The organism is Nocardia sp. NPDC058114 (genome assembly GCF_042884695.1).
Taxonomy (GTDB): Bacteria; Actinomycetota; Actinomycetes; order Mycobacteriales; family Mycobacteriaceae; genus Nocardia.
Genome location: NZ_JBHVTK010000001.1, coordinates 631727 through 746620 on the forward strand (window position 1 = coordinate 631727; position 114894 = coordinate 746620).

Sequence of the window (114894 nt, forward strand, 5' to 3'; positions counted from 1 at the left end):
CCGTCGGCGCGCGCGCGGCTGTTTATCTTGCTCCCTTTATGGACGTGCCCGTTAAACTTGCGCCCCGGCGGGCGTCGCCTCCGCCCCCCCCGCCGAGGTGTTCTCGTGCATCAACTCAGCGCTGGACGAGCTCGGTGGTCAGGGTGTCGAGGCGGATCGCGTTGTCCGGGTCGAAGTCCTTGCGTGTGAGGGGGAGCCGGGTCCGGCGCCGGAAGGCGGTCACCTGATCGGCGGGTGGCTCGTCGAGGAGCTGGGCGATCGGCGGGACCGCTTGATCGACCGATCGGCCGACAACGAATCCGGCGGCTTTGGCCAGTATCCGGTGGGGTGCGGGCAACGGATCGGCCATCGCGGTCCGCACCATCATCGGGTTGTAGAGCACGTAGCGGGTGCGGGTGTTCGGGTGGCGGTGCGGGAAGGCGACGCCGAGCAGGTCATTGGCGCGTGAGGCCTGCATGGCGGCGCGCATGCCGGTGTAGCCCTCGCCCAAGGTCAGGTCGTCCCAGTGGATGCGGCCGGGAAAGCCGCCGGGGCCACAGATGTTCATGATGACCGGGGTATCCGCGCGTTCCAGCGCATCGACGAGACCGTGTCCGAGAACGAATCGGCTCAGGTAGTGCAGCGAGAAGGTGAACTCGGTGCCGTCCTCGGTGACCTCGCGCCGTGGCCGGAAGCGCTGGGCGCCTAAGACGAGGCCGTCGACGGTGCCGGCCAGCGCGGTGACCCGGGCAAGGGTGTCCCGCATTCCCGTCAGGGTGCTCAGATCGGCTCGCAGGAACACCGCGCGCTCGCCCGCGCCGATCGCGGCGGCCGCCCGGCCGAACGCCTCGCCTTTCGTCGCGCCGCTGGCGATCGCGATCACCCGGTCGCCGCGTCGCAGAAAATGTAGGCCGAGCCCTTTGCCCATGCCGTCGGTGCCGCCGGTGATGACATATGTGCGCATCGAATCCCGTTCTCCTCGAATCACTCTGGACTGTGTCATCGGCCGATATGTCGAGGCTAGAAACGAACGCGCCACCAAGTCAACATCTGATGACTTACCATGACTTCATGGAACCGAAAGCCGAACCCCGTCGCCGCGACCGTGCGGCCACCCGCGCCGCGCTGCTCGACGCCGCACGAATCCGCTTCGCGGCGCAGGGTTTCGACGGCACCGGACTGCGCGAGATCGCCGCCGAGGTCGGGGTCGATCCCGCCTTGGTGTCGCGCTACTTCGGTTCCAAGAAGGCGCTCTACGCCGAGGCGATGCACCTGGAGATCCCCACCGGAGTGGCCGCCGATCCGCACCGCCCGGTCGTCAGCATCGCCGACGCCCTGCTCCACGATGTCGTGTACCAGGACTGGTCGCGCTACGGCGGCGAACACCCACTCCTGGCCATGCTCCGATCGGCCGGTCACGACGACGTGCGCGATCAATTGCGCGCCCAACTCTGCGACGGCTACCTGCGTGAATTCGCCGACCGGCTCGACGGACCCGACGCGGAACTACGCGCGGAGCTGATCGGCGCCCTGCTGATCGGCCTCGGCGCGCTGCGCTCGGTGATCGGCGCGCCCGCCGTGAGCGCGGCGCCGTTCGACCGAACCCGGGTGCTCGCCGCGCGCATGGTGAACGCCCTGACCTGAACCCGGGCGCGGGCGTTTCAGAGGAGGCCCTGCTCGTGTGCGTAGATGGCGGCCTGGGTGCGGTCACGCACGCCGAGACGGTTCAGGATGCTCGAGATGTGGTTCTTGACGGTGCCCTCGCTGAGGTAGAGGGACCGGGCGATCTCGCGGTTGGCGGCGCCGGTGGCGAGCAGACGCAGGACCTCGGTTTCGCGACCGGTGAGCTCGACGGTGGGGCGTGGTGTGCGGGATCGGACCATGGCGGCCAGGCGCGCCGTGACGGCGGCGGAGTACTGGTCGACGCCGGCGTGCGCGAGGCGGATCGCCTGGGCGAGTTCGGCGGCGGGGAGGTCTTTGAGCAGGTATCCGGAGGCGCCCGCGCGCAGGGCCGCGACGATGTAGCCGTCGTCGTCGAAGGTGGTGAGCATCAGCACCGTCGCCCGGCCGCGCACGAGAGCGGCTGCCTCGACGCCGTCCATTCCGGGCATCCGCACGTCCATCAGGACCACATCAGGTGTCAGCGCGCCAGTCGATTCGACTGCCTCGGCGCCACTTTCGGCCGTGCCGACTACGTCGATACCGGACTGCAACGCGAGCAGCGCGGCGATCCCTTCGCGGACGAGACGCTCATCGTCGGCGATCAGCACGCGGACCTTCGGCGCAGGAATACCGGCATCGTGTCCGATCATCGCGCCACCACCGGGATCCTGACGACCAGACGAGTTCCTGTGGTGCTGGAGGTGATTCGCACCTCGCCGTCGACCAGATCGAGCCGTTCACGCATTCCGGTGAGCCCCTGCCCCTCGACCGTGCCCGGCGCGAAACCTGTTCCGTTGTCGGCGATGTCGAGGACGCCGGTGGCCGGTGTCAGGTCGACCCGGACCGCCACCGCGGTGGCGCCGGAATGGCGGCGCGCGTTGGTGAGTGCTTCCTGCGCGGCGAGATACAGGGCGAGGCGGACAGGTTCGCCGACGGTGTCCTCGGTGCCGGTGAGGTCGAGGGACACGGCGAAGCCGGTGTCGTCGAGCCGGATCGCGAGCGCTCGCAACGCGGTGGCGAGGGTGAACTGTGTGTCGTCGGCGCGCAGGGTGCCGACCGCGCGCCGTACCTCGTCGAGCGCCAGGCGCGTGGAATGACGCCCCTCGGCGAGCGCCCGGTCGGCGATATCGGCGTCCAACGACCGGTAGGCGGCCGATTTCTCCAGCTGGATCGCGGTAACCACGAGATGGTGGCCGACGCTGTCATGGATATCGCGGGCCACCCGGGTTCGTTCGGCGACGGTGGCGAGGGAGACTGCCTGGTCGGCGTATTCCCGGAGCCGGGCGTGCGCGTCGGACAGTTCGGTGAGCAGTGTTTCCGCGCGCCGCCGCCCGGTTTCCTCGCGTTCGGCGATCACCGCGATCGCGAGGGCGAAAACGACGCCGATCGTGAACATCAGCAGATCCGAGAGCGCTTCGGGATTCGTTCGCAGCGCCGGTCGCCCGAGGACGATGATCCCGGCGAGGAGTAGACCGCCACCGGCGAGTGCGTAGGCGACACGGTGTCCGACGGTGAAATAGGCAGTGAGCGGCAGCAAGACGAACAGGACCTTCGCATTGCCGCTGCTGTCGAGCACGGTGATCACCGTGTACAGGACGGCACGGACGACCAGCCCGGCGATCGCGAGGGTCCTGGACCCAGTGAACCTCCCTGCGGCGATCTCGAGCCCTCCCGCGAGCAGGAGGGCCCCGGCGAACGCGCTGGACCGGGCAGGGTCGACAGGCCCGGTCGAGGCGACGGCGAGCCCGGCGACCAGCACGGAGACATAGAGGAAGCACGCCACCCAGGTCAGTGCGCGCGGTCGATGCATTCGCTGAGCGTATGGCCGGATTCGTCGCACGGCCACGGTCGAGGGGCAATTTTGGCCGAAGGTCATGGGTCGCCCGGCACTTACCGCCGTGACCACCGGATTCCTACCGTCGAACTCGACATCGAGAAGGGATTTCGACATGGACACACGAGCACTACTGCGACTGGGCGGCATCTCCGGCTTCGTCTGCGGCGGCGCGATCGCGGCGGCGGGCGCGATCGAACTGATCGCCGTGGGCAAGATACCGCTCACCCAGGTTCTCAACGGGGCGGCCGTCCCCTTCGGGATCGGACTGCTGGTGGCGTTGTACGCGCTGCTGCACCAGCGTCTCGGCCGCTTCGGCGCACTCGCCTTCGTCGTGCAATTCCTCGGCTTCGGCTATTTCGCGGGTATCGCCTTCGCCATGAACTTCGTGCTGGTGTATCTGGACAAGCCGGTGGTCGACGAATTGCTCACCAGCCCGGCCGAATTCGCTTTCCTCGCCACCGCGGTCCTCGCGCTGAGTGGAACGTTGCTGTTCGGCACAGCGCTGCTGCGTAGCGCGGCGGTCCCGCGCGGCGCGGCCATCCTCTACACCGCGGGCCTGTCCATGCTCTGCCTCACCTTCCTGCTCCCGGCGACGCTGGTGCGCGTCGGACACATCGCGGCCGGATTCGGCATGGTGTGGCTGGCCTGGGCGGTGTGGTCGAGCGTGACGGTCGCCCCGGCGGCTACCGCTCGCGCGTGGCAGCCGTCGACACCCGATCCGGCGCGATAGCGCTACCAGGGGCCGCGGCCTACGGTTGGCCCGCCGCGCCTTCGGTATCGGCGGTGAGGGCGTCGGCGAAGTTCTCGGCGTAGCCGAGGATGAGCTGGCGCTGGGTGGGCAGCAGAACGGCCAGCTCGTGCCAGGCGATGGCGGTGGGGGAGCCGTAGAGGTGGGTCAGGTCGGTGACCAGGGCAGCGGCTTGCTCGGGGGTGGGGGCGGTGGGGCGGGCGAAGGCGAGCAGGGAAGCGCCGATGGCGATGTGGCGGTAGCCGTGGGTGGCCATGCGGCGGATGACGGTGTGGTTGTCGTAGGTGCTCCAGTCGTCGGCGAAGTACCCGTTGGGGATACCGGCGATGGCGAGGTCGTCACGGTCCACCGGGACCCGCTGGATCAGCACGACGTCGTCGACCACACGGTCGGGGGAACGGTTGGCGGCGACGAGCGCGGCGAGTTCGTCCTCGGACGCGTTGCGGGTGTCGCGCAGCGCGTCCCACGGAACGCGGGCGGACGGGTTGTCCAGCAGCGCGGCGATGCGCGAGACCGTGGCGTTCTCGGCGTGGTGGGTGGCGGCGGGGTCGTCCGGGTCGTCGTGGACGACCCCGCCCTCGCCTTCGACGAGTCCGAGCGTGGCGTGCATGCTCGTGTAGGCGCACTGGCCGAGATCGTCGAGCGTGCAGAGGATCCTGGCATCGGGATGATCCATGCGGACCAGCTCTAACGCGTCGAGCAGCTGGGCGAAGGTGGTGACGTCGTCGAGGCGGGCAACGGTGTTGGAGTCCAGCCGGTTACGTCGAACGGGTGGTTCGCCCGGCTCGAAAGTCGTCATCTGCACTCCGACATCCTGGCACGGCCTTCGGCGCGTCGGAGTGATCCCGGCGCAGGTGGGCGATGTGGGCTCGGTATCGGTTGGCCCAGGAATTGCTGCCAACTGGGCATACCGTACAGTCGGTCCGTGACCGCGCTCGACTTCTCCTTGCTGGTCGTCGCGGGATTCTTCACCGGCTTGATCGGTTTCGTCACCGGGATGGCCTCGATCGTCTCCTATCCGGCGCTGCTGGCCGCCGGTCTGCCGCCCGTCGCGGCCAATGTCACCAACACGGTCGCCATGGTCGCCGTCGGTGTCGGGGCGACCGCGAATTCCGGGCGCGAACTCGTCGGCCGAGGGCCCACGCTGGTGCGCTGGGCAGTGCTGGCGGCCGTGGGCGGGCTGCTCGGCGCGCTCGCGCTGCTGGTCGCTCCGGACGGCGCGTTCGAGGTGGTCGTGCCGTTCCTGGTGGCGATGGCGTCGATCGCGCTGTTGGTGCAACCACTGGTGCGCCACCATATCGGCGAGCTCAGCGCGCCCTGGATCGTGCCGGTCGGCATCCTGCTCACCTCCGTGTACGGCGGGTACTTCGGCGCGGGCGCGGGCGTGATCTACCTGTCGATGATGATGCTGTGCACCGCCGAATCCATCTGGAGCGCGTCGATTCTCAAGAGCTTCCTGCTCGGCATCGCGAACCTCGTCGCCGCGGTCGGCTTCGCGGCCTTCGGACCGGTGCACTGGGGCGCGGCGCTGGCCCTCGGCGCGGGTGCGCTGGCAGGTGGCTGGTGTGGTCCGCCGGTGGTGAAAGTGATTCCGCCGAGTGTGTTGCGGGTGACCGTCGGTATCGGCGGACTCGGGCTCGCCGTGTACCTGGCCCGATAGGCGTACCTCCGCGTTGGCTCGGGCCGTGCGCGCTGCGTGTCCGGGCCGATCAGACCGCTGTTCGCCTGCCGGGCGGCGACACGGTCCGTAGCCTGGAGACGGTGCACCACTCAGATAGTGAAATCGCAATCCACGCAACAGAAGTCGCTTCGGCGGTGATCCGGTCGGCCTTCCACGGCCCGCTCACTCGCTACGCCAAACAGGGCGACGATTTCGCCACGCAGGCCGATATCGCGGCCGAGAAAGCCATCCTCGACGTCCTCGCGACCGAATGTCCGGGCGACCGGTTCGTCGCCGAGGAATCGGGCGTCACCGGCTCTGCCCGCAGCGATCGGACGTGGTTTGTCGATCCACTCTGTGGCACCAGGAATTTCGCCGTCGACACCGCGTTCGTGGCGGTCAACGTCGCGCTGCGCGACGGCGACGCCGTGACAGTGGCGGCGACCGCCGACCCGTTCGCCGACGAAGTGTTCTGGACGGCGGGGCAGGGCGCGTTCCTGCGCACCGAGGGCCGCGACGAGCCGTTGCGCCCGCACTCGGGAAGCCATCTCGTCGATGTCGACCTCGACCACCCGTTCCCCTGGTCGACCCCGGCGCGGCTCTTCGACGCCGAAGGCTTTGCGGGAGAGTTCCATCCGCGGGTCCTATCGACCTCGTTAGCCCTTGTCTGGGTGGCGGCCGGGCGTCGCGCCGCCTACATCACCGGCGGCGATCTCCGCGACAGCGTGCATTTCAGCAGCGCGATCGCGGTGTGTCAGGCGGCGGGCTGCGTGGTTACCGGTCTCGCCGGGCAACCGCTGCACACCGCGCCACACGGGCTCATCGCGGCAGCGGACGCGCCGACCCATTCGCGGCTGGTCGAGGCGGTGGTGGGTCTGCGCGCCGGGTGACGCTGGGGTGCATCACAATCGGGCGCAGCTCACAGCCCCCGGTTGTCTGTGTCTCAGAGTTTCCTCAACATCACTGGGTAGCGTCCTCGCCGTGGCATCGAGGCCTGCGCTGTGTGGCGCCGGTCCTCCGCCGTCGCCCAGAGGGCGAGATTCCGACCCGACGTAAGGACGAGTGGATGAAGTTTCGTAGGACCGGACGAGTCGCGATCGCAGGATTGGCTGTGGTCGCCGCGCTCGGCCTGAGTGCGTGCAGTGACGACAAGGGCGACAAGCCCGCGCCCAAGACCACCACCAGTGCCAAGGCTCAGGGTTCGGCAACCGCGGACCTGCCGGCGGTGCCGACGGTCGAACAGCTCAACGCGCAGCTCACCACCGCACTGGATCCGGCGGTCCCCAACGACCAGAAGCTGGACTTCGTGCAGGGCATCGAGGCCGACCCCGAGCTGCCGAACCGCCTGGCACAGGCCGTCCAGGACAACAACGTCCAGGTCCAGGTCACCGAGGTGACCTCCTTCGGTGACAGCGTCAACGCCAAGGCCAACTTCACCGTCAACGGCCAGACCAATGTCGTCGACGTGCCGTTCGTGGCCGAAGCGGGCAAGTGGAAGGTCCAGAAGTCGTGGGCCTGCGGCATGCTGACCAACCTGGGTCAGACCTCGGTCGCCTGCGCCTGATCGTCGTCGCTCGAGCCCCGTTCGTCTGTCGGACGGGGCTTTCGCGTATCCGGGCTGTTTCGGCTCCCGTGCTGTCAGCGGCGAAGTGCCGCCCGATCGGGGTGATCCCAGCGAACGGTCCAGGTCGCTTCCTCGGGATTGTCGGCAGTGTGATCGCGCACAGCGGGCAGCGTCCATCGCTGCTCGGCGGGGGTGCGCCGCAGCGCCGCCTGCTCACTCAGTTCCAGGCGGATCGCGAGATCGAAATCCAGACCGCGACCGAGCAGCATCGGCCCCGCGAGTACCAGCACCAGATCGGCCTGCGCGGGCCGAATCGCCGCCCGCGCAGACCTGTCCCGCTCCTCGTCCCACAGCGCGGGCAACCAGCGCCCTTCGGTGCGGAGCACGTCGAGGATCTCGCGGCGCATGGCCTCGTAGTCGAACCATGCTGTGCGATAAGACCATTCGTCATCGCGCCCGTATTCCATGCGGAGCGACGCGGGTCGCACGAAGTCGTGCACCGACACCACCGCCGCCGATCGCCCCCGGTCGGTGAGCGTGTCCACGATCCGGCGGCCCAGTTCCACCGGGGCGGCCGCGTCGGCGCCGTCGACCGCGAGCACCCGTCGCCCCGGCAGCTCGACGAGCCGGTCGGCGACGAGCCGGGCGAGGGCGGCGGGAGAGGTGGGAGTGAACGTCGGCACCGGACCATCTCAGCAAATTCCGGGCCGCTGTGCAGAGCCGGACATACCGCCCGGTCGGCAAGGCGATAATCTCGAGCGCATGGCGACAATCGAAGAGGCGCTCGCGATCGAGCGACTGGAGCGCGACATCTTCCGCGGTGCTTCCACGGAGTCTCAGCTACCGCGCACCTTCGGCGGTCAGGTGGCCGGGCAGGCGCTGGTCTCGGCGGTCCGCACCGTCGATCGCAGCTTCCAGGTGCATTCCCTGCACGGCTACTTCCTGCGACCGGGCAATCCGGAGGAACCCACCGTCTACCTGGTGGAACGCATCCGCGACGGCCGGTCGTTCTGCACGCGGCGGGTCACCGGCGTGCAGGACGGACAGGCGATATTCACGATGTCGGCCTCGTTCCATCACGGTGACGAAGGGCCCGAACACCAGGACGTGATGCCCTCGGTCGACGGTCCCGACGACCTGCCCGATGCCAGCGTGACGATGACCCCCGAGCGGCTGTGGGCCATGCGTGAATGGGAGCACTGGGACATCCGCACGGTCCCACAGGATCAGGTCGTCGCGCGAGACGGCGCCGTCTCCCCCCAGCAGGTGTGGTTCCGGTACCGGCACCCGCTGCCCGACGACCCGATGTTCCACGTCTGCACGCTGGCCTACATGAGCGATATGACGCTGCTCGGCTCGTCGAAGGTGATCCACCCCGACGAACCGACCCAGAACGCGTCACTCGACCACGCCATGTGGTTCCTGCGCCCGTTCCGTGCCGACGAATGGCTGCTCTACGACCAGTCCTCACCCTCGGCCGGTTTCGGTCGTGCGTTGACCGGCGGCAAGATCTGGGACCGCGAGGGCAACCTGGTCGCCGCTGTCGTCCAGGAAGGTCTGATCCGCACGCCGCGCCAGAAGTGAGCGTGAGCGGGCCCACATCGGGTGCGCTCGTAAGCTCAACGGCTGTGAACGCAACCTCGACCCCCACCCGGCCGACCATCGGTGTCCTCGCGCTCCAGGGTGACGTGCGTGAACACGTTGCCGCGCTGGAGCACTGCGGGGCCGATCCGGTGCTGGTGCGGCGCGAGTCGGAGCTGGCCGCGGTCGACGGGCTCGTGCTGCCCGGCGGCGAGTCGACCGCGATCTCCAAGCTGTTGCAGGCGTTCGACCTGCTGGAACCGTTGCGGGCGCGGCTGCGCGACGGGCTGCCCGCGTTCGGGTCGTGCGCGGGCATGATCCTGCTCGCCTCGGAGGTCCTCGACACCAGGGCCGACGCCCAGCACCTGTCCGGCATCGATATGACGGTGCGGCGCAACGCGTTCGGCCGGCAGGTCGATTCCTTCGAGACCGACCTGGACTTCACCGGCCTCGACACGCCCGTGCGCGCGGTGTTCATTCGCGCGCCGTGGGTGGAGCGAGTGGGCGACGGCGTCGAGGTGCTGGCGCGGGTGCCGCACGGCCCCGCCGAGGGCCGCATCGTCGCTGCCAGGCAGGGCAACGTGGTGGCGACCTCCTTCCATCCCGAGGTGACCGGCGATCTGCGGGTGCACGAACTGTTCGTCGACCTGGTTCGGGCTGCGCGATAAAGCCCGCGTCGGCGGGCGTGGTGGACGGTGAGTAGGCTGGATCGAGCTTGTCCGCCCGGGCAGACGCGCAACCGACTTGAAGGAAGTAGGGCATGAGCGGCCACTCCAAATGGGCCACCACCAAGCACAAGAAGGCGGGAATCGACGCCAAGCGCGGCAAACTCTTCGCCAAGCTGATCAAGAACATCGAGGTGGCGGCCCGCACTGGTGGTAGTGACCCTGCGGGCAATCCGACGCTGTTCGACGCCATCCAGAAGGCGAAGAAGACATCGGTCCCCAACGACAACATCGAGCGCGCCCGCAAGCGCGGTGGTGGTGAAGAGGCCGGCGGCGCCGACTGGCAGACGATCATGTACGAGGGCTACGGGCCCAACGGTGTGGCCGTGCTGATCGAGTGCCTCACCGACAACCGCAACCGCGCCGCGGGCGAGGTCCGGCTGGCGATGACCCGCAACGGCGGCAACATGGCCGACCCGGGTTCGGTGTCGTACCTGTTCGCCCGCAAGGGCGTGGTGACGCTCGAGAAGAACGGCCTGTCCGAGGACGACGTCCTCGAGACGGTGCTCGACGCGGGCGCCGAAGACGTCAACGACCACGGCGACGTCTTCGAGATCATCTCCGAGCCCGGCGATCTGATCGCGGTGCGCTCGGCCCTGCAGGCCGCGAACATCGACTACGACTCCGCCGAGTCCGGTTTCCAGGCGTCGGTGTCGGTCGCGGTCGACGCCGACGGTGCACGCAAGGTGTTCAAGCTGGTCGACGCGCTCGAAGACAGCGACGATGTGCAGAACGTGTACACCAACGTCGACATCTCCGACGAGGTCGCCGCGGAACTCGACGACGAGTAGATCGTTTTCCGTCGAACCCGCCCCGGCCGTGAATTCGGCCGGGGCGGTTCACGTTTCGGCTAGGACGCCCGCTGCTGGTAGTAGCCCGACATCGACGGGTAGTAGTCGGCGAAATCCGGTCGTTCGGTGTGCGTGCAGGCCGCGACGAACATGTCCGCGTAGTACTCCCACCCCGGACCGATCTGCGGGATCTCCGCCAGCTGATATTCCGACGTCAGATGGTGGACCAGGCGCAGTTCGGTGGCCGCGCCGGTGTCGAGCAACGTCACCTCGAGCCGCCACAGGCCGATCTGGTCGGTCGAGGAGACGCCGAGGTGGATCGGTGGGGTGCAGTCGTCGATGCGCATCGCCGACCACGGTTCACCCTCCTCGAAGCGCATCTGCACCCGGATGGTGTTGCCGGTCCCCGACTCGCCCTCCCAGGTGCCGTACCACCCCGAGGTCAGATGCGGATCGGTCAACCGTGCCCACACCTCCTCGATCGGCAACCCCAGCGACCTGGTGATCACCAGGTCCCGCCCGTCGGGCGTCGCGACGATGTCACCGGTGGGTATGGCCATGCGTGGTTCTCCTCGCCTCGGACGGACCGACCATGCCTGCTCACTCGACCGTACCCGTGGACGAGGTCGACGCCCCGGCAGAATGAGGATCATGACGCGAATCGAGACGGTCCGGGGCGATATCACCGAGCAGCAGGTGGACGCGGTGGTCAACGCCGCGAATTCCTCGCTGCTCGGCGGCGGTGGCGTCGACGGGGCGATCCACCGCAAGGGCGGTCCGCAGATCCTGTCGGAATGTCGCGACCTGCGCGCCTCGCACTACGGCAAAGGCCTGCGTACCGGCCAGGCGGTGGCGACCACCGCGGGCCTGCTCCCCGCCCGCTGGGTGATCCACACGGTCGGCCCCGTGTGGTCGGCCACCGAGGACCGCTCCGAGCTGCTCGCCTCCTGCTATCGCGAATCCCTGCGCGTGGCAGACGAACTGGGAGCGGCAACCGTCGCGTTCCCGGCGATCTCCACCGGTATCTTCGGCTGGCCGATGGATGACGGCGCGCGGATCGCGGTCGAGACAGTACGCGCGGCCGAGACGCACGTGACGCAGGTGCGGTTCGTGCTGTTCGACGATCGTGCCCTGGAGGTCTTCACCACCGCTGTGGGGTAGGCGACGGCGTGGGAAGGTTCTGCTCCCCGGATCGTGTGGGTCGCTAGCGGGTGCTGATCTCGCGGACCTCGCGCAGGTGTTGTTCCATGGCGGCAGCGGCGGCGGGGCCGTCTCGGTGGTCCACGGCGCGCAGGATCTGGGTGTGACCGTGGACGGAGACGCGGCGGCCGAGCGGAGTGCGGTGGGAGAGGACTCGGGTGTGGCGGGTCCATTCCGTGGTCATCGTGCAGAGGGTGACCAGGAGCGGGTTCTGGGCCGAATGTGCCAGGAGCGTGTGGAATTCGATGTCGAGGGCCATCGATTCCGCCGGGCCGAGGGCTTCGTCGGAGCGGTCGATGATCTCGTGCAGCGACAGCAGATTCGATTCGACGGCGCGCAGGGCGGCGAGCTGGGCGATGCGGGGTTCGACCAGGTCGCGCAGTTCGGTCGCGTAGGCGAGTTCGGTGTCGAGGTCGGCGAGGCTGCCGTGCAGTTCGGCGGCGCCGCGGGGCAGATCGGTGACGGTGCTGCCACGGCCCTGCCTGCGGTCGACCAGCTTCTTGGATTCCAGCTCGAACATGGCTTCGCGAAGCGAGGACCGCGACACGTTCAGCTGCGCCGCGAGCTCGCGTTCGGGCGGCAGGCGATCGCCCGCGCGCAGCGCGCCGTCGATGATCAGCCGCTCCAGGTGAGCGGCGACTTCGGCGCTGACGCTGCCGGTGCGGCGGCGCAGCGGGGGGATCGGCGGGACGGCCATCGAACTCCTCTCGACACCTACTGATTGGTCCGGCCAATCATATAAGAATGGTGCCACATGGCCCGATATTGCCGGGGTGTAAAGCCTCGGTTACGCACGTTTCTCCCGGTAGCAGGGCTGTTGATAGTGGAATACCGTTATCGCATCAGATGGTCGGACCAATGTTCGACCGAGTGTCGCGGAGACCGGAGGACCCACTGTGACGTCGTTGGCCGGGGACCAGATCGCCGCCGCTTTTCCGGTGCTGCAGCAGGGCAGCGGCATCACACCGGAGACCACCTATATCCCCGCCGATCCGGATCGGGTGCTGTGGGGCAGGCTGCCGCGACGCGGCGATACGCCGGTCACCACCGTCGCGCCGGGGACGCGGGTGGTCATCGACACCATCAGTCATGAGGGCATCCTCGACGATCAGGGCTCGGACCCGGTCGCCTACTTCCGCGGGCACGGCGTGGCCCGCGATCAGATACTCGACGACACCGTCGAGGTGGTCTCCCGGCGCGTCCGCGAGGACGGAGCAGGCCCACATATCGTGACCGGTCCGATCGCCGTCGACGGCGCCGAGCCCGGCGATCTCCTCGCCGTGCGGATCGAGCACCTCGCCATGCGCGCGCCCTACGGCGTCATCTCGACCCGGCACGGCCGCGGCATGCTGGCCGGGACACCACACGACGGTTCGTACGGTCAGTTCTGTACGGTGACCGGGCGCGACGACGAGTGGTTCGGCACCATGCCGATCCGGCCGGGCAGCCCGCACCGGGCGCGCTTCCCGCTCGCCCCGTTCCTCGGCATCATGGGCGTGGCCACCGACACCGAGGACCGGGCGCACTCCGTGCCACCGGGCGCGCACGGCGGCAATATCGACGTCACACTGCTCACTCCGGGCGCTACCTTGTTCCTGCCGGTGCAGGTGCCCGACGCGCTGTTCTATGTCGGCGATCCGCATTTCGCGCAGGGCGACGGAGAGGTGGCGCTCACCGCCCTGGAGGCGCCGCTGCGGGCGACCGTGACCCTCGACGTCGTTGCGGCCGAACAGGTCACCGACATCGGGTCGGGTACAGGGCCGTTCGCCGCAGGCCACGGACTCGTCATCCCGACCGGGCTCGATCCCGATCTGGACACCGCGCTGTCGCTGTGTGTGGGCAACGCCGTCGACCTGCTCGGCGCGCTGTTCGACACCGATCCGCGCAGCGCCTACCTCTACCTCAGTGCCGCAGCCGACTTCACCATCTCGCAAGCCGTCGATCTGACCCGCGGGGTACACGGCAAGATCCGTGTCGCCGACTTCGCGCATACCACCGGTACCGATCTGGCCCGCTTCATCCTGGAGCGGGCGCGGTGACCGCGACGGCGTGGGGAACGGCGACTCGGTTCGGCGCGGGAGCGCGCTGCGGCGTGGACACCACGGTGTGGCGCGAGCTCGGTTCGCCCTTGGTGGTGGCGACCTCGACCGGCCCGCTCACCGGGCACACGGTGGCCGTGAAAGACCTGTTCGCTGTCGCCGGCCACCCGCTCGGCGCAGGTGTGGAGGACTTTCTCGCCGAGCGCACTCCCGAGTCCCGCCACGCCGCGGTCGTCGCCGACCTGCTCGCGGCGGGCGCCACCGTCACCGGCATCGCCAGGACCGACGAGTTCGCCTATAGCATCACCGGCGCCAACGGGCGCACCGGCATGCCGGTCAATCCGGTTGCACCACAGCGAGTTCCGGGTGGTTCATCGAGCGGACCCGCCGTCGCGGTCGCCCGCGGCGAGGTATCGATCGGCCTCGGCACCGACACCGCGGGCTCGATCCGGGTTCCCGGCTCGTACCAAGGACTCTGGGGCATCAGGACTACGCACGCCGGTCTCGACACCACCGGCCTCCTCCCGCTGGCCCCGTCGTTCGACACCATCGGATGGCTCACCCGCGACGCCGCGACCCTGCTCGCGGTGGCCGACAGCGTGTTCGCCCATCCTGCTGTACCCCGGCCATACGGGTCCGGGTTCTCGAACACGGACCTGGTCGTCGATCCCACGTTGTGTGCGGCGGCGGAGCCCGAGATCGCCGAGCAGTGTGCGCGGGCCTCCGAAGAACTCGGCGCTCGACGGATCACCCTGCGGGCCGACCTCGATCGCTGGTTCTCCGCGTTTCGCGCGGTGCAGGCGTTCGAAGCATGGGCAGGGCACGGCGACTGGCTGACCGCGCATCCCGACGCGCTCGAACCCGACGTGCGCGAGCGATTCGCCTGGGCCGCAACGGTGACCGCCGAGGAGGCCGCGGCCGCGCGGACAGTCGTCGCCGAGGCCGCTGCGCGGATCCGCGACATCCTCGGCGACCGGGCGCTGGTGCTGCCGACCACGGCGGGACCGCCGCCGCCGCGAGCGGCTGACCGGCGTACGCGCGACGCCGTCCGCCACGCGACTCTGCGGCTGACCTGCCTGGCGTCGATCGCCGGCCTGCCCGCCGTCACGCTGCCGCTGCCGAATCGCCGCAGCCTGCCCGCCGGGCTGTGCCTGATCGGCGCCGCGAACTCCGACCGCGCCCTCATCGTCCTCGCTGCCCAGTGCGCCGCCCGACTGGCGAACCTATGAGAAATGGACCCGCAATGCCTGCCTCCGACATGCCGTGGACCGCCACCGCTGCACCGATGAATCGCCCACTGCGCCGGGTTCTCTCGGCCGTGATCGCGGCCTTGCTCATCGTCACGGGCCTGACCGCCTGCGTATCGACACCGGGCGGCGGCAGCGACCCGGCATCGGTGCGAATCGGCACCCTGCGGGGGCAGCCGCATCTCTACGCGCCCTACTTCATGCAGCGTTTCGCCCCCGCGGGCACGACCTACGAGATCGTGCTGTTCGAGAATTCACCCGATATCAAGAACGCGATCGCCTCGGGTGCCATCGATTTCGGAGTGCTCGGCGCGCCGTCGATCCTGGCGGGCAGTGCCGCGGGTCAGGATGTGAAGATCGTCGCCTCGGCCGCTGACGGCGGGTCGGCGTTCGTCGGCAAGCCGGAGATCACCACGGTGAACGGGCTGCGCGGCAAGAAGATCGGATTCCCGCAGGGCTCGTCGCAGGAGATCCTGCTGCGGCTCACCTTGACCGCGCACGGCCTCGACCCGGCCACCGACGTGCAGTTGGTCAACCTTTCCTACTCGGACATGGCCAACGCCTACAAGTCCGGCCAGATCGACGCGTTCCTGAGCGCCGAGACCGCACCGTCGATCGTCATGGGGGTCGGCGCGCATCCGATCGTCTCGCCGTACGACACCGCGATCGGCGCGGTGAACATCGTCTTCGGTACCAGGGGCGCGCTGATCGACCAGGATCGCGACCGGGTGCAGCAGACCGTGCGCAGCTTCGTCCAGGCGATCGAGTACATGAAGGGCGATCACACCGCCTGGGTCGACGGGCTCGTCGACACCTTCGGCCTCGACCGCACCATCGTCGACACCGCGACGAAGAACGTCTGGTTGCGGTGGGAACTCGATGACGAGTATCGCGGCCGGGTGGTCGCCCTCGCCGAGCAGATGCGGGCCTTCGACCAGCTGTCCAAGGCACCCGATATGGCGAAGGTGTTCGACACCGGGTTCCTGACCCCCGCGGGTATCGGGCGATGACAGCGCTGGACGCACCACCGGTCGTCCGCACCACCGAGGCGCCGCCCGCGCGTCGACGGCGACTTCCCGACCGGGTGCTGACAGTGCTGTGGGCCCTGCCGGTCCCGCTGCTGCTCGGGCTGCTGTGGGATCGTGGTGTCGACGGCGCGTGGACGCTGCCGTTCGGTATCCAGATGCAATTCCTGCCGAAACCGTACGAGGTGGCGCGGCGCCTGGCCGACCTCGCGTTCGGCGGCGTCATCGGCGACACCTACAGCGGCACCCTGTGGTTGCACCTGTACGCGAGCACGCTGCGGGTGGTGCAGGGGTTCTTGTTCGCGGCCGCCGTCGCGATCCCGCTCGGCATCGTGATGGGTCGCTCCCGGCTGGTCTACCGGATGCTCGAACCGACCGTCAACCTGGTCCGCCCGATCCCGGTGACCGCGTGGGCGCCGCTGTCACTGCTGATCATCGGCTTCGGTGACCGCTCCACGATCTTCCTGGTGTTCCTCGCCGCGGTGTTCTCGATCCTGCTGAACACGATCGCCGGGGTGCGGGCGGTACCGGACCGGCTGCTCGAGGCCGCCGCGATGCTGGGCACCCGACCCGCGCACACGCTGTACAAGGTGGTGCTGCCCGCCGCCGTGCCGAGCATCGTCTCCGGTCTGCGGATCGCGCTCGGCCTGTCGTGGGTGATCCTCGTCGTCGGCGAGACGGTCGGTATCCGAATCGGCTTGGGGGCGTTGATCACCCAGGCCAGAGAACAGTCACGCACCGACCTGATCATCGCGGTGATGATCGTGATCGGATTGGCCGGATTCGTCGCCGACCGGTTGCTGATGCTGCTGGTGAGGCTGTTGGCGGGCCGTAGGCCGCTCCTACCGTGATCGAGCAGACAGGACCCTCATGAAGATCTACTCCACCCGCCGCCGCCCGCAGCGCCCCGCGCGCATCGTCGTCGACGGGCTCGGTAAGCGATATGCCGGTGCAGCCGGATTCGCCGTCGACGGCGTCGAACTCGACATCGCGGCAGGTGAATTCGTCTGCGTGGTCGGCGCCAGCGGCTGCGGAAAGTCCACGCTGCTGCGGATTCTCGCCGGTTTGGAGGCAGGCTCCAAGGGAACGGTCACCGTCGCCGACGAACCGGTGAGCGGGGCGGGTCCCGAGCGCGGTGTGGTGTTCCAGGACTACGGGCTGTTCCCCTGGCTCACGGTCGCCGAGAACATCGCCTACGGACCGAAACAGGCCAGAATGACCCGGCCCGACATCCGTGAGATCACCGACCGATGGCTCGATACCGTCGGCCTGTCCCGGGTGCGCGAGTCGTTCCCGCACCAGCTCTCCGGTGGCATGCAGCAGCGCGTGGCGATCGCCAGAGTGCTGGCGAACAGTCCCGCGGTGCTGCTGATGGACGAGCCGTTCGGCGCACTCGACGCCCTCACCCGCACGGACATGCAGGCCGAGCTGAAACGCATCCACCACGAGACCGCGGTGACCGTCGTGTTCGTCACCCACAGCATCGACGAGGCGGTCTACCTGGCCGACCGTGTCGTGGTGATGGCCGGTGGTGCGGCCCACGGCAACGCGGGCCATGTGCGCGAGATCGTCGAGATCGACCTGCCCGGCGAACGCGACTCCACCACACCGGAATTCAATGCCTTCAAACGGCGCATCGACGCCCTCGTCCACCGCGGCAACCACAGCGCGGCCTGAGCCGACGCAGCGGATGCCCCACGGGCGAAGTCGGTCCGTCGAGCGCCGGATCAGCGTGCGTGGACAGCGGGGGCGAGGATTTCGGTGACGCGTGTGGTGCGGGCGATGATTCGGCCTGCCTTGATGACGTAGCAGCGGTCGGGGCGATCGAGCAGGGCGTCGGCGAGGCGATGTGTGCCGAGGACGACCAGATCGGCTCGGGCGCCGACGCGCAGACCGTGGTGCTCGGCGATGCCGAGCACCCTGGCCGCGTCGGTGGTGGCCATGTCGAGGACGCGGCGCAGGTCGGTGTCGCCGGACAGATGCCCGGTCTGGGCGAGGAACAGGCCGATGTCGAGGAGATCGGCGTTGCCGTAGGGGGTGAACGCATTGCGAATGTTGTTGGAGGAGTATGCGGTTGTCACACCGGCGGCCCACAGTTCACGGACCGGTGCGACGCCACGGCGCACCGCGGCCTGATCGCCTCGCCCGCCGAGGTGCATGTCGGTGGCGGGCAGCGCAACCACGGCGACGCCTGCCTGGGCGAGGTGGGCCATGGTCGCCTGTCGTTCGCGCGGGGGACGGGCAGCCAAGGAGGTGACGTGGCCGAGGGCGACCCGGCCGCGCAGACCGGAGCGCTGGGTGGCCTCGGCGATGTAGTCGGCCATCGCGAAGCGGGGGTCGGTGGCGTCGTCGGCGAAGTCGGCGTGGATGTCGACGGAGACGCCGAATTCGGCGGCCAGTTCGAAGACCAGGTCCACGTGGCGGCGGCAGTCGGCGACGTCGGCTTCGTTGTAGGAGCATCCGCCGATGACATCGGCGCCCAGACGCAGCGCTGCGCGGAGCAGTTCCAGCGTGCCGGGTGCGCGCAGGATTCCCTCCTGTGGAAAGGCGACGATCTGGAGGTCGATCAGGTCGCGATACTCCTCGCGCAGCTCCAACAGCACCTCGACGCCGAGTAGCCCGACGATCGGATCGACATCCGGGTGTGCGCGAAGTGCGGTGGTGCCGTGGGTGATCGCCTGATCGAGAATCCGGCGCGCGCGGTCGCGAACCCCGTCGGCGGTGAACCCCCGTTTGAGTTCGCCGGTCACCTCGATCGCGCTCGCGAGGGTGCCGTCGGGCGCGCTGCGCCGGCGATCGAGCAGAGCCTTGTCCAGGTGCACATGGGATTCGACGAGCCCGGGAATGACGACCCTTGTCGCGCAATCGATCTCGGTCGCCGCGCTACCGGGCAAGGCGGGTCCGATCGCGGTGATCAAGCCTTCGGTGACGGCGATATCGACCGGGTCGGCGTCATCGGCGATACACGCGCGACGCAGCAGCAGATCGACCATGAAACCTCCAGTCGCAGAACGGGACAACGTTTGTATACGACGCTGAGGTTTCGGGTGGTGGCGGCGATTGCTGCGCCTGTGTTACGCCATCGGCGCGCAGGCGCGGTACTCAGGGCGTAGGTACCGGCGGCGGAACGGGCGCGGTCTCGGCGCCGGCACGTGGTCGCAGGCGATAAGCCGAGGTGGCGTGGGCAATGTGCTCGGCGACCACCGCGCTCGCCCGGTCGGGATCCTGTGCCTCCAGCGCCGCGCAGATCTCCTCGTGCTCGCGCCAGGAATCCTCGGCGCGCCGCGGGAGTTCGACCGCGTACACCCAGGCGATCTTCCAGCTCAGCTGGGTGATGAGCTGGCTGAGTAGCGCGCTGCCCGACGCCTCGGCGAGCACCTCGTGGAAGCGGCTGTTGAGCCGGGCGAGTTCGCCGAGTCTGCCGTCGCGCACCGCTTCCTGGCCGAGCGAGGTGAGTTCCTTGAGTCGTCCCAGCTGTTCGGGCGAACGGCGCACGGCGGCCCTACCGGCGCACATCGGTTCCAGCAGTGCCCTGATCTCGAGCAGATCGGCCGCCTCGGCCTCGGTGAGCTCGGCGACGAAGGTCCCCGCGTAGGGGCGCGACCAGGCGAATCCCTCGGCCTCGAGCGTCCGCAATGCTTCCCGGACCGGCACGCGGGAGACACCGTATCGCTCGGCCAGAGTGTCCTCGGTGAGGCGCTGCCCGGGGCGGAAATCGCCACGGATGATGTCGTCGCGGATCGCGCGGCACACCTGCTGCGGTGTCATGCGTCGGACGGTGCTGCTCACGTCGCCCCCAACGGTCGAATGGCGGAGCCGCGCGCCGGTCGGCTACGAACCGGCGCCCGGTCTTCGAAGGATTGCTCCGAATCTACGGCATTCGGGCGGGTGTTCTGCCGGTGACATCGCTCGGCGCGACCCCTCGTCCGCTGTCGTATACGATCGCACGACGCTCTGTCGGAAGGATTTCATGGACCCCGTGCATCTAGCGCTGCTGCTGGCCGCAGGACTCGGCGCAGGCTTCTGCAACGCCATCGCGGGCGGCGGCAGCCTGCTGTCGTTCCCCGCGCTACTCGCACTCGGCCTGCCCCCGGTGACCGCCACGGTCACCAACTCGGTCGCGGTCTGGCCGGGCTACCTGGGCGGCGCGGCGGCCCTGCGCAAGCGTGCCGAGGACTACCGCGCACTGCTGCCGCGGCTCGTCGTGATCAGCGTCGCCGGTGCCGGTCTCGGTGTGCTCGCACTGCTCGCCGCACCCCCCGAGGTGTTCGCCGCGCTGGTGCCGTTCCTGGTCCTCGGGGCGACCGCGGTGTTCGCCGCGCAACCCTGGCTCTCGCGCACTCTCGGTGCCCGCCGGCCCGATTCGCGCATCACCCTCTATCTCGGGGTCTTCGTCGGCAGCGTCTACGGCGCCTACTTCAACGGCGGCATGGGCATCGTGCTGCTGACCGCTCTCGCGCTCGGCCTCGATGCCTCCGCGCAACTGCTCAACGGCCTGAAAAGCGTCCTCACGCTGAGTGTTTCGACCACCGCGATGGTGGCGGTGGCGCTGTTCGGGCCGGTGGACTGGCTCGTCGTCGCGATCCTCGCGCCTGCCTGTCTGTTCGGCGGTGTCCTCGGCGCGAAGTTCGCCGATCGTCTGCGCCCGGCCGTGTTCCGGACCGTGGTGATCGTCTTCGGGGTCGGCGCCGGGTCCGCCATGTTGGTCACCGGCTGACAGTGCGCCGGGGCATACGCACGACTCCTACCCGCGACCGAAAGGACTTCTGATGACCGACCTGCTCCTGCGCGGTGGCCGACCGTGGACACCCGGTACCACACCGGAACTCGCTGACCTCCACCTCGCCGACGGCCGGATCGCCGCGATCGGCACCGGCCTCACCGCTCCCGGCGCCGAGATCATCGAGCTGAACGGCGCGCTGGTACTGCCCGGCCTCGTGGACACCCACTGTCATCTGGACAAAACCCTGTACAGCGCGCCATGGGTGGCCAACTCGGGAGGTCGGACGCTGGCCGGGCGCATCGCCAACGGGGAACGCCGCCGCGCCGAACTCGGCATTCCGAATGCCGAATACGCCGCGAATCTGTTGGGTGCCATGGTCGGATACGGCACCTCCTTCGTGCGCAGCCACGTCGACATCGATCCCGGCATCGGGTTGCGGGGCGTCGAGCAGGTGCGGGCCGCCGCCGAACGGCACGCGGGGCGGGTCGAGGTGGAACTGGTCGCCTTCCCGCAGGGCGGGCTGATCACCCGTCCCGGCACCGCCGCGTTGATGGCCGCGGCGCTGGCCGATGGTGTCGAAGTCGTCGGCGGCCTCGATCCGGCGGGCTACGACAACGACCCGGTCGGGCAACTCGATGTGATCTTCGATCTCGCCGACAAATTCGGCGCCAAGGTCGATATCCACCTGCACGACGGCGGTGCCATGGGTGTGTGGGAGTTCGACCTGATCATCGAACGCACCAGGGCGACCGGCCTTTCCGGCCGGGTCACCATCAGCCACGCCTACGCGATGGGCGGGCGATCCGACGACGAACAGCGCCGCATCGCCGACGCGCTCGCCGAGGCGGGTGTCGCCATGGTGACCTGCGCGGTCGGTGAGGCGGCGGTCGTTCCCGTCCGCGTGATGCACGAGGCGGGAGCCACTTTGGCTCTGGGCAACGACGGCATTCGCGACCTGTGGACGCCGTACGGCGACGGCGACATGCTGCGCCGCGTGAACACCGTCGCCTACCGTGACCGCCTTGTCGCCGATGCCGAGATCGAACTCGCGCTGGCCGCGGGAACCTATGGCGGCGCGAGGGTTCTCGGCCTCGACGACTACGGGCTCGCGGTCGGCGCACCCGCCGATCTGTTCGTGGTGGAGGCCGAAACGCCCGCCGCCGCGGTGGTCCAGCTGCCAACCCGGCAGCTGGTGGTGAAGCGCGGCCAGATCGTGTCCCGGGCGGATACCCGCACTGCGAATTGATCGTATACGAAACAGGGACGTAATCGCGCTGACCGCTGGTGGCAATGGTATGCCACTAGAAATAGTGCATGAGCGCCACGGTTTCCACCGCCCCCGCAGTATCGGGCCGGGACTCGTATACGACTGCTGAACGCGACGAGCCCGCCCCCGCCCTGTCCTTCGACAATGTGACGTTGACCTTCGACAACGGCACCACCGCCGTCGCCGACATCGACATCGCTGTTCGCAGTGGCGAATTCGTCTCGCTGGTCGGGCCCTCCGGCTGCGGCAAATCGACCCTGCTCCGCCTGGCCGCCGGATTCGAGAAGCCCACCACGGGCACGGTCGGTGTCGGCACCCGCCGCCTCGGCTACGTCTTCCAGGAATCCACCCTGCTGCCATGGCGATCGGTGCGGCAGAACGTGGAACTGCCCGGCGAGCTGGAAGGCGTCGACAAGACCACCCGCCGGGCCGCCGCCGCGGACGCCATCGAACGCGTCGGACTGGCCGGGTTCGAGAAGCACAAACCCGCCCAGCTGTCCGGCGGCATGCGGATGCGCGCCTCCATCGCGCGCGCCCTCACGTCGCAGCCGGAGCTGTTCCTGTTCGACGAGCCGTTCGGCGCGCTGGACGAGATCACCCGGCAGCGCCTGAACGAGGAAGTCGGCACCCTGTTCCGCCGCGACGGTTTCGCGGGAGTGTTCGTCACCCACTCGGTGGGAGAGGCGGTGTTCCTGTCCACTCGGGTCGTCGTGCTCACGGGCCGGCCGGGCCGGGTGACTGCCGACATCCCGGTCCCGTTCGACTTCCCGCGCACCCCGGAGCTGCGCTACACCCCCGAATTCGCCCACCTGTGCGCCGAGGTATCGGCCGCGCTGCGTGGACAGGAGGCCGCCGCATGACCACCGTCGCCCTCCCCGGGGGAGCCGTCGCGGAATCGGCGGCGAAACCGAAGTACCGCTGGCCTTTCCGGGTCGCCCCGGTGCGTGTCGTCGCGCCGATCCTGGTGTTCGTCGCAGTCCTCGGGCTCTGGTCGCTGGTCAGCCACCAACTGCTGGCCGAGGAGTCGCGGTTTCTGCTGCCCGCGCCGGAACAGGTGATCGGCAAGGGGCTCCTCGATCCGCTGGCGCGATCGACGATCCTGAGCGCGCTGTGGTCGACGGTGCAGGTCGCGCTCGTGGGACTGGTGATCGCGATCGCGCTCGGCGTCGGCTTCGCGGTGGTCATGAGCCAGGCGCGCTGGGCCGAATACTCGCTGTATCCGTACGCGGTGGTGCTGCAGACGATCCCGATCCTCGCGGTGGTGCCGCTGTTCGGGTTCTGGTTCGGCTACGAGTTCTCCAGCCGGGTGATCGTGTGCGTGATGGTGGCGCTGTTCCCGGTGATCACCAATACGCTGTTCGGGCTCAAATCGGTGGCTCCCGCCGAGCACGACCTGTTCACCCTGCACGGCGCCTCGCGGTGGCAGCGGTTGCTGAAACTACAACTGCCCACAGCGCTTCCGGCGATGATCTCCGGGTTCAAGATCTCCGGCGGCATGGCCATCATCGGCTCCATCGTGGCCGACTTCTTCTTCCGTCAGGGCGAGCCCGGCATCGGCCGGATGATCGATGTCTACCGTCAGCAACTCGCCACCGAGGAACTGCTCACCGCGCTGCTGATGTCCTCGCTGGTCGGCCTGATCCTGTTCTGGTTCTTCGACTTCCTGGCCGGGCGCGTCGACCGGGCGCACGGACTGCGTCGCGGCAAGTAGCCCACTTCTCCTGTCCCACCCTCACATTCGCTCGACCCCGAAGGATTCCCGGTGCGCAAACCTCTCCTCGCCACGGCCGTGCTGGCCGGCGCCACAGTGCTGACCGCCTGCAACAGTGCGACCTCGGTGCCCGGCCCCACCGGGCAGGGTGTCCTCGCCGGTGTCTGCCCGTCGACCGTGGTCGTTCAGACGGACTGGTTCGCCACGCCGGAGCGGGCGGCGGCGTATCAGCTGGTCGGGCCGAACGGCACGGTCGATGTGAAGAAGGGCGCGTACTCCGGTCCGCTCGGTGACACCGGGGTGAATGTCGAAGTGCGCCTCGGTGGTCCGTTCCTCGGTGGTCAGCCGGTGCCCGCGCAGATGTATCAGGACCAGAGCATCACCCTCGGTTTCGTCCCGACCGACGACGCGGTGCGGGCGCAGGCGAAATTCCCGGTGACCGGGGTGTTCGCCTCACTCGACGTCAATCCGCAGATCGTCCTGTTCGATCCGGCGACCTACCCGCAGATCACGTCGTGGAAGGACGTTCCCGCGTCAGGCGCACCCGTCGTCTACAGCGAGGGCAAGCTGTTCATGGACTACCTGATCGCCCACGGCGACGTGAAACCCGACCAGGCCGACGCCTCCTTCGACGGCACCCCGAGCCGCTTCGTCGCCGAACACGGCCGAGTGATGCAGCAGGGCTACGTCTCCAACGAGCCCTACCGCTGGGAACACGACGTGAAGGGGTGGCTCAAGCCGGTGAAGTCGTTGCTGGTCCACGAGTCCGGCTATGAGATCTATCCGCACGCCTGGTCGGTACGCGCCGGTGACAGGGAAAAACTCGGCCCCTGCCTGAGCAAGCTGGTGCCGATGCTGCAGCAGGCCCAGATCGACTACATCAGCGATTCGGAACCGGTCAACGCGGCGCTGCTGCGCATTGCCCAGACGATTCCCGACGGTCCGCCGATGACCGCGGGCGGTAACACCGACTCGGTGAAAGTCCAGCTCGCCCAGAAGATCGTCGGCAACGGCCCCGACGGCAGTCTCGGTGATTTCGACACCGCCCGCGTCGACCGGGTGATCAGCGCCGTCACCCCGATCCTGCGCAAGCGCGGAGTCGAGGTTCCCGACGGCCTCGCCGCCGACGCGATCGTCACCAACGAGTTCATCGACCCGTCGATCGGGCTGAAGAGCACGCCGTAGTCGCCGGTCCCTCGGCGACGGCCCGCGAAGGTGTCGGACCCCGGTGGCACACTCGCGGGCATGGCGGAAACCACTGTGCCGTTTCGGGTTCGGATCCCGATTCGGGTGTCCGATCTCGACCCGCAACTGCACGTCACCGGCTCGGCGTATCAGCAATTCGCCGATCACGCGCGGTTCGCGTGCGTGACCGAGGCGGGAGTCTCGGTGCCCGGCCTCCTCGCGGCGGGGATGGGGCCGGTCAATCTCGAGCTGAACGTTCGCTATCTGCGGGAGTTGCGCGCGAACGACACGGTCGAGGTCGACTGCCGGTGGGAGTGGGGGCAGGGCAAGACCTATCGGGTGGAGCACACCCTCACCAGGGCGGACGGTGAGATCGCCGCGACGGTGTCGTATGTGAGTGGACTGCTCGACCTGCGGGCGCGCAAGCTGGTCGCGGATCCGGCGGGGGTCTGGGCCGAGCACGCCCGCGATCCGGCGTTGCTGGGGCTGCCGCCGCGACCGGCGTGAGGATCGTGTCGTTGGTCGGCCCGAACGCGGGGATGCTCTAGACTTTCGAACAACTGTTCGTGTCTTCGAAGGGGTGGCCGGTGCGGGTGATGGGCGTCGATCCGGGGCTTACCCGGTGCGGGCTCAGCATGGTCGACAGCGGACCGGGCCGGAAGGTGGTCGCCCTCGATGTGGGGGTGGTGCGGACCCCGCCCGACGCCGAGCTGGCGTTGCGGTTGATGGCCGTCGCGGATGCCGCCGAAGAGTGGATGGATACGCATCGGCCCGAAGCTGTCGCGATCGAGCGGGTGTTCGCCCAGCACAATGTGCGGACCGCGATGGGCACAGCGCAGGCCGGTGGGGTGATCGCGCTGGCCGCGGCGCGGCGCGGGATCCGGGTGGCGTTCCATACGCCCAGCGAGGTGAAAGCGGCCGTCACCGGCAACGGTACGGCGGACAAAGCGCAGGTCACCGCGATGGTGACGCGGATTCTCGGTTTGCGGGTCGCGCCGAAACCGGCCGATGCCGCCGACGCGCTCGCACTGGCGATCTGTCATTGTTGGCGGGCGCCGCTGATGGACCGGATGGCGGCCGCGCAGGCACAGGCGGACGAGGTCCGCCGCCGCTACGAACAACGGCTCGCCGAACAACGGAAGGTGGTGCGCGGGTGATCGCGTCGGTACGCGGGGAGGTGCTCGAGATCGCGCTCGATCACGTGGTGATCGAAGCAGCGGGCGTCGGGTACCGCCTCAACGCCACCCCGGCCACACTCGCCGGGCTGACCCGCGGCGAGCAGACCCGCCTGTACACGGCGATGATCGTGCGCGAGGACTCGATGACCCTGTTCGGGTTCGCCGACACCGAAGCGCGCGAACTGTTCGCGTTGTTGCAGACCGTCTCCGGCGTCGGCCCCCGCCTGGCGATGGCGGTGCTCGCCGTGCTCGAACCCGAAGCGCTGCGAAAGGCGTTGGCCGAGAGCAACGTCGCCGCGCTGACCAGGGTCCCCGGCATCGGCAAACGCGGCGCCGAGCGGATGGTCGTCGAACTGCGCGACAAGGTGAACCAGGTGGCCGTCCCCACCGGTCCGCCCGGTGCGCAAACGCCGAGTACCCCTGTGCGCGAGCAGGTTTCCGAAGCGCTCGTCGGCCTCGGGTTCCCGGCGAAGCAGGCCGAACAGGCCGTCGACACCGTCCTCGCCGACCAGCCAACCGCCACCACCTCGGTGGCGTTGCGCGCGGCGCTCGGCCTGCTCGGCAAGAACAGGTAGACCGTGGACGAAGACTTCGACACCTTCGCCGAGGCCGACGAATCCGATCTCACCGCCCGGTATCTCAGCACCGACGGCGAAGCCGAGACCGGCCTGCGTCCCACCTCGCTCGACGAGTTCATCGGCCAGCCCCGCGTGCGCGAACAGCTGGCACTGGTCCTGCGTGGCGCGCGTCAGCGCGGCGCCACCCCCGACCATGTCCTGCTGTCGGGACCGCCCGGCCTCGGCAAGACCAGCATGGCGATGATCATCGCCGGCGAACTCGGCACCGCCCTGCGCATCACCTCGGGACCCGCGCTGGAACGCGCGGGCGATCTCGCCGCCATGCTCTCCAACCTGGTCGAGGGCGATGTCCTGTTCATCGACGAGATCCACCGCATGGCCCGCCCGGCCGAGGAGATGCTGTACCTGGCGATGGAGGACTTCCGCGTCGACGTGGTCGTCGGCAAAGGTCCCGGCGCGACCTCGATCCCGCTCGACATCGCCCCGTTCACCCTGGTCGGCGCCACCACCCGCTCGGGCGCGCTCACGGGTCCGCTGCGTGATCGCTTCGGTTTCACCGGGCACATGGACTTCTACGACCCCGCCGAACTGTTGCAGATCCTCACCCGCTCGGCCCGGATTCTCGGAGTGCAGATCGACCACGACGCCGCCGCCGAGGTCGCCGGGCGCTCGCGGGGCACGCCGCGTATCGCCAACCGGCTGCTGCGCCGGGTGCGCGACTACGCCGAGGTCAGGGCGGACGGCATCATCACCCACCCCATCGCGATGGCGGCGCTCGAGGTCTACGACGTCGACGCGCTCGGCCTCGACCGGCTCGACCGCGCCGTCCTCGGTGCACTCGTGCGTGGATTCGGTGGGGGACCGGTGGGTGTATCGACCCTGGCCGTCGCCGTCGGCGAGGAAGCGGCCACCGTGGAAGAGGTCTGCGAACCCTTCCTGGTCCGCGCCGGGCTCGTCGCCCGCACACCCCGCGGCCGGGTGGCGACCGCGGGGGCCTGGGAACATCTCGGCCTGGTGCCGCCGCCCGACCTGGTCATCGGCGCCATCGAAGTGCGTGGTCGCGAACCGCAACCGAGCGCTGACCGCTTCGACTGAGCTAGCGCGCCTCCGGGCGGGCACGGCGCCGCAACGTCGTCTACTGTCGATTCGGTGGCAGTCCTAGAGGTGGTGCAACGACTCCCCGAGCCGTTGCGTTCCCTGCTCTTGAAGCATCGGGAACTTCTGAAATTCGCCGTGGTCGGTGCGATCACCTGGTTCATCGACACGGGCGTTGTGTACGCGGTGAAACTGACGGTGCTCGGCGACAAGCCGCTCACCGCACGCCTGCTCGGGGCGCTGATCGCGACCATCGCCTCCTATATCCTCAACCGCGAGTGGTCGTTCAACGCACGCGGCGGGCGCCAGCGCAGTCACGAAGCGGCCCTGTTCTTCGCGGTCAGCGCCTTGGGCATCGTGGTCACCATGATTCCGCAGGCGCTGTCGCTCTACGCGCTGAATCTGCGTGTGCCGCACGTGGATCCGACGGTGCAGATGGTCGCCAACTTCATCTCGGGACAGATCCTCGGCGTCCTGCTGGCCATGGCGTTCCGCTTCTGGGCCTTCCGCCGCTACGTCTTCCCCGACGACCTGCGCGAAGCCGAACTCCACAGCATCCAGGGATAACGCAACCGGCGGCAATCCCTACCGCTCGTGCCGGTCCGAGAACCCCGCGGCGCCAGCCGCCAAAATTACTGTTGGTTCTCGGCCGCCTCGATCTGGACTGAGTGGAGGGTGCGACGAAGGAGTGCCCGGAGGGAGGGAAGATCGAGGCCTTCGGGCCGAGAACCCCCGCGGCGCCAGCCGCCAAAACTACTGACGGCGCTCGGGGTGTTCCAGTGCGGTGATCACCAGGTCGATGAAGGCGTCGACTTCTTCGCGGGCGTAGCCGCGGGTACCGAGGCGGGTGTCGGTGAAGCGGACGCCGCGCACATCGGCGGTGGTGAGGCTGCCGGGGCCGTTGTGGGCCAGGGTCGCCGCGACCAGGTCGAGGAAGGCGTCGACCTCTTCCTCGTGGTAGCCGCGCCTGCCGACGGCGGACTGGGTGAACCGCATGCGGTGCACATCGTCGGGAGTGAGCATCTCGGCGACATCGTCGCCCGCGCGCGCCGCCGGAACGGGGGCGCCGCCCTTCTGGCGATGTTCGAGCTCGGTCCGCACCCGGTCGAGGAAGTCGTCGACCTGATCGGCCTGATATCCGCGACCGCCGAAGCGCGGTGCGCCGAAGTGCACGTGACGGATGTCGTCGGCGGTGAGCGCGCCCTGCCCGTCGAGGGTGGCCGACACCCGTTCCAGGAAGGCGTCGACCTCGTCTGCGTGGTAGCCGCGGTGCCCCAGGGTCGGCATGGCGAAGTGGGTGCGGCTCACATCGTCGGGCGTCACAGCGGTCATTGTCTCAGGATTGCCCTTCTATCCCACGGCTTTTCGTTATCGGGCAGCGGCGCGCACGCCATCGATGAACAGCCGCCGCACGGCGTGACTGTACACCGACATCGATGCCGGATCAGGGGTTCGCATCCCCGCCACCAGCCCGGCGACGATCATGCCGAGTGCCGCCTTGGCGGTATTGGCGGTATCGATATCGGCGCGCAGGTAGCCGACGCGCACACCGTGATCGAGGTAGCGCGCCATGAGGATCTCGGTGGCGTCGACGAGGCCGTACACCCGGTCGGTGAGCTCGTCGTCGATGCCGGTGGCGTGGAACAGCAACAGGTGCGCGGTGCGCGGATCGTCGAGCAGGACGCGGTTGAGTGAATCGCTGAGCCGGTCGATCAGTGCGGCGTATTCCTCGATGGTGGCGGCGCTTTCGGGCTCCATGTCGTTGTCGAGCGTGCCGAAGATGCGCCCGCTCACCTCGTCGATGACATGGTCGATGATGTCGCGCTTGTTCGCGAAGTAGCGGTAGAAGGTGCCGTGTCCGATGCCCAGACGCGTGGCGATATCGGCGATTCCGGTGGCGTGATAGCCCTTCTCGGCGAAGCAGTCGAACGCGGTATCGATGATCTCCCTGCGCAATTCGGCTTTGCGCTGGTCGATTCGCGAGGGTGGCTTCGTCACATTGACGATGTTACATTCGATGTAATCAGAATGACGTGTCATTCTGAGACTGGAGCATTCTCTCTCAGTGTGGAGGTTCGGCGTGGTACCTCAGTTCGACGCGGTCGTGGTCGGAGCGGGTTTCGGTGGCATCGGTGCCGGTATCGAGCTCGACCGGCTCGGGTTGCGCGATTTCGTCATCCTGGAACGGGAGGACGACCTGGGCGGCACCTGGCATGTGAACAGGTATCCGGGTCTGGCGGTCGACATCGCCTCGGTGACCTATTCCTATTCCTTCGAGCCGAATCCGCGCTGGACCCGCTTGTTCGCGCCCGGTGCCGAGCTGAAGAAATACGCCGAGCACGTGGCCGACAAATACGATCTGCGCAGGCGGATGCGGTTCGGCACCGTCGTCGACGGTGCGCGCTGGGACGCGGAGCACCAGCAGTGGGTGGTGACGATCGCCGGCGGTGAGACGCTGACCGCGCGCTATCTGCTCGCGGCGACAGGGTTCCTGTCCCAGCCCTACACGCCGCCGTTCCCCGGCATCGAGTCCTTCGCGGGCAAGATCATCCACACCACCGACTGGGACGCCGATTACGACCTGACCGGTCGCAAGGCCGCCATCATCGGCACCGGCGCCACCGCGGTGCAGCTGGTGCCCGAGGTCGCGAAGAAGGTCGACGAGCTGACCGTGTTCCAGCGGACCCCGATCTGGGTGGTGCCCAAGGTCGACGCGCCGATTCCGGGGGTGGTGCGGGAACTGTTCGACAAGGTCCCGCTCACGCAGAAGGCGGCTCGGCTCGTCAACACCGGCATGCTCGAGGCGCTGATGGTCGTCGGCGTGCTGCACTACAAGCAGGCCAAACCGCTGAACCGGGCGGCCGCCGCGCTGGCCAAGGCGCACCTGTTCGCACAGGTGCGTGATCCCGGGACCCGGGAGAAGCTCACCCCGCACTACGACTTCGGCTGCAAGCGCCCGACGTTCTCCAACACCTACTTCAAGACGTTCAACCAACCGCACGTGCGGCTGGAGACGAACTCGATCGACCATGTGGAACCCGACGGCATCGTCACCGCCGACGGCCACAAAACCGAGATCGACACCTTGCTGCTGGCCACCGGCTTCAACCTCTGGGACGTGAACTTCCCGGCCATCGAGATCATCGGCCGCGACGGTGTGAACCTCGGAAAGTTCTGGCGCGACAACCGTTTTCAGGCATACGAGGGCATCACCGTACCCAAGTTCCCCAACTTCCTGAGTCTCAACAGTCCCTACTCCTACAGCGGGCTGTCGTACTTCACCACCATCGAAGCCCAGATGAAGCACATGGGCAGGTTGTTCGCCGAGCTGTTCCGTCGTGGCGAGCAGACCTTCGAGGTCACCGAAGAAGCCAACGCGGAATTCCTCGACCGGATGACCGACAAGCTGGGTTCCTCGGTCTTCTACGGCGGTGACTGCTCATCCGCGCGCAGCTACTACTTCAACCAGCACGGGGAAGCGGCACTGCTGCGCCCGACCAGCACCGCCGCCGCGCACCGCGAGGCCGTCACCTTCCCCCTCGACGATTACACCTACGGCAGCATCGCCTGAACACTCTCGGCCCCGGTTCGCGCACCCGCGGACCGGGGCTGTTTCACGCGCGCGTCGGTGTCCGGTGTGTCGCCGCGGCGGGGAACTGGCAGACTGTCAGGCGTACTTGCACGTCCACCACTGACTAGGGACTGACTTCGACGATGGACTTCCTGTTTCCGCTGCTGATCCTGGCCCTGCTCGTGCCGATGTTCTTCGGTATCCGCAAACAGAAGCGGGAGGCCGAGAAGGTCTCGACGATGCAGGAGGCCTTGAAGGTCGGTGACGCTGTCGTCACCACCTCGGGTCTGTACGGCACCGTCGTCGACCTCGACGAGAACACCGTCGACCTGGAGATCGCCGAAGACGTGGTCACCACGTGGCTGCGCCAGGCGATCCGCGAGGTGCGCGCCGACGAGCAGACGGTCGAGGAGACCCCCGAGGTCACCGACGCCCCCGTCGAGGAAGTCGTGGAACAGACCGAGACCCGGCTGACCAAGGACTGACCAGTCCCTTTTCCCGCCCGGGCGCACTGGCGTTGCGGGCCGGGCACCGTTGTGCCCACCGATCCAGCCTCGACTTCCCGCCTAGGAGATGACCTGCTGTGCCACCTTCCCAAGGATCGGCGCATCCGTTCCGGCTGCTCGGCGTCTACGCCGCGCTGCTGGCCGTGATCTACGCGCTGGTGTTCTTCACCGGTGACCATTCCCCGTCGGCCAAGCTCGGCATCGACCTGCAGGGCGGTACCCGCGTCACGTTGACCGCGCGGACCCCCGACGGCAACAAGCCGAGCCAGGACAGCCTGAAGAAGGCGCAGGAGATCATCGAGAGCCGCGTCAACGGTCTCGGCGTCTCCGGCTCCGAGGTGGTCATCGACGGTGACAACCTGGTCATCACGGTGCCCGGTGAGGACAGCCAGCAGGCACGCGCGCTGGCCACCACCGCCAAGCTCTACATCCGCCCGGTGCTGTTCGCGACCGAGCCGCAGGCAGGCGGCGCGGCTCCGCCCGCGACCGGCACCGCGCCACCGGGTGGCACCGCGCCCCCGGCGGCCACGGAGACGCCGGCGCCCGTGCCCGGCGAGTCGACCCCGCCCGCCGAGGGCGCGACGACCCCGGCGCCGCAGTCGCGGGTGTTCCCCGCGCAGGCACCGCCGACGCCGACGCCGCCGCCCGGTGGGCTCACCACCCAGCAACAGCAGGCCAAGGAGATCGCCGACGCCAAGGCACTGCGTCAGAGCACCGATCAGCAGGTTCAGCAGGTCGCCGTGGCGGCCATGGACTGCACCAAGCCCGACCCGCTGACCGGTAACGACGACCCGGCCCTTCCCCTGGTCACCTGCTCGCAGGACGGCACCGAGGTGTTCCTGCTCGGCCCGAGCCGCATCGACGGCCAGGAGATCGCCGACGCGACCTCCGGCCTGAACTCCCAGCAGGCCCGGCACGAGGTGAACCTCGAGTTCAAGTCCTCCGGTGCCGATGCCTGGTCGAAGCTGACCGGTGAGTACGTCAACAAGCGGGTCGCGTTCGTGCTCGACTCGAAGGTCGTGAGCGCGCCGCAGGTGCAGCAGGGCCCGCAGCTGGGTGGTCGTACCTCGATCTCGGGCAGCTTCACCGCCGACAGCGCGGCCGAGCTGGCCAACACGCTGAAGTACGGTTCGCTGCCGCTGTCGTTCCAGACCTCCGAAGCGGAGACGGTCTCGGCGACGCTGGGCCTGTCCTCGCTGAAGGCGGGTCTGCTGGCCGGCGCCGTCGGCCTGATCGCGGTGCTGCTGTACTGCCTGCTCGTGTACCGGATGCTCGGCCTGCTGGCCGGGTTCTCGCTGATCGCGGCCGGTGTCGCGGTCTACGGCATCATCGTGCTGCTCGGGCGGTGGATCGGGTTCACCCTCGACCTCGCGGGTATCGCCGGTCTGATCATCGGTATCGGTTTGACGGCCGACTCGTTCGTGGTGTTCTTCGAACGCATCAAGGACGAGATGCGCGAAGGCCGCAGCTTCCGCTCGGCGGTGCCGCGCGGTTGGCAGCGAGCCCAGCGCACCAACCTGTCCGGTAAGACGGTCAGCTTGATCGCCTCGGTCGTGCTGTACCTGCTCGCCGCCGGTCAGGTGAAGGGCTTCGCCTTCACCCTCGGTGTCACCACAGTGCTCGACGTGATCGTGCTGTACCTGGTCACCGCACCGCTGCTGATGCTCGCCTCGCGATCGCCGTTCTGGGCCAAGCCGTCGGTGAACGGACTCGGCTCGGTTCATCAGATCGCCAGGGAACGCGGCCAGGCCAGGTCGAAGGAGATGTCACGATGAGCAACGACAAACCCACCGAGGAATCGGTGAACCTGGACTCCTACGAGCCCACGCAGGGCCCCAAGCACGGGTTCTTCGAACGTCTCTACACCGGCACCGGCGGCTTCCCCATCGTCAGCAGGCGCAAGTTCTTCTACGCGCTGTCGGCGGTGCTGCTGCTGATCTCGCTGCTCAGCATCGGGGTGCGCGGTTTCACGCTCGGTATCGACTTCGAGGGCGGTTCGCGTATCCAGATCCCCGCGGCCGAGGGCGTCACCACCCAGGAGGTGGAAGACGTCTACTCGCAGGCGCTCGGCCACGGACCGGTATCGGTGCAGAAGGTCGGCTCCGGGGACGCGGCCACCATCCAGGTGCGTTCGGAAACGCTAGACCTGGAACAGATCGACCAGCTCCAGACCGCGCTCTACGACGAATTCCAGCCCAAGGACTCGTCCGGGCAGGTGAGCCGCAACGCCATCAGCATCGCCGAGATCAGCGAAACCTGGGGCGGGCAGATCACCCAGAAGGCGCTGATCGCGCTGGCGGTGTTCGTGTTGTTGACGATGGTCTACATCGCCATCCGCTTCGAACGGGACATGTCCGTCGCGGCGATCGTGTCGCTGTTCTTCAACCTGTTCGTGACGGCGGGTATCTACTCGCTGGTCGGGTTCGAGGTGACACCGGCCGCGGTGATCGGTCTGCTCACGATTCTGGGCTACGTGCTCTATGACAACGTGGTGGTCTTCGACAAGGTCGAGGAGAACACCCGTGGCGTGCTGCACCTGAACAAACGCACCTACGCCGAACAGGCCAACCTGGCCGCCAACCAGACGCTGATGCGCTCGATCAGCACTACCGTGATCGGCATCCTGCCGATCATCGGCATGCTGGTGATCGCGGTGTGGTTGCTCGGGGTCGGCACGCTCAAGGACCTCGCGCTGGTGCAGCTGGTCGGCATGATCGTCGGCGCCTACTCCTCGATCTTCCTCGCCGTGCCGGTGCTGGTCTCGATCAAGGAACGCTGGGGTCCGGTGGCCGCGCACACCAAGAAGGTCCTGGACAAGCGCGCCGGTGTCGGTGCGGGCGCTCGGGTTCCGGTGGGCGCGACGGCTGCCCGTGGCGCACGACCGACCGGCAGCGGTGCGCCGCGGCCGGGGTCACGTCCGAGTGGGAAGCGGCAGCAGAGAAGGCACTGACGACCGACTAGCAGGGGGTCTCATCATGCGACGCAGCACGATTCGACTGATCACCGTGCTCGCCACGGCGGCTGTGACCACCTCCGTGGTGGCCGGGTGCTCGACCAAGAACCAGGTGCCCTCCATCGGGTACGCGGTCGACGCCGCGGTCGCCAGCTACAACGGCGCGAGCACGCTCGGCGCGAGCAGCGGCGCGGCGGCGGTGTTCGGCCGGGTGCTGACCGGGTTCTTCTACACCGGACCCGACGGCCAGCAGGTGGCCGACACCGACGTCGGCACGGCCAAGGAAGTGCCGGGCGAGACGCAGACGGTGCAGTACCGGCTCAACCCGGACGGGGTGTACTCCGACGGGGTGAAGACCTCCTGCGACGATCTGGTGCTGGCGTGGTCGGCGCGCTCGGGCAAGTTCACCCGCCCCGGCGACCGTGGGCCCGTCTCGTTGTTCGACGCCGCGAGCACCGTGGGCTACGACGAGATCGAACGGATCGACTGTCAGCCCGGATCCAAGGACGCCACCGTGGTGTTCCGGCCGGGCAAGCACTACCTGCCGTGGCGGACGCTGTTCACCGCGGCCGAGGTGATGCCTGCCCATGTGGTGGCGCAGGCGGTGGGTGTGCCGAACGTGGTGAACGCCCTGCAGACCGGCGACGGTGCGGTGATCGGCCGGATCGCCGACTTCTGGAACACCGGCTGGACCGTGAAGGCCGGGGCGCTCGACCTGACGAAGTTCCCGTCGTCGGGGCCGTATCGGATCGAATCCTTCAGCGCGAAGGACGGTCTGGTGCTGGTCGCCAATGAGAAGTGGTGGGGTGACGCGCCCGAGACGAAGCGGATCGTGGTGTGGCCCAAGGGCACCGACTTCGCCGCCAAGGCGAAGGAGAACGCGCTCGGGGTCGTCGATCTCGGGGCCGGGTCGGTCGCGGATCTGAAGCTCGACGGTTTCGACGAGCGGACGGTGGCGAGCCGTAGCGCCGAGCAGCTCGTGCTCGCCACCGGTGGGGTGTTCTCACGGGTGGAGGTGCGCCGGGCGTTCGCACAGTGTGTGCCGCGCCAGGCACTGTTCGACACGCTGGGTAAAGCGGGTGAGCCCGCGCCGCACGGCCTCGGCGCGGGAGTGCTGAACGCCCATGTGGTACAGCAGGATTCGCTGTACTACCCCGCGGTGACCGGAGGTGCCGACCGGTATCGCGGCGCCGACATCCCCGCGGCCACCGCGACGTTGGCGTCCTCCGGCACGGCGCAGCCGACGGTGCGGATCGGGTATCAGGGTCCCGATGCCCGCCGCGCGCAGACCGTGGCGATGATCGCCGAGACCTGCCGCGGCGCGGGCATCACCGTGGTCGACGCGGGTTCGCCCGACTTCACCCCGGTGAAGCTCCCCGAGGGCGCGGTCGACGCGGTCCTCGGCGGAACCGGCGCGGTGCCGGGGCCCGCGGGATCGAGCGAGGGCGCTGCCGCGTTCGCCGCGTTGCGGGCAGGTAGCGGCCTCGATTTCGGTGGCTTCGCTAACGGTCGCTACGATGCGATCACCGATCAGCTTGCGGGCGAAGCCAACTCGACCGCGACGCTGAACCTGCTGACCGAGGCCGAGAACCTGCTGTGGGCGCAGCTACCGAGCATTCCGTTGTTCGCGACGCCGCGCATCATCGCGTTCGGTAACGGGATGCAGAACGGGATCGCCGGGCCGACACAGGCCGGTACCGGCTGGAACATGGATCGCTGGGTGTTGCAGCGATGAGCGCACGTGATGAAAGAGGGTTGATGAGCAAGCACGCGGTGGTCGAGTCCGACGATCAGGCCAGTGAGCGCACCGCCGAGGCGGCCGCCGCGGTCACCCGGCTGACCCGCTGGCACGACGACTTCCCCACGCCGGGTGTGCGTTTCGCCGATCTCACTCCCGTGTTCGCCGACGCCGTGGGCTTCCGCGCGGTCATCGACTGCTTCGCCGCCATCGCCCCCGACGCCGACCTCGTGGCAGGCGTCGACGCGCGTGGCTTCCTGCTCGGAGCGGGCGTCGCCGCGACGCTCGGCACCGGCGTGCTCGCCATCCGCAAGGGCGGCAAGCTCCCGCCGCCGGTCGTCTCACGCGAGTACAAGCTCGAATACGGTTCCGCCGCACTGGAAATCCCCGCCGACGGTGTCGACCTCGAGGGCAAGCGGATTCTGCTGCTCGACGACGTCCTCGCCACCGGCGGCACTCTCGCCGCCGCGGCCGCCCTGTTCAAGGAGGTCGGCGCCGAGGTGGTGGCCGCCGCCGTGGTGATGGAACTCGAGTTCCTGAAGGGCCGCGAGCACCAGGGTGACTACCCGGTGAGCTCGATCGTCAAGATCTGACTCAGCGCGCTGCCCGCAGCATCGGCCACAGCATCGGGCCGCCCGGGACCTGCAATTCGCCGGTCACGACGAAGCCGAAGCGTTCGTAGTACGGGACGTTGACCGGGTTGCTCGATTCCAGATAGGCGACACCGTGCTCGGCGTCGACGCGGTCGAGCCGGCTGTGGAGCAGGGCGCTCCCGTAACCTCCGCCTCGGACATCGGGGGCGGAGCCGAGCATCGCCAGATACCAGTGTGGTTCGGTCGGATGGTTCTTCTTCAGCAGGTCACCCACCTGTTTGCCGGCCAGGGTGCGGCGGCCGAACGCGCGCCAGATACCGGGCAGCGTGCGAAGTTCGGTCAGGGGTGACGGGTTCTGACGGTGCGGTGGGGTCCACAGGGCCACGCCGCCCACCGTGTCGTCGGGGCGCAGCGCGAGGTCGGAGGCGTCCGCCGGTAGGAAGAGGTGGCGCGCCATCGTGGCGAAGAACCGGGGCAGGCCGGCGGCTCGCCGATCCGGATCCGGCAGGATCCAGCTCATCACCGGGTCGTGCTGGAACGCCGCGGCCAGCGTCTCGGCCACCGCGCCGACATCGTGCCGGGCCGCCTTGCGCACCACAATCGTCGCCATCGCACTCCTTCGATCCGGGTTCGCCCACGAGATGGCGACTCGCGTCCAGGCTAGCTTTTCCATGACGGGCCTCACAGGAGGAGAAAAGGGGTGGCGCGTCGGGGTAGCTCGGTGTTATCAATGAAGGGTCTTGTTCCCGGCGATCGGAGCCACGCGTTGATTTCTTGAGGTAGCGCTCTCGGACGGTCCGCATTCTGCGCACCGTGTTTCCGTCGCACCTCCAGGGGATCCGCATGACCTCTCTTTCCTTGTCCGATCTCACCTTTCACTGGCCGGATGGCACCGCTGTCTTCGACGGGCTCGATGCTGTCGTCGGCCCCGGTCAGATCGGTCTCGTCGGTAGCAACGGGGCCGGCAAATCGACGCTGTTGCGGCTGGTCGCCGGTGAACTGAAGCCGGTGCGTGGGTCGATCTCCGTGCCGGGCAGTCTCGGCTATCTCCGGCAGGACCTGGGCATGCAGACCGGTCAGCGGGTGGACGCGGTGCTCGGTATCGCCGAGGTACGCGGCGCGCTGCACCGCATCGAGAGCGGCGCCGGCGAGCCCGCCGACTTCGACACGGTCGGCATGTCCTGGCAGATCGAGGACGAGGCTGTCGCACTGCTCGGCAAGCTCGGTCTCGACTACGTCGCCACCTCGGTCGACGACCTCGACCGCACCCTGGACACCCTCTCCGGTGGCGAAACCGTGCTGCTCGGCCTGGTCGCCGAACTACTGCGCGAACCCGACGTGCTGCTACTCGACGAACCGACCAACAACCTCGACGCGGTCGCCCGCGGGCGGCTCTACGAGGTGATCCGGCAGTTCGCGGGCACCGTGATCGTGGTCAGCCACGATCGCGAACTGCTCGATCGGATGGACGGCATCGCCGAACTGCGCGCGGGCGAAATCCGCTCCTTCGGCGGTGGTTTCAGTGACTACGAGCGGATCATCGCGGCCGAGCAGGAAACGGCGCGCGCCGCCGTTCGCGATGCGCGCAGCGATGTGCGCAAGCAGGCGCGCGAACTCGTCGACGCCCGAACGAAACTGGACCGGCGGGCGCGCTTCGCGCAGAAGATGCAGGACAACAAGCGGGTACCGAAAATCGTCGCGGGACTGCGCAAGAACGCCGCGGAGGTATCGGCGGGCAAACTGCGCAACTCCCATATCGACAAACTCGACTCTGCCCGCGAAACCCTTGATCAGGCCGAGGAATTGGTGCGCGCGGATCGGGAGATCCGCGTCGAGCTTCCCGGCACCCGACTGTATCCGGGACAGGATGTGCTCGACCTACAGCAGGTCGAGCTGGCCAACGGTCCGGTGGTCGACCTGCGCGTGAGCGGACCGGAGCGGATCGCGGTGACCGGCCGCAACGGCGCGGGCAAAACCACCCTGCTGCGTCGGATCGTCGCCGAGGGACCGAAGGTTTCGTGGCGGTTGTTGCCGCAGCGACTCGATGTCTTCGACGAAACGCGAACGGTGTTCGAGAATGTCGCCGCCGCGGCACCGCACGCGACACCGGAACAGATCCGCGGTCAGCTCGCGCGCTTCCTGTTCCGCGGCGCCGACGCCGACATCGCGGCCGCCGCCCTCTCGGGCGGTGAACGACTGCGCGCCGCCCTGGCCACCCTGCTGCTCGCCGAACCGGCTCCCCGGCTGCTGATGCTCGATGAGCCCACCAACAACCTCGACCTGCCCAGCCTGGCTCATCTGACCCAGGCACTGGCGAGTTTCGAGGGTGCGCTGATCGTGGTGAGCCACGACGAACGCTTCCTCGACGACATCGGGGTCACCCGCAGGCTCGAGCTCACCCCGGACGGCCTGGCCGAAGACGGTCCGGTGGCTACCGCCCAGAACTCGCGGCCCGGCGCACCGCTCCCGGATACCGGAGCAGATTCGGGCCCAACCACACCGCCACGGCGGTGAGCGCGAGCCAGGGGCGCAAGTGTGGGCGCATGCGCCGGATGCGGCCGTCGGAATCGAGGTCGAGCACCATCGCCTCGGTCATCCGGAAAGGCCCGAACCTCGCTTCGCCCAACAGGACTCGGGTGTCGCCGGTGCCGAGTGTGTCGGTCCATCGCAGATCGCTGACCGCGCGATAGACGAGGGTGAGCAACGGGGCGAGGTCGGTTCGGCCACGGAAGACGAGCCGCCCCGACACCGGTGAGATGAGCTCGGCATCGTCGGTCAAGGTGTCGAGCAGGGCGGGGATGTCGTTGTCGGTGGTCGCGCGCCGGAATCGGGCGACCGAATCGGTGGACACCGGATCGGCAAGGGCGTCGGGCATGGGAAATACACCTTCCTCTGTGGCGAATCCTTCAGGTGCCTCCCGACCGTAACCAGCTGACTTGCAAAAAGCAATGGACTACCCTGAGTGCTATGGCAAAAGTGGACCTCGCCGATATCGCGTGCTCGATCGCCCGTACCGTCGGCATCGTGGGGGAGCGGTGGACTCCCCTGATCCTGCGCGACCTGTTCCTCGGCATCAGCCGCTTCGAGGACCTGCGTCGAGACCTCGGCATCGCGTCCAATGTGCTGACCGATCGTCTTCGTACCCTGTGCGACCACGAGATCGTGGAAACCAGGGTGTACCAGGAGAACCCGACCCGCACCGAGTACGTCCTCACCGACCGCGGTCGCGATCTCTACCCGATCCTGACCATGCTGCTGGCGTGGGGAGATCGCTGGCTCGCCGGTGAGGACGGGCCGCCGCTGTCGGTGGTTCACCGCGACTGCGGTCACGTGACCGAGGGTGTCGTCGTCTGTCGAGCCTGCGCCGCTCCGCTCACCTCGGACAATGTCACCTGGCATGCCGGTCCGGGCGGTAGGCCCGGTCCCGGTGCCGTTCTCGTCGCCTCGCGCTTGACGCCTCTGCCGGACGGCACTGCCTCCTGCTGATCGGCTCCGGCGAATTCGCCCCGGCGCCTTGACGATCGTTGTTTTAGTTGAATAGACTAAAACAACGATCAAGGCGAGAGGGCGTGGTTCGGATGGGGTACGGGAACTGGGATGACACCGCCTACCGGGCGGGCAAGACGTATCGGGCGCGGCAGGGGGTGGACGATTTCGGGTACACGGCCGAGATGCGGGCGAAGCCGTATGACACGTGGTGCGCGCATCCGCTGCTCGATCCCTTCGGGGTCGGCACGCGCGAGTGCCGGGACTCGGCCGAGCACGGGAACTCACTGCCGGTGGCCGTGCTGTTCGATGTGACCGGGTCGATGGGCCGGGTGCCACGCATCATGCAGGACAAGCTGGGAAAGCTGCACGGGCTGCTGAAGAACAAGGGGTACGCGCAGGACCCGCAGGTCCTGTTCGGCGCGATCGGCGACGCCGACACCGACCGGGTGCCGTTGCAGGTCGGGCAGTTCGAATCCGACAACCGGATGGACGAACAGCTGCGGGCGATCCTGCTCGAAGGCGGCGGGGGCGGGCAGAAGTCCGAAAGCTATGAACTGGCCGCTTATTTCGTCGCCGAGCATGTCGCGACGGACGCATGGGACAAGCGCGGCAAGAAGGGATACCTGTTCCTGATCGGCGACGAACTGAACAAGCCTCGCCTGGCCGCCCGGCACATCAGGGCGGTGATCGGCGACCATGTGCGCCGCGACGTGTCCGTCGAGTCGATCTATCGCGAACTCGAGCGGCGCTGGCACGTGTACTACATCCTGCCGAATCAGTCGTCGTACTACCGGGATCCGGACATCGCCGAACACTGGCGGGCGTTGCTCGGGCAGAACTTCCTGAAACTCGACGACCCCGGCGCGGTCTGCGAACTGATCGCGCTGACCATCGGATTGGGCGAGGATCGGGTCGATCTCGACACCGGTCTGGCCGATCTGCGCGACGTCGGATCGAGTGACGAGGCCGATGCGGTCGGCCGAGCGCTCGGCTCGAAGCCCGGCCAGGCGCCGCGCGCGCTGCCGCCGGGGCGATGAGCCAGGTGTTCGGTGACAGGCACCTCGTCGTCGTCGATCTGGGCTTCGGTGACGCGGGCAAGGGCGCCACGGTCGACTGGTTGTGCTCGCCCGAGGCCGATCTCGGGGTGGCGGCCGTGGTGCGGTTCAACGGCGGTGCGCAGGCCGCGCACAACGTCGTGGCCGACGGTCGCCACCACACCTTCGCGCAGTTCGGATCGGGGACTTTTTCGGGGGTCCCGACGCTGCTGTCGCGGCACATGCTGGTCGAGCCGATCGCGCTCGCCGCCGAGTCCGAACAGGTGGCGGCGCTCGGCGTGCACGACCCGCTCGGCCTGCTCGCCGTCGACGGCCGCGCCCTGCTGACCACGCCGATCCACATCGCGGCGAACCGTGCGCGCGAGGACGCGAGGGGTACTTCGCGGCACGGTTCCTGCGGCCGTGGTATCGGTGAAACAGCCTGGTACGCACTGGAGAACGACGCGCCGAGCGTTGCCGACTGCCGGGCTCCTGCCGTGCTGCGCGCCAAACTGGATCGGCTCGCGGCGCACTACGAGGACCTCATCGGCCCCAGCGCGCACGGGTACGAATCGATCGATGCTCTGGTGGCGATGTACGGCGATTTCGCGCGAGCCGTCCGCATCACCGGTGCGGAGGAACTCGCCCGGATCGTGCACGGTGGCCGATTGGTGTTCGAGGGCGCGCAGGGTGTGTTACTCGACGAGTGGCGCGGCCTGCACCCGCACACCACCTGGTCGACGGTCGAGCCACGCAACGCCCGCGCCATGATCCGCGACATCGGCGGATCCGCCGCGGTTCTCGGCGTGACCCGCACCTATATGACCCGGCACGGCGCGGGTCCGCTGCCGACCGAAGCGCCGCTCGGTTTTCCCGAACCGCACAACGGCACCGGGCACTATCAGGGTGCGTTTCGGCAGGGACACCTGGATCCGATCCTGCTGCGCTACGCCGTCGATGTGTGCGGCGGGATCGACGGGCTGGTCGTCAACCACCTCGACATGCCCGGAACCCTCTGCGCCGCAGAGGCATACGAGACGCCGGCGGGCAGATCGGCCGAACTGGTCCCCGGCCGGTGGCGTGATCTCGATCACCAGCAGCGGCTCACCGGTCAACTCCTCGCTGCGACACCGATTCTCGTGCCGATCGACACCGACCCGGCAGCGTGGCTGGCCGAGCGGTTGCGGGTACCGGTGGTGCTGACCGGGCACGGCCCGGATCGGCGCGACCGCGCTGTCGCGGCTTCGGTCGCCGACCGGAGGGAGCGGACCGCTGATGTCGGTGGGCAGGGAAGAATCGGAGCATCCGTACCGTGAACCGCGGTACCGGCCGGTGACAACGTACTGCGCCCGGAGCAGAGCAGCTCGAGGCAGGATGGGATGACGTGGAGCAATCCGTTGTGTCGATCGATGTGGTGACCCTGCGGTGCTGGGATGCCGACAGTGGCGTCCGGATCGGCATCGCCCCCCGCGAGTTCGAGCCGTTCACCGGCGAACTCGCGCTACCGGGTGTGCTACTCGGCCGCGGCGAACGTCTCGTCGACGCGGCCCGGCGCGCCGTCCACACCAAACTCGGGGTGCCACCCGCGGCGGTCGGCGCGGTCGGCCAGCTCGTCACGTTCGACGAACCACACCGCGACCCGCGCGGGCCGACGCTGGCCATCGCGATGTGGGCGGTGGTCGCCGAGCACGAGGGACCCGCCGAGTGGGTGGGCTTCGACGAGGTCCCGCCGCTGGCGTTCGACCACAATCGCATCGTCGATACCAGTCGTGCGTTGCTGGCCGGACTTCTGTGGAAGGACCCGACGCTCACCCGGGCACTGGCGGGCACCGAGTTCCCCGCCACCCGCGCGGTCGATCTCAGTACCTCCCTCCACGGCACTCGTCCCGACCCGGCCAACCTCAACCGCACGCTCGCCGCGATTCCAGGGCTCGGCCGGACCGGTGAACGTCGCCGGGTGAAAGCCACCGGGCGGCCTGCTGTGGTGTGGGCGTTCGACGTCGACGGACGCTGAGCCCCGGCGACCGGATTTCCGACTCTCGCTCGGTGTCGCCATCGGTGAGATCGCTTGCCTGCGGCAGTATTTCGGCGTGCGCGCCGAGGCGGCGGAACTCGCCTCGCCCGTTCGCGGGATGTTCAGCGAGGCGTCCGATGCGTGCGAAGCCGATGAAACGTCGATGAACACCGTCGCGTCGGCCTCGCCGCGTCGGTGCCGATCCCGCATCGTGAGGACATGCGCGAGATGTCGGCTCCGGCGAAAGTGCTCGCAGCGCTGGTCACGGCGTTGGTGACGATTCCGCTGGTGGGATCGACGGCAGGCTCGGTAGCGGCGTTCGACGACGTGGGGACGAGGGTCGACGCGGCGGCCGCGTTCGGTGCTCCGCGGCGCGGGGCGGGCGAGGTGGTGAACAAGGTCGTCGTCATCGGGATCGACGGGCTGATGTTCGACAAGGCCGATGCGGCACAGGCACCGCGATTGCGGCATCTCGCCGCGCAAGGGCTGCTGTCGCAGGGGACCATCGCGGGGCACATCACGATTTCCGGGCCGTCGTGGGCCAGCGCGCTGACCGGGGTGTGGGACACCGAGCACGGGATCACCGGCAACGAATTCGACGCGAGTCCGTTCCTGGCGCACCCGAGCGTGTTCACCCGGATCGAACGGGCCGACCCCACTCGGCACACGGTGTCCATCGGCACCTGGCACCAGATCGCGACGATCGCCGCCACCGGTGACCGGCGCGCCGACATCGCCCTCACCACCGCACCCGTCGTCGACGATCCCGACGAGTCGGCCACCGATGCCGCGACCGCCACCGAAGTGGTGTCCGCGATCGAGCGTTCCGGCCCCGATCTGGTCTTCACCCACCTCGACCAGATCGACCTGGCGGGCCACCGGCACGGCGGTGCGTCGCGCGCCTATCTCGCCGCGATTCGCCGGGTGGACGCGCTCGTCGGCCAGATCGTCGCGGCGGTCGACCAGCGCGCGCACGCTCATCCCCGCGAACAGTGGACCGTCCTGGTCACCACCGACCACGGCCACCTCCCGGCCGGTGGTCACGGCGGCCAGACCCCCGCCGAAACCGCCAACTTCGTCATCGCCCGCGGCCCCGACTTCACCCCGGGCACCGTGACCAGCGCCCACACCCTGGTGGACCTCACGCCCACCGTCCTCGACCTCCTCGCCGCCCCGCCCGGCCGTCTCGACGGCCACAGTCTCCGCACCCGCCCGATGCCAGGCGATGAGCGCTGAACAGATTCGCCTCCAGGCACTCCCGCTCCGGCGGGATCCGCGACTCGGTCCCGAACAAAACCACTGATCACGCTGGGAGATGGGAAACGCGCCGGGGACGTCCGAACCTGTCGAACACCTATCCGCACTCCCGGAAACTCACTACGCTGCCCGGGAACGACCGGCAGAAACCGCGAAGAGGCGGATTAGCCGCAGGCCTGTGACCCCGGTGACTCGAACGCCAGGTCGGTACGAGGACTAAAGTGAGGACCTGGGCGGTTGCAGCACTCGGCCGACAAGGTCCGAATGCAGCGTGAGAGGTGGTGGCATGACTCGACAACTGGGCGAGGCGAAGGTTGGGCAGGAATCCACCGGCGCCACGCCGAGCCAGGGTGCACCGGCGAAGACCCCCGAAACCGCCAAGCAGTCCCCGACAGCCTCGGTGCCCAGTTCGGCGTCTCGGCGGGTTCGTGCGCGGCTGGCTCGGCGGATGACCGGTCAACGGGGAATCGCGGCGGTCAAGCCGGTGCTCGAACCGTTGGCCACCGTCCACCGCGAGCTGTACCCGAAGGCCAATCTCGGCCTGCTCCAGCGCGCCTTCGACGTCGCCGACGAACGCCACGCCAAGCAGTTCCGCAAGTCCGGCGACCCCTACATCACGCACCCGCTCGCCGTCGCCAACATCCTGGCCGAGCTCGGCATGGACACGACCACCCTGGTCGCGGCCCTGCTGCACGACACCGTCGAGGACACCGGCTACTCCCTCGAGCAGCTCAAGGAAGAGTTCGGGCAGGAAGTCGCCCACCTCGTCGACGGGGTCACCAAACTCGACAAGGTCAACCTGGGCGCGGCGGCCGAGGCCGAGACCATCCGCAAGATGATCATCGCCATGGCCCGCGACCCACGTGTGCTGGTGATCAAGGTCGCCGACCGGTTGCACAACATGCGCACCATGCGCTTCCTGCCGCCGGAGAAGCAGGCCAAGAAGGCCAAGGAAACCCTCGAGGTGATCGCGCCGCTGGCGCACCGCCTCGGTATGGCCACGGTCAAATGGGAGCTGGAGGACCTCGCCTTCGCGATCCTGCACCCCAAGAAATACGACGAGATCGTGCGCTTGGTCGCCGATCGCGCGCCCTCGCGTGACACCTATCTGGCGAAGGTGCGCGCGGAGATCACCAACACCCTGGCCGCGTCGCGGATCAACGCGATCGTCGAAGGCAGGCCCAAGCACTACTGGTCGATCTATCAGAAGATGATCGTCAAGGGCAAAGACTTCGACGACATCCATGACCTGGTCGGCATGCGGATCCTGTGCGAGGAAGTCCGCGACTGCTACGCCGCGGTCGGCGTCGTGCACTCGCTGTGGCAGCCGATGGCGGGGCGGTTCAAGGACTACATCGCGCAGCCGCGCTACGGCGTCTACCAATCGCTGCACACGACGGTGGTCGGCCCCGACGGCAAGCCGCTCGAGGTGCAGATCCGCACGCAGGACATGCACCGGACCGCTGAGTTCGGCATCGCCGCGCACTGGCGGTACAAGGAGACCAAGGGCAAGCACTCCGGTGACGCCGCCGAAGTCGACGACATGGCGTGGATGCGTCAGCTGCTCGACTGGCAGCGGGAGGCCGCCGACCCCGCGGAGTTCCTCGAATCGCTGCGCTTCGACCTGAAGTCGCCGGAGATCTTCGTGTTCACGCCCAAGGGTGATGTGATCACGCTGCCGCAGAAGTCGACTCCGGTCGACTTCGCGTACGCGGTGCACACCGAGGTCGGGCACAAGTGCATCGGCGCGCGGGTGAACGGTCGCCTGGTGGCGCTGGAACGGCAGCTGGAGAACGGCGAAGTCGTGGAGGTGTTCACCTCCAAGGCGCAGAACGCGGGACCCAGTCGCGACTGGCAGAAGTTCGTGGTCTCACCGCGCGCGAAAGCCAAGATTCGCCAGTGGTTTGCCAAGGAACGGCGCGAGGAAGCGCTCGAGAGCGGCAAGGAGCAGATCTCCAAGGAGGTCCGCCGCGTCGGGCTGCCGCTGCAGCGGTTGATGAGTGTCGAGGCGATGACCGCGGTCGCGCACGAGCTGCACTACAGCGACATCTCCACCCTCTACACCGCGGTCGGCGAGCACCAGGTGTCGGCGCATCACGTGGTGCAGCGGCTCATGGCCCAGCTCGGCGGCATCGGCGATGTGGAGAACGAGCTGGCCGAGCGGTCGACACCGTCGACCACGCCGGCCCGTCAGCGGGTCACCGGGGACGCCGGCGTGCTCATTCCCGGTGCGCCGGGAACGGTCGCGAAGCTGGCCAAGTGCTGCACGCCGGTGCCGGGTGACGAGATCATGGGCTTCGTGACCCGCGGTGGCGCGGTGAGCGTGCACCGGACCGACTGCACCAACGCCGATTCCCTGCAGGAGCAGTCGGAGCGGATCATCGAGGTCGAATGGGCGCCCTCGCCCTCGTCGGTGTTCCTGGTCGCGATCCAGATCGAGGCGCTCGACCGCACCCGATTGCTCTCGGATGTGACCAAGGTGCTGGCCGACGAGAAGGTCAACATCCTGTCCGCCTCGGTGGCCACCCATGGCGACCGTGTCGCGATCAGCAAGTTCACCTTCGAGATGGGCGACCCCAAGCACCTCGGTCACCTGCTCAATGTGGTGCGCAACGTCGAAGGCGTCTACGACGTGTACCGGGTGACCTCCGCCGCCTGACCCCGACCACGGCCCGGGCACTCTCCTCGCGAGGGTGCCCGGGCCGCTGTCTGCCCAGGTGATCGCCGAAAGGTTGCTGGTCGCATCGGGTTTGCCGGGGGCAGCGAAAGGGCCGATTAGGGCAGCGGTTGGGTTACCCGGAATCTGTTACGGTTTAGTGCGTTTCAACGCTCCACTGGTCAGCCGAAACGGACTGTGATGCGGATCGATATGGCTCGGTGCACGACACGACTCACGGGGACGCTGATCGCGTTCACCGTCGCTTCGCTGTCGGTTACGGCGGGGGTGGCCGGCGCGGAAGACGGTACACCCACCACGCCGTCTACACACGTATCCATCGCCGCGTGTCCGGCGCTCTACGCCTTGGGAATTCAGGGCACGGGTGAGTCCTCGCCCGACGCGGCGCCCAGCACCGACACCGGGATGCTGTCGACGGTGTTCCGTCCGATGTTCGCCGGTGCGGCCGACCCGGGCCTCGTCGATCGTGCGTACGTGCCCTATGAGGCCGGTTTCGGCGGTGCGGTCCAGGGCGGCGCGGTGCCGTACACCGAATCGGTGGCCGGGGGCCTGGAACGACTTCGCGCGATGGCGACCCAGGTGGCGCAGCGCTGCCCGGACACCCGGTTCGCGGTCGTCGGCTATTCCCAAGGTGCCCACGTCGCCTCGCTGTTCGCCCAGGAGGTCGGAGCGGGCACCGGGGCACTGCCCGCGGACAAGGTCGCCGCGGTCGCGTTGTTCGCCGACCCGACCCGTGCCGAGAACGCGCCACTGTTTCCCGGCGCGCCCGACCGGACCGCGCCGCTGGCGTCGCCGGGAACCTCCGGCGACGCGGTGGCGAACATCGGTGCCGTGCGTCAAGGGGTCGCCTCCGGTGGTGGGCTCGCCCCGCAGAGCGAGCAGACCGACGACTTCGGTAAACTGACCGGACGTGTCGCAAGCTTTTGTGCCACAGGCGATCTCGCGTGTGACGCACCGCAGGGCGCGCCGATCGTGCGCGCCGTCACCAACCTCATGAGCCAGTCGAAACTCTCCGGCGGCGATCCGATCGGCTCGTTGACCTCGATCGCGCAGGCGCTGGCGTTCACCTCCATCAAAACCGCCACCGCGGTGGTCGAGGAGGACATCTCCGGCGCCACCCTGGCCGACGTGTCGATCTCGCCGAAGAAGTCGATCTCACAGCGAGTGTCCGATGCCTCGGACCCGAACAGCAAGCTCGACATGAACGCCGCGTATCAGGCGCTGCTGAAGGTCGGCATGATCGGCCTGAACGCTGTCGCCACCGTGGTGAAGTCGGTGATCAGCCCGGCGAGTATCAGCGAATTGGCCACGGCCACACTGTCGAATCCGCTGGCCGGACTGACGCTGCTCGGGACGAAACTGGCAGGGGCGGTCCCGCAACTGGTGCCGCCGACCACCGGGGTTCGGCTGGTCAACGAGGCGTTCACCGCGGTCCAGCAGAATGTGACCGACAACGCCGAACTCCTCGACGTCACCACCTGGGTGCGCTACTGGGACACGCTGCAACGCCATGACGCGTACTCGCGGATGGGCGTCGGCGCGAACGGCGCCACCCCGACGGAGTACGTCGGCCGGTGGTTCGCCGCGCTCGCCCACGACGCGGCAGGCGTTTCCGGGAAGGGAACGGTACCGGTCGGCGGGTCCGACTCGCGTGGTATGGGAATATTCCAGAGCCCGACCGGCGCGTCTACGACAACCAAACCCTCCGGTGGGGGACAATTTCCGTTCGGGACAGGAGCCGATGGCGCCTCATCCGGCGGCGCGACGACTCCGCCTGCCGCGACACCCGTAACCACCGCACCCACCACCCGTCCGTTCTCTGTGAACTGATCACCGAGAGGTCTTCGATGCGAACTGTGCCCGGCGCCGTGGAAAGGGGGGAATGTTGAAGTCGTACAACGAATTGTCGCGCTGGTACTCGGCGCTGGAGCCCGAGGCCGAGACCAAGACCGGTGCCCCTGTGCGTCCGGACACCACCGAACCGGTGACGGGCGACGACGACAGCATCGACCGATATTCGACGAGTCCCGGCGCCGCCCCGATCGCCGAGCCGGCGCCGGATCGCGCCACGGCAGGGGAGCGGCAGCCGGAACCGTTCAGCCTCGCCCTGGACTTTCAGCCGACCGCCACCGGCGACTCGCAGCGCGGGGAGACGGGGCATCAGGCGAAAGTTGCCGGCGACCCGCACGGCTGGAACGTCGAGTCCGAGCCGACAGATGGTGACCCCGTCAGTCGGGCCACCGAGTTCGATGACACGACAACCGAATCCGCGGGCTGGGGCGCGGCCGAAGGCGACAAGCGGCCGTACCCGGCCGAACCGGAGGATGCGCCCGAGCCCCCGCCACCGCCTCCCGCGCAACTTGCCGGACGCCGTAGCGACTTCACCGGCGGCTGGTCGGACTGGGTCGCCGAACCGGCACCAGGCCCCGACGACGACTACGACGCCGAACTCGTCCAGTTCCCCTGGCCGGAGGCCGCCGCCGACGAATACGACAACGCCCGTGTGCTCGAGCCCTCCGGTGCCCTGCGGGCGAACCGGAAACGTCAGCGCACGTGGGTGGTTCTCGCGGTCTCGGTCCTCGTGCTCGTGCTCGCCGCGACCGGGGTGTTCTTCCTGCTGTTCGGGCGCGGCGACAGCAACACCGCCCGCAACGCCGCCCCGCCACTGCACTTCACCGCGGGCAACCTGACCGCCGACACCGCGGGCTCGTGCCCGACCGAACGCACCGAGATCGTGCTGCGCAGCGCCGAAGCGGGCGGCACCGACTCGGGCCCCGACGCCGTCCTCGCCTTCCAGTACGCCTACTACGTGACCCGATCGGGGGCGCAGGCCAGAGCGGTGGTCACCCCCGACGCCGACGTCTCGCCGGCCGCCGTGATCCAGCGCGGTATCGACACCATCCCGGTGGGGACCACCCACTGCGTGCGGATCACCACCGTCGCGGCCGACCGGTTCACCGTGGAGGTCACCGAGTTCCGGCCCGCGGGCGCACCGGCCACCTACACCAAGCAATCGGTGCGGACAGCGCTGGTCGGCGATCGCACGCTCATCACGGGCATCGCGGCAGGGTAAGGAGAGGCGATGACAGACGATTGGAGCCGATGGCTCGACGAGGCCCCCGAGGGGGACCCGTCCGATGACCTGGCGCGTGATCCGGCTCCGGTGGTGCGGTTGCGGCGTCGCAACGGTGAGCGCCGCGACGGTACTCGCAGGCCGATCCTGGTGGTCGGCGGCTGCGGCGGCGCGGGCACCACGACGACCGCGCTCGGCCTGGCCGCGGAGCTCGTCACCGCGGGTGCGACGACAGTGGCGGTCGACGCGACCGCGGCGGGCAGCGACATCGCGCTGCGTGGGGCCGACAAGCACCTGCACCCGGTGAACCTGCAGTCCTGGGTGTACGGCCGGGGCGACGACGAACCGGCGCCGCTGGAAGACTGCCTGTCCCGCTCCACCTCCGGGTTCGGGCTGCTCTGGCGGGACGCGACCCCACTGCGCCGCCGCGCGACATTTCTCACTGTCGCGCGGGCGCTGGACACCGGTGGGTACACCGCGGTCTACGACGGCGGCAACCCGATTGCCGGACGGCAACTGCGGCCCCTGCTCGACGATGCCGATATCGCACTGGTGCTGGCCATCCCGGCCCGCGTCGACGCCGCCAACCGGCTGCGCGTGACCCTGGAATGGCTCGACGACCACTACGGCGACGACGGTGCCGGTGTGGTCGCCGACACCACTATCGTTGTCTCGCATCAGTATTCGCACGACGACTCGCGCGTAGCGGAGCATTTGCGCGAGCACCTGTCGGGGTGGGTGCGCGAGGTCGTCGAGATTCCCTACGATCCGCATCTCGCGCGCGGAGAACTCGTCCGCCACGCCGAGCTGGCCGAGACGACGCGTTCGGCGTATGCGAGCTTGCTCGCGGGGGTGGCATCATGACGGCAGCCATGAATCTTCGTCGTCGTCGTGAACCGGACGTCCCCGCCGGTGTAGTCGCGCCGCCAGAATCGCTGCGCGCCAAGATCTGGGAGCGCCCGGTGCCAGGGGTCGGCCGGGCGCCGCTGGTGTGGTTGCTCGGCGTGCACGGTGGCGCGGGCGCGACCACGCTGTCGCATGTGCTCGCCCCCGCCGCCGACGCACGCGGGCGCTGGCCCGGGGTGTTCGACCGCGAATCCCCCTATGTGGTCCTGGTCGCCAGGGAAACCATCTCCGGACTCACCCGTGCGCACGATCTGCTGCGCCAGCATCACGCCGGGCTCGCGGGCCCGGCGCTGGTTCTCGGCCTGATCACCGTGGCCGCGCGTCCCGGCCGGATGGCACCGGAGATCCGGCGCTACCGGGAGGTGGTCGGCTCGCTGGCCGGGCACGTCTGGCAGGTGCCGTGGTTCGAGGAATGGACTCTGGTGGAGTCCGATGCGCTTCCGGTGTGGTCGCCGGGCGACGAGGTGGCGGTCAAGAAGCGCCGCCCCGACCCGCTCGACGACGTGCCGGTCGAAATCGGTGACCTCGGTACCGATGTGGTCGCCGCGATCCGCACCAGTCTCGGCCCGCCCACGTCGGGTCAGGGTCGATCATGAACGCCGGGCGGTTCGCCGGTCGGTGGTGTACAAACGTGTGTCGTCGTCGAAGTGTTTGTGGCACAACACCTTTACTGTGGGAGAAAGGCACCCGATGAGCATGCTCCTCCTCGCCGTGCAGGACACGTACGGCACCGTGCTGGCCCAGGTCGGTAACCCGACCCCGGAGGCTCCTCCCGGCTCGGAGAAGATCCTGCAGCTGGTGCGTTACCTCACCTGGTTCGTGCTGCTGTCGGGCATCTGCGGCATCACCTACGCGGGCGGCAAGTTCGCGTGGGAGCGCTGGACCGGTGGTGGTCTCGAATCGCCGAAGATGGTGGCGGGCGCCATGATCGGTGGCGTCGTGGCGACCAGCGCCGGCACGATCATGAGTGCGGTCATCGGTTAGTGATCACCGTGCTCGCCTATAAACAGATCCCGGCCGACGTGTTGGCGCCGATGATGCAGTTGCTCAACTGGCTGCTCTGGTTCGTCCTGCTGTCGTGCCTGGCCTGGATGATCCTGTCGGCGGGTCGATTGTGGATCGCGTTCCGCAGCGACCTGGCGGTCAACGACGCCTCACACGGCGTCCTGATGAGCCTGATCGGTGCCTCGGTGGCCAGCACCGCGTCGGCGATCGCGCTGGCCTTCCTGCCGGCATGAATTCCACAGTGACACGACCGGTTGCGGTCGGTATCGCATTGCTCGCCGCGGCCGTCGGCTGTGGTGGCGGTGGTGATACCGGCCCCGACCTGACAGCCGCGCCGACCGGGGTGGGCTGGCAGGACTACCAGGGCATCTCCCTGCCGCACACCGATCAGGGCCCGAAAACAGTGGGGCAGGGCGCCGCGACGGGGTTCGAGCATTCCCCGCGCGGGGCCGGGCTGGCGGCACTGACCCACACCATCCGGTTGTCGGTGGCGCCGGACAGTCAGTGGGCCCAGGTGGTCAACGCCGAACTCGTCCCGGGGCCCGCGCGGGACGAGTGGGCGATCAACCGAGTACAGCTGTCGATCACCGGACCCGCCACGGCGGAGTACGCGCCGAAATTGTTGGGTTACAAAATTACCGAATATCGTGACGAGCGAACGACTGTCGACGTCTATACCGAATACTCCGACCGGTCACGGGCGGTGAACCACACCACGGTGAGCTGGTACGGCGGAGACTGGCGGCTGCAGTTACCCGATCCCCGGTCCACCGACCGGCCGGTCGACCCGATCGATGAATTACCGCAGGACATTGTGACATTGGAGGCACCGCAGTGAGCGAGAAGGAGCCGGGCACGCGCGACCGCGCGTCCTTCGGCATGATCGCCTCCGGTGCCCTGCTCGCCCTGATCATGGTCGTCGGCGCCGTCGTGTACTTCACTCGCGACGGCGGCAGCGAGGTGGACAACGCGCCGCCGCCCGCCCAGGCCGCGGGCGGAACGGGATTCGCCGAACCCGAGGTCGACCTGCTCGGCAGGCGGGTGGACATCCCGAACAACCCGGCGGGTCAGCCGCTGGCCCAGCAACCGGGTACGCAACGTACCGCCGCGGACCCGGATTGGCTGACCGGCGCGCCGGAGGGCACCACGAAACCGCACGGCTGGCAGCGTGTCTACGGCGCGTCGGTGCCGTTCTCCACTTCCGACGGGCCGTCGCGAATCGAGGACGGACTCGCCGTCGGCTACGCGCGGACACCACAGGGCGCCGCACTGGCCGCCGCGCAGATCACCTACCGGCTCAACGCCCGCCCGGCGGACCGCGACCTGTATGTGACGCAATTGCGGGTCAGCACGGCGCAGCTGGCCGCCTACGACTCCGCGTTGTCGGGCGAGCGGCTGCCCAAACAGCAGCCGGAGAAGGTGACCCGGTATTTCGTGGCCTCCGACGCGTTCAAGATCGACGATTTCGCCGAGGATCTGGCGATCGTGCGGCTGGCTTCGCGCGGTCCGGTGATCGATGGCAAGCAGCTGTACGCCGCGATGCGGATGATCGTGGTGTGGGACGCCGGTGACTGGCGGCTCAAACCGTCGACGACAGCAAATACCCAGACCGAATACGTGGAATCGCTGGCGGGGTGGACGACATGGTGATCGAGGTACAGCACAGCCCGGATCGATTCCGCGCGGACCATCGAGGGGTGCCAACTATGCTGAGGCGGATCGTCACCATTTTCGCGGTGATCTTCACCGTGATGATCGCGACGCCGACGGTGGCCTACGGCCAGACCTACGGCTTCGACGAGGCGTGCAACGAACTGCACGACACCCTCGACAGCGTCGCGATCCCCGGAGTCTCGCTCGGCGACGCGGCGTCGGCGGTGTGTAAGGCGGGCAATGCCGCCTCCCACCCCGGCGACGCGGCCACCGCGGTCAAGGACAAGGCGTGGGATTCCACCTTCGGCAAGGTGGTCGACTCGCTGATGAAGGGCCTCGGCGAGGCGCTGATCCTGGCGTTGACCTTCTGGATGAAGGTGCCCAACGAGGCGGTGAGCGACTCGGGGGCACTGTTCACCAAGATCAACGACTACACCTATCAGATCCAGATATTGCTGTTGATCGCCTCGGTGATCATCACCGGCGGCCGATTGGCCGAGGCCAGACGCGGGGCGGCCGTGAGCGAGGCCGCCGAATCGTTCCGACTGTTCGCCAGGGTGGTGTTCAGTTCGTGGATGCTGGGTGCGGTGATCGTCGCGGGTACGCGAGCGTCGGACAAGTTCTCCGAGTGGATCATCGACGACGCCACCGGCGGCAATGCCAAGAACATGGCCGAATTGATGGTGAAAACCAGTAAGTTGCAGGCCTTTTCGCCGGGCCTGGTGCTGATCATCGCCATCGTCGGCCTGCTCGGCGCGCTCGCCCAGATCGTGCTCGCCATCGTTCGGCAGGGTCTGCTGGTGGTCGCCGCGGGCGTGCTGCCGCTGGCCGCCGCCGCCTCGGCGACGGGCACCGGCAAGCAGTCGTATCAGAAACTGGTCGGCTGGATCATCGCGTTCATGCTGTTCAAACCGGTGGCCGCGATCGTGTACATGATCGCGTTCACCACCGCGGGCCACGTCGACGAGACCACGGACTCCGGCGGCTTGCCCAGCGGCGAGGACGCGCAGCGGATGCTGGTCGCGCTGGTGTTGCTGTGCAGCGTGGCGTTCGTGCTGCCCGCGCTGATGCGCCTGGTCGCGCCGGCGGTGGCCACGGTCGGCACCGGTGGCTCGGGTCTGATGGTGGCCGGTGGTGCGGCGGTAGCGGCGATGGGGCTCGGTGCGATCGGCACCAAGGCTGTCGCCTCTCGGCCGGTGGCGGCGCCCGGCTCCGCGGGCTACTTCGGTAATGGCGGTGCGGGTCCGCGGCCCGGTGGACCCGGCGGGGGCGGGGGAAGCGGCGGCGGTGGCGCGGCGCCACGACCGACACCGCCACCACGAGGGGGTGCGCCCGCGCCCGCGACGACGAGTTCGGGCTCGGTACCCGCCGGCGCCCGCAATGTGGCGGCCGCTCGGACCGCGGCCAACACCACCTCGCGCGCGGACCAATCGATGGGCGACGTCGCCGGTGACCGCTGGGCGAATCGTTCACCCGACCTCGGCAGGAGCACGATTCCGCGATGACGACCTCGGCGACCGACACCTACGAGCGCCGCTCGTACGGGCTGTGGCAGAAACCGCGCAGCGCGGGCCTTTTCGGCCTGCGCTGGGAAGAGACCGTGATCGGTTTCGTCGTGGTGATCACGGCACTGATCTGCGCGATGGTCGGTGGATTCAAATGGGGCCTCGTCGTCGGCGGGCTCGGTGCGCTGGTGATGGTGCCCCTGGTGTGGCGGACGGGGGGCCGCTCGGGCTATGAGACGGGACTGATGATGTTCAACTGGAGGCGCTCGCGCAACAACGGCGAGCACGTGTATCGCGGTGGCCGGTTCTCCCGGATCCCCGGCGGTGTCACGAAATTGCCGGGGCTGCTCGCGCCGTCGAAGCTCTACGAAGGCATCGACGCCGGTGGGTATCACTTCGGGATGATCCATCTGCCCGCGTTCGCGCAGTACACGGTGGTGTTGCGGGCCTGGCCGCAGGGGCACGAGGCGGTGGACCAGCCGGTGATCGATCGCTGGGTCGCGGCCTGGGGCACCTTCCTCGCCTCGGTCGGGCAGACCAGCGACATCGTCGCGGTGGTGCCGGTGATCGACACGGTGCCCGAGACCGGAAACCGGTTGCTCAACGAGGTGTCCACGATCACCCGCCCCGAAGCCCCCGATCTGGCCCAGCAGGTGATGTACGAGCTGGCGACCGAATTGCCGCAGGAGCGTGTGCAACTGCTGCCGCGGGTGGCGATCACGTTCAAGGCGACCACCGCCGAGCGGCGCAAGAACCCGGCCGAGGAAGCGGTGGAGATCGGGCGCAGGCTGCCCGGTATCTGCGCGGCGCTGGCCGAGGCCGGGGTGCGGGCGCAGCCGATGTCGGCGGAGGAGGTCATCTCCTTCATCCGCCGCAGCTACGACCCTGCCTCGCAGGCCGACCTCGAGGTGGCCGCGGCCGATCCCGGTGGGCACGGCCTCGGCTGGGACGACGCGGGTCCGGTGTCCTACGACGAGAAGTGGGATCACCTGATCCACGACGGCGGCCGCTCGGTGACCTGGGAGATGGACGCGGCGCCCGAGGGCGCGGTGGACGAGCGGGTGTTGCAGCGATTGCTCGCGCCCAATCCCGAAGTGCCACGCAAACGCATCGCGATCGTCTACCGGCCGCACTCGGCCGCCGACGCCGCCGAGATCGTCGACGACGACTTCAAGAACGCGCTCGTGGCCCAGCAGAGCGAACGCGGCGTGGTCTCGGCGGCGGCGACGCTGCGCGTCGGCGCCACCCAGCAGGCGCGCGAGGAGCAGGCGCGCGGACACGGTGTCACCCGGTTCGGTGCGCTGGTCACGATCACCGAGCCGCTGCGCGGTGATCTGCCCCGCATCGAGGCCATCACCCGCGACCTGTCCACGCAGGCTCGGCTCAAGATCCGGCGCTGCTACCGCTACCAGTCCGCGGCGTTCGCGGCATCTCTCGGTTGCGGCGTGATCCTGCCCGAACACGCAACCATTCCGAAGGCATTGGCGGGGTGAGGCGATTATGGGACGCGACTACGAACCTCCGGTGCGCGATCGCGACGACGTCGCGTTGCGCCCGGTCCACCGGCCGCCGCGCATCCGCGGCGAACGCGAGCCACGGCCCGCGGGGAGCGCGCCGCGCGTGAGCGACGACGTGCTCGGCCTCGACGAGCGCACCGACCGCGACGAGCGAGAAGGCTCGGCGCGGGGATCACGCACGGCCGAAGGCCGTCCACCGGTCGAGCACCGGGCACGGGACGAAGCCCGCACCGAGCGAGGTCGTCCACCCCGGCCCCGTGGCGAGGAGCCACGCAGGCCACGCGAGGACGAGCCGCGTCGATCGCGCGAGGGCGAGCGGCGGACGCGGGGTCCGCGTCCCGATGCCGATCGGGGCGCCAGGGCGCGCGCCGAGCGTGGGTTGCGCGACCAGGATCACGGTCCCCGGTTGGAACACGAACGCCCACAGGGTGATCCGCGCCGGCGTCCCAAGCAGGCCGCACCGAAGCCGATGAAGAAGGCGCGGCCCGCGAAGGCGGTGCGCGCGGTCCGGGCCGACGAGGCCGCCGATCGGGCGATGGGTTCGGGCCGGTCGGCGAAATCGACCAAGCCGGACCGGCGTTCGCAAGGCCCCTCGCTGCTCGACGACGCTACCCGCGCCCGCTACGAGATGATCGCCCGCGAGCAGTCGGGTCTGCGCGCGGCCTGGGCGACGTTCCGGATCCACACCGACGATCTGCGCCGCAACAACGCGCACGCGCGCACCGAGGCCGTGGTCAAGGACGGGTTCGACCGCACCACCGCCGAATTGACCGACCGCGGGTACTCGGGCGCGGGCGGCGGCAAGATGAACGTCGTGGGCCGCCCGGTCGAGTATCGCGCCACCACTGCCCAGGTCGCGGGTCTGTGGCCGTGGTCGGTCGGTGCCGGTGCGCCGTTGATCGGCACCCCACTCGGCTCGCACCTGCACACCGGCGCCCCGGTGTGCTTCGACCCGATGAACTGGTTCATGCGCGGCAGTTTCATCACCGCGCCCAGCCTGTTCGTGCTCGGCCTCAACGGTTTCGGCAAGTCCTCGCTGGTGCGCCGGATCGTGCTCGGCGGCATCGCCCAGGGCATCACCCCGCTGATCCTGGCCGACGTGAAACCCGACTATCGCAAGATGGTCGAACTCGTCGGCGGCCAGGTGATCGACCTCGGCTACGGACACGGCAAGCTGAACCCGCTGGCCGCGGGCGTGCTCGGTTCGGTGGTGCCACGCCTGGCGGACGAACCCGCACTGCAACGTCAGGTGCTGCAGGATCTGCGCGCCCGGCAGGTGACGTTGATCGCGGGCCTGGTGGAACTGGTTCGCGGCGCCCGCGTCGCCGACTTCGAGGAAACGCTGATCGCCACCGCGCTGCGCATCCTCTACCAGCCCGGCGGGTTCACCCCCGACAAACCGCCGATCATGGAAAACCTGCTCGAGGTGATCGTCGGCGGCGGCGCCGAGATGATGCTCGACGCGGGCGCCGACAACGCCGACGAATACCAGAACGCGATCAAGGGACTGCGCCGATCGTTGCGCGCGCTCACCCAGGGCCCGTTCGGCGCGATCTTCAACGGCCAGACCAGCGTTCCGATCGACACCAGCGCCGTGGCGGTGTGCATCGACGTCTCGCACATCCCCAGCGGCGACAAGAAGCTCAAGGCCGCGGTCATGCTGGCCTGCTGGGCAGACGGTTTCGCGTCCGTCGAGGCCGCGCACGTGCTGGCCGACGCGGACCTCGGCCCGCAGCGCTACTTCCAGGTGGTGATGGACGAGCTGTGGCAGGTGCTCGGGCTCGGCGACTTCATGGTCGACCGCGTCGACGAGCTGACCCGTCTGCAGCGTGGCCTGGCCACCGCCCTGATCATGATCAGCCACACCATCAAGGACCTGCAGGCGCTGGGGTCGGACGCCGCGATCGCCAAGGCCATCGGCTTCCTGGAACGCGCGCGCGCCAAGATCTTCGGCGCGCTACCCGCCGAGGAGATCAGCAGGCTCGACTCCACGGTGCCGTTCACCTCGGCCGAGCAGGAGATGGTGACGAGTTGGTCGGCGCCGCAGGCCCTCACCGGGGAGGCGCTCAAGCCCGGCCAGCAGCGGCCGTCGCCGCCCGGTACCGGCAAGTTCCTGCTGAAGGTCGGCGAGGATCGCCGGCCGGGCATTCCTTTCCACATGGAGTTCACGGTGTCGGAGCGAGAAAGCGGAATCCACGACACGAACCAGCGCTTCAGCGAGTTCGGCGACAACCCCAGGGGCACGCCGGACTATTCGAACGGGAGTGAGCAATGATGCCGCACCGGTCCTATCGCCGGGTCTCGCCGGAGGTCCGCAATGCCGCCGTCGCCCAGGTGGTCGCGCTGACCGACAAGTTGCGCAGCGAATCGGAGGCCTGCCGAATGGTGGCCGAACAGATCGGCGTGCACGCCAATTCGGTGCGCAACTGGGTCCGCGCGACCCAGGACCCGAGCCTGGACCGCATGGACGCCACCGCGCTACGCCGCAAAGTGGCGCTGTTGCAACAACAGCTGGCCGCCGCCGCGGAAATGAACCGCACGCTCGCCGACACGCTCAACGAGTCCCGGCGCCGAACATGAACTCCGCCGCGGCGGACGTTGCGCGAATCGGCGCCCGGCGCGGACCGCGGGGAGGCGGCCGGTGAACGTCCGCACGATGATGATGACGGTGTTCGGCTCGGTCATCGGGTTGGTGGCCCTGGTGCTGGTGATCGTGCTGCCGTCCTCGGATGAGACCTGCGAGACCGGCGATGTGCTGGTCGGATCGTCGGTGCCCACGCTGCCCGAACTCGGTGGGGACAATCGCGCGGGCGCGACCAGTGCTGCCCCGCCGACATCGAATCCGGCGGTCACCGGAACACCGGTGCTGGCCGCGGGTGTGGGTCCGCTGCGCCGCACGTTGCCGCTGGAGACCGGAACGTTCACCATCTCCGATGTGTTCGGTTCGCGCGGCGGCGATCACAAGGGCATCGACATGGCCGCCACCGACGGCACCACGATCTACTCGGTGTCCGACGGCAGGGTCGTCGCCGCCGGTCCCGCTTCCGGTTTCGGCAACTGGATCGTCGTCGATTCCGTCGACACCAACGGTCGCGCCTACTCCGCGGTGTACGGCCACATGTGGGACGCCGGCGTCAAGGTGCGCACCGGCCAGACGGTGACCGCGGGTCAGCCGATCGGGATGGTCGGGTCCGCGGGCGAATCGAGCGGTCCGCACCTGCATTTCGAGATCGTGCCCGGTGGCCGGTTCACCGGCGGTCGTCAGATCGACCCGATGCCGTGGCTCGACGGCGCGCCGACCCCGGATGTCGGTGGCGCGCGGGCGTTTTCGAGCGATCCGAACTGTGTGCGCGGATTCGGCAGCGCCGGTGGGGCATTGGCCGACGGGAAGGTACCCGCCGAACTCGAGATCTGGTATCGCCGCGCGGGAACGGTGTGCCCGGAGATCTCCTCGTCGCTGCTGGCCGCGCAGGCCAAGCAGGAGTCGGGATTCCGGCGGGGGCTCACCTCGCCCGCGGGCGCCCAGGGCCTGGCCCAGTTCCTGCCGGGCACGGCGGCGGGCATCAATCCCGAGGACGGTCAGCCCTACGTCATCGACGCCGACGGCAACGGGTCCGCCAGCGTGTGGGACGACGGTGACGCGATCATCGGACAAGCCCGCTACATGTGCTCGATCGCCCACAAGATCGCGGGCTGGATGGCCGCGGGGCGCGTGTCGGGCGACCTGGCCGCCCTCACCCTGGCCGGGTACAACGCCGGTGAGGGCGCGGTGCTGGCCTCCGGAGGGATGCCCAATCAGTATGCGGCGCACTATTCCGAGACCAGGCCCTACGTCACCAACATCTTGTCGATGGAACCCCAGTACCGCGCGCCCGGCGCACAAGGCCGGTTCACCCCCGGGCAGGGCAGCGACGGCGAGCAGATCGTCGAGGCCGCCCACGACTGGCTCGGCACACCGTATGTGTGGGGCGGCGGCGGCGTACAGGGGCCGAGCGGTGGCGGATTCGACGGGCCGGGACTGACCGCCGCGGCGGTGTTCGCCGCGTCCTCGGGCGCGGTCACGTTGCCACGCACCGCCGAACAGCAATGGGAGGCCGGGCGGGAGGTCCCGATCGCGAAGGCGGTCGCCGGTGATCTGGTGTTCAGCGGGTTCGGACGGCAGGGCCCGACACAGGTCGGGATCTACGCGGGCAACGGTCGGCTGATCCAGTCGGTGCCGCCGACGAGCAACCGCGGTGGCGGGGGTGTCGCCGAGGTGGCGGTGCCCGGCGACGCACGGGCGAGGAGGGTGTTGTGACCACGCGACCAGCGATAACCTGGTGGGAGAGAACACGAATCCGCACAACCCTGGCGGTGATGCTCGTGGCAGTCCTGCTCTCGGTTCCGGCGTGCAGCGGTGATGCCGAGCCGACGCGTCCCGAGGCGACTTCCACCACGCGTCTGCTCGAAGCCGCGGTCGACCCGACGACTCCCGACGGTGTCGCGGTGGTCGCGCTGCGCGAGGTCTACACCTGGTACCCCGCGACCGGGCAACCCGGATCCTCGCTGCAGCGCGCGCGAGAATGGCTGGGGCCCAGCATGATACGTATGCTGGACAGTTCGATCGGGGCCACCGCGACTCCGAAACCGTCGCTGCAGTGGGCCGACTGGGCCAAGGCGAAAGCGCGCGTGGAGGCGTTCACCTTCGCCTCGGGGGAGCCGGCGCCCGCGAGCGCCGATCCCACGGTGGCGCAGTACAAGATCGGCATCGAACAAACGGTCGTCTACCCGAACGGCCGCACCGAAGAGCTACCGCCGAGCACCGTCATCGCGACGGTGGTGCAGACCCCGCAGGGCTGGCGCCTCGACGCGTTCCGCTGACCACCCACCACGTCCACACAAGGAGGCACCCGTGGCGAAGAAGAAGGTGACGGATCCGGCCGCGGTCGGACCCGACACAACGCTGATCATGATCATGTTCGGGTTCGCGGCGCTGATCACCCTCGCCGTCGCCCTGCACCTGGGCAACGCGCTGGCGGTTGTGCCGCAGACCATTCCGATCAACCCGATCGCGGTGGTCGCCGATCTGGCGCGGGGCAAGCTGCACTGGCCGCGTGCGTCGACGGTGATCGTGCTGTTGGTGATCGCGTCGGCCATCGCGTATGTGGTGATCCGCAAGCGGTTGAAGAAGCGTGCGGGTGTGGGGCGGTTGGCGGTCGACGACAAGGCCGACCACATGGGCAGCGGTAGCGCGATCGCGTCGATCACCGAGGCCGGAGTCAGGGAGAAGGCGGCAGCTCTGGGGATGAAGCTGGGCACCAACGACTCACCCGGTGTGCCGATCGGCATCGCTGTCGCCGACGGCACCTCGCTCTACGGCTCCTACGAAGACCTGCATCTCGACATCTGGGGCCCGCGACAGGGCAAATCCACCTCGCGGGTCATTCCGGCGATCCTCTCCGCGATCGGGCCCGTGCTGGCGACGTCGAACAAGCGTGACGTGGTCGACGCGACCCGTGATGTGCAGGAAGCCAAGGGCAGTCGCACATTCGTGTTCGATCCACAAGGCGTCGCCGGTGAACGACCGACCTGGTTCTGGGATCCGCTGAGCTGGGTCAACTTCCGCACCGAGGGGTGTGAGATGCGCGCGGCTCGGCTCGCGGGACATTTCGCCGACGCCGAGACCGGCGGCAGCGCCGACGACGGCGACAACTTCTTCGATCCTGAGGCCGAAGACCTGCTCGCCGCGTTCTTCCTCGCGGCCGCGATCGCGGGCAAACCGATCACCCAGGTGTGGGAATGGGTGACGAATCCGCAGAACACCGAGGCGATCGAACACCTGCGCGGCGCCGAACACCACTTCACCGCGTCCGGCCTCGCCATGCAGTACAATGCCGACGAGCGCACCAGGAGCGGCATCTTCGGTACCGCGAAGAAGATGATTCGCTGCTTGCAGCTGTCCAATGTGCACCCGTGGATCACCCCGGCCGACGGCGTCCGTCCCCAGTTCGACGAACTGGAGTTCATCGAACGCAACGGCACGCTGTACTGCCTGTCGCTCGAGGGGCGCGGTTCGGCCGCACCGCTGGTGAGCGCGCTCACCGAGGCGGTCATCGATGTGGCCATGCGTAAGGCCTCGCGCTCGTCGGGTGGCCGGTTGCCGATCCCGTTGCTCGCGGTGCTCGACGAGGCCGCCAACGTGGTGCGCTGGAAGGATCTGCCCAAGCAGTACAGCCACTTCGGGTCGCGCGGCATCGTGGTGATGACCGTGTTGCAGTCGTGGGCGCAGGGCGCGCGTTGCTGGGGCGAGGCCGGGATGAGCGCGCTGTGGTCGGCCGCCAATATCAAGGTTCTCGGCAGCGGAGTCGACGATATGGCCTTCCTGCGCGACCGGTCCGAGGCGATCGGCGAGTACGACTCGATCTCCGCGTCGATGTCGCAGTCGGGCAACAGCAAGAGCTACTCGCGTTCGCTGAGCTCCTCGGTGACCTTCACCGCGCAGGGCCTGGCGACGCTACCGCGCGGTCGTGCCGTCGTGTTCACCTCCGGTCAGCCCGCGGTCCTGGTGCGGACCGTGCCGTGGTGGGAGTCGGAGTACGCCGACGCGGTCAAGCGGTCGATCGAGCAGAACGACCCGACTCGCAAGACCCGCATCGAAGACCTTTTCGGGTCTGCGTCGCTAGCGAAATCTGTTCCGCCGGAAGAGATGGGTGAAGTCGAGGAGGTCAAGCCGCTGTGAGCTACGACAATGTCGCCAATGGGGAGATTACGAACGGCTACCAGGGGGTGTACGAGTTCGTCACCGAGTACCTGAGTCAGGTCTACCGGCGCCAGGTCACCGATATCAGTGACACGGTGTGGTGCCCGGAATGGTGGCACCACAGCGAGGCCGTGATCCGGTTGAGCGCGCTGTGGCAGGCCTGGGAGCATCACCGTCTGCAGGGCGGGACCGGTATCAGCGTGTGGTTTCTCGACCATGCGGACCCGCACATGACCAAGCTGTTCGACCCGAAAGGGCCGTTCAAGTACTGCAGTGTGCGCAACGGTCACAAGGGGATGCTCGAACCGCTGCCGCTCAAGAAACCGGAGGGCGCGGACGCGCAGATGTTCGGCAGTCCGGACATCGACCGCCTCTGGCAGAAAGGCCGCATACCGGACTGACCGGACGGATGCTCGGATCCCGTTGCCAGGCAAGGGGATCCGAGCATATTCGGAGTCGGGTCAGCGACCGCGTTCGATCCCGCGTTCGATCCCGCGTTCCCCACGCTGACGCGCGAGGGTCGCGCGCATCACGGTGTCCCGGGACCGGATCGCCTCTTCCGGCGAGATGCCTTGGCCCATTTCGACCAGCATCCGAACCTGGGTGAGCTCCGGAGCGACGCCGGCACGCTGCAGATGTGCCGCGATCGCCGAGCGTCGCTCGGCCGAGTCGTAGCCGACGCTCGGCGTTGCCGCAGCGCTCGCGGCGAAGGCGGAGCCCGCCGGCTTGTTGAGGTTGATTCCGCGGTTCTCCACACCGCGCGATTCCACCGTGCGCGACCCCACCGACATCATCTGCACGAGTTCGATATTGCGCGGATCCTTGGCCTTGAGATCACGCGCCTCGCGGATCTGCAATTCGCGCGCTTCCTTCATCTTGGCCTCGATCGCCTTCGCCCGGGACTCGGCCTCTTTCTGGCCGTGTTCCCGCGATTTGACGGCGACCAAGATGGCCATCTGCAGCATGGTGCGCATCATGGACGCTGTTTCGCTGCCGATGTCGTCGAGTTCCGCCATGACTGCTCCCCGATGCTGCTGTGGAAGTGGACATCTGAGCCTACCGCGCGAAGGACACGGTGCGATGTCCGGCGGGCCGGGTCGACAGCGGAGAAAATGCGGGTGAGCGGTGCATGAGGCGGATGAATCGTAGGATTGCCTAGCCTCTGATGATCTTCTTCGCACGTCGGGGCGGGAAAACCGGAAACGGACCGGACACGCCAGCGTGTCCGGTCCGTTTCTGTCCTGGGAAAGCGGGTGTCAGCCCACCTTGACAGAGTTGAACGAGATCGGGATGGCCGGCCCGCCGTCTTCCGCGCCACCCTTGACGCCGCCGCCCGCGACCTTGTCCAAGGTGGCCAGGCCGGCCTCGTCGATCGTGCCGAAGATGGTGTAGTTCGGCGGCAGCTGGGTGTCGCCGAAGACCAGGAAGAACTGGCTTCCGTTGGTGCCCTTGCCCTCCGGGGAGGTACCCGCGTTGGCCATCGCGACCAGGCCGCGCTTGTAGTTCACCGGCTGCTGCAGCGCCGGGTCACCGGCGGGGAACAGGTCGGTGGGGTATTCGTTGTCGAAGGAGTAGCCGGGGCCGCCCATACCGGTGGCCGCGGGGTCACCGCACTGCAGGATGCCGAAGCCCGGCGTGGCCACGATGCGGTGGCAGCTGGTCTTGTCGAAATAGCCCTGCTGGGCCAGGCTCACCATCGAGTTGACCGTGCAGGGTGCCTGCGCGCTGTTGAGCGACAACCCGATCGGGCCCTGGGTGGAATCGATCGCCACCTTCACCTCGGGACCGTCGGTGGCGACCGACGTCGTGGTGGGCGCGGTGACGGGCTTGGCCGCAGGCTCCTGGCCCGCCGGGTAGCTGCAGTCGACGGTCGCGGGCTTGGCCGCGGGGGGCGGCGGACCGGGGATGTCGAGGGGAGTGTTGACGAACTGGGTCGTCGGCACCGCCGAGGACGACTCGGCGTTGACCGACTCACTGTCGTCGCCCCTGGTGAGGAAATACACGCCGGTCGCGGCGGCCGCGACGACTATCACACCCAGTACCGAGCCCGCGATCGTCAAGCGCTTGCGCTTCTTCTCCTGCTCGGCCCGTCGTGCCAGCTGGCGCTCCAGCTTGCGCTTGGCCGCCGCCCGTCGCTGTTCGTTACTCGGCACTACCGCGTTCCTCCCGTGTCGTCAGGTTCGTCTAGAGGGTAACCGGTTGGACGCGGGGGGCGCCCGTGGGGAAAACTGGACCATCGTGACCAAGACCAGCAGCTTCACCGCCCCGAAGGGGGTCCCCGACTACCTGCCGCCCGGTTCGGCCGAGTTCGTCGCCGTGCGCGACGGCTTGATCCACGCCGCCCGACTCGCGGGGTACGGGCATGTCGAGCTGCCGGTATTCGAACAGACCGCCCTGTTCGCACGGGGTGTCGGCGAGTCGACCGACGTGGTCAGCAAGGAGATGTGGACCTTCGCCGACCGCAACGGCGAGAGCTTCACCCTGCGTCCCGAAGGCACCGCGGGAGTGATGCGCGCGGTGATCCAGCACGGCCTGGACAAGAGCGGTCAGCTGCCGGTGAAGCTCTGCTACGCCGGTCCGTTCTTCCGGTACGAGCGCCCGCAGGCCGGTCGTTACCGGCAGTTGCAGCAGGTCGGCATCGAGGCGATCGGCATCGACGACCCCGCCCTCGACGCCGAGGTCATCGCGATCGCCGACGCCGGATTCCGCGCGCTGGGCCTGGACGGATTCCGCCTCGAGATCACCTCGCTCGGTGACGAGACGTGCCGCCCGCAGTACCGCGAACTGTTGCAGGAGTTCCTGCGCGGGCTGCCCCTGGACGAGGAGACTCAGCGCCGCGCCGAGATCAACCCGCTGCGCGTGCTCGACGACAAGCGACCCGAAGTGCGCGAGCTGACCGCGAACGCACCGCTGATGATCGACCACCTCTCGGAGTCGGCGAAGGCGCACTTCGAGCAGGTTCTCGGACACCTCGACGCGCTCGGCGTGCCGTATGTGGTGAACCCGCGCATGGTGCGCGGTCTGGACTACTACACCAAGACCACGTTCGAATTCGTGCACGACCAGCTCGGTGCGCAGTCGGGCATCGGTGGCGGTGGCCGCTACGACGGACTGATGGCCGAACTGGGCGGTCAGCCGCTGTCGGGCATCGGTTTCGGCATCGGCGTCGACCGGACGGTGCTGGCACTCGCTGCCGAGGGCAAGTCGGCGGCCGATCCGGCACGCTGCCAGGTGTACGGCGTCGCGCTCGGCGACGCGGCCAAGGCGAAGCTGGTCGCGCTGGCCGGTGAACTGCGTGCCGCCGACATCAGCGTCGACCTGGCCTATGGCGGACGCGGGATGAAGGGTGCGATGAAGGGCGCCGATCGTTCGGGGGCGAAGTACACCCTTGTGCTCGGCGATCGCGATCTCGCCGAGAACACGATCGGCGTCAAGGAGATGGCAACCGGTGAACAGCGGTCCGTCCCGCTCGACGGCGTCGTGGCGGTGCTGCGCGCGGAGCTCGGTCGCTGAGGCCGCGTACTCCGCGGTGGGCGCCGCGCTCGGCTGCTGAGGTCGGTGGGGCGCGGTAATCTGACCGCGCCTCATGCCGGGCGGGCCGGTGGGGGCGGAGAGGCAATCGTGGACGGGCAGTCCGGGCAGCCGGCGGCGACGGAACCGGTGGGAATCGACCTGGTGGCGCCCGAGGTGTTCGCGCCGATGTTGCGCAGGCTCGCGCTGGCCGCGCTCGGCGTGGGCGTCGGTGCGGCGTTGCTGTCGGCGGTCTGGCTGAGCTGGCCGTACGCGATCCTGATCGGACTGGCCGTCGCTGTCCCGACCATCGGTTACGTCTTCGCGTTCCAGCGGCGGCGGCTGTGGTTGAGCGGCACCGTGATCCGCGCACACCGGCTGGTCGGCGAACACACGGTCGACCTCGCCTACGCTACCGGCGTGCAACTGCTGGTGTATCCCGCACGCCTGAGCCGCATCGTCTTGCGGGTCACCGCCGGCGGCGACACCCAACTGGTGCCGCTGGCGATGTACACCGACGTGGGCAGCGGCCGCGAACTGCATCTGCTCGGCCTGCGCAAACTCGCCGACGCTCTCGCCGCCAGCGAACTCGCCGCGGCCATCGCGATCTCGGAGGTGCTCGTGCAGCAGTTGCGTGCCGAGGCTCGCGACGCCGGCCTCGGCGAACGTCCGCTGTATCGCGCGGTGCGGTCGGTGCGGAGCAAGGACAGCGTCTCACCGGTGGTCCTCACCGATTCCGAGGTCGCCGCACTCGGTTGAGCGTCGCCGGATGGTGTCGTAGCCCGACCGCCTGTCCGGCGGTCAGCCGAAGAGGGCGAGCTGCGCGTCCTGCGGCGTGGGTGGGGGAGCGGCCGGCGTGGTGGGGCCTTGGACTCGGCGCAGGCCGTGGTGGTCGAGGAGGGGATTCACTCGGTCGCGTAGCCAGTCGCGGTAGAGGGGAGTGACGTTGCCGCCGCGGGCGTAGAGCTGGCGGTAGCGGCGCATGAGCGCGGGGTGTTCGGTACCGAGCCAGGTGAGGAACCAGTCTCGGGTGGGACCGCGCAGGTGCATCGGGAAGGCCGTGGCGCTGGCCGCGCCCGCGTCGGCGATCGCGGCGAACAGGGCCTCGAGGTGGGCTCGGCTGTCGGTGAGGCAGGGGATGATCGGCGCGGCCATGACATGGACGGTGAAGCCCGCGTCGGCCAGCGCGCGGACCAGGTCGAGACGGGCACGCGGTTCGGGGGTGCCCGGTTCGAGGCGGTGATGCAGGTCGGGATCGAGGATGGCGATCGACACCGCGACGCTCACCTCTACGTGCCGGGCCGCCTCGGTGAGCAGGGGGAGATCGCGGCGCAGCAGCGGGCCCTTGGTGAGGATGGAGAAGGGGGTGCCCGAATCGGCGAGCGCGCCGATGATGCCGGGCATCAAGCGGTATCGGCCCTCGGCGCGTTGGTACGGGTCGGTGTTGGTGCCGAGCGCCACCGCCTCGCGCTGCCAGGACCGGCGCAGAACTTCGCGACGCAGCACCGCGGCGATATTGGTCTTCACCACGATCTCGGAATCGAAATCCTCGCCCGCGTCGAGGCCGAGATATTCGTGGCTGCCGCGCGCGAAGCAGTAGCGGCAGGCGTGCGAGCAGCCACGCATCGGGTTGATCGTCCAGCGGAAGGGCAGCGCGGAGCTCTCGGGCATCTTGTTCAGCGCGCTCTTGCACAGCACCTCGTGGAAGGTGATGCCGTCGAACTCGGGGGTGCGGACGGAGCGGACCAGCCCGGCCCTGGTCAGGCCGGGCAGCGCGCCGTCATCGGCGTCCAGGGTCTGAGCTTGCCACCGCACCCCACGAGTCGAACATTTGTTCGAACAGCTGTCAAGCCTGACGCGACGCCCGCAGGAAGTCGACGAGGTCGTTGACGGTCTCGGTGGTCGGGCGGGGGCGGTAGCCGAGTTCGCGTTCGGCCTTGCCGTGGTCGACGACCGGCGCCGAGATCAGCGCGCCCAGTGCGGCTTTGGACAGGCTGTCGGAGCCGAAGCGCCTGCCGATCGGCTCGAGCACCGGCAGTGTCGCGCCGAGTACCTTCGCCGGGATGGCGAAGCGTGGGCCCTTGGCGCCGGTGCGGGCCGCCGCCATCCGGCAGAAGTCGATCATCGTGGTCATCTCGCCGCCGAGTAGGTAGTTCTCGCCGGTGCGGCCCTTGTCGCCCGCGAGGACCAGGCCCTGGGCGACGTCGCGCACGTCGACCAGGTCGAAGCCGCCGCCGATCATCACCGGAATCCGGCCGCGCATCGCCTGGGCGGCGATGACGTTCAGCCGGGACAGGCGATCGGGGAGGTCGACCGGGCCGTAGACGCCGGTCGGATTCACGATCACCGCGTCGAGTCCGCGCTCGATCACCGGACGCAAGGCCAGTTCGCCGGACCACTTCGACCGGTCGTACACGGGCAAACCGGGATCGTCTGAGCGGCCGGAGGTCTCGTCGATGTGCCCGCCCGCGCGGTACTGGTCGAAAGCGTGGATAGAGCTGGTGTGGACGAACCGGCGCACGCCCGATTCCAGTGCCGCCTCGGCGGTGACGCGCACGCCCTCGGTGTTCACCCGCCACGCCAGATCGTTGCGTTCGGCGAGGGTGATCAGCGCGACGAGGTGGTAGACCACCTCGGTGCCCGCCAGCGCCGCGCGCATCGACGCCGGGTCGAGCACATCGCCTTCGACCCAGGTGACGGCCGGATCGGCGGTAGCCGGGGCGACGCGGTCGATCGCGACGACCTCGTGGCCGCGCTCGACGAGCAGAGGGATCAAGTTGGTACCGAGGTAGCCGGCTGCGCCGGTCACTGCGACCTTCATGAGGCCGAGGATATAGAACATGTTCTAGTTTTGATAGTGGATCACGCAGATCGGGGGTGGCACGACTCGAAAACTGCCGGGGAGTTCGGCTATATTTGGCGCCAATCGCAGTTGGGTGGTCGCGTCGGGAGTTTCGCGTCCGTCGCTCGCTTCTGTAGTGCAGACTTTTCACGACGAGTTGGGGGGATTTCGCATGACCGATCTCTCGGTGCAAACCGAAGAAGTCGCCGCGTTCGCGGCGACCAATGGCGGGGTGGCGGCACAGGTCGCCGCGGCGGGCAATATCGACCTGGTTGCCAGCGTGTCGGCGGCGACGCCCGTGTTCGGCCTTATCGGCGCCGACTACCTGGCGATGTTCGCGGCCGCGCAAGCGTTGCAGGCCAAGGACATCAACGACCTGTCGGCGAAGTTCAGCTCGCTCTCCGACGCGGCCTTCAAGTCGTCGGTGACCTTCGAGACCACCGATATCGACAATGCCGCCCAACTCGCCCGTCAGGCCGCCGGCCTGTGAAGCCGCTGAGTTCGGACGCGGGCGTCATCGCTCCCGATGCCGCGATGGCCGCCGCCGATGCCGCGACGGCGTCGGTGATGGGTGCGGTACCCCTCGATTCGCAGGCGATCCTGGACGTCCCGCTCATGCAGGTGCCCGAGGATGTGGCGACCGACGAGGAAGCGGTCTTCACCCTCGCGCAGAAGATCACCGACGAAGCCCAGAACGGCAGCATGTCGCCCGCCGGACTGGGTGGGCTCGGCGGCCTCGGCACCGGCGTAGAGCCCCAGGACATCCTGTCCGGCGTCGCGGACGACGCGTCGTCCGCGCTGAGCGGCTTGCAGGGGACGGTGGCTCAGGTCGCCGCGCCCGCGTCGGCCGCCGCGCTGACCGCGTTCGACCAGGCCAAGTCCGCACTCACCGGCACCTCGGGTGCGGGCGCGTCGAGCACCTCCGGCGCGAGCACGTCGGCCGCCGCGACGACCCTGACCGAAGATCCGGTGGCCGCGCTGATGAGCGGCCTGTCGCTGCCCGCACTGCCCGGCATCGACACCCTGTTCCAGCCGTTCCTCGATCTGCTCAGCAGCTTCGGTACCGGCGTTTTCGGCTCGCTGGACCCGACCTCGATCCTGAGCAATTCCTCGGCGGTCATCGAGCAGGCGATGACTCTGGCCCAAGGCGGCGTGAAGACCGTTCAGCAGGTGTGGGAGGGGCAGTCCGCCGACGCGGCGACCACCGCCAGCCAGCAGGCGCAGACACAGGGGCAGGACACCAGCCAGCGCGGCATCGATATCTCCGCGCTCACCCAGCAGGCCGCTGCCGTCGTCCAGACCGGCAACGCCCAGCTCACCACGATCGCCACCACCTTCGCGGCCCAGGCCACCGCGCTCGCGCCGACGATCATGTTGCCGCCGACCCAGGCCACCCTGATCGGCTTGGCCACTTCGCATCTCGGTGAGGCGGTGTCGGTCGTCAACGTCACCCGTGGGCAGTTGATGGGGTACACCGGCGAGCTCAGCGGCGTCGTCGGGCAGCTGGCCAGCCAGAGCGGCCTGCCCTCGCCCGAGGAAGTTCTCTCCGCGGCTTCGGAGAACATCGGCGAACCGCTGCTCACCCAGGCGGAGGAGGCTCTGACCGGCGGCGGCGATTCGTCTACCACCGCCGCGAGCACCACCGCGGGTACCACTACTCCCGGCTCGACTTCACCGTCGAGTGTCGGTACCGGTGGCAGCGGCGGTGGATCCGGCGCCTCGCTCGGCGCGCTCGGTACCGCGCGCGGCGGCGCCGGCGGCTCGGCGGGCAGCACCGGCGGCACCCCGAGCTCGGGCACTCCGAAGTCCACCGCGGCCGTGCCGGGTGCGGCGGTTCCGGCGTCGGGCCGGCCGATCAGCACGGTGATGGGCTCCGGCACCACCACGGCCGCCGGTACCAGCGGTACCTCCGGCATGATGGGCGGCGGTGGCGCGGGAGCGGGTGCGGGCCGTGGCAACAACGAGGAAGAACACGGTCGTACCGTGCAGCCCTACCAGAGCCGCACCGGCAACGACGATCTCACCGGTCCGCTGGGCGAATCCACGCCCGACGTGATCGGTGCCGTCCACGAGGACGAACGCGAAGCGGACGCGACCGCGGATCGGTTCTGACCGGCAAGGGGCTCGCCGGTGAAAACCGGCGAGCCCCTTGCGGTTCGGTGTCGAAGGATCAGCTCTTGAAGGCGTCGACCAGCTTCTTGTAGAGGTCGGTGAAGCGCTTGCGCGCGGCCTTCTGCTCCGGGTTGAGGCCATCGGACGCATCGGGGGAGTAGATCACCAGGTGCGCTTCGTCGGTCGGGTCTTCGGGCATCAGGTCGATGATCTGGGTGCCGCGGTTGTCGCCCGCCGGCATCCCGAAGTCGGTGTCCTTCAGCGCGTTGATCTCCTCGCGCGCGGCCTCGATCACGTCGGCGGCAACCTTTCCGGTCACCTGCTTGGGTGCGGTCTCGGGTTTACGGTCCTTGCTCACCGCGTCGGGCATGTGCACGGCCTTGCCGTCGGCGAACACCTGCAGGACCGGACGCAGGTCGGTGCGCTGCGACCAGCCGTCGGGGATCGTGGTCAGGCTCACCAACGGTAGTGGCGCCGGATCGGCATGGGCGAGTGCGCTCGCGCCGCTCAGGGCGAGAGCGCAGACGAGCAGTCCGGTCATGGTCGGGCGCATGGGTTCCCCTCGATCGAAAGACAGTGCGTGGGTATCGCGTTCGAGGCGTCAGCGTATCCCGGGCGGGTTGTCGAGGTCACGCGCGGAATAGGTGTCGCACGCCTGCACCGACCCGGTCCGGTAGCCGGTGAGGAACCACTTCTGCCGCTGTTCGGAGGATCCGTGGGTCCACGACTCGGGATTGACACCGCGACCGGCCGAGCGCTGGATACGGTCGTCACCCACGGCATTGGCGGCCGACAGCGCATCGCGAATGTCATTGTCGGACAGGGGTTTCAGGAAGGGTTGTCCACCGCCCGGCGAGGGCTGCTTGTCGGCGAAGTTGGCCCAGATACCGGCGTAGCAGTCGGCCTGCAGCTCGGTGCGGACCGCGCCCGAGGTCGCACCCTGCGGATCACGCTGAGCCTTGCCGATGTCGCCGAGCTGGTTCTGGATGTGGTGGCCGACCTCGTGCGCGACCACGTACTCCTGCGCCAGCGGTCCCGCGCTCGCGCCGAAGCGGTCGGTGAGTTCCTGGAAGAAGGCGGTGTCGAAGTAGGCGGTCTGGTCGGCGGGGCAGTAGAACGGGCCGACATCACTGGTGGCGTTGCCGCAGCCGGTGCTCACGCCGCCGGTGAACAGCACCAGTTCGGGCTCCACGTACTGCTTGCCGGTCTGCTTGGGCAGCTGCACCGACCACACCGCGTCCAGGCTCTGGGCGGTGGCCACCACCCGGCAGTCGACGTACTTGTTCGCATCGGCGCCGGTCTTGCAGTGGGTCGGCGTTCCCGCGGTCCCCGGCTGTGCCTGCTGCCCGCTCTGCGCGCCGGTGAAGTTGCCGAGCACTGTCCCCGGATCGCCGCCGAGGAGCAACGTGATCACCAACAGGATCAGACCGCCCGCGCCGCCGCCGAGAGCGAGTTTGCCGCCCATGCCGGGTCCGCCGCCCGACGACGCCCGGCCGGGATCGATCTGCATACCTTCGTTGAAGGTCATCGCGGTACTCGCCTTCGCTCGGTTGTCCAGCTGTCTCACAGCGCGATTCACCGTCGGCGGGAGCGGCGACGGCGGACAGGTGTCACAAGCTTGACACGGTGAGGAAGATATCGGTTTTCATCCGGGCACCGTGTCTCACTACGATGGCAGTGCACACGGTCATCTGCGCCGGTGCGACAAGTCCGTGAAAGTCTGTCGAAAGGAATACCGTGCTGCGCACCCACTTGGCTGGTTCGCTGCGAGGCGAGCACGCCGGTCAGACCGTCACCCTCACCGGCTGGGTGGCGAGGCGTCGTGACCACGGTGGTGTGACCTTCATCGATCTGCGCGACGCCTCGGGCGTCTCGCAGGTGGTTTTCCGCGAGGGCGAGGCGGCCGAGCAGGCCCACAAGCTGCGCGCGGAATACTGTGTGCAGGTCACCGGTGTGGTGGAACGGCGTCCCGACGGCAACGAGAACCCGGAGCTGCCGACCGGGCAGATCGAGGTCGACGCCAAGGAACTGGTCGTGCTCAACGAGAGCGCGCCGCTGCCGTTCCAGCTCGACGAGACCCCCGGCGACGAGGCCCGCCTCAAGTACCGCTACCTGGACCTGCGCCGCGAAGGCCCCGGCCACGCCATCCGCCTGCGCTCCAAGGTCAACGCCGCGGCTCGCGACGTGCTGGCCAACCACGACTTCGTCGAGGTCGAGACCCCCACGCTCACCCGCTCGACTCCCGAGGGCGCCCGCGACTTCCTGGTTCCCGCGCGCTTGCAGCCGGGTAGCTTCTACGCCCTGCCGCAGAGCCCGCAGCTGTTCAAGCAGCTGCTGATGGTCGGCGGCATCGAGCGGTACTACCAGATCGCGCGCTGCTACCGCGACGAGGACTTCCGCGCCGACCGTCAGCCCGAGTTCACCCAGCTCGACATCGAGATGAGCTTCGTGCGCCAGGAAGACGTGATCCTGCTCGCCGAGGATATTCTGACCTCGCTGTGGAAGCTGGTCGGCCACGAGATCGTCACCCCGATCCCGCACATGACCTACGCGGAGGCGATGCGGCGCTACGGCTCCGACAAGCCCGACCTGCGCTTCGGGATCGAGATCACCGAATGCGCCGAGTACTTCAAGGACACCCCCTTCCGGGTGTTCCAGGCGGAGTACGTCGGCGCGGTCGTGATGCCGGGTGGTGCGAGCCAGCCTCGGCGCCAGCTCGACGCGTGGCAGGACTGGGCGAAGCAGCGCGGCGCCAAGGGCCTCGCGTACATCCTGATCAACGAAGACGGCACCCTCGGCGGCCCGGTCGCCAAGAACCTGACCGATGCCGAACGTGAAGGCCTGGCCAAGCATGTCGGCGCCGAACCCGGCGACTGCGTGTTCTTCGCGGCAGGCCCCACCAAGGCACAGCGTGCTCTGCTCGGTGCCGCGCGCGGCGAGATCGCCCGCAAGTGCGACCTCATCGACCCGAACGCCTGGGCCTTCGTCTGGATCGTCGACGCCCCGATGTTCGAGCCCACCGCCGATGCCACCGCCAGCGGCGACGTGGCCCTCGGCTACTCGGCCTGGACCGCGGTGCACCACGCGTTCACCTCGCCGAAGCCGGAGTCGATCGACACCTTCGACACCGACCCCGGTGCGGCGCTGGCCTACGCCTACGACATCGTCTGCAACGGCAACGAAATCGGCGGCGGTTCCATCCGTATCCACCGCCGCGACGTGCAGGAACGCGTGTTCAAGGTGATGGGCATCGACCATGACGAGGCGCAGGAGAAGTTCGGCTTCCTGCTCGATGCCTTCTCCTTCGGCGCCCCGCCCATGGGCGGCATCGCCTTCGGCTGGGACCGCATCACCGCGCTGCTGGCGGGCGAGGACTCGATCCGCGAGGTGATCGCGTTCCCGAAGACCGGTGGCGGCGTCGACCCGCTCACCGACGCACCCGCGCAGATCACCGCGCAGCAGCGCAAGGAAGCGGGCATCGACGCCAAGCCCGAGGCCAAGGGCAAGAGCGACGCCGCCGACGCGCCGAAAGTTGTTGCGGCCGAGAAATAGCGGTCATCGGAGGTAGCCCGGTACCTTCTGGTCAGTTCCCGATCGCGACGGCGGGACCGATCAGGAGGACACCGGGTGCTACATCTGCGAGTGATCAGCCCGCCCGAGCAGACCGACGCCCTGGTGCGGGTGCTCGAGGAGGACGCCGGTGTCACTCATCTGACGGTGGCGCGCGGGATCGCCCTCGACCCGCCGGGCGATCTGGTCCAGGCCGATGTGGCGCGCGAGGCGGGCAACAAGGTTCTCGCCGATGTGAAGGCGCTCGGCATCGTTCATACCGGCGGGATCACGCTGGAACCGATCACGGCGGTGCTGTCCGACGCCGCCGATCGCGCGGTCCACGCGGCGCCGGGCGACCCGAGCGACGCGGTCGTCTGGGAGCAGTTGCTCAAGGAGACGCACGAGGAATCCTCGCTCAACGCCACCTTTGTGGCGTTTTTGACGATCGCGTGTCTGCTGGCCTCGATCGGTGTGGCGACCAACTCGCCGGTCACCATCGTCGGCGCGATGGTGGTGGGTCCGGAGTTCGGGCCGCTGGCAGCGCTGTCGGTCGCACTGGTTCGCCGTAACTGGCGGCTGGCCCGGCGTTCGGTACTCGCGCTTGCCGTGGCCTTCCCGGTGGCGATGGTGATCACGCTCGGCGCGACCCTGGTGTGGCAGCAGCTGGGCTGGATCACCACCAAGGGTGTCATCGACGCGCACAATGTCGACTTCATCTACGAGGTGGGGCCGTTCTCGCTGGTCGTGGCCCTACTCGCCGGTGCGGCCGGGATGCTGTCGCTGGTCACCGCGAAGTCGGCGGCCCTGATCGGGGTGTTCATCTCGGTCACCACCGTGCCCGCCGCGGGCTACGCGGTGGTGGCGGCGACGATCGGGCAGTGGCATCGCGCGTTCGAATCGGTCGGTCAGCTCGCGGTGAACCTGCTCGGCATCGTCGTGGCCGGGGTGATCGTGCTCGAGTTGCGACCCCGGGCGGGGGACACGGACGGTCCGGTCGGGCGATTCAAGCGGGCCATCGGCATGCGGTCCGCGCTCGACCGCTGACCTCAGACGCGGGCGACCGGTCCCGCCGTCAGCATCCGGTAGGAGTAGGTGACCGCGATGACGCATACCGGCCCCGCGACGAACAGGCCGAGCCCGCACAGTATCGCGCCGACGAGGGTGACCAGCGTGATGGTGAGCGCCAGCAGCAGCGCCGCCCACAGGTTCGCCAGCACCAGTTGCGCGCTCGCCTTGATCGCTTCCACCGGACCGTAGTCCTGGTCGATCACGAAGTGCATCGAGAACATGCACAGGAACCCGGCGACGATGCCGGGCAGCAGGCACAGCGTCGAGGCGAGCAGCGTGACGGTGAAGGCGAGCAGCGAGGTGAGCAGGACATTGCCCGCGTTCACGAACCGGAAGTAGGACCCGAAAGCCGGTGGGTATCCGTCGGTTTCGTAGAGCGCGCCGCGCACCATCGCCGCCTGCAGCAGCCACAGTGCGACGATCACCATCAAGAACAGCAACAGCACGCTGAACGGCGACGTCGGCTCGACGATCTGGACCACGGCGACGAAGCCGAGATAGATCAGCACGCCCACCGCGGTGACGCCGAGCCACGGACCCGGATTGGCCCGGAATCGTTCCCAGCCGTAGCTCAGCGAACGGCCGATATCGAGGGCTTGTGCTCCCGAATGGTAGTAACCGGGCGTCTGCCCGGCACCGCCCTGCGACACGCCGGATGCGGGGTATACCGGATTCTCCGGTTTCGCCTGGGGGACGGCGTAACCGGAGCCCGTGCCCGCAGGCCCGTACTGCGGTGTGGGCCCGCCGCGTCCGGCAATCGGTGGCGGCGGCTCGACCGGCTCCTGCCCGTACTGGGCGGCGCCGGGTCCCTCGAATTGCGGATAGCCTGCGCCACCGGCCATTCCGTGCCTGCTCGGTCCCGGACCGGGAGCCGGTGGCTGCCCGGTGCCCTCATGTCTGCCCGTGGGGCCGGCGAACTGTCCGCCACCGCCCGGAACAGGCGACCCGCCCGGCGAATCGCTCGATGCGGCGTACGGAGTGTCGGTCACTGTGATAGACCTTTCGACTCAACCGGTTTGCGGTGTGGCGCACAGCAGTTCACGATGAGAAAACCCGACGACCGGCTGATGTGTCAAGCGAACAGGCACACACGCGCAACCTCGGCGCCAACACGCCGAGCGACGCGGAAAGGTTGTCCAACCGCTCGCTAGAAGTGACCGGGTACGAGTAGCTTGAGAGGCGATGACCGCACTATTGGCCGAACGCGCCGCCGACGTCGTGTCCGCAGCACAACAGTTGCTCACAAAGCGAATGGGTGCTCCGGTAAAGCTGAGTGATCCGATGGAGCTCAGCGGCAGTGGTAGGACGACAGTCCTACGCGTGCGTGTTGCGGAAAACGCATTTTCGTTGCCGCGCACCCTGATCGTGAAGCAGGTGCGCGGTTCCAGTCCTGACCGCCGCATCGGTGGTCTGGCGCCCGGCGTCGCCAGCATCGACGCCGCGTTCCTGCGCGAGGCGGTGTCCTACCAGTTCACCACCGCGCTGAGTCGCGAACAGCGCCCCGGAGCCTTCCTGATCGCCCACAGCGTTCCCGACCGGCTCCTCGTGCTGTCGGACCTCGGCGAGAACGCCTTACTCACCTCGGTGCTGCAGGCGCGTGTCGAGCCGGGCACCCGCAACTCGCTGATGGCGTTCGCTCAGGCGCTCGGCCGGATGCACGCCGCGACCGTCGGCCGCGAACCCGACTTCGTCGCCCTGATGCGCCGGGTCGACTCGGCGCATCGCGTCGACGGGATCGCCCAGCAGGCGCAGGCTGCCATCGCCGAGGTTCCAGGTCTGCTCGAAGCCGAGTTCGGCGTCGAGGTGCCCGGGGAGATCGCCGAGCGCATCGTGCACGGCAACCGTCTGTTCACCGGCGGCCGCTACCGCGCGTTCAGCCCGTCGGACCTGTGCCCAGACAACGTGATCATGAACGAGGAAGGCGCGCGGTTCCTCGACTACGAGTGGGGCGGTTTCCGCGACGCCACCCTCGACATCGCCTACGCGCTGGTCTCCTTCCCCGGCTGCCTGTGCGATTTCGAACTCTCGCGCAGCCGTGCCAAGGAGATGGTCGAGGCCTGGCGTTCGGCCGTGGTCGGTGTATGGCCGTCGCTGGCCGACGACACCGTCCTGGCCGAACGAATCCTCGAGGCCCGGCTGATCTGGGTCTGGCTGTCGACGTACTGGTTCCTGCCCGCCGACCACGCCCGCATCGCCACCGCGCGTGAGCACGGGCTGTCGGTGCCGCGCTCGGAGGCGCTGATCAACCGGTGGTCGGCGCTGGCCGAGGACGCGAGGATGACCGGCGACGACGCGGTCGGCGACTTCGCCGAACAGGTCTCGGCGATGCTCGAAGAGCGCTGGTCGGAGTAGCGCGGCCGAGCGGGCTCCCCATTTCCCGGCGCGACACGGGTACCGTCGGCAGGGATCTGAGGAGTTGGGAGCAGCCGTGCCGATACCGGTCACCGTCACAGTCGTCCGCAAGCAGTGGTTGACCCCGCACCTGGTGCGGGTGGTCGGCACGGTCTCGGACGGATTCAGCCCTAACGGGTTCACCGATGCCTACGTGAAGTTGATCTTTCCGGTGCCCGGCGTCGACTACCCCGAGCCGTTCGATCTCGACACTGTGCGCGCGACGCTCGGCCCGGAGAGCCAGCCCGTGCTGCGCACCTACACCGTGCGGTCCTTCGATCCGCAGCGACGCGAGATCAGCATCGACTTCGTGGTGCACGGCGACGAGGGCATCGCCGGGCCATGGGCGCGCTCGGTCGAGCCGGGCGCGCGGTTCTGGTTGAACGGACCCGGCGGTGCGTTCGCGCCCGACCCGGCGGCCGACTGGTACCTGTTCGCCGGCGACGAGTCGGCGCTGCCGGCCATCGCGGCCGCGCTCGAGGCGCTACCCGCCGGTGTGCCCGCCCTGGTGTTCGTCGAAGTGGGCGGCACCGAAGACGAGATCGCCCTCGACTCGCCGGCCGACCTGCGCCTGCAGTGGGTGCATCGCGGGGTGTCCTCGGACCGGATCACCGACGACCTCGCCGGGGCCCATTCACCACTGGTGGCCGCGGTGCGCGCGGCCGAGTGGCTACCGGGACAGGTCCACGCGTTCGTGCACGGGGAGGCCGAGGCCGTGATGCGTCAGCTGCGTCCCTACCTGCGCAAGGAACGTGATGTCGCGCCGAAATGGGTCTCGATCTCGGGGTACTGGCGGCGCGGCCGCACCGAGGAGGGCTTCCGCGAGTGGAAGCGGGAGCTGGCCGCCGAAGGCGCCTGATCCGGAGTTGCCCGGTGCCGGTCAGCTCGTCAGCGCGACGAGTTTGTCACGCAGATGGGCACGTTCGACCGCGTTGTCGGTGAGCAGCAGCGCCGACTCGTAGGCGGCGATCGCCTCCTCGGTACGTCCGAGATCGGTGAGGAAAGCGGCGCGGGCGGCGTCGAGATAGCCGTAGGTCGCCAGCGCCGGTTCCGCGCCGAGCGGATCCAGTAAGGTCAGCGCCTGTGCCGGATCGCCGGCGAGACCGACCGCGATGGCGTGATTGAGCAGCGCGACCGGCGACGCGGAATCGCGCAGCAACAGCCGATACAGGCCGATGATCTCTCGCCAGTCGGTGTCGGCCCACGTGGGTGCCTCGTCGTGGACCGCGGCGATCGCGGCCTGCAAGGTATACCGGTCGGTATGTGGCAGAGCGTGTTTCACCAGCGCGATGCCCTCGGCGATGGCCGCGTGATCCCAGCGCCCGCGGTCCTGGTGTTCGAGCGTGCACAGATTGCCGTCGTCGTCGACGCGCGCTGCCCGGCGGGCGTCGGTGAGCAGGATCAGCGCCAGCAGCCCGGTCACGGACGGGTCGTCGGGAACCAGCGCGTGCATCATCCTGGCCAACTGCAGCGACCGGTCGACGAGATCGGCACGGACCAGCACCTCACCCGCCGGCGCGGTATGGCCGGTGGTGAACAGCAGATGGATCACCGCGCAGATGGAATCGAGCCGCTGCGGCAGTTCCCGCACCGAGGGCACCCGATACGGAATGGCCGCGACCGCGATCTTCTTCTTGGCTCGGGTGATGCGCGCGGCCATCGTCGACTCGCTCACCAGGAACGCGCGAGCCACCTCGGCGGTGGTGACACCGCAGACCAGCCGCAGAGTCAGCGCGACCTGTGCCTGCGGTGCGAGCGCGGGGTGACAGCAGGTGCTGATCAGCCGTAATCGGTCGTCGGGGATCGCCGGGTCGTCCAGGTCGGCCAGCGCCAGATCGGCGGTGTCGGCGACCGGCTCGTCGACGACGAGCTGGGGCAGCGCTCGCCGGAAGGTGCTGTCGCGACGGAGCAGGTCGAGGCCCCGGCGTCGCGCGACCGTCGTCAGCCAGGCGCCGGGCTTGGCCGGGACACCGTCGCTCGCCCAGACGGTGAGGGCCGTCGCGTAGGCATCCTGGACGCATTCCTCGGCGAGGTCGAAATCGCGGACCAGCCGCACCGTCGCGGCGAGCACGAAGGCCCATTCACGACGGTGCGCCTGCTCGACGGCCGCGGCCGCCACCGTGGTCACGACTGCGGGTAGACCTGGATCGGGCGTACCTCGACGCCACCGGTGGGGGCAGGCACCCGCGCGGCGATCGCGATCGCGGCATCCAGGTCGGGCGCCTCCAGCAAGTAGTAGCCGCCGAGCGCTTCCTTCGCCTCGGCGAACGGCCCGTCGGTGATGACGACCTCGCCGTTGGCGTCGTGACGGATCGTGGTGGCGGTCGCGGTGGGCTGCAACGCCTGCCCACCGAGATTGGCATCACCGGCGATCTGCTGGAAGGTGCGATGCGCGGCGAGCATGTCGTCGAACTCAGCGGGGGAGTACGCGGCGTAGGCGGCTTCGTCGCCGTAGATCAGGACCAGGTACTGGCTCATGATGTGCTCCTTCGGGTGTGGGGCTGCCCGCTCGTCGGGTGCCGTACTCACTCGACGAGCGACCACGGGCGCAATCGACAACCCTGTCCGAAGAATTCTGCGCCGATTTCCGCCGCGTCGCGGCGAACCCCGGTCAGGGCATCGGCGTCGGCCGCGGTTCGAGCCGACCGCCCGCCGGAACGGCGAACGACGCGCCGTGGCGCACGCCCGTCGCGGGATCGGTGACATCGGCGAGGTAGAACCAGTCCATCTGCGTCTGCGTCGCGGTCACCTCGAGCACGCCGAAACCGTGCGAGTCGAGCTCGACGTAACGCAGGTGGTGGTTGGCTGCCTTGATGGGGTAGGCGCGGGTGGACGCGGCCTTGCGGTCGGCCCAGGGGCCTTCGGTGGCGGGGTCGTGGTTCTCCGCGCCCTCGCGCCAGGAGTTGTCGGCCGACTCGTGGTCGTCCCAGGTGCAGATGAACGGCACTCCCGCGTGCAGGGCCATCAGGTCGGGATCGGTCTTGTACTGGCCGTGGCGGGTGCGGTAGTCGGTGAGGGTGACGATCTCGTTCGCCGGGTCGTGTGCGCGGACCGCGCCGTTGCGGCCGGTGTACTTGCCTCGGCCGTACTCGTAGATGTAGTCGCCGAGGTGCACGATCGCGTCGAGATCGGTGCGCGCGGCCAGGTGCCGGTAGGAGCCGAACCAGCCTGCTTCCCAGTTGGCGCAGGAGACCAGGCCGAGGCGGAGGCGGTCGACCTCGCTGTCCGGTGCCGGCGCTGTTCTGGTGCGGCCGACGGGTGAGGTCTCGCCGAGCGCGGTGAAACGGTAGAAGTAGTCCTCACCGGGGGTGAGGCCGGTCGCGTCGACCTTGACGGTGTGGTCGGTGTCGGCCGAGGCGGTGACGGTGCCGGACGCGGCGAGCGTGCCGAAGCCGGCGTCGGTGGCGATCTCCCAGCGCACCGCTGCCGCGTCGCCGAGGCCGGAACCGGGAGCGGCGTCCTCGGCGACCGTGACCCTGGTCCACAGGATGACCGCGCCCGGTAGCGGATCGCCGGACGCGACGCCGTGCCGGAAGACAGCACCCGCGGCGTGCGCGGGCGCTGCGGTGCCCAGCACCGCGACCGCCGCGACCGCCGTGGAACCGGCGAACAGGGTGCGGCGGGCGAACCCGACCGGCTGGGAGGTTACGGCGCTGTTGTTTTCGACCACGATCAGCGATCACAGCCCACGAATCGCTCGGGCGCAAGTCGACCCGGGGATTGTTGGTCAACTGTCCATCTACGTGGCAGGTCCTGGTCGATCTCCGCGGTCGGTTGGTGAGCTTCGCAGGACATGTCCGAGGGCCTCGGTACCCTGCACAACGTGAGCGACAGCCTTTTCGACGTGCCCGGCGAACACGCGTCCGCCGAACCCGGCGCCGACGCGGTGTTCCGTCGCGACTCCGGCGCGCCGCTCGCCGTCCGCCTGCGCCCGGCGAACTTGGACGAGGTGATCGGCCAGACGCATCTGCTCGGTCCCGGGTCTCCGCTGCGTCGGCTCGTCGAAGGGTCGGGGGCGGCATCGGTGCTGCTCTACGGCCCGCCCGGCACCGGAAAGACCACGCTGGCCTCGTTGCTCTCGCAAGCCACCGGCCGTCGGTTCGAAGCGCTGTCGGCGCTCTCGGCCGGCGTGAAGGAGGTGCGGGCGGTGATCGACCTCGCCCGGCGCAGGCTCGCCGCGGGCGAGCAGACCGTGCTGTTCATCGACGAGATCCACCGCTTCTCCAAGACCCAGCAGGACGCGCTGCTGGCCGCCGTCGAGAATCGGGTCGTGTTGCTGGTCGGTGCGACCACCGAGAACCCCTCGTTCTCCGTCGTCTCCCCGTTGCTGTCGCGCTCGCTCGTCCTGCAACTGCAACCGCTCACTCCCGACGACATCCGCGCGGTCCTCGCCCGCGCGATCAGCGACCCGCGCGGTCTCGCCGACGCCTACACCGTCAGCGGCGACGCGATCGAGCACATCGTGCGGATCGCGGGCGGCGACGCTCGCCGCGCGCTCACCGCGTTGGAGGCGTCGGCCGAGTCGGCGACCGAGGGCGCCGTCGACCTGGAAACGGTCGAGGCGACCGTCGACAAGGCTGCCGTCCGCTACGACCGCGCGGGCGACCAGCACTACGACGTGATCAGCGCGTTCATCAAGTCCATTCGCGGCTCCGATGTCGACGCCGCCGTGCACTATCTGGCGCGCATGCTCGCCGCGGGCGAGGACCCCCGCTTCATCGCGCGCCGCTTGATGATCCACGCCAGCGAGGACATCGGCATGGCCGACCCGATGGCCCTGCAGACCGCGACAGCGGCCGCCCAGGTCGTCCAGCAGGTCGGCCTGCCCGAATGCAAACTCGCCTTGGCGCAGGCCACCATCCATCTCGCGACCGCCCCGAAATCCGGTGCGGTGACCACCGCGATCGGCACGGCGATGGCCGATGTCTCGCGCGGCAAGGCCGGTGCCGTCCCGCCGTACCTGCGCGACGGTCACTACGCGGGCGCAGCCCTGCTGGGCAACGCCCAGGGCTACAAGTTCCCGCACAAGTACCGCGAAGGCGTCGTGGCCCAGCAGTACCCACCCGACGAACTGGTCGGCACCGACTACTACCTGCCCACCGACCACGGCAACGAACGCACGATCGCCCCGCGTCTGGAAAAGCTGCGCCGCATCATCCGCGGCAAGTGAGGCGGAATGCGGTCAGTCGAGCGTGAACGGACCGGCGCCACCGACCGACCACACCTTGCGCAGTTGCCCGCCGACCGCTTCGAAGACGTCGATCCCGCCGTGCGCGGGAATCTCGTCGTGGGTTGAATGCCAACGGACAGCGAATGTGCCGGTGCCGGTGGCATCGAGACCGCCGACCGCGTCGGAATCGACGACGAACCCGACGGCGGGTCGCTGCGCCCGGTATTCGGCGACGAACGAGGCGAACGCCGCGGGCCCGCGCAGCGCGTCGGCGATGTCGCGGGTCGGCGAGGCGAAACGGATGCTGAAGTCGTCGGTGAGCAACGCCGTCGCGAGTTCGGCGCTGCCGTTCCACAGCTCGGTCCAGGTCGCGGCGAGCTGATCGGCGGTGACGGTCGTGGTTGTCATGGACTGCTCCTTCGAGTCGGGCCGCGGCGGGTGCGGCGGCCTGCGTCATCCAGAATTCAGTCGTTGCGCGACAACGGTGTGTCGGTGATCGCCATCACATCGATGAGCGTGCCGAACCCCGTCGGGATCGCCGACAGGTCCACCTCGCGTTCGGGACTCGCCTCGTCCAGGACATCGGCGGCCAGCACCCGATCGAGTCGAAATCCCCGCAGTCCCGTCCGCATTCGGCACCAGGCGTACAGAAACCACTCCTCGCCCGCCAGGAACGCCAGTGGTTCCACTTCCCGCGAGGTGGTCACGCCCTCGCGGTCGGCGTAGTCCAAGCGCAGCACTCGCCGCCGGATCACCGCGTCGAGAATCGCGGGCGAGACCGCTCTCGCCGGATCCACCGGCAGGAACCGGATCCGCTCCACCAGTGCGGTAGCGCGCACTCGGTCCTGTTCGGGCAGGACCGCCACGATCTTGTGTACCGCCGAAGCCGCCGCCGCGGCGAACGGCGTACCGGCCAACCGTGGCAACGCCACCGCGAGGGCGGTGGCCTCGGCCGTCGTCAGACTCACCGGAGCGAGCGTTCGATGCCGATCGAGCGCGTACCCGCCCGAGCGCCCCGGCACGGTCATGATCGGTACCCCGGCCTGGGCCAATGCGGTCAGATCGCGTTCGATCGTGCGGGTCGACACCTCGAAGCGCGCCGCGAGCTGCCGGGCGGTCCGCGGTCGCGGGCTGTAGGCCCGCAGTTCCTCGGCGAGTGCGTAGAGCCGCTCGGTTTTCGTCACGACGCGATTGTCGTCGATCCACTGTGCCACCGGCGTGGCGCGGGCCACCCCGGTCGATGAAAAAGCACCCGCACCGGCCCGGTAGGCTGGGTATTTGTGCAGACCCACGAGATTCGACGACGGTTCCTGGACCATTTCGTCCGTGCCGGACACACCGAGGTCCCCAGTGCTTCGCTGATCCTGGCCGACCCCAACCTGTTGTTCGTCAACGCAGGCATGGTCCAGTTCGTTCCGTATTTCCTCGGTCAGCAGACCCCGCCGTACGCCACCGCGACCAGCGTGCAGAAGTGCGTGCGCACCCTCGACATCGAGAACGTCGGCATCACCACCCGCCACAACACGTTCTTCCAGATGGCGGGCAACTTCAGCTTCGGCGACTACTTCAAGCGTGAGGCCATCACGCTGGCCTGGACGCTGCTCACCGACAGCGTGGAGGACGGCGGCTACGGCTTCGATCCCGAGCGCCTGTGGGTCACCGTCTACCTCGACGACGACGAGGCCGAGCGGATGTGGCTCGAGATGGGCGTGCCCGCCGACCGCATCCAGCGCCGCGGCATGGCCGACAACTACTGGTCGATGGGCATCCCCGGCCCGTGTGGCCCGTGTTCGGAGATCTACTACGACCGCGGCTCCGAGTACGGTGTCGAGGGCGGCCCGGAGGCCGACGAGGACCGCTACATCGAGATCTGGAATCTCGTGTTCATGCAGAACGAGCGCGGCGCGGGCATCTCCAAGGACAACTTCGAGATCCTCGGCCCGCTGCCCAAGCAGAACATCGACACCGGCATGGGCGTCGAGCGGGTCGCGTTCCTGCTGCAGGGCGTGGACAACGTCTACGAGACCGACCTGATGCGCCCGATCATCGACAAGGCCGAGGAACTCACCGGCCGCTCCTACGGTGTCGAGCACACCGACGACGTGCGCTTCCGCGTGATCGCCGACCACGCCCGCACCGCCGCGATGCTCATCGCCGACGGCGTGAACCCCGGCAACGACGGCCGCGGGTATGTGCTGCGCCGCCTGCTGCGCCGCATCGTGCGTTCGGCGCGCCTGCTCGGCGCCGAGAAGCCGGTGATGGCCGAGCTGATCAAGGTCGTCACCGACCTGATGGCGCCGTCCTACCCCGAGCTGGCCACCGACTTCTCGCGCATCGAGACCGTGTCGGTCGGTGAGGAGATGGCGTTCCTCAAGACCCTCAACACCGGCGAGACCCTGTTCGACAACGCCGCCACCGCGGTGAAGTCCAAGGGCGGCAAGCAGATCACCGGCTCCGACGCGTTCGCCCTGCACGACACCTACGGCTTCCCGATCGACCTCACCCTCGAAATGGCCGCCGAGGCGGGCCTTTCCGTCGACGAGGACGGTTTCCGCTCGCTCATGGCCGAGCAGCGCAAGCGGGCCAAGGACGACGCCCAGGCTCGCAAGCACGCCCACGCCGACCTCACCGTCTACAAGGAACTGGTCGACCGTGGCGCCACCGAGTTCACCGGTTTCGACGAGCTGACCTCCGAGGCCACTGTGCTGGCCCTGATCGCCGACGGCGTGCGCGTCCCGGTGGCCACGGCAGGCCGCGACATCGAGGTCATCCTCGATCGCAGCCCGATGTACGCCGAGTCCGGCGGTCAGATCGCCGACCGCGGCACCATCACGGCCTCGGGTGTGAAGCTGCAGGTCAACGACGTGCAGAAGATCGCCAAGAAGGTCTGGGTACACAAGGCCACCGTCGAGTCGGGCCAGCTCACCGAGGGCGATGTCGTGCTCGCGCAAGCGGATCCGGCCTGGCGTCGCGGCGCCACCCAGGGCCACTCCGGCACGCACATGGTGCACGCCGCGCTGCGCCAGATCCTCGGCCCCAACGCCGTGCAGGCGGGTTCGCTGAACAAGCCGGGCTACCTGCGGTTCGACTTCAACTGGCAGGGTGCGCTGTCGGAGCAGCAGAAGGCCGATATCGAGGCCGTCTCCAATGACGCTGTCGGCGCGAACTTCCCGGTGAACACCTTCGTCACCGATCTGCCTAACGCCAAGAAGATGGGCGCGATGGCGCTGTTCGGCGAGAACTACGGCGACGAGGTGCGCGTCGTGGAGATCGGCGGCCCGTTCTCGATGGAGCTGTGCGGCGGCACCCACGTGGAGCACTCCTCGCAGATCGGCCCGATCACCCTGCTGGGTGAGGCCTCGGTCGGTTCCGGTGTGCGCCGCGTCGAGGCCTTCGTCGGCCTCGACTCCTACAAGTACCTGGCCAAGGAGCGGGCGCTGCTGGCCGGCGTCGCGTCGTCGCTGAAGGTGCCCTCCGACGAGGTGCCAGGGCGCGTGGAGCAGCTCGTGGAGCGGCTCAAGGTGGCCGAGAAGGAACTGGAGCGCACCAAGATCGCCGCGGTGCTGTCGTCGGCGGGCACCTTCGCCGAGCAGGCCGAGCGGGTCGGTGCGGTGCGTCTGGTGGCCGCCGCGGCGCCCGAGGGTGTGTCGGCCGGTGACCTGCGGACGCTGGCCACCGATATCCGTGGCCGTCTCGGCAGTGAGGCCGCCGTGGTCGTGCTGCTCGGCAACGTCGAGGGCAAGGCACCGTTCGTGGTGACCGTGAACAAGGCCGCCCAGGATCTCGGCTTCAAGTCCGGCGATCTGGTCGCGGCCTTCGGACCGAGTATCGCCGGGCGTGGTGGCGGCAAGCCGGAGATGGCGCAGGGCGCGGGCTCGGATCCGTCGGGCATCCCGGCCGGTTTGACCGCGGTCCGCGCCCGGGTGGCCGAACTCGCCGGCTGATGACCACCCCTGGTTCGTCCAGCGAGGAATCGGCCGACCGCCCCGACCCGGAGACCGACCCGGGTCGGGGCCGCCGGATCGCGATCGACGTCGGTAGCGTGCGCATCGGAGTCGCCTCGAGCGACCCCGACGGCATCCTCGCCACCCCCGTCGAGACCGTCGCGCGCGCCAAATCCGGTGGGCGCGCGGGCCCACCCGCCGATATCACAAGAATTGCCGACATTGTGCGGGAATACGAAGCGGTCGAGGTGATCATCGGTCTGCCACGCACGCTGCGCGGCGAAAATGGCACCGCGGCCACCATCGCGCGTAAGTTTGCCAAGCAGTTGCGCCGGGTGATCGACCCGATTCCGATACGCCTTTCCGACGAACGTTTGACTACGGTGTCTGCTGCACGTGCGCTGCGCGACAGTGGAGTTCGCGCACGTGGCCAGCGGCAGATGATCGATCAGGCGGCAGCCGTGTCGATTCTGCAAGGATGGTTGGACGAGCGGAGTTCGGTGTTGAAGGACGCAGCAGATACGGCGAGGGTCGGAGACGATGCATGACCGACCGATGGACCAGGGCCGAGGAACGCTACCGGGCTCGGGAAGCTGATCGGCGCTACCCCCGCCGCGACGACTGGGGGCTCGATGCCCGCACGGTGCGTGAGGACGCGGCGCCGGATCGCGGCGAGTGGGACGAGGACGGCACCGACGTCATCCCGCGCTATGAGGACGAGGTCTACGACGACCAGATCCTGGAAGACGTCCTCGAACCGGAACCCGAGCCGGAGCCGGTCGTTCCGCCGCGTCGCGTCGGGCAGCGCGCCGCGACGGCCGAGCGTGGCCGTCCTCGCGCGGGGTCCGGCCGGAACAAGCCGCCCGGCCGGAACAAGCCGTCGGGACGCGCCAAATCACGGATCGCCTCGCGGAAGGCGGCTGAGCGCAAGAAGCGCCGCCGCAATATGTGGGTGATCGCGGCGGTGTTCGTCGTGCTGGTCGTCTCCGCCGCCGGTTTCGCCGGGTACAAACTGATGGGCAGTCTCGCGCCCGCCGAGGATTTCGCGGGCCCGCCCGGCGAACTCGTGGTGGTCCAGGTGCACTCCGGTGACACCGCCACCCAGATCGCCGACACCATGAAGGAAAAGGGTGTCGTCGCCAGTTCGGAAGCGTTCTACGAAGCGGCCGTGCGCAATTCGAACATGAACAGCGTGCAGCCCGGGTACTACGCGGTGCAGAAGAACAGTCCCGCCGCGCACGCGGTGACCTCGCTGGTGTCGAAGGACTCGCGCGTCGGCAACGTCGTGATCTCGGAGGGGCGTCAGCTGCACAACCGGCGCGACGTCCACACCGGCGCCCCCACGGAAGGCATCTACACCAAGATCGCCGCCGCCAGCTGCCTCGGCGCCGGTTCCGCCGCCAAGTGCGTCACCTACGAGCAACTCGATGCCGCGGGCGCCAGTGCCGACCTGGCCGCTCTCGGCGTGCCCGACTGGGCCAAGGCGTCGGTCGCGGCCGCTCCAGACCGGCGCAGGCAGCTCGACGGGCTGATCTCCGCGGGCACCCTGGATTTCGATCCCAGCGGCGGGGCGGTGCAGATCCTGCGTCAGCTGATCACCGCGAGCGCGGCGCTCTACGAGTCCACCGGATTGTTGCGTTCGGGCGCCGAAACCCAGCTCAACCCCTACCAGACGTTGATCGCGGCCTCGTTGGTCGAACGCGAAGCGCTGGCACCGGACATGCCGAAGGTCGCGCGGGTCATCGTCAACCGGCTGCGGATCGACCAGCCGTTGCAGTTCGACTCGACGGTGAACTATTCGCTGGAGGAGACCGAGGTCGCCACCACCGACTCCGACCGCAACACCGTCACGCCGTGGAACACGTACGCGATGTCGGGTCTGCCCGCCAATCCGATCTCCGCACCCTCGCTCAAAGCCCTGCAGGCGATGGAGAATCCGGAGCCTGGGAAGTGGCTGTACTTCGTCACGATCGACAAGAAGGGCACCACCCTGTTCACCGAGAGCTACTCCGAGCACCTGCGCAATATCGTGAAGGCCGAGCAGAGCGGCATTCTCGACAGTGGGCGCTGAGATGGGTCGCAAGGCCGCTGTCCTCGGTCAGCCGATCGCGCATTCGCGCTCGCCTCAGCTGCACCTGGCCGCCTACCGCGCGCTGGGCCTCGACTGGAGTTACGAGCGGATCGAATGCGATGCCGCGCGGTTGCCCGGGCTCGTCGGTGAGTTGGGCCCGGAGTGGGTCGGGCTGTCGGTGACGATGCCGGGCAAGGAAGCGGCGCTGGCGGTGGCTGCCGAGCGCACCGAGCGCGCGGTGCTGGTCGGCTCGGCCAATACCCTCGTGCGCGTCGATGCCGGATGGTCGGCGGACTGCACCGATGTCGACGGCGTCCTCGGTGCGTTGCGCGGTGGTGGCGTCTCGGCGATCGACGAGGCTGTCGTGCTCGGTGCCGGCGGAACGGCCAGGCCCGCGTTGCTTGCCCTGACCGAACTCGGGGCGAAGAAGGTGACGGTGATCGCCCGTGATGCCGGACGGGCACGCAGCGCACTGGAATTGGCGGACCGTCTCGGCCTGCGGGCCGCGGTCGTGCCGTTCGACAGGGAGCAGGTGCGCGCGGCGTGCGCGTCGGCCGCGGCGGTGGTGAGCACGGTGCCCGCCGAAGCGGCCGCGGTGATCGCGTCGGCGGTAGCCGTGGCACCGGTCGTGCTCGACGCGATCTACAACCCGTGGCCGACCCCCCTCGCAACGGCGGTCGAGGCCGCCGGGCACACGGTGGTCAGCGGCCTGCAGATGTTGCTGAATCAGGCCTACGGACAGGTCGAACTGTTCACCGGTCGACCTGCGCCGCGTGCGGCGATGGCCGCCGCGCTGGAAGCGTCCCTTCCGCAGCAGTAGGCGACGGCTCCGGTGGCTGCCGCCGAGTGCGGTGCCGAATCCTCGACATCACCGACCGATCTGTCGAATTGACACCGGTTCTAGTTTTTGCCCGCTAAGGTGTTCTTCATGACCGCTTGGGTGTTACGAGCCACCGTCCTCGGCGCGCTGGTCGTCGCCCTGCGTGTTCTGCTCGGCCTCGTCATGGCCTCCTGGCCCACCTACGGCACCTTCTGGCGCGCGGCGTGCCTGCTCGCCATCGTCGCCGTGGTAGTCGCCTGGGGCGTGCGCGACGGCCGCACGGGCGCAGACGGCCTCACCGTCCGCTGGTTGGCTGCCGGGTTCGGCGCGGGGCTGGCCAGCTCGGCCGTGTGCTGGGTCCTCGATCAGGTGCCCGGAATCGAACTCGGCGACGCCGGGATCCTCTACGAACTGACGTCCGCGGCATCGTTCATCCTGCTGCTGATCTTCCTGCCCGCGCTGGCGGGTGTCGCCTTCGGCTACTCGCGGTCGCGCCGTTCGAGCGAATCCGCCACCGGCGCCGCGGAACCCGAATTCGCCACCGCGAACTGAGCGGAGTCGTTCTCTCGGGAACGGCACCGGCCGCGAGTCAGACCCTTCGAACCTGTTCGCGCCCCACCACGGTGTCGGGGCGCGAACAGGTGCCAGAGTGCGGATCTCAGAGCATGATCGGCGACGTGCCCGGGGTGGTGTCGCGGGCGATGGCCGAGTAGGCGGCGGCCAGCAGCGACGGATCAGGGCCCTCGAGTCGGCCGGGCTTGGCCAGACCGTCCAGGATCACGAAACGCAGCACACCGGATCGGGTCTTCTTGTCGGTTTGCATCGCGTCCATCAGGTGGGGGAGCGCATCGCCGTCGTAGGAGACGGGCAGGCCGACGCTTTCCAGGATGGTGCGGTGCCGATCGGCGGTGGCGTCGTCGAGACGGCCGGCCAGTCGGCCGAGTTCGGCGGCGAAGACCAAGCCGACGGACACCGCGGCGCCGTGACGCCAGCGGTAGCGCTCGCGGCGCTCCACGGCGTGGCCGAGGGTGTGGCCGTAGTTCAGGATCTCGCGCAGGCTCGATTCCTTGAGGTCGGCGGCGACCACGTCGGCCTTGACCTGGATGGCGCGCCGGATCAGTTCGGGCAGCACATCGCCGGTGGGGTCGAGGGCAGCCTCGGGATCGGCCTCGATGAGGTCGAGGATCACCGGGTCGGCGATGAAACCGGCCTTGATGATCTCGGCCATGCCCGCCACGATCTCGTTGCGCGGCACCGTTTCCAGGGTCGCCAGGTCGACCAGCACGGCGCTGGGCTCGTGGAAGCTGCCCACGAGGTTCTTGCCCGCCTCGGTGTTGATGCCGGTCTTGCCGCCGACCGCGGCGTCGACCATCGCCAGCAGCGTGGTCGGCACGTGCACGATGCGCACCCCGCGCATCCAGGTGGCGGCGACGAAGCCGGCCAGGTCGGTCGCGGCACCGCCACCGAGACTCACGATGGCGTCGTTGCGGGTCAGGCCGATCCGGCCGAGCACCTCCCAGCAGAACCCGGCCACGGCCAGTTCCTTGCCGTCCTCGGCGTCGGGGATCTCGATGCGATGCGCGTCGATCCCGGTGTCGGCCAGTGCTTTACGCACCGCCTCGGCGGTTTCGGCCAGCGGCGGCTGATGGAAGATCGCCACGGTCCGCACGGCGTTGCCCGCGTTGACCGCTTCGACGAGATCGCCGAGCAGTCCGCGGCCGATGATCACGGGGTACGGGTCGGCGGTGCGAACCTGGATGATGTTCGGCTCTGTCACGTGCGCTGCTCCGATTCTTTCTGGTCATTGTTATTGCGTCGTCCGCCGCGTCGCCGCGGTTGCCCGCGTCGTCGGCGTTCGTTGGCGCCGGTCCCACGCTCCGCGTCACCGGATGGTCCGGCCCGCTGCACCTGTTGTGGTGCCCCGGTCCGGCTTTCCACCGAAGATTCCGGGGTAGTCGAACCCGACGGTCCGGCAGGCTCGCCACCGCGCTGCCCGGCCCGCCCTGGGGCGCCTGCCTCACGGCTCGCCGTCCGCCTGCCGCGACCGGCATTGCGACCGGCCGCCTGGCCTCCCGTGACCGGGCTGCGGCCGCCTACTCGATTGCCCGGCGTGCTGCGATTACCCGTCCGGCCCCCGGCGCCGGCAGCGCGATTGCCCGGCTGGTTTTCGGCTGTACCCGCGCGGCCCTCTGATTTCGAGCTCGCGCGGCTCTCCGGACTCTCGGCCACCGAGCCGCCGGTTTCCCGGGTGGCCACGGTGGTTGCCGGCCGGATCCGCGCACCGCCTCGGCGCGACCTGCTACGCCGGGACCGTCGACCGGCGGTCGTGCGTGACTCACTCTGCGCCGCACCCGCTGTGCGAGTGGCGCCGGTGGTGTCGTCGACTGCCGCCCGATCGGTCGCGGATTGTGTTGCCCCCGAACGGTTCCGATCATCCGGGACGTCGCGGCGTTCGATGGCCGCCACACCTGTCTGGTCGGCACCGCTTCGGCGTGCGGCGGCGGCGCGGGCCCTGGCGCGTCGCCTGTTCTTGGACCGATTGCTGCCCGTTCCGGGCCTGCCGGTGACCGAACCCGAAGCGGGCGAGGTGTTTCCGGCGTTCACACGTGGAGATTGCAGATCGGTGCGCACCGATTCGAGACCGAGCTTGGCCAGGATCATTCGCACCACCCGACCCGGACTCCGCCCGTCGGTCCGCACACGCACGGAGGCGATCTCGCGGTAGAGCGGGCGACGCTCGCGCATCAGATCCCGATACTTGGCAGCGGGGTCCACTCCGTTGAGCAGTGGACGGGTACTGCTGGCGCCGGTACGCCGAACCCCTTCGGACACACTGATTTCCAGGTAGACGACGAGAGCGTCCCGCAGCAGGTCCCTGGTTCGTTCGGACAGCACCGAACCGCCGCCGAGGGAAACCACGCCGTCGTGCTCGAGCACAGCGCGGCGCACCACCTGTTCCTCGATCCGGCGGAACTCCGTCTCACCGTCGGTGGCGAAGATGTCGGGAATCGTGCGGCCGGTATCGGCCTCGATCCCCGCGTCGGTGTCGTAGAGCTCCACCCCGAGTTCCCTGGCCAGCTTGCGCCCGATGGTCGACTTCCCCGAGCCGGGCAGCCCGACCAGCACCACGCGTGCCGCAGGCGCGGTCCGGTCGTCACCGCCGGTGTCAGGAGCTCCGGGCTCGACGATCGCCGGTGAGGGGCCCGCGTCGCTCTCCGGCGCGGTCCCCTCCTGCCCCTGCGCGGTCACGGGATACGGCTGTCCGCGGGCACGTGTGGGCGGCTACCGATCCGCTTGACGTAACTGGTGATGTTGTCGACGGTCTCGGCCAGCGAGTCGCCGCCGAACTTCTCCAGCGCGGCCTGCGCCAGCACCAGCGCCACCATCGACTCCGCGACCACGGCCGCCGCGGGCACCGCACACACGTCCGAGCGCTGGTGGATGGCGACGGCTTCCTCACCGCTGGACATGTCGACCGTCGACAGCGCACGCGGCACAGTCGAGATCGGCTTCATCGCGGCGCGCACCCGCAGTGCTTCGCCGTTGGTCATGCCGCCTTCGAGGCCGCCCGCGCGGTTGGTCGAGCGCAGGACGCCGTCGGGGCCGGGACGCATCTCGTCGTGGGCCTGGCTGCCGCGTCGTCGCGCGGTCTCGAACCCGTCGCCCACCTCGACACCCTTGATCGCCTGGATGCCCATGAGGGCGGCGGCCAGGCGCGAATCCAGACGCTGCTCACCGCTGACGAACGAACCGAGCCCGATGGGCAGGCCGTCCACGATCACCTCGACGACGCCGCCGAGGGTGTCGCCGTCCTTCTTGGCCGCTTCGATCTCCGCGATCATGGCCGCCTCGGCGTCGGCGTCGAACGCCCGCACGGGGCTGGCGTCGACCGCGTCGAGATCGGCCGGGCCCGGCGTGACGCCGGTGGTGTTGGCGGCGGCGCCGATCGACACCACATGCGAGATGACCTCGACACCGAAGGCCTGACGCAGGAAGTTGCGCGCGAGTGTGCCTGCTGCGACCCGGGCCGCGGTCTCCCGGGCGCTGGCCCGTTCGAGCACCGGACGGGCATCGTCGAAGCCGTACTTGAGCATCCCGGAGTAATCGGCGTGACCGGGGCGCGGGCGGGTGAGCGGCGCGTTACGCGCCATTCCCGCGAGCTCGGTCTCGTCGATCGGATCGGCCGACATCACTTCGGTCCACTTGGGCCACTCGGAGTTGGCGATCTCGATGGCGACCGGGCCACCCATGGTGCGGCCGTGGCGTACGCCACCGACCAGGGTGACCTTGTCGGCCTCGAACTTCATCCGGGCGCCGCGCCCGTAACCGAGCCGGCGGCGGGCGAGCTGTGCGGAGACATCGTCCGATGTCACCTCGACTCCGGCGACCATCCCTTCCAGGAGGGCGACGAGAGCGGGACCATGGGATTCTCCGGCAGTTATCCAGCGCAACACGCCGACTATCTTCCCATGTCGACACGTGTAGTCGGGAATGCGGGCCGACGTGACGAGCGGCACGTCGGCGCCGAGGCGGGCCGCGCGGTGGCGGCCGCCGCCCTGATCCGGCCGAACCGGCCTGCTCCGGACCGCCGGCAACATCGCATCACCGGGTTCGTCTCGGCGCGTCGCGCTGCCGGTCATGCCAGTGCCATCGCGGTGACGGTGGCCAGGCACATCGCGGGGCCGTGTGGCACCAGCCGCCGCGCCGGTACCGCGCGCACCTGCCGCGAGCCACGGCCCACCACCGCACGCAGCCGATCACCGCCGAGCAGCACGACTGCGGCCGCGGCGGTGAGCAGCGGGGCGGCCACCGCGGCCCACACCCAGGCCGGCGGACCGGCGATCGCCGTGGCAGCTCCGAGCGACACCGCGAGCTTCACATCACCCGCGCCGAGCGCGGCCGGGGAGAGCAGGTGGGCGATCAGATACGGCATCGTCAACAGCGCGGCCCCGATCACCGCGGTCTCCAATTCCCCTGTCGAGAACGCGAACAGGAACACCGCGGCCGCACCCACGCCGGTCAGCGCGTTGGGAAGGCGACGGGCATGGATGTCGATGACGCCCAGCAGCAGGCACCAGGCGATGAGGCAACAGAACGCGGCAGTGGTCATGGGATCGATCGTGCTGGGCCGCGACCGCCGAAAGTGGGCCGTACCCGAGAATGTGGATAACGTCCGCGCATGTGGACAACGCCGTATCCACCTCGCCCACCGACACGAAATCCTGGGTATCGCGTGCCGACGTGTCGCCCGTCGGGCGGTAGCGTTGACCCATGTGTGCTGACTACACGGCTCCCGATTACGCGGCCCGGCGCGGTGCCCTGCGGAGCCTGCTGGTGGAAAACGGTGTCGACGCGTTGCTGGTGACCGATCTGGTCAACATCCGCTACCTGACCGGCTTCACCGGATCCAATGCCGTTGTGCTGGTGCATTCGTGGGATATGCGCGGAGCCGAGGACCGCACCGTCATCGGTACCGACGGCCGGTACTCCGCTCAGGTCGCCGAACAGGTCCCCGATCTGCAGGCCGAGATCTGCCGGGCCACCGCGCGCCGCGTTCTCGAGCTGACCGGGGAATGGCAGCTCGGTCGCGTCGGCTTCGAGAGCCACGTGGTGACCGTCGATCAGCACACCGCGTTCCAGGAGCTGCGCACCGGGCTGCAACTCGTCCCCACCTCGGGTCTGGTCGAACAGCTGCGGATGGTCAAGGATCCCTACGAGGTCGACCAGCTCGGCGCGGCGTGCACGGCCGCCGACAAGGCGCTGGCCACCCTGCTCGAGCGGGGCCTGCTGCGTCCGGGCCGCACCGAGAGACAGGTCGCCCGCGACCTCGAATGGGCGATGTTCGAGCACGGTGCCGATGCGATCTCGTTCGAGACGATCGTCGCCGCGGGCGCCCATTCGGCCATCCCGCACCACCGGCCGACCGGCGCCGTCCTGGCCACCGGTGACTTCGTGAAGTTCGATTTCGGCGCGGTGGTCAACGGCTACCACTCCGACATGACCCGCACCCTGGTCCTGGGGACCCCCGCCGACTGGCAGCGGGAGATCTACGAACTGGTCGCCCGCTCGCAACGCGCGGGCACCGAGGCGCTCGAACCCGGCGCGCAGACCAGCGAGGTCGACGCGGCGGCCCGGATGATCATCGAAGAAGCGGGGTACGGCCCGCAGTTCGTGCACGGTCTCGGTCACGGCGTCGGGCTGCAGATCCATGAAGCACCCGGAGTGGCGAAAACGAGTACCGGTACACTTCTGGCTGGTGTGGCGGTGACCGTCGAACCTGGTGTATACCTTCCCGGCCGCGGCGGGGTCCGGATCGAGGACACGCTCGTGGTACGCGAAGCGGGCCCGGAACTGCTCACCCGCACCAGCAAGGACTTGATCGTCGTCGACTGACGTCGGCGCGCAGAACGCAGTAACCCCCAGTACGCAGTAATACGAACGAGGAGATCCGAGGACAGTGGCGGACACCAGCGACTTCAAGAACGGCCTTGTGCTGAAGATCGACGGTCAGCTCCAGCAGATCATCGAATTCCAGCACGTGAAGCCGGGCAAAGGACCCGCGTTCGTGCGGACCAAGCTGAAGAACGTCGTGTCCGGCAAGGTCGTCGACAAGACCTTCAACGCGGGTGTCAAGGTCGAGACCGCGACCGTCGACCGTCGCGACATGACCTACCTGTACCACGACGGCACCGACTACATCTTCATGGACGGTGACACCTACGACCAGATCTCCATCCCGGAGGCCACCATCGGTGACGGTGCCCGCTTCCTGCTGGAGAACATGGGCGTGCAGGTCGCCGTGCACGAGGACGCGCCGCTGTTCGTGGAGCTCCCCGTCACCATCGAGCTGGTCGTGCAGCACACCGACATCGGCCTGCAGGGCGACCGCTCCACCGGCGGCACCAAGCCCGCCACCCTGGAAACCGGCGCCGAGGTGGCCGTTCCGCTGTTCATCAACACCGGTGACAAGCTGAAAATCGACTCGCGCGACGGCAGCTACCTCGGCCGCGTCAACGGCTGATCGTGACCGACTCCCCGGCAGACAAGAAGGGCTCGTTCAAGAAGCTCGGCGCGCGCCACAAGGCGCGCCGCCGGGCCGTGGACCTGCTGTTCGAAGCGGAGGCGCGCGATGTCGACGTCTCCGTGCTGCTCTCGGATCGCGCTGAGCTGGCGACCCGCGACCAGAGCGTGGCCCCCGTGCACGCCTACACCACCACCCTCGTCGAGGGCGTCGCCGACGATCTCGACCGGGTCGACGGCACCATCGAGGGCTACCTCCAGGACTGGACTCTGCAGCGGCTGCCCGCGGTCGACCGGGCCATTCTGCGGATCGCGGTGTGGGAGCTGTTCCACGCCACCGACGTGCCCCCGGTCGTCGCGGTCGACGAGGCTGTCGAGCTGGCCAAGGAACTGTCCACCGACGACTCCCCGTCGTTCGTGAACGGCGTGCTCGGCCAGGTCGTGCAGGTGGCGCCGCAGGTCCGCGCCGCCGCGGCCGCAACGGCCGCCACGAAGGCCGCGCGTGGCGAGTCGGAGTCCTGAGGCGTGGCGCGCAAGTACCTTGTGATGGCCGAACGCACCCCGGCGTTCGACGCCTCGGTGATCGAACCGCACCGCACCTTCCTGCGGGACCTGCTCGCTGAGGGCCGACTCCAGGAAAGCGGTGGCTTCACCGACGGCACCGGCGGCGCCTATGTCATCCTGGCCGAAAGCCTCACCGCCGCAACAACAATCGCCCACTCCGACCCGCTGCACACCACCGGCGCCTCGGATCTGACGATCCACGAATGGGAAATCACCGTTTCGGCGTGAATCCCGTTCCCGCAGCCGCACGTTCCGAGTGAACGTGCGGCTGTTGTCGTACGCGGGCCCGGTCAGATCTTGTGCAGGCAGAACGAGACCGCCGGTGAGGTGTGGATCACCGCTTTCGTCTCGCGAAACCGCTTCCGCGTCGCGTCGCAGACGTTCCGGTCCTCGGCTTCGACGCGAGTATCGACCTCGAATGCCCCTGCGCCACAGGGGACCTTGCGTAGACGGTCGAGATGGAGCTTCACGTTGCCCGGGTCGTTGACACACTCACCGACTTTCGCGTTGAGGTGAGTGCACAGGTACTTCATGGGGCTGCTGGTGTACTTCCGGCGACTCCGCGAGAAGTCCATGTCACCGGTCGCGCATTTCTGCGTACTCCACGCGCTGGTGATGATCAACGCCGCGTCGGGGTCGGCGCATGCGCGTCGATGAAAGTCCCAGCCACCGCGGGTCGGATCGGTGTAGTACCCGCAATCGCCGGTTCGCTCCGTGTCCGATCGCGGCGAGAGCAGACCCCAGGCCATCAACCCGACCGCGCTGATCGGCACGAGCGCGACCAGCCCGAGCAGAACCCACTTACGTTTGCCGCCGAACAAGCGCGCAGTGCGCGCTTGTTGCTCCCGATAGCCCGGCCGTGTGCGACGACCGCGGGGCGGTCGCCACTGATCACTCGGTCGCGCCGGCTGCCCGGTCTGTTGTCCCTGCGGGATGTTCGGCTGCTCCACCCCGCCAGCTTGCCACCGGCGCAATCGAACTCGCATCGCGGCTGCCGTCTCGCACCCATACCGCGGGGCGAGCCCTACGCTGCCGTGTCGCCCGCGCCCCGGACCGCTCGATCGTGGTCCTGGAGTGCTTTCGTGATGATGTCGGTGACGTCGGCATCGTCGAAATCGCCGGGCAGGCCCATGCCCAGGGTGTCGAACAGGTCGCGTACCTGTTCGACAGTCGGCTCGTCGTCGAGCCGTACGGACGTCGCGCGGTCGATCGCGACCGGCCGGGATTCGGCGAAGCTGGTCCTGAGTTCGATGTTCCAGGAGTCGTAGTAGGGGCGGTCGCGCTCGATGATCATGGCAGGGAACCGCGGTCCGCGCTGGGTGACGATCAGAAAGCGGGTGGACAGGTCCCACCGGAACAGCGACACCGACGACGTCAGGCCGATCTGGATGTCGAGGAGCTGCGGCAGTCGTTGTTTGTGCCAGCATGCCGCGGCGATGGTGGCGTACACCTCGATCTGAGTGCCCTTGGCCGTCCAGGTGCGCGCGTCGTCGTCGGCGCCTTCGGCCAGCGAGCGGTAGAGCGCGGCGTAACGCGAACAGAGGTCGCGATCGGTCGGATCGAGAATTTCCAGGCGGACCAGCAGCTCTCGGCGATTGCGATGAGCTCGGTGCAAGCAATCGGGCAGCGTGACAACGCGGGTGTGAGCCCCGGTACCGCCTTTGAAGATCCAGCGATCGGTTTCGGTCCGTGCCTGGGCGAGCACGTCCGATACCTCGTCGCCCTTGGCGAATCGGACGGCCGACAAGCTGTCGAGCGTGCGCTGGGTGCTGGTGAGCAGTTCGTCGATCGCCGAGGCCCGGTCGCGCCGGTCGTTCAGCTCGTCCAGCGTGTGCGCGATATCGGTGAGGGACTGTCGTACCTGTGCGTTCATCGCCTCCTGTCGCCATCGGTCACGCAGAACGGCGAAGGCGATCACCCCGAGAGTGAGTGGGATGACCTTGGTCAGCAGCTCTTGCCTGGTGGGGTCGACCAGCCCGAGCACGCTCAGCGTGACAGCAAGAACAATGGCGATCGCGCTTTCGAAATTGCTCTTGATCCACACCGCAGCAGCGACGATGCGTGCGGGAAAACTCATGGCGGCCACCCCTTTTCGCCGACATCGCCGGTCATTCGTCCGGTGCGATGCGCTACAGGCTAGCGGGAGGCTCCGGTTTGCGCACGACGGACTTCACGAGCTGTGCCAGCTCGTCGACAGCGACCGGCCCACCGGCGAGGAAGCTCACTTCGCTCGACGGATCATCGATGGATTCGGGCAGCGGAGTTCGGTCGAAGTCGGTGATCTCGATGCCGCATTCACGAGCGATCACGCTACCTGCGGGGAAGTCGATCAACCCGGCGCGGTAGCCGACGAATCCGTGTATCAGCCCACGGCTCAGCATGATCCAGCACAGCAGGGGTGACCACAGCTGGATGAGACGTCGGGAATGGGTTTCCAGCGCGAGTCGAAGGGCGATGGCGGTGGTGTCGGTACGGCCGACCGGATACCCCTGCAACCATGCCAGCACTGGATCGCCGGGCGGTCGCGGCGGCACCTGGCGTCGCAGCGCACCGTGCGGCCCTGCCGCGCCTCGTCCCCGAATGGCCGACCAGGTGTTGCCGGTCATCGGTTCGTGCACGACACCCAGAACCGGGGTCCCGAAGTGGCACAACGCGATACCGATGCTGAACACCGGCAGACCGACTGCGAGATTGTTGGTGCCGTCGAGCGGGTCGACGAACCAGCACCATTCCGGCTCGCCGCGGAGTTCGCCGGATTCTTCGGCGATGACGCGGTGGTGGGGGAACGCTCGGCGCAGATCGCGAAGAATGATCTCCTCGGCGCCGATGTCCAGATCGCTGACCAGGTCGCCGCCCGCGTCCTTGACCCGGATACCGAGCGGCTGAGTCAGACGTGAGTGGATGAGCTGCCCGGCGCGGATCGCGGTGTCACGTGCGGTCGCGGCGGCGCGCTCGATGACGTCGCGTTCGAGTGTGAGATCTATGAATTCGCTGTGTCGCACCGTTCCTCCAGGCCATTCGCGGGGCAATCCGTTCGCAGGCGCGCCAGGACGGCTTCGGCCAGTTCCCGCGTTCGCTGGGAACTGTGCGGTGTGCGTTCGACACGATGATCGGTGGTGCCGGGATCGCCCAGCGACAGGTCGAGCTCGCCGGGGATGTGTTCGCCCAACACGATGGTGGCGGCGGCGCTCAACACGTCGGTGACGTGGAACTCGCTGTGCGGCAACGTGTACACGTCGCCGTCGCGGAACACCTCGCGCGATCGGCTGCGGTATCGGACCGAGCGGCGGGTGGCGTGGACGGTATCGCCGTCGGTGTCGCTACGAACCTCGAAAACCCGATGTGTGCCCGCGTCCGAATCGGCCGAGACATCGATGATCTCGTTGACGACCGTGCCGTACAGGACATGACTGACCAGATTCCAGCTATGGGCGTGCACCATCGATGTCGTCGGCGCGGCGGGCCGGTCGGTACTCCATACATGCAGGCAGATGCCGCGGCCCTCCTGTCGCCACACCGGAAAACAGGTGAACCCCAACGGATGTCGGACCGCAACGACCTCGACCACGCCCGCTGCCACGTCGGCCAGATAATCGTGCACCCAGGCACGCACCTCGGCGGTCGCGCCCGCCGAGGTGAGCAGCGAACGGAGCCGGGTGTAGGCGGGCATCAGTACGGGTTTCTCGGCTGGAGCGCACGGCGCACGATGTCGGCGACGTCGCGGTCGGTGAACGAGGTCGGCAGACCCAATCCCAGCGCGTCGAAGAGTCGCCTGGTCTGGTCGACGGAGGGTTCGTCCGCCAACGGCAGGTCCTCGCACCGATACAACGGAACCTGGCGGGTCTGTTTGAAACTGGCGACCAGTTCGCGGCTGAAGTCACGGTAGTAGGGCCGGTCGCGTTCGAACATGAGCGCCGGGGTGTTCGGGTTGTCCTGCGTGACGATGACGCAACTCGACGAGAGGTCCCAACGGAAGGTCGTCATCACCGCGGACAACCCGACGTCGATGGTGAGGAAGGTGAACCGTTGGCGATACCAGCACGCCGCGAGCACCGTCGCGTAGGCCTCCTTGCGAGTGCGCTCAGTGGTCCACTGCTCGCCGGTGCGGTCGGCTTCCGGGGTGAGCGAGGACCGGAACTGCGCGTAGGTCTTGCACAGCGCCTCGTTCGACGGATCGAGGATCTCGATCTGCATGCGCAGGGGGCGTTGTTCACGGCGCGCGTTCTCCACACACGCGCGCAAAGTGACGGCTCGAATGTAGGTTCCGGTGCCGCCCTTGAAGATCCACTGCTCGGTGTCGCGGCGGGCGAGGGTGTGCGCGTGGCCGATCTCGGGTCCGTAGAGCAGATGGACCGCGGTCGCGTCGCGGACCGCTTTGGTGGCGATCCGTCGGTCACGCAGCAGGGTGGTCGCGAGCAGAGCGAGCACGAGCAGCACTGCGCCGTCGATGACCGCCGGTTCGAGCTCGATCTGATTCGACAGTGGATCCATCACGGCGATCGCGCCGATGATCACCGCGATGGTCAGCGCCAGCGCGCCATCGACGTTGGTACGCAACCAGTTCAGCAGTCGCGACATCCCGCCCCCTCCCAGTTCGGTGATTCCAGGATAGGCCGCGCGACCGGGTCGGCGGGTCGGGAAGTCGAGAAGTCAGGCGATGAGCAGCAGCGCGGTGACCGCGGCGGCCGTCGCGACCACGGCCAGTGCGAATCCGGTGCAGACGAACCGGAGCATCGGAACGCGCACCTCGTGGGTGCGACAGAACTCCAGTCCGATCAGCGTTGCCAGCGACGCCCACGGCGTGACGACCGGCCCGACGTTCGTGCCGATGAGCAGCGCGAGCAGCTGTGTCCCGTTCTCCACCGGGATCACGGATTCCCCGGCAGTGTAGGCAGGCAGATTGTTGGCCACGTTGGACAGGCCCGCTCCCGCGGCCGCCGCGCGGAACGCCCCGGCGACACCGTCGTCGACGCCGATCAGGCCGTGCATGATGTCGTTGAGTCCCCATCGGCTCAATGTCGGCACCACCAGGAACAATCCGACGACGAAGATCAGCAACTGGAACGGGATCAGCGACCACCGCAGCGCTGCGGGCCGCAGAATCGCGAAGGCGACGACCGCGATCGCGGCGGCCACCACCGCGGCGAGACCGATCTGATCACCGACCACCGGAATCGCGAGGATGAACAGCAAGCACGCACCGGCGGTCGCGTAAAGCAATGTCCGCGCACGCATTCCCTCGGTGCGGATGGGCTCCGGCGGCACGTAGCGGTCGGTGTCGCGACGATCACGACGCCAGTACCACAGCCACAGGAACAGCATCGTCACCGTGATCGAGGCGAGCTGGGGCGCCCACATACTCGCCGCGAATTCGGTGGAGCTCTTGGCGATCCGATCCGCCGCCAGCAGATTCGTCAGATTGGACACGGGCAACAGCAGGCTGGCGGTGTTGGCCAGCCACAGCGTGGTGATCGCCAGCGGCAGCGGCGGGATGCGCGTCGGTCCCGCGAGCGCGAGCATGACCGGGGTCAGCAGCACGGCGGTGGTGTCGAGGTTCAGCAGAATCGTTGTCGCCGAGGCGAACGTCACGCACAGTGCGAACAGGGCGAGGTAGTTTCCGCGTCCGACGATCGCGATCCGATGGGCGATGACATCGAAAACCTTGGCTTCCCTGGTGAGTTCGGCCAGCACGATCACGCTGGCGAGAAACAGCAGCAACGGCCCGACGCGACGCAGGTTCGCCGCCGCCTCGGCGCGGGGCAGCAGTCCGGTCGCGACGAAGGTCAACCCGACGAGCAGCAGGCCGACGCGAATCCGATCCAGCACCGACAGCCGTGGTCGTGGTAGCCGTGCCCACCACTGCGGTGGCGTGACGCGGCGGTGCGGGTCGACCTTTTCGGACACCGATCCATGATCGCATTGCGGCTTACCGGACGCGTGCTCGTCCTGCCAAGAGTCTGCCGCGGTGATCATTCGGGCGCATACTCGACGGTGTGACGGACCTGGGGTGGGCACGTGAATTCTTCTTCATCAGCTATTCGCCGGCTGACGAACGCTGGGCCACCTGGGTGGCGTGGCAACTGGAGACCGCCGGATTCCGCACGCTGATCCAGGCGTGGGACTTCGTGCCGGGGACGAACTTCATCGACTTCATGGACCGTGGTGTGCGCGATTCGGCCATCGTGATCGCCATCCTGTCCGACAGCTACCTGACCTCCCATTACGGAACGATGGAGTGGCAGGCGGCAATTCGCACCGACGAGCACAAGTTGCTGCCGGTGCGGGTCGCCGATTGCGCGCTGGAGGGTCTGCTCGCCACGCGCACCTATCTGGATCTGGTGAATGTCGCCAGCGCCGAGACCGCGCGGAACACCCTGCTCGATCGCGTCGGTCACATGCGTGACGGTCGAGCCAAACCGGCGCGCGGACCGGAGTTCCCGTCGGGTTCCGGTGCGGCGGTGCGGGATCGGCCCGTTCCGAATGGTTTCGGCCCGGCACAGGCCGTGGAGCGTCGGCGGACTCCCGCTGTGCCACCGAGCTTTCCGGGCGCGGGCAGTTCACGCGAAGCGCGCAACGGGCTCTCGGTGCTGCATGTCGCGGGCCCCCGGTTCGGGCGCGGTCTGTTCGGGCGCGACGAGCCGGACGGTCCCGGCGAACTGCAATCACGTATCTGGGCCGATGTCATCCACCTGTCCGATCAGGGCGTGCCGTCACCGGATGTGATCGTCGTCTCCGGTGACCTCACCGAATCGGGCCACCCGCGCGAGGTCGACGACGCGCTTGCCTTCCTCACCGGCCTGCGCATTCTGCTGGGCCTCGAGCCTGATCGCCTGATCGTCGTACCCGGCAATCACGACGTGTCGAAGAAGGCGTGCGAGAGCTACTTTCTGCGCTGCGAGTCACGCGACCGGCTGCCGCAACCGCCGTATTTCGAGAAACTCGAACAGTTCGAGCGCATGTTCGGCGAGTTGTACCAGGGCCTGGATCATCTGGTGTTCGACGCCGGGCAACCATGGACCCTGTTTCCCATCGCGGACTTGCGAATTGTCGTCGCGGGACTGAATTCGACGATCGCCGCGACGCATCGTCAGGAAGACGACTACGGCAGCGTGGGGCAGACCCAGGTCGCGTGGTTCTCCGAGCAACTACGCGCGTTCGAGGCACGCGGATGGTTACGCCTGGGTGTGGTGCGCCACGATCCGATGCCGGGTGCGGGGGCCGCGCGAACCGACCCAGCGCTTCTTCGTGACGCGACGACGGTCTCCCGGCTGCTCGGCAACCGGTTGAATGTGTTGCTGCACGGGCCGGGACCCGGTGGCGTGCACGCCGATCTGCTGGGGGGCGTGCTGCCGGTGCTGCCCGCCGCGGCCCCGGGGAGCGCGGAGATCATCCACCTGACCGCCGAGGGCATGTCGCGCTATCCCGCCCAGCACCATGATCGAGAGGTCGAACGCACGGTCATCCCCGTGTCCTGGTCGAATGTGGCCGCGGCCCTGTCCGCGCCCGCCGAGACGAAGATGATCGAATCCGCGGGGACCGAAGATCCGGATTCCGATGAACAGGCCGGTGACTCGGCGCCCGTGGTCGATCCGCAGGGGCGTTTGCTGGAGCGCGTCATCGAGGTCTGTGCGGCGCGCTACCCCGGCGCGCGGATCAGGCGGGTCGAGGCGGACCCGCCGCACCTGTTCGTCACCCATCATCGTGACGGGATGGCGGCGCAGTGGCGCATCGGCGCCCACGTGGGAGATCTGACCAGACAGGTGGTCGAGGATTTCCTGGCGCACGACCCGGAATTCGGATCCGAGCTCGTTTATCGTGGCGCGGTTCCGGCCCGCTCGCTGCGGGAGGAGGCAGCGGGTCAAGGGTTGCGCATCCGCAGCTTCCTGGAATTCCAGGGCATGCTCGATCTGACCGACTACCTCGCCCGTCAGGTGCTCGACCTGCGCACCGACCGGCGCTACCCACCCGAGTTGTATGTACCACAACGGTTTCGGCTGCTGGAGGAGAACGAAACCGCGATTCGCGACGATCTGATCGCCGAACTCATGGGCGTGGTGACCGCCGATCACGGCTGGTTCGTACTGCTGCTCGGTGACTTCGGGCGTGGCAAGACGTTCGCGCTGCGTGAGCTCGCCCGCCGGATCAGCGAGTCGACGCCCGCGCTGATTCCGATCCTGATCGACCTGCGCGCGCTCGACAAGACCCACTCGGTCGACGGACTGGTCGCCGCCCATCTGGCCAATCACGGCGAAGACCGGATCGATCTGAAGGCATTGCGCTACATGCTGCGCGAAGGCCGGGTGGTGCTGTTGTTCGACGGCTTCGACGAACTGGTGACCAGGATCAGCTACGAGTTCGCCGCCGACCATCTCGAGACCCTCCTGCAGGCCGCCGTCGGCAAGGCGAAGATCATCGTGGCCAGCCGGACTCAGCACTTCGAGTCCAGGGCCCAGGTGTTGACGGCGTTGGGCGAGCGGGTCGGTCTGCTCGACGACCGGCGCATCATCAGCATCGAGGAGTTCGCGCCGCCACAGATCCATACCTTCCTCACCAATCGCTACGGGGGTGACACGCGGCGTGCCGACGCCAGAATGCAGTTGATCAGGGGCATCCAGGACCTGCTCGGGCTGGCACAGAACCCGCGCATGCTCAGCTTCATCGCCGATCTCGAGGAGCGCCGGTTGCGCGCGGCCGCGGGAACGACCAATGCCATCGGCCCGGCCGCGTTGTACCGGGAGATCCTCGATTCCTGGCTTCGCTACGAGGTGGATCGCACGGCTACCGTGGCCGGATCGCTGCCGGGACTGGGGCTGGACGAATTGTGGAAGGCGGTAACGGCTTTCGCGCTGCGGGTGTGGGAGACAGGCAGGCCCTATCTGCGTGCGGCCGAATTGTCGGAAGTGGCACGGGAACTCACCGACACCGCGGTCCGCGATCGCATGTCGGTGCAGCAGTCGGCGCACGCCATCGGTTCGGGCAGCCTGCTGGTGCGTACCGACGACGACCTGTTCGGTTTCATCCATTCCTCGGTGACCGAATGGCTGGTGGCCGATCACCTCGCCCGCCTACTCGGTGCGGGCGTGAGTGCACCACACCTCGCGCAAGCCCAATTGTCGCTGCTCATCATAGATTTCCTGTGCGATCTCGCCGACCCGCGCACGCTGCGTACCTGGGCGGAGTCGGTGTTGTCCGACTCCGACGCCGACCCGAACTCACGCACCAACGCGTTGCGGATCACCACCCGGCTGCGCACGGCGCCGAGCTCGGACCTGCGCGGCGCGATGTTGGCCGGCGAGGACCTCTCCTACCGCGACCTGCAAGGGGTCGATCTGAGCGGCGCCGATCTCAGTGGTGCGCGGTTGATCGGCGCGAATCTGACCCACGCGGTGCTGCGCGGTGCGCGGCTGGTCGCGGCGCGGCTGGACGACGCACGCCTCGTCAGCGCTGATCTGACCGACGCTGATCTCACCAGGGCGCGCCTGATCCGTACCGACCTGACCGGCGCGCGTGGCAGGGGTAGCCGCTGGCAGCGCGCCGCACTCCTGGACGTGATCGGGCAGGCCTCGGGGGCGGATCTGCGCGGCGCGGCCGTAGTACCCGGCGGATCGGTGCAGACCGAATTCGCGCCTGCCGCACTGGGCGTTCGGCACGGATTCCATGCCAGTCGAGGCAGACTGCCCCAGCCCGTCGCGTACAGCCAGGACGGCAGTACGGTCGCGGTCGGCAGTGACGACGGGGGCGTGCTGATCTGTGACGCCGACACCGGCCGGCCGCTGCGGATGCTGCAGACCCACCGCGCGCGCACCTTCGCGGTCGCGTACACCGACCAGGTCCTGATCACCGGCTCCGGCGACGGAACGGTCGGCATCTGGGATGCCGTCAGTGGGGAACTCCGCCGGATTCTGCGGGGGCACGAACAGTGGCCGTGGCCGGTGCTGCTCGGTCCCGGCGGTGATCTGCTGGCCACCGGTGACGCGCGTGGTGTGCTGCGGCTGTGGTCGTTGCCCAGCGGCGATCTGTGTCACGAGTGTCTGCCACCCGAACACGGCATGACCTTGATCTACAGCATCGCCCTGCACGGTCGGACGCTGGCCGCCGCCTACGGCAACGGCATGGTGCGCCTGTGGGACATCGAAACCGGCAGGCAAACAGGGGAATTCCAGGCAGCGGGCGGCGCCGCCTACCGCATCGCCTTCGACTCCTCGGGAACCCGGATAGCGGTAGGTGGAGTAGACGGACTACTGACGCTCTGGGACCCCGTCACCTGCACGCTCACCGGCAGGTTGACCGGTCACACCGGACGCATCTACACGCTGGCCTTCCACCCGTCCCGGGACGTGCTGGCCAGCGGGGACACCGACGGGCTGCTCCGCGTCTGGAATACCGACACCGGAGAAGTGCTGCACGCGCCGACCGAACACAGCGCGGCGATCTATTGGGTGTCGTACGACCCGTCGGGAGAGCTGCTGGCCTCCGGGGACAGTGCGGGGCTCGTCTGCCTGCGTGCGTCCGAGACCGGTCAGCTGCGGCATCGTCTCACCGCCCACACCGGATCCATCTGGCCGTTCGCTTTCCGGCCCGACGGCACCCAGCTCGTGGTGACCGACGACCAATTCACCACGCGTTTCTGGGATCCGGTCACCGGAGTCTGCCGATACCTGCTCACCGGGCACGGCCGCCGAACGACAGCGGTGGGCTTCAGCGCCGATTCGGCGATGCTGTCCACCCGGGGCAACGACGGCGTCGTCCGGCTGTGGGACACCGTCACCGGACGTCTCGTTCGCACGCTGACCGGCAGCGACGACCACCTGCTGACCTTCGAGTCGGCACTGTTCAGCACGGTGCGACCAGGGCAGCTCGCGATGGTGGGCAACGACGGCAGACTCAGCCTGTTCAACCTCGACGCCGACTCCTATGAGCGCCACATCAGCATCGAGGATGCGCCGATCTGGGCGATCGCGTTCAATCCCTCCGGTGAACTGATCGCGACGGCGAACGACGATGACACAGTGACGATCTGGAACCGTGCGACCGGCGCCCAGTACGGGATCTACCGCGAGCACCGAGGCAGGGTTCGGTCCCTGGCCTTCAGCGCGGACGGGGCGCTGATGGCCTCGGGCTGCGACGACTCCGTCGTTCGGATCTGGGACGTGGAGTCGGGGCGGTGCTTGCACACTCTGCGCGGGCACCGAGACCGGGTGTACGGGGTGGCATTTCACGGCAACCGCGTCGCCAGCGTCTCCTGGGACGGCTCGGCACGGATCTGGGACGTCACGTCGGGCGAGCCGGTACACGAATTGACGCGGCACACCGGAAAACTCTGGTCGGCGGCCGTCGACGCCCAGCGGGGCATCCTCGCCACCGCGGGAGACGACCTGGTGATCCGGCTGTGGGACATGGACACCGGTCGGCATCTGCACACCTTGGAAGGTCATCGCCGCCGGGTGTCGACCTTGGCGTTCGACGCGTCGGGCGATCTACTCGCCAGCGGTAGCGAAGACGGAAACGTCGTGTTGTGGTCCGGTGCGGCGGATCAGGGGGCGGCGCCCTCGATTCGCGCGGTGTTGCTCGGACTGCCCGAAGGATGGGCCGCGTTGACGCCCGACGGGCGATACAAATACGAGGGCAACGTCGCGGGCCAGTTCTGGCATGTGATCGGCACGACTCGCTTCGAGTCGGGCGAACTGGATCCGCATCTCGCCGAGGTCGTGCGGGTCGCCGCAGATGCCCCGCTGTGAGCCCGACGGCCTCCGCCGGTGGGTGTACGAGGAAACCGGCGGAGGCGCGACCGACGCTGGGTAGGCGCGGTGTCGGGTTGTGCTCGGGGCACGAGGTGAATCCTGCTACCTCGAGTGCGCTCGAGGTCAAGCGGTTCAGCGGGGGGCGTGGACCAGTGGGGCGAGGAAGCCGGTGAGCTGGGCTGTCGAGGGTTGGCCGAGGCGGCGGCCGAGATAGTCGGGGGCGTCGGCGGCCGCCCGGCAGCGGTCCTGGTCGGTGTTGGCCGGGTTGTCGGAATAGCGTTCACCGAGCATGGTGGCCTTGGCGACCTCGCGTCCGGTACGGAGTTCGTAGACGGCGACCTCGTAGGTGGCGCGGAAGAGGTTGACGGTGCGCCCCACCGGTGCGCCGGGGGAGGGGCCGTACTGGCAGGTCTGCACGAGGTCGCGCAGTTCCAGCTGCTTCATGCAGGCGATGAGCTGCACGGTCGACGGGTCGTCCGGGTTCCACGCGGTCGGATCGTTCGGGTGGACCATGGTCGTGAGGTCACCGGACAGATAGATCGGGCGCGCGCCGTCGCGCTCGTAGGGCGCGGCGTTCGGGAACGGCTTCTTGTCCTCGCCACACATCCGGTCGTAGTCCGACATCTCGAATCGGCTCGCCTGCACCGCCGCGATCGCGAAGAACCCGGCTCCGAACAGCGCGATGAACAGCAGCAAAGCGACACCGGGCCCGACTCGCAGGCCCCGCCTGGGGGCACTCCGCTCCCGAACGGGACGGTTGTGCCACCGCTCGAGCAGTGACGGGCCGTCCCCGCGACGCCACGACCGCCATTTCTGCGAGAGGGTCGGCTGCCGCGTCGTTCGGTCGTGTTCGACCCAATCGGACCAGTGCTCCGGGTGTTGCTGGGGCGCTGGGGTTTCCGGGGAACGATACGACGGTGCGACGGCGGGGGTGTACGCCGGGGAAGGGGTACTTCGCGATTCGGTCTCGCGGGCCGACCCGGCGGCACCGACCGCGGCAGCAGCGCCCGACGCGGCCACTGTACCGACCGCGGGAGCCCACTCGGCAGTGCGGTTTTCGCCGGTACCAGCGGGTGTGCCCGCAGCGGCCACTTCGTCCCCGGGCGTGGGTTCGTGGCGTTCGATGCCATCGGTCGGTGGATCGTCGATCGCGACCGATTCATCGGCGGCGACGGATTTGCTCAGTGAGACAGTGCTTTCGGGCTGACCGTCCGATGATTCGGCTACTTCACCGAGCGCGGGTTCGTCCAGATCGATCGTGTCGTCGTCGAAAGGCTCAGCGCGTGTGGCGCTTTCCCGATCCGGAGCAGCGCCCTCAGCGGTTGGCTCGTGCTCCGGGTTGTCGTCCTGGGGCGAGTCTTGTTCGGCACCGTCGGGGTGTGAAGTTCGGTCAGTCACCGGTTCGGCGGATTCGGTGCTGGGTATCGGCTCGTCGGGTGGTCCGATCGCTGTGGCCGATAACGCCGCGTCGTCGGACTCGTCGGCTTGCGCGCCGGTGAAACCTTCACTCGAAGAAGGGGATTCCGTCTCGCGTTCAGCGGGCACCGACGTCGGATCCTCGGGATGAGCCGCGGTAGGGGGTCGATGGGCGAGTCTGTCGATCGCGGCGAGAAACGCGGGTGTAGATGCGCGAGCCGAACCGGTCGACGCCGCAGGGGAATCCGATGTGGTGTCGGAAACAGCTGTCTCCGAGGGGGAGCCGAGCTCCACAGCGGTCGGGGCGATGGGCCGGGAAGTGGTCGCCGGGTCGAGCGCGGCCGGAAAGCCCTGTGCTGTCAGCTCATCGGGGGAAGGCAGCAGATGGCCCAGGTTCAACGCGCCGAACACCCGGGTGACGTCATCGATGCTGAGCCGGACCGTGCGCCCGCTCTCGGCCTGGAAATAGTCGTGCAACGCGCCGGCGTCGTCGCGATCGATCAGCACCGCACGGTACCCGTCGGCGATCCTGGTTTCCTCGATGGTGATCTCGGCGCCGGGCTGAGCGACCAGCGCGATCACCGCGTTCACCCAGCCGAAGATCCCGGATTGCTGCAGCAGGCTCTTGGCCGCGAACACCTGTCGGCGCACCTGGACGAACGGGTTCGGCACCCGGACGGCGTGATAGAGCGCCGCCGGTTCGCCGTCGATGGTCCACGGGCCGTTCGGTGGGGTGGCGAGGGTGCCTTCCTGACGGGCGGTGAAACCCTTCACCTCCACGATGGTCACGCTCTGCGGCGTGCACACCAACGCGTCGACCTCGACCGACCCACCCCGGTTCTCCGGTACGTGACAGCGGAACACGGCGACGCCGCCCGCCCGAAACGCCTGGTCACGGAGCGCCGCGCCGACGATCTGTTCCGCGCCTTCGAGTTCGCTCTCGTCCGCGACAACGACGATCACCACGACCCCCTGTGCACCTGACTGCGGACTGCTACCAGGATACGGCCTCCACTAGCCGTATCGAAACCGAATCCTGTTGCTGAGCAACGGCTTCGGCAATGTCGATTACCGATCTCACCACGGCGGCCCCGGGTTTCGTCTGCCCGCCGGTTCCACACCGACCGGCCGAACCCATTCCACCGGCGGCTTCGTGACCTGACCCGCGACCAAGGCGAGGCCGGTCGGCCGGTCTACCGCGATGAATCCGAATGGGCGGTCGACGTTCACCGATGTGATCGTCGACCATGTCTTCTGCGGAACACCGCCGAGGCGCATCGCCACGGCCGTGACGGCAGCCGCTTCGAAGCCTTCGGCGTCGAAGCGTGCGATGACGTCCTGACCCGCCGCGTCCAGCGCCAGCGGATCAGCTGCGAGTCCTGCGAAATGGGAACCGGGAACGTTCATCGAGGTGGACAGGCCGAACATCGCCGCATGGCAAGCGAGGTTGTGCTTGTTCTCCACCTCGAACGGTGGCATGGTCAGCACCACGGAGTCGCCACCGCCGAAGGTCTCCCGTCGACTCACCGATAGACAGGGTGCCGTCGTGCCGACAGGCAGTTCTGTCCGCACCTCGACGGTCCCGTCCAGAGCTGCGAGGCCTGTGGCCAGACCGTGCCGCGGATTCGCGCCGATCAGCACGTGCACGTCGAGTTCGCCCTTGCCGATGACGATCACCCGGGTCACTTCGTCGTCGAGTACCGACACACTGCCGTCGGGATGGCTCGTGCGGTACAGGCCGGGTCCCCGATGTCCTTGCCACGGACCGGTTTCCGGTGTGTAGAGGATCTCGTCGAACGCCGTCACCCAGCGGGTGCGTGCCATCAGCGCGGTCGCCAGCGCGAGCGCCGTGTCCGAGGTGATCGGTACCGGAAATTTCTTGATCAACCCCCGGGTCTGCTCGTTCGCCCACGCATCCAGTGCCGCCGGATCGCCCAGCTCACCGACCGTCCCGGCGGGCATGCTGCGAACCCACTCCTCGCGCAAGGTCAGCCCCGCCCGGACCCACGCCCCGATCGCCGTCGACACCTCCCGCGAAGTATCCAGCGATTTCAGCATGTCCAGCCCCGCCGCATGCGCCTGCTCCGCCGGAACTCCCACCGCGGCAGCGAGCTCATCCCTGGCCGGGCCGGAAGCAGCCCCGGCCAACACAGCGAGCAACGGCCACAATCCGGCCCCCGACACCACCGCGTCCCCGCCCTCGAACGTTTCGCACCACCGCCCCGTCAGCGCGTTCGATGCCCGCACATGCGGCAGAAGTGAACTCCCCATCCCCGGATCCTACGACCAGCGACCGACAATCCGCCACGTCGCCGACATCCGTCAGCCCCGGACGATCCCCAGCCAGACATAGTCCCTGGCCCGCCCTTCGCGCGATAGACCGTGCCGACCTCGACGCCGTTGTCGTTGTCGGCGCAGCGGTAGTCGAGGACCTCCTGGGCGGCGATTGCCCAGCGGCGCAGTTGGCGGAGCACGGCTTCCGATTCGGCATCGGTGATGATCGCGGTGTCCGACAGCGAAATGGCCTGGGCGACAATATTGTCCAGTTGGCGACGAATGTGACTGTGCAGCTCGGCCTGGGTGCAGTACTGCCGGTCAACCGTGCGGGCATCACCGATCGCCGGCCAGTCGGTGTGCGCACCGTCGCG

Annotated in this window: 108 protein-coding genes and 2 pseudogenes (1 of these 110 running past the window's edge); 72 read left to right on the forward strand and 38 right to left on the reverse strand. The window is 68.5% G+C overall.

Annotated features, from left to right (window positions below; all coding sequences use genetic code 11):
• Nucleotides 1-115: 115 nt before the first annotated feature.
• On the reverse strand, nucleotides 116-943 hold the full coding sequence (locus ACFVVI_RS02800; RefSeq protein ID WP_387442744.1) for an SDR family NAD(P)-dependent oxidoreductase: 828 nt from the start codon (nucleotides 941-943) through the stop codon (nucleotides 116-118).
• A 107-nt stretch (nucleotides 944-1050) separates the two neighbouring features.
• On the opposite strand from ACFVVI_RS02800, the gene ACFVVI_RS02805 reads away from it, so the two are divergent.
• A complete protein-coding gene (locus tag ACFVVI_RS02805; RefSeq protein ID WP_387442746.1) occupies nucleotides 1051-1623 on the forward strand; it encodes a TetR family transcriptional regulator in 573 nt (190 codons plus the stop codon).
• Nucleotides 1624-1640: 17 nt separating this feature from the next.
• On the opposite strand, the gene ACFVVI_RS02810 is transcribed toward ACFVVI_RS02805, so the two are convergent.
• Both ACFVVI_RS02810 and ACFVVI_RS02815 read right to left on the reverse strand, forming a co-directional pair.
• A complete protein-coding gene (locus ACFVVI_RS02810; RefSeq protein WP_379313418.1) occupies nucleotides 1641-2291 on the reverse strand; it encodes a response regulator in 651 nt (216 codons plus the stop codon).
• A complete protein-coding gene (locus tag ACFVVI_RS02815) occupies nucleotides 2288-3451 on the reverse strand; it encodes a sensor histidine kinase (RefSeq protein WP_387442749.1) in 1164 nt (387 codons plus the stop codon). The genes ACFVVI_RS02810 and ACFVVI_RS02815 overlap by 4 nt, the downstream gene beginning before the upstream one ends.
• 139 nt (nucleotides 3452-3590) lie before the next feature.
• Between ACFVVI_RS02815 and ACFVVI_RS02820 the strand changes: the two genes are divergently transcribed.
• Complete coding sequence (locus ACFVVI_RS02820) at nucleotides 3591-4208, forward strand: hypothetical protein (RefSeq protein WP_387442751.1); 618 nt, start codon at nucleotides 3591-3593, stop codon at nucleotides 4206-4208.
• A 19-nt stretch (nucleotides 4209-4227) separates the two neighbouring features.
• Here ACFVVI_RS02820 and ACFVVI_RS02825 read toward each other — a convergent pair whose 3' ends face one another.
• Nucleotides 4228-5025: a hypothetical protein gene (locus ACFVVI_RS02825; RefSeq protein WP_379313414.1), complete on the reverse strand. Its 798-nt coding sequence runs from the start codon at nucleotides 5023-5025 to the stop codon at nucleotides 4228-4230.
• A 126-nt stretch (nucleotides 5026-5151) separates the two neighbouring features.
• Between ACFVVI_RS02825 and ACFVVI_RS02830 the strand changes: the two genes are divergently transcribed.
• The 3 genes from ACFVVI_RS02830 (at nucleotide 5152) to ACFVVI_RS02840 (ending at nucleotide 7450) form a co-directional block, all read left to right on the forward strand.
• Nucleotides 5152-5886, forward strand: a complete 735-nt coding sequence (locus tag ACFVVI_RS02830) for a sulfite exporter TauE/SafE family protein (RefSeq protein ID WP_378988949.1) — start codon at nucleotides 5152-5154, stop codon at nucleotides 5884-5886.
• Between the two features lie 101 nt (nucleotides 5887-5987).
• Entirely contained in the window at nucleotides 5988-6776 is a 789-nt protein-coding gene (locus ACFVVI_RS02835; protein WP_387442753.1) for an inositol monophosphatase family protein, read from the forward strand.
• A gap of 176 nt (nucleotides 6777-6952) precedes the next feature.
• Complete coding sequence (locus ACFVVI_RS02840) at nucleotides 6953-7450, forward strand: hypothetical protein (protein ID WP_378988951.1); 498 nt, start codon at nucleotides 6953-6955, stop codon at nucleotides 7448-7450.
• A 74-nt stretch (nucleotides 7451-7524) separates the two neighbouring features.
• Here the strand turns inward: ACFVVI_RS02840 and ACFVVI_RS02845 are convergent, their stop codons facing one another.
• Nucleotides 7525-8133 (reverse strand): hypothetical protein, encoded by a 609-nt coding sequence (locus tag ACFVVI_RS02845; protein ID WP_387442755.1) that lies wholly within the window; start codon nucleotides 8131-8133, stop codon nucleotides 7525-7527.
• Between the two features lie 79 nt (nucleotides 8134-8212).
• Here ACFVVI_RS02845 and ACFVVI_RS02850 point away from each other — a divergent pair, with 79 nt between their 5' ends.
• The 3 genes from ACFVVI_RS02850 (at nucleotide 8213) to ACFVVI_RS02860 (ending at nucleotide 10547) form a co-directional block, all read left to right on the forward strand.
• Entirely contained in the window at nucleotides 8213-9034 is an 822-nt protein-coding gene (locus tag ACFVVI_RS02850) for an acyl-CoA thioesterase (RefSeq protein ID WP_378988953.1), read from the forward strand.
• Between the two features lie 44 nt (nucleotides 9035-9078).
• Nucleotides 9079-9699 carry a pyridoxal 5'-phosphate synthase glutaminase subunit PdxT gene (gene pdxT / locus ACFVVI_RS02855; RefSeq protein ID WP_387442758.1) on the forward strand — a complete coding sequence of 207 codons (621 nt, stop codon included), beginning with the start codon at nucleotides 9079-9081 and terminating at the stop codon, nucleotides 9697-9699.
• Nucleotides 9700-9791: 92 nt separating this feature from the next.
• Entirely contained in the window at nucleotides 9792-10547 is a 756-nt protein-coding gene (locus tag ACFVVI_RS02860) for a YebC/PmpR family DNA-binding transcriptional regulator (RefSeq protein ID WP_378988955.1), read from the forward strand.
• Between the two features lie 59 nt (nucleotides 10548-10606).
• On the opposite strand, the gene ACFVVI_RS02865 is transcribed toward ACFVVI_RS02860, so the two are convergent.
• Entirely contained in the window at nucleotides 10607-11107 is a 501-nt protein-coding gene (locus ACFVVI_RS02865) for an SRPBCC domain-containing protein (RefSeq protein ID WP_378988956.1), read from the reverse strand.
• Between the two features lie 91 nt (nucleotides 11108-11198).
• On the opposite strand from ACFVVI_RS02865, the gene ACFVVI_RS02870 reads away from it, so the two are divergent.
• Nucleotides 11199-11708 (forward strand): O-acetyl-ADP-ribose deacetylase, encoded by a 510-nt coding sequence (locus tag ACFVVI_RS02870; RefSeq protein ID WP_378988957.1) that lies wholly within the window; start codon nucleotides 11199-11201, stop codon nucleotides 11706-11708.
• A 43-nt stretch (nucleotides 11709-11751) separates the two neighbouring features.
• On the opposite strand, the gene ACFVVI_RS02875 is transcribed toward ACFVVI_RS02870, so the two are convergent.
• On the reverse strand, nucleotides 11752-12444 hold the full coding sequence (locus tag ACFVVI_RS02875; protein ID WP_387442760.1) for a FadR/GntR family transcriptional regulator: 693 nt from the start codon (nucleotides 12442-12444) through the stop codon (nucleotides 11752-11754).
• 199 nt (nucleotides 12445-12643) lie between these two features.
• On the opposite strand from ACFVVI_RS02875, the gene ACFVVI_RS02880 reads away from it, so the two are divergent.
• From ACFVVI_RS02880 to ACFVVI_RS02900, 5 genes are read left to right on the forward strand one after another with little or no spacing between them, the layout of a single operon-like run.
• A complete protein-coding gene (locus ACFVVI_RS02880) occupies nucleotides 12644-13786 on the forward strand; it encodes an acetamidase/formamidase family protein (RefSeq protein WP_378988959.1) in 1143 nt (380 codons plus the stop codon).
• On the forward strand, nucleotides 13783-15015 hold the full coding sequence (locus tag ACFVVI_RS02885; protein WP_387442761.1) for an amidase family protein: 1233 nt from the start codon (nucleotides 13783-13785) through the stop codon (nucleotides 15013-15015). The genes ACFVVI_RS02880 and ACFVVI_RS02885 overlap by 4 nt, the downstream gene beginning before the upstream one ends.
• Nucleotides 15016-15029: 14 nt before the next feature.
• Nucleotides 15030-16043 (forward strand): ABC transporter substrate-binding protein, encoded by a 1014-nt coding sequence (locus ACFVVI_RS02890; protein WP_378988961.1) that lies wholly within the window; start codon nucleotides 15030-15032, stop codon nucleotides 16041-16043.
• Nucleotides 16040-16909 (forward strand): ABC transporter permease, encoded by an 870-nt coding sequence (locus tag ACFVVI_RS02895; protein WP_387442763.1) that lies wholly within the window; start codon nucleotides 16040-16042, stop codon nucleotides 16907-16909. The genes ACFVVI_RS02890 and ACFVVI_RS02895 overlap by 4 nt, the downstream gene beginning before the upstream one ends.
• Nucleotides 16910-16928: 19 nt before the next feature.
• The gene (locus tag ACFVVI_RS02900; protein WP_378988963.1) at nucleotides 16929-17735 is read left to right on the forward strand and encodes an ABC transporter ATP-binding protein; all 807 of its coding nucleotides are present in this window, start codon (nucleotides 16929-16931) and stop codon (nucleotides 17733-17735) included.
• A 50-nt stretch (nucleotides 17736-17785) separates the two neighbouring features.
• Here the strand turns inward: ACFVVI_RS02900 and ACFVVI_RS02905 are convergent, their stop codons facing one another.
• Both ACFVVI_RS02905 and ACFVVI_RS02910 read right to left on the reverse strand, forming a co-directional pair.
• A complete protein-coding gene (locus ACFVVI_RS02905; RefSeq protein WP_387442765.1) occupies nucleotides 17786-19051 on the reverse strand; it encodes an amidohydrolase family protein in 1266 nt (421 codons plus the stop codon).
• A gap of 109 nt (nucleotides 19052-19160) precedes the next feature.
• Nucleotides 19161-19826, reverse strand: coding sequence for a GntR family transcriptional regulator (locus ACFVVI_RS02910; RefSeq protein ID WP_387442767.1), 666 nt, complete (start codon nucleotides 19824-19826; stop codon nucleotides 19161-19163).
• 202 nt (nucleotides 19827-20028) lie between these two features.
• Between ACFVVI_RS02910 and ACFVVI_RS02915 the strand changes: the two genes are divergently transcribed.
• The 10 genes from ACFVVI_RS02915 (at nucleotide 20029) to ACFVVI_RS02960 (ending at nucleotide 28362) form a co-directional block, all read left to right on the forward strand.
• Nucleotides 20029-20775, forward strand: a complete 747-nt coding sequence (locus tag ACFVVI_RS02915) for a sulfite exporter TauE/SafE family protein (RefSeq protein WP_378988966.1) — start codon at nucleotides 20029-20031, stop codon at nucleotides 20773-20775.
• A 52-nt stretch (nucleotides 20776-20827) separates the two neighbouring features.
• Nucleotides 20828-22027, forward strand: coding sequence for an amidohydrolase (locus tag ACFVVI_RS02920; protein ID WP_378988967.1), 1200 nt, complete (start codon nucleotides 20828-20830; stop codon nucleotides 22025-22027).
• Between the two features lie 68 nt (nucleotides 22028-22095).
• A complete protein-coding gene (locus ACFVVI_RS02925) occupies nucleotides 22096-22908 on the forward strand; it encodes an ABC transporter ATP-binding protein (protein ID WP_378988968.1) in 813 nt (270 codons plus the stop codon).
• On the forward strand, nucleotides 22905-23759 hold the full coding sequence (locus tag ACFVVI_RS02930) for an ABC transporter permease (RefSeq protein WP_387442769.1): 855 nt from the start codon (nucleotides 22905-22907) through the stop codon (nucleotides 23757-23759). The genes ACFVVI_RS02925 and ACFVVI_RS02930 overlap by 4 nt, the downstream gene beginning before the upstream one ends.
• A gap of 51 nt (nucleotides 23760-23810) precedes the next feature.
• The gene (locus ACFVVI_RS02935; RefSeq protein ID WP_387442770.1) at nucleotides 23811-24944 is read left to right on the forward strand and encodes an ABC transporter substrate-binding protein; all 1134 of its coding nucleotides are present in this window, start codon (nucleotides 23811-23813) and stop codon (nucleotides 24942-24944) included.
• Nucleotides 24945-25004: 60 nt separating this feature from the next.
• Nucleotides 25005-25451 carry an acyl-CoA thioesterase gene (locus tag ACFVVI_RS02940; protein ID WP_378988971.1) on the forward strand — a complete coding sequence of 149 codons (447 nt, stop codon included), beginning with the start codon at nucleotides 25005-25007 and terminating at the stop codon, nucleotides 25449-25451.
• Between the two features lie 80 nt (nucleotides 25452-25531).
• Nucleotides 25532-26101 (forward strand): crossover junction endodeoxyribonuclease RuvC, encoded by a 570-nt coding sequence (gene ruvC, locus ACFVVI_RS02945; RefSeq protein WP_358111945.1) that lies wholly within the window; start codon nucleotides 25532-25534, stop codon nucleotides 26099-26101.
• Nucleotides 26098-26697, forward strand: a complete 600-nt coding sequence (ruvA, locus tag ACFVVI_RS02950) for a Holliday junction branch migration protein RuvA (RefSeq protein ID WP_378988972.1) — start codon at nucleotides 26098-26100, stop codon at nucleotides 26695-26697. Before ruvC ends, ruvA begins: the two co-directional genes overlap by 4 nt.
• A gap of 3 nt (nucleotides 26698-26700) precedes the next feature.
• Nucleotides 26701-27795, forward strand: coding sequence for a Holliday junction branch migration DNA helicase RuvB (gene ruvB, locus ACFVVI_RS02955; protein ID WP_378988973.1), 1095 nt, complete (start codon nucleotides 26701-26703; stop codon nucleotides 27793-27795).
• Nucleotides 27796-27849: 54 nt separating this feature from the next.
• Nucleotides 27850-28362 carry a GtrA family protein gene (locus ACFVVI_RS02960; protein WP_378626902.1) on the forward strand — a complete coding sequence of 171 codons (513 nt, stop codon included), beginning with the start codon at nucleotides 27850-27852 and terminating at the stop codon, nucleotides 28360-28362.
• A 186-nt stretch (nucleotides 28363-28548) separates the two neighbouring features.
• On the opposite strand, the gene ACFVVI_RS02965 is transcribed toward ACFVVI_RS02960, so the two are convergent.
• Together ACFVVI_RS02965 and ACFVVI_RS02970 are read right to left on the reverse strand one after the other, a co-directional pair.
• Complete coding sequence (locus ACFVVI_RS02965; protein ID WP_378626903.1) at nucleotides 28549-29127, reverse strand: DivIVA domain-containing protein; 579 nt, start codon at nucleotides 29125-29127, stop codon at nucleotides 28549-28551.
• 36 nt (nucleotides 29128-29163) lie between these two features.
• Entirely contained in the window at nucleotides 29164-29793 is a 630-nt protein-coding gene (locus ACFVVI_RS02970) for a TetR/AcrR family transcriptional regulator (RefSeq protein WP_378988974.1), read from the reverse strand.
• Nucleotides 29794-29875: 82 nt separating this feature from the next.
• Here ACFVVI_RS02970 and ACFVVI_RS02975 point away from each other — a divergent pair, with 82 nt between their 5' ends.
• The 6 genes from ACFVVI_RS02975 to ACFVVI_RS03000 all read left to right on the forward strand — a co-directional run bounded on the left by ACFVVI_RS02975 (nucleotide 29876) and on the right by ACFVVI_RS03000 (nucleotide 37156).
• Entirely contained in the window at nucleotides 29876-31366 is a 1491-nt protein-coding gene (locus ACFVVI_RS02975) for a flavin-containing monooxygenase (protein WP_378988975.1), read from the forward strand.
• Nucleotides 31367-31509: 143 nt separating this feature from the next.
• Nucleotides 31510-31851: a preprotein translocase subunit YajC gene (gene yajC / locus ACFVVI_RS02980; protein WP_378988976.1), complete on the forward strand. Its 342-nt coding sequence runs from the start codon at nucleotides 31510-31512 to the stop codon at nucleotides 31849-31851.
• A 98-nt stretch (nucleotides 31852-31949) separates the two neighbouring features.
• Nucleotides 31950-33647 carry a protein translocase subunit SecD gene (gene secD / locus ACFVVI_RS02985; RefSeq protein WP_387442773.1) on the forward strand — a complete coding sequence of 566 codons (1698 nt, stop codon included), beginning with the start codon at nucleotides 31950-31952 and terminating at the stop codon, nucleotides 33645-33647.
• On the forward strand, nucleotides 33644-34822 hold the full coding sequence (secF, locus tag ACFVVI_RS02990; RefSeq protein ID WP_378988978.1) for a protein translocase subunit SecF: 1179 nt from the start codon (nucleotides 33644-33646) through the stop codon (nucleotides 34820-34822). The genes secD and secF overlap by 4 nt, the downstream gene beginning before the upstream one ends.
• Before the next feature lie 25 nt (nucleotides 34823-34847).
• Nucleotides 34848-36560: an ABC transporter substrate-binding protein gene (locus tag ACFVVI_RS02995; RefSeq protein WP_387442775.1), complete on the forward strand. Its 1713-nt coding sequence runs from the start codon at nucleotides 34848-34850 to the stop codon at nucleotides 36558-36560.
• Between the two features lie 23 nt (nucleotides 36561-36583).
• Entirely contained in the window at nucleotides 36584-37156 is a 573-nt protein-coding gene (locus ACFVVI_RS03000; RefSeq protein ID WP_378626917.1) for an adenine phosphoribosyltransferase, read from the forward strand.
• A 1-nt stretch (nucleotide 37157) separates the two neighbouring features.
• On the opposite strand, the gene ACFVVI_RS03005 is transcribed toward ACFVVI_RS03000, so the two are convergent.
• On the reverse strand, nucleotides 37158-37766 hold the full coding sequence (locus ACFVVI_RS03005) for a GNAT family N-acetyltransferase (protein WP_378988980.1): 609 nt from the start codon (nucleotides 37764-37766) through the stop codon (nucleotides 37158-37160).
• 233 nt (nucleotides 37767-37999) lie between these two features.
• Here ACFVVI_RS03005 and ACFVVI_RS03010 point away from each other — a divergent pair, with 233 nt between their 5' ends.
• Nucleotides 38000-39670, forward strand: coding sequence for an ABC-F family ATP-binding cassette domain-containing protein (locus tag ACFVVI_RS03010; protein ID WP_378988981.1), 1671 nt, complete (start codon nucleotides 38000-38002; stop codon nucleotides 39668-39670).
• Here the strand turns inward: ACFVVI_RS03010 and ACFVVI_RS03015 are convergent.
• Nucleotides 39588-40031: a nuclear transport factor 2 family protein gene (locus ACFVVI_RS03015; RefSeq protein WP_378626922.1), complete on the reverse strand. Its 444-nt coding sequence runs from the start codon at nucleotides 40029-40031 to the stop codon at nucleotides 39588-39590. The genes ACFVVI_RS03010 and ACFVVI_RS03015 overlap by 83 nt on opposite strands.
• 92 nt (nucleotides 40032-40123) lie before the next feature.
• On the opposite strand from ACFVVI_RS03015, the gene ACFVVI_RS03020 reads away from it, so the two are divergent.
• The 22 genes from ACFVVI_RS03020 to ACFVVI_RS03125 all read left to right on the forward strand — a co-directional run bounded on the left by ACFVVI_RS03020 (nucleotide 40124) and on the right by ACFVVI_RS03125 (nucleotide 64426).
• On the forward strand, nucleotides 40124-40642 hold the full coding sequence (locus tag ACFVVI_RS03020; RefSeq protein ID WP_387442779.1) for a winged helix-turn-helix transcriptional regulator: 519 nt from the start codon (nucleotides 40124-40126) through the stop codon (nucleotides 40640-40642).
• Nucleotides 40643-40734: 92 nt separating this feature from the next.
• Nucleotides 40735-41682 (forward strand): hypothetical protein, encoded by a 948-nt coding sequence (locus tag ACFVVI_RS03025; RefSeq protein WP_387444439.1) that lies wholly within the window; start codon nucleotides 40735-40737, stop codon nucleotides 41680-41682.
• A complete protein-coding gene (locus ACFVVI_RS03030) occupies nucleotides 41679-42995 on the forward strand; it encodes an adenylosuccinate synthetase (protein WP_387442780.1) in 1317 nt (438 codons plus the stop codon). Before ACFVVI_RS03025 ends, ACFVVI_RS03030 begins: the two co-directional genes overlap by 4 nt.
• Before the next feature lie 68 nt (nucleotides 42996-43063).
• A complete protein-coding gene (locus ACFVVI_RS03035) occupies nucleotides 43064-43693 on the forward strand; it encodes an NUDIX hydrolase (RefSeq protein ID WP_387442782.1) in 630 nt (209 codons plus the stop codon).
• 219 nt (nucleotides 43694-43912) lie between these two features.
• A complete protein-coding gene (locus tag ACFVVI_RS03040) occupies nucleotides 43913-44929 on the forward strand; it encodes an alkaline phosphatase family protein (RefSeq protein WP_387442785.1) in 1017 nt (338 codons plus the stop codon).
• A gap of 307 nt (nucleotides 44930-45236) precedes the next feature.
• Nucleotides 45237-47609 (forward strand): bifunctional (p)ppGpp synthetase/guanosine-3',5'-bis(diphosphate) 3'-pyrophosphohydrolase, encoded by a 2373-nt coding sequence (locus tag ACFVVI_RS03045; RefSeq protein WP_101467044.1) that lies wholly within the window; start codon nucleotides 45237-45239, stop codon nucleotides 47607-47609.
• Nucleotides 47610-47819: 210 nt separating this feature from the next.
• Nucleotides 47820-49457: a cutinase family protein gene (locus tag ACFVVI_RS03050; RefSeq protein WP_387442787.1), complete on the forward strand. Its 1638-nt coding sequence runs from the start codon at nucleotides 47820-47822 to the stop codon at nucleotides 49455-49457.
• A 55-nt stretch (nucleotides 49458-49512) separates the two neighbouring features.
• Nucleotides 49513-50700: a hypothetical protein gene (locus ACFVVI_RS03055; protein WP_387442789.1), complete on the forward strand. Its 1188-nt coding sequence runs from the start codon at nucleotides 49513-49515 to the stop codon at nucleotides 50698-50700.
• Nucleotides 50701-50709: 9 nt separating this feature from the next.
• Complete coding sequence (locus ACFVVI_RS03060) at nucleotides 50710-51564, forward strand: MinD/ParA family protein (RefSeq protein ID WP_378626934.1); 855 nt, start codon at nucleotides 50710-50712, stop codon at nucleotides 51562-51564.
• Nucleotides 51561-52202: a hypothetical protein gene (locus ACFVVI_RS03065; RefSeq protein WP_378988990.1), complete on the forward strand. Its 642-nt coding sequence runs from the start codon at nucleotides 51561-51563 to the stop codon at nucleotides 52200-52202. The genes ACFVVI_RS03060 and ACFVVI_RS03065 overlap by 4 nt, the downstream gene beginning before the upstream one ends.
• A 94-nt stretch (nucleotides 52203-52296) precedes the next feature.
• Complete coding sequence (locus ACFVVI_RS03070; RefSeq protein WP_056815437.1) at nucleotides 52297-52590, forward strand: hypothetical protein; 294 nt, start codon at nucleotides 52297-52299, stop codon at nucleotides 52588-52590.
• Entirely contained in the window at nucleotides 52590-52844 is a 255-nt protein-coding gene (locus tag ACFVVI_RS03075) for a hypothetical protein (protein ID WP_056810720.1), read from the forward strand. The genes ACFVVI_RS03070 and ACFVVI_RS03075 overlap by 1 nt, the downstream gene beginning before the upstream one ends.
• 8 nt (nucleotides 52845-52852) lie before the next feature.
• Nucleotides 52853-53449, forward strand: coding sequence for a hypothetical protein (locus ACFVVI_RS03080; RefSeq protein ID WP_378988991.1), 597 nt, complete (start codon nucleotides 52853-52855; stop codon nucleotides 53447-53449).
• A complete protein-coding gene (locus tag ACFVVI_RS03085; RefSeq protein WP_378626938.1) occupies nucleotides 53446-54261 on the forward strand; it encodes a hypothetical protein in 816 nt (271 codons plus the stop codon). The genes ACFVVI_RS03080 and ACFVVI_RS03085 overlap by 4 nt, the downstream gene beginning before the upstream one ends.
• Before the next feature lie 56 nt (nucleotides 54262-54317).
• Nucleotides 54318-55769, forward strand: a complete 1452-nt coding sequence (locus ACFVVI_RS03090; protein WP_379313399.1) for a hypothetical protein — start codon at nucleotides 54318-54320, stop codon at nucleotides 55767-55769.
• On the forward strand, nucleotides 55766-57262 hold the full coding sequence (locus tag ACFVVI_RS03095; RefSeq protein WP_378988993.1) for an SCO6880 family protein: 1497 nt from the start codon (nucleotides 55766-55768) through the stop codon (nucleotides 57260-57262). The genes ACFVVI_RS03090 and ACFVVI_RS03095 overlap by 4 nt, the downstream gene beginning before the upstream one ends.
• Before the next feature lie 7 nt (nucleotides 57263-57269).
• On the forward strand, nucleotides 57270-59561 hold the full coding sequence (locus tag ACFVVI_RS03100) for a hypothetical protein (RefSeq protein ID WP_379313400.1): 2292 nt from the start codon (nucleotides 57270-57272) through the stop codon (nucleotides 59559-59561).
• Nucleotides 59558-59866, forward strand: coding sequence for a transposase (locus ACFVVI_RS03105; protein ID WP_056810706.1), 309 nt, complete (start codon nucleotides 59558-59560; stop codon nucleotides 59864-59866). The genes ACFVVI_RS03100 and ACFVVI_RS03105 overlap by 4 nt, the downstream gene beginning before the upstream one ends.
• 61 nt (nucleotides 59867-59927) lie before the next feature.
• A complete protein-coding gene (locus ACFVVI_RS03110) occupies nucleotides 59928-61583 on the forward strand; it encodes a peptidoglycan DD-metalloendopeptidase family protein (protein ID WP_387442793.1) in 1656 nt (551 codons plus the stop codon).
• Between the two features lie 59 nt (nucleotides 61584-61642).
• A complete protein-coding gene (locus ACFVVI_RS03115; protein WP_387442796.1) occupies nucleotides 61643-62146 on the forward strand; it encodes a hypothetical protein in 504 nt (167 codons plus the stop codon).
• Nucleotides 62147-62177: 31 nt separating this feature from the next.
• A complete protein-coding gene (locus tag ACFVVI_RS03120) occupies nucleotides 62178-64004 on the forward strand; it encodes a type IV secretory system conjugative DNA transfer family protein (protein WP_387442797.1) in 1827 nt (608 codons plus the stop codon).
• Nucleotides 64001-64426 (forward strand): DUF4913 domain-containing protein, encoded by a 426-nt coding sequence (locus tag ACFVVI_RS03125; protein ID WP_378626947.1) that lies wholly within the window; start codon nucleotides 64001-64003, stop codon nucleotides 64424-64426. The genes ACFVVI_RS03120 and ACFVVI_RS03125 overlap by 4 nt, the downstream gene beginning before the upstream one ends.
• Nucleotides 64427-64486: 60 nt before the next feature.
• Here ACFVVI_RS03125 and ACFVVI_RS03130 read toward each other — a convergent pair whose 3' ends face one another.
• Nucleotides 64487-65041: a hypothetical protein gene (locus ACFVVI_RS03130; RefSeq protein ID WP_387442801.1), complete on the reverse strand. Its 555-nt coding sequence runs from the start codon at nucleotides 65039-65041 to the stop codon at nucleotides 64487-64489.
• A 240-nt stretch (nucleotides 65042-65281) separates the two neighbouring features.
• Entirely contained in the window at nucleotides 65282-66178 is an 897-nt protein-coding gene (locus ACFVVI_RS03135; RefSeq protein ID WP_378988999.1) for a peptidylprolyl isomerase, read from the reverse strand.
• A gap of 85 nt (nucleotides 66179-66263) precedes the next feature.
• On the opposite strand from ACFVVI_RS03135, the gene hisS reads away from it, so the two are divergent.
• The gene (hisS, locus tag ACFVVI_RS03140; RefSeq protein WP_379315761.1) at nucleotides 66264-67538 is read left to right on the forward strand and encodes a histidine--tRNA ligase; all 1275 of its coding nucleotides are present in this window, start codon (nucleotides 66264-66266) and stop codon (nucleotides 67536-67538) included.
• Nucleotides 67539-67646: 108 nt separating this feature from the next.
• The gene (locus tag ACFVVI_RS03145; RefSeq protein WP_387442804.1) at nucleotides 67647-68294 is read left to right on the forward strand and encodes a hypothetical protein; all 648 of its coding nucleotides are present in this window, start codon (nucleotides 67647-67649) and stop codon (nucleotides 68292-68294) included.
• A 42-nt stretch (nucleotides 68295-68336) separates the two neighbouring features.
• On the opposite strand, the gene ACFVVI_RS03150 is transcribed toward ACFVVI_RS03145, so the two are convergent.
• A complete protein-coding gene (locus ACFVVI_RS03150) occupies nucleotides 68337-69350 on the reverse strand; it encodes an Rv2578c family radical SAM protein (RefSeq protein ID WP_387442806.1) in 1014 nt (337 codons plus the stop codon).
• 31 nt (nucleotides 69351-69381) lie between these two features.
• The gene (locus ACFVVI_RS03155; RefSeq protein ID WP_378989003.1) at nucleotides 69382-70356 is read right to left on the reverse strand and encodes an NAD-dependent epimerase/dehydratase family protein; all 975 of its coding nucleotides are present in this window, start codon (nucleotides 70354-70356) and stop codon (nucleotides 69382-69384) included.
• 193 nt (nucleotides 70357-70549) lie between these two features.
• On the opposite strand from ACFVVI_RS03155, the gene ACFVVI_RS03160 reads away from it, so the two are divergent.
• A complete protein-coding gene (locus ACFVVI_RS03160) occupies nucleotides 70550-70867 on the forward strand; it encodes a type VII secretion target (protein ID WP_378945397.1) in 318 nt (105 codons plus the stop codon).
• On the forward strand, nucleotides 70864-72489 hold the full coding sequence (locus tag ACFVVI_RS03165; protein WP_387442808.1) for a hypothetical protein: 1626 nt from the start codon (nucleotides 70864-70866) through the stop codon (nucleotides 72487-72489). Before ACFVVI_RS03160 ends, ACFVVI_RS03165 begins: the two co-directional genes overlap by 4 nt.
• 58 nt (nucleotides 72490-72547) lie before the next feature.
• On the opposite strand, the gene ACFVVI_RS03170 is transcribed toward ACFVVI_RS03165, so the two are convergent.
• Together ACFVVI_RS03170 and ACFVVI_RS03175 are read right to left on the reverse strand one after the other, a co-directional pair.
• Nucleotides 72548-73042, reverse strand: a complete 495-nt coding sequence (locus ACFVVI_RS03170; RefSeq protein ID WP_387442810.1) for a hypothetical protein — start codon at nucleotides 73040-73042, stop codon at nucleotides 72548-72550.
• A 48-nt stretch (nucleotides 73043-73090) separates the two neighbouring features.
• Nucleotides 73091-74017 carry a neutral zinc metallopeptidase gene (locus ACFVVI_RS03175; RefSeq protein WP_378989006.1) on the reverse strand — a complete coding sequence of 309 codons (927 nt, stop codon included), beginning with the start codon at nucleotides 74015-74017 and terminating at the stop codon, nucleotides 73091-73093.
• A 209-nt stretch (nucleotides 74018-74226) separates the two neighbouring features.
• Between ACFVVI_RS03175 and aspS the strand changes: the two genes are divergently transcribed.
• The gene (aspS, locus tag ACFVVI_RS03180) at nucleotides 74227-76041 is read left to right on the forward strand and encodes an aspartate--tRNA ligase (RefSeq protein WP_387442812.1); all 1815 of its coding nucleotides are present in this window, start codon (nucleotides 74227-74229) and stop codon (nucleotides 76039-76041) included.
• 75 nt (nucleotides 76042-76116) lie between these two features.
• Nucleotides 76117-77085, forward strand: coding sequence for a DUF389 domain-containing protein (locus tag ACFVVI_RS03185; RefSeq protein ID WP_378989008.1), 969 nt, complete (start codon nucleotides 76117-76119; stop codon nucleotides 77083-77085).
• A gap of 2 nt (nucleotides 77086-77087) precedes the next feature.
• Here ACFVVI_RS03185 and ACFVVI_RS03190 read toward each other — a convergent pair whose 3' ends face one another.
• Entirely contained in the window at nucleotides 77088-78098 is a 1011-nt protein-coding gene (locus ACFVVI_RS03190; RefSeq protein ID WP_378989009.1) for a hypothetical protein, read from the reverse strand.
• 193 nt (nucleotides 78099-78291) lie between these two features.
• On the opposite strand from ACFVVI_RS03190, the gene ACFVVI_RS03195 reads away from it, so the two are divergent.
• On the forward strand, nucleotides 78292-79461 hold the full coding sequence (locus tag ACFVVI_RS03195; protein ID WP_379312458.1) for a phosphotransferase family protein: 1170 nt from the start codon (nucleotides 78292-78294) through the stop codon (nucleotides 79459-79461).
• 76 nt (nucleotides 79462-79537) lie between these two features.
• On the forward strand, nucleotides 79538-80359 hold the full coding sequence (locus tag ACFVVI_RS03200; protein ID WP_387442815.1) for a siderophore-interacting protein: 822 nt from the start codon (nucleotides 79538-79540) through the stop codon (nucleotides 80357-80359).
• A gap of 21 nt (nucleotides 80360-80380) precedes the next feature.
• On the opposite strand, the gene ACFVVI_RS03205 is transcribed toward ACFVVI_RS03200, so the two are convergent.
• The 3 genes and pseudogenes from ACFVVI_RS03205 to ACFVVI_RS03215 all read right to left on the reverse strand — a co-directional run.
• Nucleotides 80381-81628, reverse strand: a complete 1248-nt coding sequence (locus ACFVVI_RS03205; protein ID WP_387442817.1) for an RNA polymerase sigma factor — start codon at nucleotides 81626-81628, stop codon at nucleotides 80381-80383.
• Nucleotides 81625-81978 (reverse strand): YciI family protein, encoded by a 354-nt coding sequence (locus tag ACFVVI_RS03210; protein WP_387442819.1) that lies wholly within the window; start codon nucleotides 81976-81978, stop codon nucleotides 81625-81627. The genes ACFVVI_RS03205 and ACFVVI_RS03210 overlap by 4 nt, the downstream gene beginning before the upstream one ends.
• Before the next feature lie 340 nt (nucleotides 81979-82318).
• Nucleotides 82319-83077: pseudogene (locus tag ACFVVI_RS03215) on the reverse strand (alkaline phosphatase D family protein); the annotation flags it as partial.
• Nucleotides 83078-83293: 216 nt separating this feature from the next.
• Between ACFVVI_RS03215 and ACFVVI_RS03220 the strand changes: the two are divergent.
• Complete coding sequence (locus ACFVVI_RS03220) at nucleotides 83294-84670, forward strand: replication-associated recombination protein A (protein ID WP_387442821.1); 1377 nt, start codon at nucleotides 83294-83296, stop codon at nucleotides 84668-84670.
• A gap of 12 nt (nucleotides 84671-84682) precedes the next feature.
• On the opposite strand, the gene ACFVVI_RS03225 is transcribed toward ACFVVI_RS03220, so the two are convergent.
• Nucleotides 84683-85078 (reverse strand): hypothetical protein, encoded by a 396-nt coding sequence (locus ACFVVI_RS03225; protein WP_387442823.1) that lies wholly within the window; start codon nucleotides 85076-85078, stop codon nucleotides 84683-84685.
• Nucleotides 85079-85134: 56 nt separating this feature from the next.
• The gene (locus tag ACFVVI_RS03230; RefSeq protein ID WP_387442825.1) at nucleotides 85135-85854 is read right to left on the reverse strand and encodes a helix-turn-helix transcriptional regulator; all 720 of its coding nucleotides are present in this window, start codon (nucleotides 85852-85854) and stop codon (nucleotides 85135-85137) included.
• Nucleotides 85855-85950: 96 nt separating this feature from the next.
• On the opposite strand from ACFVVI_RS03230, the gene alaS reads away from it, so the two are divergent.
• The 5 genes from alaS to ACFVVI_RS03255 all read left to right on the forward strand — a co-directional run bounded on the left by alaS (nucleotide 85951) and on the right by ACFVVI_RS03255 (nucleotide 92057).
• Entirely contained in the window at nucleotides 85951-88614 is a 2664-nt protein-coding gene (gene alaS / locus ACFVVI_RS03235) for an alanine--tRNA ligase (RefSeq protein WP_387442827.1), read from the forward strand.
• Nucleotides 88614-89162 carry a Holliday junction resolvase RuvX gene (gene ruvX, locus ACFVVI_RS03240; protein WP_387442829.1) on the forward strand — a complete coding sequence of 183 codons (549 nt, stop codon included), beginning with the start codon at nucleotides 88614-88616 and terminating at the stop codon, nucleotides 89160-89162. Before alaS ends, ruvX begins: the two co-directional genes overlap by 1 nt.
• On the forward strand, nucleotides 89159-90685 hold the full coding sequence (mltG, locus tag ACFVVI_RS03245) for an endolytic transglycosylase MltG (protein WP_378989020.1): 1527 nt from the start codon (nucleotides 89159-89161) through the stop codon (nucleotides 90683-90685). Before ruvX ends, mltG begins: the two co-directional genes overlap by 4 nt.
• A gap of 1 nt (nucleotide 90686) precedes the next feature.
• A complete protein-coding gene (locus tag ACFVVI_RS03250) occupies nucleotides 90687-91505 on the forward strand; it encodes a shikimate dehydrogenase (protein WP_378989021.1) in 819 nt (272 codons plus the stop codon).
• 108 nt (nucleotides 91506-91613) lie between these two features.
• Entirely contained in the window at nucleotides 91614-92057 is a 444-nt protein-coding gene (locus ACFVVI_RS03255) for a B-4DMT family transporter (RefSeq protein WP_379315194.1), read from the forward strand.
• 106 nt (nucleotides 92058-92163) lie between these two features.
• Here the strand turns inward: ACFVVI_RS03255 and aroB are convergent, their stop codons facing one another.
• The 4 genes and pseudogenes from aroB to ACFVVI_RS03275 form a co-directional block, all read right to left on the reverse strand.
• Nucleotides 92164-93282, reverse strand: coding sequence for a 3-dehydroquinate synthase (gene aroB / locus ACFVVI_RS03260; protein WP_101467074.1), 1119 nt, complete (start codon nucleotides 93280-93282; stop codon nucleotides 92164-92166).
• Nucleotides 93283-94148: 866 nt separating this feature from the next.
• Nucleotides 94149-94694 (reverse strand): annotated as a pseudogene (locus ACFVVI_RS03265) (shikimate kinase); the annotation flags it as partial.
• A 56-nt stretch (nucleotides 94695-94750) separates the two neighbouring features.
• Nucleotides 94751-95959 carry a chorismate synthase gene (aroC, locus tag ACFVVI_RS03270; RefSeq protein ID WP_387444442.1) on the reverse strand — a complete coding sequence of 403 codons (1209 nt, stop codon included), beginning with the start codon at nucleotides 95957-95959 and terminating at the stop codon, nucleotides 94751-94753.
• A gap of 182 nt (nucleotides 95960-96141) precedes the next feature.
• Nucleotides 96142-96615, reverse strand: coding sequence for a prepilin peptidase (locus tag ACFVVI_RS03275; RefSeq protein WP_378989023.1), 474 nt, complete (start codon nucleotides 96613-96615; stop codon nucleotides 96142-96144).
• Nucleotides 96616-96776: 161 nt separating this feature from the next.
• Here ACFVVI_RS03275 and ACFVVI_RS03280 point away from each other — a divergent pair, with 161 nt between their 5' ends.
• From ACFVVI_RS03280 to ACFVVI_RS03295, 4 genes are all read left to right on the forward strand, one after another.
• Entirely contained in the window at nucleotides 96777-97898 is a 1122-nt protein-coding gene (locus ACFVVI_RS03280) for a M24 family metallopeptidase (RefSeq protein WP_378989024.1), read from the forward strand.
• A gap of 64 nt (nucleotides 97899-97962) precedes the next feature.
• The gene (gene efp / locus ACFVVI_RS03285; protein ID WP_067452307.1) at nucleotides 97963-98526 is read left to right on the forward strand and encodes an elongation factor P; all 564 of its coding nucleotides are present in this window, start codon (nucleotides 97963-97965) and stop codon (nucleotides 98524-98526) included.
• Nucleotides 98527-98528: 2 nt separating this feature from the next.
• The gene (gene nusB, locus ACFVVI_RS03290; RefSeq protein WP_378626982.1) at nucleotides 98529-99047 is read left to right on the forward strand and encodes a transcription antitermination factor NusB; all 519 of its coding nucleotides are present in this window, start codon (nucleotides 98529-98531) and stop codon (nucleotides 99045-99047) included.
• A gap of 3 nt (nucleotides 99048-99050) precedes the next feature.
• Nucleotides 99051-99317: a YciI family protein gene (locus ACFVVI_RS03295; RefSeq protein ID WP_378989026.1), complete on the forward strand. Its 267-nt coding sequence runs from the start codon at nucleotides 99051-99053 to the stop codon at nucleotides 99315-99317.
• A 62-nt stretch (nucleotides 99318-99379) separates the two neighbouring features.
• On the opposite strand, the gene ACFVVI_RS03300 is transcribed toward ACFVVI_RS03295, so the two are convergent.
• The 6 genes from ACFVVI_RS03300 to ACFVVI_RS03325 form a co-directional block, all read right to left on the reverse strand.
• Nucleotides 99380-100039, reverse strand: coding sequence for a hypothetical protein (locus ACFVVI_RS03300; RefSeq protein WP_387442834.1), 660 nt, complete (start codon nucleotides 100037-100039; stop codon nucleotides 99380-99382).
• Between the two features lie 74 nt (nucleotides 100040-100113).
• A complete protein-coding gene (locus ACFVVI_RS03305) occupies nucleotides 100114-101166 on the reverse strand; it encodes a hypothetical protein (RefSeq protein ID WP_387442837.1) in 1053 nt (350 codons plus the stop codon).
• Nucleotides 101167-101218: 52 nt separating this feature from the next.
• Entirely contained in the window at nucleotides 101219-102091 is an 873-nt protein-coding gene (locus tag ACFVVI_RS03310; RefSeq protein WP_387442840.1) for an inositol monophosphatase family protein, read from the reverse strand.
• The gene (locus tag ACFVVI_RS03315; protein WP_387442842.1) at nucleotides 102070-102759 is read right to left on the reverse strand and encodes a hypothetical protein; all 690 of its coding nucleotides are present in this window, start codon (nucleotides 102757-102759) and stop codon (nucleotides 102070-102072) included. Before ACFVVI_RS03315 ends, ACFVVI_RS03310 begins: the two co-directional genes overlap by 22 nt.
• On the reverse strand, nucleotides 102759-103667 hold the full coding sequence (locus ACFVVI_RS03320; RefSeq protein ID WP_378989031.1) for a hypothetical protein: 909 nt from the start codon (nucleotides 103665-103667) through the stop codon (nucleotides 102759-102761). Before ACFVVI_RS03320 ends, ACFVVI_RS03315 begins: the two co-directional genes overlap by 1 nt.
• A 72-nt stretch (nucleotides 103668-103739) precedes the next feature.
• A complete protein-coding gene (locus tag ACFVVI_RS03325; RefSeq protein WP_387442844.1) occupies nucleotides 103740-104993 on the reverse strand; it encodes an SLC13 family permease in 1254 nt (417 codons plus the stop codon).
• Nucleotides 104994-105082: 89 nt separating this feature from the next.
• On the opposite strand from ACFVVI_RS03325, the gene ACFVVI_RS03330 reads away from it, so the two are divergent.
• Nucleotides 105083-110827 carry a TIR domain-containing protein gene (locus tag ACFVVI_RS03330; protein ID WP_387442847.1) on the forward strand — a complete coding sequence of 1915 codons (5745 nt, stop codon included), beginning with the start codon at nucleotides 105083-105085 and terminating at the stop codon, nucleotides 110825-110827.
• 135 nt (nucleotides 110828-110962) lie between these two features.
• On the opposite strand, the gene ACFVVI_RS03335 is transcribed toward ACFVVI_RS03330, so the two are convergent.
• The 3 genes from ACFVVI_RS03335 to ACFVVI_RS03345 all read right to left on the reverse strand — a co-directional run.
• A complete protein-coding gene (locus tag ACFVVI_RS03335; RefSeq protein WP_387442849.1) occupies nucleotides 110963-113212 on the reverse strand; it encodes an NERD domain-containing protein in 2250 nt (749 codons plus the stop codon).
• A gap of 111 nt (nucleotides 113213-113323) precedes the next feature.
• Nucleotides 113324-114517, reverse strand: a complete 1194-nt coding sequence (locus ACFVVI_RS03340) for a serpin family protein (protein WP_387442851.1) — start codon at nucleotides 114515-114517, stop codon at nucleotides 113324-113326.
• Nucleotides 114472-114894, reverse strand: the 3' portion of a protein-coding gene (locus tag ACFVVI_RS03345; protein ID WP_387442853.1) for a hypothetical protein. Its footprint extends 30 nt past the window's final position; the window shows 423 of its 453 coding nt (coding positions 31-453); its start codon lies beyond the right edge, outside the window — the gene reads right to left on this strand; the stop codon is at nucleotides 114472-114474. Before ACFVVI_RS03345 ends, ACFVVI_RS03340 begins: the two co-directional genes overlap by 46 nt.

Coding starts and splice junctions, on each gene's coding strand:
- ACFVVI_RS02800 (WP_387442744.1), bottom strand. CDS start 943: ATGCGCACATATGTCATCACCGGCGGCACCGACGGCATGGGCAAAGGG.
- ACFVVI_RS02805 (WP_387442746.1), top strand. CDS start 1,051: ATGGAACCGAAAGCCGAACCCCGTCGCCGCGACCGTGCGGCCACCCGC.
- ACFVVI_RS02810 (WP_379313418.1), bottom strand. CDS start 2,291: ATGATCGGACACGATGCCGGTATTCCTGCGCCGAAGGTCCGCGTGCTG.
- ACFVVI_RS02815 (WP_387442749.1), bottom strand. CDS start 3,451: ATGCATCGACCGCGCGCACTGACCTGGGTGGCGTGCTTCCTCTATGTC.
- ACFVVI_RS02820 (WP_387442751.1), top strand. CDS start 3,591: ATGGACACACGAGCACTACTGCGACTGGGCGGCATCTCCGGCTTCGTC.
- ACFVVI_RS02825 (WP_379313414.1), bottom strand. CDS start 5,025: ATGACGACTTTCGAGCCGGGCGAACCACCCGTTCGACGTAACCGGCTG.
- ACFVVI_RS02840 (WP_378988951.1), top strand. CDS start 6,953: ATGAAGTTTCGTAGGACCGGACGAGTCGCGATCGCAGGATTGGCTGTG.
- ACFVVI_RS02850 (WP_378988953.1), top strand. CDS start 8,213: ATGGCGACAATCGAAGAGGCGCTCGCGATCGAGCGACTGGAGCGCGAC.
- ACFVVI_RS02860 (WP_378988955.1), top strand. CDS start 9,792: ATGAGCGGCCACTCCAAATGGGCCACCACCAAGCACAAGAAGGCGGGA.
- ACFVVI_RS02865 (WP_378988956.1), bottom strand. CDS start 11,107: ATGGCCATACCCACCGGTGACATCGTCGCGACGCCCGACGGGCGGGAC.
- ACFVVI_RS02870 (WP_378988957.1), top strand. CDS start 11,199: ATGACGCGAATCGAGACGGTCCGGGGCGATATCACCGAGCAGCAGGTG.
- ACFVVI_RS02875 (WP_387442760.1), bottom strand. CDS start 12,444: ATGGCCGTCCCGCCGATCCCCCCGCTGCGCCGCCGCACCGGCAGCGTC.
- ACFVVI_RS02890 (WP_378988961.1), top strand. CDS start 15,030: ATGCCTGCCTCCGACATGCCGTGGACCGCCACCGCTGCACCGATGAAT.
- ACFVVI_RS02895 (WP_387442763.1), top strand. CDS start 16,040: ATGACAGCGCTGGACGCACCACCGGTCGTCCGCACCACCGAGGCGCCG.
- ACFVVI_RS02900 (WP_378988963.1), top strand. CDS start 16,929: ATGAAGATCTACTCCACCCGCCGCCGCCCGCAGCGCCCCGCGCGCATC.
- ACFVVI_RS02905 (WP_387442765.1), bottom strand. CDS start 19,051: ATGGTCGATCTGCTGCTGCGTCGCGCGTGTATCGCCGATGACGCCGAC.
- ACFVVI_RS02910 (WP_387442767.1), bottom strand. CDS start 19,826: ATGACACCGCAGCAGGTGTGCCGCGCGATCCGCGACGACATCATCCGT.
- ACFVVI_RS02915 (WP_378988966.1), top strand. CDS start 20,029: ATGGACCCCGTGCATCTAGCGCTGCTGCTGGCCGCAGGACTCGGCGCA.
- ACFVVI_RS02920 (WP_378988967.1), top strand. CDS start 20,828: ATGACCGACCTGCTCCTGCGCGGTGGCCGACCGTGGACACCCGGTACC.
- ACFVVI_RS02925 (WP_378988968.1), top strand. CDS start 22,096: ATGAGCGCCACGGTTTCCACCGCCCCCGCAGTATCGGGCCGGGACTCG.
- ACFVVI_RS02930 (WP_387442769.1), top strand. CDS start 22,905: ATGACCACCGTCGCCCTCCCCGGGGGAGCCGTCGCGGAATCGGCGGCG.
- ACFVVI_RS02940 (WP_378988971.1), top strand. CDS start 25,005: ATGGCGGAAACCACTGTGCCGTTTCGGGTTCGGATCCCGATTCGGGTG.
- ACFVVI_RS02965 (WP_378626903.1), bottom strand. CDS start 29,127: ATGACCGCTGTGACGCCCGACGATGTGAGCCGCACCCACTTCGCCATG.
- yajC (WP_378988976.1), top strand. CDS start 31,510: ATGGACTTCCTGTTTCCGCTGCTGATCCTGGCCCTGCTCGTGCCGATG.
- secF (WP_378988978.1), top strand. CDS start 33,644: ATGAGCAACGACAAACCCACCGAGGAATCGGTGAACCTGGACTCCTAC.
- ACFVVI_RS02995 (WP_387442775.1), top strand. CDS start 34,848: ATGCGACGCAGCACGATTCGACTGATCACCGTGCTCGCCACGGCGGCT.
- ACFVVI_RS03000 (WP_378626917.1), top strand. CDS start 36,584: ATGAGCAAGCACGCGGTGGTCGAGTCCGACGATCAGGCCAGTGAGCGC.
- ACFVVI_RS03005 (WP_378988980.1), bottom strand. CDS start 37,766: ATGGCGACGATTGTGGTGCGCAAGGCGGCCCGGCACGATGTCGGCGCG.
- ACFVVI_RS03010 (WP_378988981.1), top strand. CDS start 38,000: ATGACCTCTCTTTCCTTGTCCGATCTCACCTTTCACTGGCCGGATGGC.
- ACFVVI_RS03015 (WP_378626922.1), bottom strand. CDS start 40,031: ATGCCCGACGCCCTTGCCGATCCGGTGTCCACCGATTCGGTCGCCCGA.
- ACFVVI_RS03020 (WP_387442779.1), top strand. CDS start 40,124: ATGGCAAAAGTGGACCTCGCCGATATCGCGTGCTCGATCGCCCGTACC.
- ACFVVI_RS03025 (WP_387444439.1), top strand. CDS start 40,735: ATGGGGTACGGGAACTGGGATGACACCGCCTACCGGGCGGGCAAGACG.
- ACFVVI_RS03030 (WP_387442780.1), top strand. CDS start 41,679: ATGAGCCAGGTGTTCGGTGACAGGCACCTCGTCGTCGTCGATCTGGGC.
- ACFVVI_RS03040 (WP_387442785.1), top strand. CDS start 43,913: ATGCGCGAGATGTCGGCTCCGGCGAAAGTGCTCGCAGCGCTGGTCACG.
- ACFVVI_RS03045 (WP_101467044.1), top strand. CDS start 45,237: ATGACTCGACAACTGGGCGAGGCGAAGGTTGGGCAGGAATCCACCGGC.
- ACFVVI_RS03050 (WP_387442787.1), top strand. CDS start 47,820: ATGGCTCGGTGCACGACACGACTCACGGGGACGCTGATCGCGTTCACC.
- ACFVVI_RS03060 (WP_378626934.1), top strand. CDS start 50,710: ATGACAGACGATTGGAGCCGATGGCTCGACGAGGCCCCCGAGGGGGAC.
- ACFVVI_RS03065 (WP_378988990.1), top strand. CDS start 51,561: ATGACGGCAGCCATGAATCTTCGTCGTCGTCGTGAACCGGACGTCCCC.
- ACFVVI_RS03070 (WP_056815437.1), top strand. CDS start 52,297: ATGAGCATGCTCCTCCTCGCCGTGCAGGACACGTACGGCACCGTGCTG.
- ACFVVI_RS03090 (WP_379313399.1), top strand. CDS start 54,318: ATGCTGAGGCGGATCGTCACCATTTTCGCGGTGATCTTCACCGTGATG.
- ACFVVI_RS03095 (WP_378988993.1), top strand. CDS start 55,766: ATGACGACCTCGGCGACCGACACCTACGAGCGCCGCTCGTACGGGCTG.
- ACFVVI_RS03100 (WP_379313400.1), top strand. CDS start 57,270: ATGGGACGCGACTACGAACCTCCGGTGCGCGATCGCGACGACGTCGCG.
- ACFVVI_RS03105 (WP_056810706.1), top strand. CDS start 59,558: ATGATGCCGCACCGGTCCTATCGCCGGGTCTCGCCGGAGGTCCGCAAT.
- ACFVVI_RS03115 (WP_387442796.1), top strand. CDS start 61,643: ATGCTCGTGGCAGTCCTGCTCTCGGTTCCGGCGTGCAGCGGTGATGCC.
- ACFVVI_RS03130 (WP_387442801.1), bottom strand. CDS start 65,041: ATGGCGGAACTCGACGACATCGGCAGCGAAACAGCGTCCATGATGCGC.
- ACFVVI_RS03155 (WP_378989003.1), bottom strand. CDS start 70,356: ATGAAGGTCGCAGTGACCGGCGCAGCCGGCTACCTCGGTACCAACTTG.
- ACFVVI_RS03160 (WP_378945397.1), top strand. CDS start 70,550: ATGACCGATCTCTCGGTGCAAACCGAAGAAGTCGCCGCGTTCGCGGCG.
- ACFVVI_RS03170 (WP_387442810.1), bottom strand. CDS start 73,042: ATGCGCCCGACCATGACCGGACTGCTCGTCTGCGCTCTCGCCCTGAGC.
- ACFVVI_RS03175 (WP_378989006.1), bottom strand. CDS start 74,017: ATGACCTTCAACGAAGGTATGCAGATCGATCCCGGCCGGGCGTCGTCG.
- ACFVVI_RS03195 (WP_379312458.1), top strand. CDS start 78,292: ATGACCGCACTATTGGCCGAACGCGCCGCCGACGTCGTGTCCGCAGCA.
- ACFVVI_RS03210 (WP_387442819.1), bottom strand. CDS start 81,978: ATGAGCCAGTACCTGGTCCTGATCTACGGCGACGAAGCCGCCTACGCC.
- ACFVVI_RS03220 (WP_387442821.1), top strand. CDS start 83,294: ATGTCCGAGGGCCTCGGTACCCTGCACAACGTGAGCGACAGCCTTTTC.
- ACFVVI_RS03225 (WP_387442823.1), bottom strand. CDS start 85,078: ATGACAACCACGACCGTCACCGCCGATCAGCTCGCCGCGACCTGGACC.
- ruvX (WP_387442829.1), top strand. CDS start 88,614: ATGACCACCCCTGGTTCGTCCAGCGAGGAATCGGCCGACCGCCCCGAC.
- mltG (WP_378989020.1), top strand. CDS start 89,159: ATGACCGACCGATGGACCAGGGCCGAGGAACGCTACCGGGCTCGGGAA.
- ACFVVI_RS03250 (WP_378989021.1), top strand. CDS start 90,687: ATGGGTCGCAAGGCCGCTGTCCTCGGTCAGCCGATCGCGCATTCGCGC.
- ACFVVI_RS03255 (WP_379315194.1), top strand. CDS start 91,614: ATGACCGCTTGGGTGTTACGAGCCACCGTCCTCGGCGCGCTGGTCGTC.
- ACFVVI_RS03275 (WP_378989023.1), bottom strand. CDS start 96,615: ATGACCACTGCCGCGTTCTGTTGCCTCATCGCCTGGTGCCTGCTGCTG.
- ACFVVI_RS03280 (WP_378989024.1), top strand. CDS start 96,777: ATGTGTGCTGACTACACGGCTCCCGATTACGCGGCCCGGCGCGGTGCC.
- ACFVVI_RS03305 (WP_387442837.1), bottom strand. CDS start 101,166: ATGAGTTTTCCCGCACGCATCGTCGCTGCTGCGGTGTGGATCAAGAGC.
- ACFVVI_RS03315 (WP_387442842.1), bottom strand. CDS start 102,759: ATGCCCGCCTACACCCGGCTCCGTTCGCTGCTCACCTCGGCGGGCGCG.
- ACFVVI_RS03320 (WP_378989031.1), bottom strand. CDS start 103,667: ATGTCGCGACTGCTGAACTGGTTGCGTACCAACGTCGATGGCGCGCTG.
- ACFVVI_RS03340 (WP_387442851.1), bottom strand. CDS start 114,517: ATGGGGAGTTCACTTCTGCCGCATGTGCGGGCATCGAACGCGCTGACG.